At 68.1% G+C, this 114,197-nt stretch carries 104 protein-coding genes (2 of these 104 only partly in view); 52 read left to right on the forward strand and 52 right to left on the reverse strand.

Features of this window, described 5'->3' with window-relative positions; translation table 11 throughout:
* Both MNR00_RS15310 and MNR00_RS15315 read left to right on the forward strand, forming a co-directional pair.
* Positions 1–644 carry the 3' portion of an SDR family oxidoreductase gene (locus tag MNR00_RS15310; protein ID WP_241926769.1) on the forward strand. It extends 115 nt beyond the left edge of the window, so only the last 644 of its 759 coding nucleotides appear in the window; its start codon lies off the left edge, out of view; it ends in the stop codon at positions 642–644.
* 2 nt (positions 645–646) lie between these two features.
* A complete protein-coding gene (locus tag MNR00_RS15315; RefSeq protein ID WP_241926770.1) occupies positions 647–1,627 on the forward strand; it encodes an aldo/keto reductase in 981 nt (326 codons plus the stop codon).
* A gap of 24 nt (positions 1,628–1,651) precedes the next feature.
* Here the strand turns inward: MNR00_RS15315 and MNR00_RS15320 are convergent, their stop codons facing one another.
* The 12 genes from MNR00_RS15320 to MNR00_RS15375 all read right to left on the reverse strand — a co-directional run bounded on the left by MNR00_RS15320 (position 1,652) and on the right by MNR00_RS15375 (position 17,448).
* Complete coding sequence (locus MNR00_RS15320) at positions 1,652–2,395, reverse strand: FadR/GntR family transcriptional regulator (protein WP_241926771.1); 744 nt, start codon at positions 2,393–2,395, stop codon at positions 1,652–1,654.
* Positions 2,396–2,487: 92 nt separating this feature from the next.
* Positions 2,488–5,628, reverse strand: coding sequence for a right-handed parallel beta-helix repeat-containing protein (locus MNR00_RS15325; protein ID WP_241926772.1), 3,141 nt, complete (start codon positions 5,626–5,628; stop codon positions 2,488–2,490).
* 137 nt (positions 5,629–5,765) lie between these two features.
* Positions 5,766–7,280, reverse strand: a complete 1,515-nt coding sequence (locus MNR00_RS15330; protein WP_241926773.1) for an aldehyde dehydrogenase (NADP(+)) — start codon at positions 7,278–7,280, stop codon at positions 5,766–5,768.
* Positions 7,277–8,467, reverse strand: a complete 1,191-nt coding sequence (locus MNR00_RS15335; protein WP_241926774.1) for a fumarylacetoacetate hydrolase family protein — start codon at positions 8,465–8,467, stop codon at positions 7,277–7,279. The genes MNR00_RS15330 and MNR00_RS15335 overlap by 4 nt, the downstream gene beginning before the upstream one ends.
* 93 nt (positions 8,468–8,560) lie before the next feature.
* Complete coding sequence (locus MNR00_RS15340; RefSeq protein WP_241926775.1) at positions 8,561–9,343, reverse strand: enoyl-CoA hydratase/isomerase family protein; 783 nt, start codon at positions 9,341–9,343, stop codon at positions 8,561–8,563.
* Positions 9,340–10,473, reverse strand: coding sequence for a hypothetical protein (locus MNR00_RS15345; RefSeq protein ID WP_241926776.1), 1,134 nt, complete (start codon positions 10,471–10,473; stop codon positions 9,340–9,342). Before MNR00_RS15345 ends, MNR00_RS15340 begins: the two co-directional genes overlap by 4 nt.
* Positions 10,470–11,699: a CoA transferase gene (locus MNR00_RS15350; protein WP_241926777.1), complete on the reverse strand. Its 1,230-nt coding sequence runs from the start codon at positions 11,697–11,699 to the stop codon at positions 10,470–10,472. The genes MNR00_RS15345 and MNR00_RS15350 overlap by 4 nt, the downstream gene beginning before the upstream one ends.
* 10 nt (positions 11,700–11,709) lie before the next feature.
* Complete coding sequence (locus tag MNR00_RS15355) at positions 11,710–12,771, reverse strand: Gfo/Idh/MocA family oxidoreductase (RefSeq protein ID WP_241926778.1); 1,062 nt, start codon at positions 12,769–12,771, stop codon at positions 11,710–11,712.
* A complete protein-coding gene (locus MNR00_RS15360; RefSeq protein WP_241926779.1) occupies positions 12,768–13,730 on the reverse strand; it encodes an MBL fold metallo-hydrolase in 963 nt (320 codons plus the stop codon). The genes MNR00_RS15355 and MNR00_RS15360 overlap by 4 nt, the downstream gene beginning before the upstream one ends.
* Entirely contained in the window at positions 13,730–14,884 is a 1,155-nt protein-coding gene (locus MNR00_RS15365; RefSeq protein ID WP_241926780.1) for a mandelate racemase/muconate lactonizing enzyme family protein, read from the reverse strand. The genes MNR00_RS15360 and MNR00_RS15365 overlap by 1 nt, the downstream gene beginning before the upstream one ends.
* Before the next feature lie 75 nt (positions 14,885–14,959).
* Positions 14,960–16,420 carry a hypothetical protein gene (locus MNR00_RS15370; protein ID WP_241926781.1) on the reverse strand — a complete coding sequence of 487 codons (1,461 nt, stop codon included), beginning with the start codon at positions 16,418–16,420 and terminating at the stop codon, positions 14,960–14,962.
* 44 nt (positions 16,421–16,464) lie between these two features.
* Positions 16,465–17,448, reverse strand: coding sequence for a hydroxyacid dehydrogenase (locus MNR00_RS15375; protein WP_241926782.1), 984 nt, complete (start codon positions 17,446–17,448; stop codon positions 16,465–16,467).
* Between the two features lie 153 nt (positions 17,449–17,601).
* Here MNR00_RS15375 and MNR00_RS15380 point away from each other — a divergent pair, with 153 nt between their 5' ends.
* From MNR00_RS15380 to MNR00_RS15420, 9 genes are all read left to right on the forward strand, one after another.
* Positions 17,602–18,888 (forward strand): extracellular solute-binding protein, encoded by a 1,287-nt coding sequence (locus MNR00_RS15380; protein ID WP_241926783.1) that lies wholly within the window; start codon positions 17,602–17,604, stop codon positions 18,886–18,888.
* 2 nt (positions 18,889–18,890) lie between these two features.
* Positions 18,891–19,868: a sugar ABC transporter permease gene (locus tag MNR00_RS15385; RefSeq protein WP_241926784.1), complete on the forward strand. Its 978-nt coding sequence runs from the start codon at positions 18,891–18,893 to the stop codon at positions 19,866–19,868.
* Positions 19,865–20,707: a carbohydrate ABC transporter permease gene (locus MNR00_RS15390; protein ID WP_241926785.1), complete on the forward strand. Its 843-nt coding sequence runs from the start codon at positions 19,865–19,867 to the stop codon at positions 20,705–20,707. Before MNR00_RS15385 ends, MNR00_RS15390 begins: the two co-directional genes overlap by 4 nt.
* 48 nt (positions 20,708–20,755) lie before the next feature.
* A complete protein-coding gene (locus tag MNR00_RS15395) occupies positions 20,756–21,499 on the forward strand; it encodes a FadR/GntR family transcriptional regulator (protein WP_241926786.1) in 744 nt (247 codons plus the stop codon).
* A 173-nt stretch (positions 21,500–21,672) separates the two neighbouring features.
* A complete protein-coding gene (locus tag MNR00_RS15400; protein WP_241926787.1) occupies positions 21,673–22,935 on the forward strand; it encodes an extracellular solute-binding protein in 1,263 nt (420 codons plus the stop codon).
* A 137-nt stretch (positions 22,936–23,072) separates the two neighbouring features.
* A complete protein-coding gene (locus tag MNR00_RS15405; protein ID WP_241926788.1) occupies positions 23,073–23,900 on the forward strand; it encodes a sugar ABC transporter permease in 828 nt (275 codons plus the stop codon).
* The gene (locus MNR00_RS15410; protein WP_241926789.1) at positions 23,900–24,727 is read left to right on the forward strand and encodes a carbohydrate ABC transporter permease; all 828 of its coding nucleotides are present in this window, start codon (positions 23,900–23,902) and stop codon (positions 24,725–24,727) included. The genes MNR00_RS15405 and MNR00_RS15410 overlap by 1 nt, the downstream gene beginning before the upstream one ends.
* A gap of 4 nt (positions 24,728–24,731) precedes the next feature.
* Entirely contained in the window at positions 24,732–25,058 is a 327-nt protein-coding gene (locus MNR00_RS15415) for an L-rhamnose mutarotase (protein WP_241926790.1), read from the forward strand.
* Positions 25,059–25,118: 60 nt separating this feature from the next.
* On the forward strand, positions 25,119–27,194 hold the full coding sequence (locus MNR00_RS15420; protein ID WP_241926791.1) for an intein-containing Rv2578c family radical SAM protein: 2,076 nt from the start codon (positions 25,119–25,121) through the stop codon (positions 27,192–27,194).
* 9 nt (positions 27,195–27,203) lie between these two features.
* Here MNR00_RS15420 and MNR00_RS15425 read toward each other — a convergent pair whose 3' ends face one another.
* The 3 genes from MNR00_RS15425 to MNR00_RS15435 all read right to left on the reverse strand — a co-directional run bounded on the left by MNR00_RS15425 (position 27,204) and on the right by MNR00_RS15435 (position 32,544).
* A complete protein-coding gene (locus MNR00_RS15425; RefSeq protein WP_241926792.1) occupies positions 27,204–27,392 on the reverse strand; it encodes a hypothetical protein in 189 nt (62 codons plus the stop codon).
* 108 nt (positions 27,393–27,500) lie between these two features.
* The gene (locus MNR00_RS15430; RefSeq protein WP_241926793.1) at positions 27,501–30,071 is read right to left on the reverse strand and encodes a right-handed parallel beta-helix repeat-containing protein; all 2,571 of its coding nucleotides are present in this window, start codon (positions 30,069–30,071) and stop codon (positions 27,501–27,503) included.
* 172 nt (positions 30,072–30,243) lie between these two features.
* The gene (locus MNR00_RS15435; protein ID WP_241926794.1) at positions 30,244–32,544 is read right to left on the reverse strand and encodes a DEAD/DEAH box helicase; all 2,301 of its coding nucleotides are present in this window, start codon (positions 32,542–32,544) and stop codon (positions 30,244–30,246) included.
* Between the two features lie 234 nt (positions 32,545–32,778).
* Here MNR00_RS15435 and MNR00_RS15440 point away from each other — a divergent pair, with 234 nt between their 5' ends.
* On the forward strand, positions 32,779–33,681 hold the full coding sequence (locus tag MNR00_RS15440; protein WP_241926795.1) for an aldose 1-epimerase family protein: 903 nt from the start codon (positions 32,779–32,781) through the stop codon (positions 33,679–33,681).
* Between the two features lie 33 nt (positions 33,682–33,714).
* Here the strand turns inward: MNR00_RS15440 and MNR00_RS15445 are convergent, their stop codons facing one another.
* From MNR00_RS15445 to MNR00_RS15460, 4 genes are all read right to left on the reverse strand, one after another.
* On the reverse strand, positions 33,715–36,942 hold the full coding sequence (locus tag MNR00_RS15445) for an efflux RND transporter permease subunit (protein WP_241926796.1): 3,228 nt from the start codon (positions 36,940–36,942) through the stop codon (positions 33,715–33,717).
* A gap of 15 nt (positions 36,943–36,957) precedes the next feature.
* Positions 36,958–37,521 (reverse strand): TetR family transcriptional regulator, encoded by a 564-nt coding sequence (locus MNR00_RS15450; RefSeq protein ID WP_241926797.1) that lies wholly within the window; start codon positions 37,519–37,521, stop codon positions 36,958–36,960.
* Positions 37,522–37,620: 99 nt separating this feature from the next.
* Positions 37,621–37,980, reverse strand: coding sequence for a CrcB family protein (locus MNR00_RS15455; protein ID WP_241926798.1), 360 nt, complete (start codon positions 37,978–37,980; stop codon positions 37,621–37,623).
* Complete coding sequence (locus tag MNR00_RS15460) at positions 37,977–38,372, reverse strand: CrcB family protein (protein WP_241926799.1); 396 nt, start codon at positions 38,370–38,372, stop codon at positions 37,977–37,979. Before MNR00_RS15460 ends, MNR00_RS15455 begins: the two co-directional genes overlap by 4 nt.
* Positions 38,373–38,466: 94 nt before the next feature.
* Between MNR00_RS15460 and MNR00_RS15465 the strand changes: the two genes are divergently transcribed.
* Positions 38,467–39,183 carry a Pr6Pr family membrane protein gene (locus MNR00_RS15465; RefSeq protein ID WP_241926800.1) on the forward strand — a complete coding sequence of 239 codons (717 nt, stop codon included), beginning with the start codon at positions 38,467–38,469 and terminating at the stop codon, positions 39,181–39,183.
* Here MNR00_RS15465 and MNR00_RS15470 read toward each other — a convergent pair.
* Positions 39,104–40,489, reverse strand: coding sequence for an FAD-dependent oxidoreductase (locus MNR00_RS15470; protein WP_241926801.1), 1,386 nt, complete (start codon positions 40,487–40,489; stop codon positions 39,104–39,106). The genes MNR00_RS15465 and MNR00_RS15470 overlap by 80 nt on opposite strands.
* Before the next feature lie 149 nt (positions 40,490–40,638).
* Positions 40,639–41,409, reverse strand: a complete 771-nt coding sequence (locus MNR00_RS15475; RefSeq protein WP_241926802.1) for a MerR family transcriptional regulator — start codon at positions 41,407–41,409, stop codon at positions 40,639–40,641.
* A gap of 159 nt (positions 41,410–41,568) precedes the next feature.
* Between MNR00_RS15475 and MNR00_RS15480 the strand changes: the two genes are divergently transcribed.
* Positions 41,569–42,408, forward strand: coding sequence for a DUF4097 family beta strand repeat-containing protein (locus MNR00_RS15480; protein WP_241926803.1), 840 nt, complete (start codon positions 41,569–41,571; stop codon positions 42,406–42,408).
* A complete protein-coding gene (locus tag MNR00_RS15485; RefSeq protein ID WP_241926804.1) occupies positions 42,405–43,034 on the forward strand; it encodes a PadR family transcriptional regulator in 630 nt (209 codons plus the stop codon). Before MNR00_RS15480 ends, MNR00_RS15485 begins: the two co-directional genes overlap by 4 nt.
* 81 nt (positions 43,035–43,115) lie before the next feature.
* Here MNR00_RS15485 and MNR00_RS15490 read toward each other — a convergent pair whose 3' ends face one another.
* Entirely contained in the window at positions 43,116–44,330 is a 1,215-nt protein-coding gene (locus MNR00_RS15490; protein ID WP_241926805.1) for a hypothetical protein, read from the reverse strand.
* A gap of 54 nt (positions 44,331–44,384) precedes the next feature.
* Here MNR00_RS15490 and MNR00_RS15495 point away from each other — a divergent pair, with 54 nt between their 5' ends.
* Positions 44,385–45,053, forward strand: a complete 669-nt coding sequence (locus tag MNR00_RS15495; RefSeq protein ID WP_241926806.1) for an FCD domain-containing protein — start codon at positions 44,385–44,387, stop codon at positions 45,051–45,053.
* Positions 45,054–45,066: 13 nt separating this feature from the next.
* Here the strand turns inward: MNR00_RS15495 and MNR00_RS15500 are convergent, their stop codons facing one another.
* Positions 45,067–45,609 (reverse strand): universal stress protein, encoded by a 543-nt coding sequence (locus MNR00_RS15500; protein ID WP_241926807.1) that lies wholly within the window; start codon positions 45,607–45,609, stop codon positions 45,067–45,069.
* Between the two features lie 153 nt (positions 45,610–45,762).
* On the opposite strand from MNR00_RS15500, the gene MNR00_RS15505 reads away from it, so the two are divergent.
* The 4 genes from MNR00_RS15505 to MNR00_RS15520 all read left to right on the forward strand — a co-directional run bounded on the left by MNR00_RS15505 (position 45,763) and on the right by MNR00_RS15520 (position 48,974).
* A complete protein-coding gene (locus MNR00_RS15505) occupies positions 45,763–45,951 on the forward strand; it encodes a DUF3073 domain-containing protein (protein ID WP_241926808.1) in 189 nt (62 codons plus the stop codon).
* Between the two features lie 131 nt (positions 45,952–46,082).
* Positions 46,083–46,907, forward strand: coding sequence for an MOSC N-terminal beta barrel domain-containing protein (locus MNR00_RS15510; protein WP_241926809.1), 825 nt, complete (start codon positions 46,083–46,085; stop codon positions 46,905–46,907).
* A gap of 58 nt (positions 46,908–46,965) precedes the next feature.
* Positions 46,966–47,991 carry a LacI family DNA-binding transcriptional regulator gene (locus tag MNR00_RS15515; RefSeq protein ID WP_241926810.1) on the forward strand — a complete coding sequence of 342 codons (1,026 nt, stop codon included), beginning with the start codon at positions 46,966–46,968 and terminating at the stop codon, positions 47,989–47,991.
* Positions 47,992–48,020: 29 nt separating this feature from the next.
* The gene (locus MNR00_RS15520; protein WP_241928868.1) at positions 48,021–48,974 is read left to right on the forward strand and encodes a bile acid:sodium symporter; all 954 of its coding nucleotides are present in this window, start codon (positions 48,021–48,023) and stop codon (positions 48,972–48,974) included.
* Positions 48,975–48,987: 13 nt separating this feature from the next.
* Here the strand turns inward: MNR00_RS15520 and MNR00_RS15525 are convergent, their stop codons facing one another.
* The 3 genes from MNR00_RS15525 to purM are packed head-to-tail and all read right to left on the reverse strand — an operon-like array spanning position 48,988 to position 52,918.
* Positions 48,988–50,301, reverse strand: coding sequence for an MFS transporter (locus tag MNR00_RS15525; RefSeq protein ID WP_241926811.1), 1,314 nt, complete (start codon positions 50,299–50,301; stop codon positions 48,988–48,990).
* On the reverse strand, positions 50,298–51,794 hold the full coding sequence (gene purF, locus MNR00_RS15530; RefSeq protein WP_241926812.1) for an amidophosphoribosyltransferase: 1,497 nt from the start codon (positions 51,792–51,794) through the stop codon (positions 50,298–50,300). The genes MNR00_RS15525 and purF overlap by 4 nt, the downstream gene beginning before the upstream one ends.
* Positions 51,795–51,799: 5 nt before the next feature.
* Complete coding sequence (purM, locus tag MNR00_RS15535) at positions 51,800–52,918, reverse strand: phosphoribosylformylglycinamidine cyclo-ligase (protein ID WP_241926813.1); 1,119 nt, start codon at positions 52,916–52,918, stop codon at positions 51,800–51,802.
* 242 nt (positions 52,919–53,160) lie between these two features.
* Here purM and MNR00_RS15540 point away from each other — a divergent pair, with 242 nt between their 5' ends.
* Positions 53,161–53,463 (forward strand): hypothetical protein, encoded by a 303-nt coding sequence (locus tag MNR00_RS15540; RefSeq protein ID WP_241926814.1) that lies wholly within the window; start codon positions 53,161–53,163, stop codon positions 53,461–53,463.
* 80 nt (positions 53,464–53,543) lie between these two features.
* The gene (locus MNR00_RS15545; RefSeq protein WP_241926815.1) at positions 53,544–54,143 is read left to right on the forward strand and encodes a zinc-binding alcohol dehydrogenase; all 600 of its coding nucleotides are present in this window, start codon (positions 53,544–53,546) and stop codon (positions 54,141–54,143) included.
* On the opposite strand, the gene MNR00_RS15550 is transcribed toward MNR00_RS15545, so the two are convergent.
* Together MNR00_RS15550 and MNR00_RS15555 are read right to left on the reverse strand one after the other, a co-directional pair.
* Positions 54,140–54,475, reverse strand: coding sequence for a potassium transporter Trk (locus MNR00_RS15550; protein ID WP_241926816.1), 336 nt, complete (start codon positions 54,473–54,475; stop codon positions 54,140–54,142). The genes MNR00_RS15545 and MNR00_RS15550 overlap by 4 nt on opposite strands.
* Before the next feature lie 163 nt (positions 54,476–54,638).
* Positions 54,639–54,995: a sterol carrier family protein gene (locus MNR00_RS15555; protein ID WP_241926817.1), complete on the reverse strand. Its 357-nt coding sequence runs from the start codon at positions 54,993–54,995 to the stop codon at positions 54,639–54,641.
* A 168-nt stretch (positions 54,996–55,163) separates the two neighbouring features.
* Between MNR00_RS15555 and MNR00_RS15560 the strand changes: the two genes are divergently transcribed.
* Positions 55,164–55,862: a CoA pyrophosphatase gene (locus MNR00_RS15560; RefSeq protein WP_241926818.1), complete on the forward strand. Its 699-nt coding sequence runs from the start codon at positions 55,164–55,166 to the stop codon at positions 55,860–55,862.
* A 64-nt stretch (positions 55,863–55,926) separates the two neighbouring features.
* Positions 55,927–57,204 carry a phosphoribosylamine--glycine ligase gene (purD, locus tag MNR00_RS15565; RefSeq protein WP_241926819.1) on the forward strand — a complete coding sequence of 426 codons (1,278 nt, stop codon included), beginning with the start codon at positions 55,927–55,929 and terminating at the stop codon, positions 57,202–57,204.
* 165 nt (positions 57,205–57,369) lie between these two features.
* Here the strand turns inward: purD and MNR00_RS15570 are convergent, their stop codons facing one another.
* From MNR00_RS15570 to MNR00_RS15585, 4 genes are all read right to left on the reverse strand, one after another.
* Positions 57,370–59,247 carry a heavy metal translocating P-type ATPase gene (locus MNR00_RS15570; RefSeq protein ID WP_241926820.1) on the reverse strand — a complete coding sequence of 626 codons (1,878 nt, stop codon included), beginning with the start codon at positions 59,245–59,247 and terminating at the stop codon, positions 57,370–57,372.
* A 65-nt stretch (positions 59,248–59,312) separates the two neighbouring features.
* The gene (locus tag MNR00_RS15575; RefSeq protein WP_241926821.1) at positions 59,313–59,855 is read right to left on the reverse strand and encodes a GNAT family N-acetyltransferase; all 543 of its coding nucleotides are present in this window, start codon (positions 59,853–59,855) and stop codon (positions 59,313–59,315) included.
* 33 nt (positions 59,856–59,888) lie between these two features.
* The gene (locus MNR00_RS15580; protein ID WP_241926822.1) at positions 59,889–60,350 is read right to left on the reverse strand and encodes a hypothetical protein; all 462 of its coding nucleotides are present in this window, start codon (positions 60,348–60,350) and stop codon (positions 59,889–59,891) included.
* Entirely contained in the window at positions 60,337–60,531 is a 195-nt protein-coding gene (locus MNR00_RS15585; protein WP_241926823.1) for a helix-turn-helix transcriptional regulator, read from the reverse strand. The genes MNR00_RS15580 and MNR00_RS15585 overlap by 14 nt, the downstream gene beginning before the upstream one ends.
* Positions 60,532–60,642: 111 nt before the next feature.
* Between MNR00_RS15585 and MNR00_RS15590 the strand changes: the two genes are divergently transcribed.
* Positions 60,643–61,128 carry a hypothetical protein gene (locus MNR00_RS15590; RefSeq protein WP_241926824.1) on the forward strand — a complete coding sequence of 162 codons (486 nt, stop codon included), beginning with the start codon at positions 60,643–60,645 and terminating at the stop codon, positions 61,126–61,128.
* Here MNR00_RS15590 and MNR00_RS15595 read toward each other — a convergent pair.
* Both MNR00_RS15595 and MNR00_RS15600 read right to left on the reverse strand, forming a co-directional pair.
* Positions 61,101–62,531 carry a DHA2 family efflux MFS transporter permease subunit gene (locus MNR00_RS15595; protein ID WP_241928869.1) on the reverse strand — a complete coding sequence of 477 codons (1,431 nt, stop codon included), beginning with the start codon at positions 62,529–62,531 and terminating at the stop codon, positions 61,101–61,103. The two genes, MNR00_RS15590 and MNR00_RS15595, sit on opposite strands and share 28 nt — an antisense overlap.
* Positions 62,532–62,745: 214 nt before the next feature.
* Positions 62,746–64,992, reverse strand: coding sequence for a hypothetical protein (locus tag MNR00_RS15600; protein WP_241926825.1), 2,247 nt, complete (start codon positions 64,990–64,992; stop codon positions 62,746–62,748).
* Positions 64,993–65,178: 186 nt separating this feature from the next.
* On the opposite strand from MNR00_RS15600, the gene MNR00_RS15605 reads away from it, so the two are divergent.
* Positions 65,179–66,042 (forward strand): phosphoribosylaminoimidazolesuccinocarboxamide synthase, encoded by an 864-nt coding sequence (locus tag MNR00_RS15605; protein ID WP_241926826.1) that lies wholly within the window; start codon positions 65,179–65,181, stop codon positions 66,040–66,042.
* Between the two features lie 116 nt (positions 66,043–66,158).
* Complete coding sequence (locus tag MNR00_RS15610; RefSeq protein WP_241926827.1) at positions 66,159–67,508, forward strand: solute carrier family 23 protein; 1,350 nt, start codon at positions 66,159–66,161, stop codon at positions 67,506–67,508.
* Between the two features lie 90 nt (positions 67,509–67,598).
* On the opposite strand, the gene MNR00_RS15615 is transcribed toward MNR00_RS15610, so the two are convergent.
* From MNR00_RS15615 to MNR00_RS15625, 3 genes are all read right to left on the reverse strand, one after another.
* Positions 67,599–68,258 carry a TetR/AcrR family transcriptional regulator gene (locus MNR00_RS15615; protein ID WP_241926828.1) on the reverse strand — a complete coding sequence of 220 codons (660 nt, stop codon included), beginning with the start codon at positions 68,256–68,258 and terminating at the stop codon, positions 67,599–67,601.
* A gap of 284 nt (positions 68,259–68,542) precedes the next feature.
* The gene (locus MNR00_RS15620; RefSeq protein ID WP_241926829.1) at positions 68,543–70,162 is read right to left on the reverse strand and encodes an urea amidolyase family protein; all 1,620 of its coding nucleotides are present in this window, start codon (positions 70,160–70,162) and stop codon (positions 68,543–68,545) included.
* Between the two features lie 99 nt (positions 70,163–70,261).
* The gene (locus tag MNR00_RS15625) at positions 70,262–71,032 is read right to left on the reverse strand and encodes a 5-oxoprolinase subunit PxpA (protein WP_241926830.1); all 771 of its coding nucleotides are present in this window, start codon (positions 71,030–71,032) and stop codon (positions 70,262–70,264) included.
* Between the two features lie 70 nt (positions 71,033–71,102).
* Between MNR00_RS15625 and MNR00_RS15630 the strand changes: the two genes are divergently transcribed.
* Complete coding sequence (locus MNR00_RS15630; RefSeq protein ID WP_241926831.1) at positions 71,103–71,756, forward strand: TMEM175 family protein; 654 nt, start codon at positions 71,103–71,105, stop codon at positions 71,754–71,756.
* A gap of 37 nt (positions 71,757–71,793) precedes the next feature.
* Here the strand turns inward: MNR00_RS15630 and MNR00_RS15635 are convergent, their stop codons facing one another.
* Both MNR00_RS15635 and MNR00_RS15640 read right to left on the reverse strand, forming a co-directional pair.
* Positions 71,794–72,792, reverse strand: coding sequence for a LacI family DNA-binding transcriptional regulator (locus tag MNR00_RS15635; protein WP_241926832.1), 999 nt, complete (start codon positions 72,790–72,792; stop codon positions 71,794–71,796).
* 45 nt (positions 72,793–72,837) lie between these two features.
* On the reverse strand, positions 72,838–74,262 hold the full coding sequence (locus MNR00_RS15640; RefSeq protein WP_241926833.1) for a GH1 family beta-glucosidase: 1,425 nt from the start codon (positions 74,260–74,262) through the stop codon (positions 72,838–72,840).
* 84 nt (positions 74,263–74,346) lie between these two features.
* Between MNR00_RS15640 and MNR00_RS15645 the strand changes: the two genes are divergently transcribed.
* A complete protein-coding gene (locus MNR00_RS15645) occupies positions 74,347–74,865 on the forward strand; it encodes an adenine phosphoribosyltransferase (protein ID WP_241926834.1) in 519 nt (172 codons plus the stop codon).
* A 49-nt stretch (positions 74,866–74,914) separates the two neighbouring features.
* Here MNR00_RS15645 and MNR00_RS15650 read toward each other — a convergent pair whose 3' ends face one another.
* Positions 74,915–75,592, reverse strand: a complete 678-nt coding sequence (locus MNR00_RS15650) for a MerR family transcriptional regulator (RefSeq protein WP_241926835.1) — start codon at positions 75,590–75,592, stop codon at positions 74,915–74,917.
* Positions 75,593–75,899: 307 nt separating this feature from the next.
* Between MNR00_RS15650 and purS the strand changes: the two genes are divergently transcribed.
* Positions 75,900–76,148 carry a phosphoribosylformylglycinamidine synthase subunit PurS gene (gene purS / locus MNR00_RS15655; protein ID WP_241926836.1) on the forward strand — a complete coding sequence of 83 codons (249 nt, stop codon included), beginning with the start codon at positions 75,900–75,902 and terminating at the stop codon, positions 76,146–76,148.
* Complete coding sequence (gene purQ / locus MNR00_RS15660) at positions 76,145–76,852, forward strand: phosphoribosylformylglycinamidine synthase subunit PurQ (RefSeq protein ID WP_241926837.1); 708 nt, start codon at positions 76,145–76,147, stop codon at positions 76,850–76,852. Before purS ends, purQ begins: the two co-directional genes overlap by 4 nt.
* A gap of 23 nt (positions 76,853–76,875) precedes the next feature.
* Here purQ and MNR00_RS15665 read toward each other — a convergent pair whose 3' ends face one another.
* Entirely contained in the window at positions 76,876–77,304 is a 429-nt protein-coding gene (locus tag MNR00_RS15665; RefSeq protein ID WP_241926838.1) for a DUF1761 domain-containing protein, read from the reverse strand.
* Positions 77,305–77,385: 81 nt separating this feature from the next.
* Between MNR00_RS15665 and MNR00_RS15670 the strand changes: the two genes are divergently transcribed.
* The 5 genes from MNR00_RS15670 (at position 77,386) to MNR00_RS15690 (ending at position 83,162) form a co-directional block, all read left to right on the forward strand.
* Complete coding sequence (locus MNR00_RS15670) at positions 77,386–77,868, forward strand: hypothetical protein (RefSeq protein WP_241926839.1); 483 nt, start codon at positions 77,386–77,388, stop codon at positions 77,866–77,868.
* Positions 77,869–77,889: 21 nt separating this feature from the next.
* On the forward strand, positions 77,890–78,825 hold the full coding sequence (locus MNR00_RS15675; protein WP_241926840.1) for a 2-hydroxyacid dehydrogenase: 936 nt from the start codon (positions 77,890–77,892) through the stop codon (positions 78,823–78,825).
* A 180-nt stretch (positions 78,826–79,005) separates the two neighbouring features.
* Positions 79,006–80,676 carry an alpha-amylase family glycosyl hydrolase gene (locus tag MNR00_RS15680; protein ID WP_241926841.1) on the forward strand — a complete coding sequence of 557 codons (1,671 nt, stop codon included), beginning with the start codon at positions 79,006–79,008 and terminating at the stop codon, positions 80,674–80,676.
* Between the two features lie 26 nt (positions 80,677–80,702).
* The gene (locus tag MNR00_RS15685) at positions 80,703–81,707 is read left to right on the forward strand and encodes a LacI family DNA-binding transcriptional regulator (RefSeq protein ID WP_241926842.1); all 1,005 of its coding nucleotides are present in this window, start codon (positions 80,703–80,705) and stop codon (positions 81,705–81,707) included.
* Between the two features lie 111 nt (positions 81,708–81,818).
* Entirely contained in the window at positions 81,819–83,162 is a 1,344-nt protein-coding gene (locus tag MNR00_RS15690; protein WP_241926843.1) for an anaerobic C4-dicarboxylate transporter family protein, read from the forward strand.
* Between the two features lie 27 nt (positions 83,163–83,189).
* On the opposite strand, the gene MNR00_RS15695 is transcribed toward MNR00_RS15690, so the two are convergent.
* On the reverse strand, positions 83,190–84,278 hold the full coding sequence (locus MNR00_RS15695; RefSeq protein WP_241926844.1) for an N-formylglutamate amidohydrolase: 1,089 nt from the start codon (positions 84,276–84,278) through the stop codon (positions 83,190–83,192).
* A gap of 25 nt (positions 84,279–84,303) precedes the next feature.
* Positions 84,304–85,503: an MFS transporter gene (locus MNR00_RS15700; protein WP_241926845.1), complete on the reverse strand. Its 1,200-nt coding sequence runs from the start codon at positions 85,501–85,503 to the stop codon at positions 84,304–84,306.
* 107 nt (positions 85,504–85,610) lie between these two features.
* Here MNR00_RS15700 and MNR00_RS15705 point away from each other — a divergent pair, with 107 nt between their 5' ends.
* From MNR00_RS15705 to MNR00_RS15730, 6 genes are all read left to right on the forward strand, one after another.
* Entirely contained in the window at positions 85,611–87,071 is a 1,461-nt protein-coding gene (locus tag MNR00_RS15705; protein WP_241926846.1) for an alanine/glycine:cation symporter family protein, read from the forward strand.
* Between the two features lie 100 nt (positions 87,072–87,171).
* Positions 87,172–88,572, forward strand: a complete 1,401-nt coding sequence (locus MNR00_RS15710) for a potassium transporter TrkG (RefSeq protein WP_241926847.1) — start codon at positions 87,172–87,174, stop codon at positions 88,570–88,572.
* Between the two features lie 32 nt (positions 88,573–88,604).
* Positions 88,605–89,300, forward strand: coding sequence for a TrkA family potassium uptake protein (locus tag MNR00_RS15715; RefSeq protein ID WP_241926848.1), 696 nt, complete (start codon positions 88,605–88,607; stop codon positions 89,298–89,300).
* A gap of 138 nt (positions 89,301–89,438) precedes the next feature.
* Positions 89,439–90,359 carry an ABC transporter ATP-binding protein gene (locus MNR00_RS15720; RefSeq protein ID WP_241926849.1) on the forward strand — a complete coding sequence of 307 codons (921 nt, stop codon included), beginning with the start codon at positions 89,439–89,441 and terminating at the stop codon, positions 90,357–90,359.
* Positions 90,356–92,014: a hypothetical protein gene (locus MNR00_RS15725; RefSeq protein ID WP_241926850.1), complete on the forward strand. Its 1,659-nt coding sequence runs from the start codon at positions 90,356–90,358 to the stop codon at positions 92,012–92,014. Before MNR00_RS15720 ends, MNR00_RS15725 begins: the two co-directional genes overlap by 4 nt.
* Positions 92,014–93,258, forward strand: a complete 1,245-nt coding sequence (locus tag MNR00_RS15730) for a glycosyltransferase (protein ID WP_241926851.1) — start codon at positions 92,014–92,016, stop codon at positions 93,256–93,258. Before MNR00_RS15725 ends, MNR00_RS15730 begins: the two co-directional genes overlap by 1 nt.
* A 101-nt stretch (positions 93,259–93,359) precedes the next feature.
* Here the strand turns inward: MNR00_RS15730 and MNR00_RS15735 are convergent, their stop codons facing one another.
* On the reverse strand, positions 93,360–93,563 hold the full coding sequence (locus MNR00_RS15735) for a cold-shock protein (RefSeq protein WP_241926852.1): 204 nt from the start codon (positions 93,561–93,563) through the stop codon (positions 93,360–93,362).
* Positions 93,564–93,855: 292 nt separating this feature from the next.
* Here MNR00_RS15735 and MNR00_RS15740 point away from each other — a divergent pair, with 292 nt between their 5' ends.
* Positions 93,856–95,070 (forward strand): amidohydrolase, encoded by a 1,215-nt coding sequence (locus tag MNR00_RS15740; protein WP_241926853.1) that lies wholly within the window; start codon positions 93,856–93,858, stop codon positions 95,068–95,070.
* Positions 95,071–95,086: 16 nt separating this feature from the next.
* Here MNR00_RS15740 and MNR00_RS15745 read toward each other — a convergent pair whose 3' ends face one another.
* The 3 genes from MNR00_RS15745 to MNR00_RS17220 form a co-directional block, all read right to left on the reverse strand.
* Positions 95,087–95,359 (reverse strand): hypothetical protein, encoded by a 273-nt coding sequence (locus tag MNR00_RS15745; protein ID WP_241926854.1) that lies wholly within the window; start codon positions 95,357–95,359, stop codon positions 95,087–95,089.
* Between the two features lie 35 nt (positions 95,360–95,394).
* A complete protein-coding gene (locus MNR00_RS15750; RefSeq protein ID WP_241926855.1) occupies positions 95,395–96,063 on the reverse strand; it encodes a GTP pyrophosphokinase family protein in 669 nt (222 codons plus the stop codon).
* Between the two features lie 81 nt (positions 96,064–96,144).
* Complete coding sequence (locus MNR00_RS17220; protein ID WP_277884361.1) at positions 96,145–96,273, reverse strand: hypothetical protein; 129 nt, start codon at positions 96,271–96,273, stop codon at positions 96,145–96,147.
* A 281-nt stretch (positions 96,274–96,554) separates the two neighbouring features.
* Here MNR00_RS17220 and MNR00_RS15755 point away from each other — a divergent pair, with 281 nt between their 5' ends.
* From MNR00_RS15755 to MNR00_RS15795, 9 genes are all read left to right on the forward strand, one after another.
* On the forward strand, positions 96,555–98,528 hold the full coding sequence (locus MNR00_RS15755) for an APC family permease (protein WP_241928870.1): 1,974 nt from the start codon (positions 96,555–96,557) through the stop codon (positions 98,526–98,528).
* Between the two features lie 165 nt (positions 98,529–98,693).
* The gene (locus tag MNR00_RS15760) at positions 98,694–98,783 is read left to right on the forward strand and encodes a potassium-transporting ATPase subunit F (RefSeq protein ID WP_241926856.1); all 90 of its coding nucleotides are present in this window, start codon (positions 98,694–98,696) and stop codon (positions 98,781–98,783) included.
* Positions 98,783–100,465: a potassium-transporting ATPase subunit KdpA gene (kdpA, locus tag MNR00_RS15765; RefSeq protein WP_241926857.1), complete on the forward strand. Its 1,683-nt coding sequence runs from the start codon at positions 98,783–98,785 to the stop codon at positions 100,463–100,465. Before MNR00_RS15760 ends, kdpA begins: the two co-directional genes overlap by 1 nt.
* Position 100,466: 1 nt before the next feature.
* A complete protein-coding gene (kdpB, locus tag MNR00_RS15770) occupies positions 100,467–102,614 on the forward strand; it encodes a potassium-transporting ATPase subunit KdpB (RefSeq protein WP_241926858.1) in 2,148 nt (715 codons plus the stop codon).
* Between the two features lie 30 nt (positions 102,615–102,644).
* Positions 102,645–103,256, forward strand: a complete 612-nt coding sequence (kdpC, locus tag MNR00_RS15775) for a potassium-transporting ATPase subunit KdpC (protein ID WP_241926859.1) — start codon at positions 102,645–102,647, stop codon at positions 103,254–103,256.
* Positions 103,253–105,781: a DUF4118 domain-containing protein gene (locus MNR00_RS15780; RefSeq protein WP_241926860.1), complete on the forward strand. Its 2,529-nt coding sequence runs from the start codon at positions 103,253–103,255 to the stop codon at positions 105,779–105,781. Before kdpC ends, MNR00_RS15780 begins: the two co-directional genes overlap by 4 nt.
* Positions 105,778–106,449 (forward strand): response regulator, encoded by a 672-nt coding sequence (locus MNR00_RS15785; protein WP_241926861.1) that lies wholly within the window; start codon positions 105,778–105,780, stop codon positions 106,447–106,449. Before MNR00_RS15780 ends, MNR00_RS15785 begins: the two co-directional genes overlap by 4 nt.
* Before the next feature lie 72 nt (positions 106,450–106,521).
* On the forward strand, positions 106,522–107,121 hold the full coding sequence (locus MNR00_RS15790; protein ID WP_241926862.1) for an NADPH-dependent FMN reductase: 600 nt from the start codon (positions 106,522–106,524) through the stop codon (positions 107,119–107,121).
* A gap of 52 nt (positions 107,122–107,173) precedes the next feature.
* Positions 107,174–107,767 (forward strand): GNAT family protein, encoded by a 594-nt coding sequence (locus MNR00_RS15795; RefSeq protein ID WP_241926863.1) that lies wholly within the window; start codon positions 107,174–107,176, stop codon positions 107,765–107,767.
* A gap of 42 nt (positions 107,768–107,809) precedes the next feature.
* Here MNR00_RS15795 and MNR00_RS15800 read toward each other — a convergent pair whose 3' ends face one another.
* The 5 genes from MNR00_RS15800 to MNR00_RS15820 all read right to left on the reverse strand — a co-directional run.
* Positions 107,810–110,041, reverse strand: coding sequence for a heavy metal translocating P-type ATPase (locus MNR00_RS15800; protein WP_241926864.1), 2,232 nt, complete (start codon positions 110,039–110,041; stop codon positions 107,810–107,812).
* Between the two features lie 88 nt (positions 110,042–110,129).
* Positions 110,130–112,475, reverse strand: coding sequence for a heavy metal translocating P-type ATPase (locus MNR00_RS15805; protein ID WP_241926865.1), 2,346 nt, complete (start codon positions 112,473–112,475; stop codon positions 110,130–110,132).
* A gap of 56 nt (positions 112,476–112,531) precedes the next feature.
* Positions 112,532–113,488: a heavy-metal-associated domain-containing protein gene (locus MNR00_RS15810; protein WP_241926866.1), complete on the reverse strand. Its 957-nt coding sequence runs from the start codon at positions 113,486–113,488 to the stop codon at positions 112,532–112,534.
* A complete protein-coding gene (locus MNR00_RS15815; RefSeq protein ID WP_241926867.1) occupies positions 113,488–113,697 on the reverse strand; it encodes a heavy-metal-associated domain-containing protein in 210 nt (69 codons plus the stop codon). The genes MNR00_RS15810 and MNR00_RS15815 overlap by 1 nt, the downstream gene beginning before the upstream one ends.
* Positions 113,698–113,788: 91 nt before the next feature.
* Positions 113,789–114,197: the end of a LuxR family transcriptional regulator gene (locus MNR00_RS15820; RefSeq protein WP_241926868.1), read on the reverse strand. The gene runs 2,492 nt beyond the window's last position; the window shows 409 of its 2,901 coding nt (coding positions 2,493–2,901); its start codon lies off the right edge, out of view; the stop codon is at positions 113,789–113,791.

A 114,197-nucleotide genomic window follows, 5' to 3' on the forward strand; every position in this document is an offset into this window, starting at 1 on the left:
TCAGCACCACGCTGCCCGCTACGGGAAGTGCCATCGAGAGCGCCGTCCGAGAGCGCGGGCGACGATTCCGCGCGATGGCCTGCGACCTGTCGGATGCCGAAGCAGTGGCCGAACTGGGACACAAGCTGAACGAGGCGCAGCCAGACATCCTGGTCAACAACGCCGGCACGATCCTGCGCGCACCGGCTGCCGAGCACCCGATGGAGTGGTTCGAGCGCGTCGTGCAGGTGAACCTCACGAGTCAGTTCGCGCTGGCGCAGGCTGTCGGGTCAGGGATGCTGCAGCGTGGCCACGGCAAGATCATCTTCACCGCGTCGCTGCTGAGCTTCCAGGGCGGCATCAACGTCCCCGGGTACACCGCGGCCAAGTCGGGCGTCGCCGGACTCGTCAAGGCGCTCTCGAACGAATGGGCTGCACACGGGGTCAACGTCAACGCGATCGCCCCTGGCTACATCGCGACCGACAACACCCAGGCGCTGCAGGATGATCCGGAGCGCAGCTCCGCGATCCTCGGCCGCATTCCCGCGGGCCGGTGGGGCCAGGCATCCGACATCGGCGGAGCCACCGTGTTCCTGTCATCGGCAGCATCCGACTACATCGACGGGATCGTTCTCCCTGTCGACGGCGGCTGGCTGGGACGCTGACGATGCGCAAGCGCAGCCTGCGCACTGGACTGCCCATCACGCGGGTGGGCCTTGGCGGCGCACAGCTGGGCAATCTCGGTCGGGTGACCACCGAAGAACAGGCCCACGGGGCCGTGCACACCGCATGGGAGCGGGGAGTGCGACTGTTCGACACCGCGCCCCACTACGGACTCGGCCTGTCGGAGCAGCGCCTCGGCGCACTGCTCGCGGAGTTCCCCCGCGACGAGCTGGTGCTCTCCACGAAGGCCGGACGGACGCTGGTTCCCCAGGATCACCGCCCCGGTCAGCTCGACGACGGAGGATTCGCGGTGCCGGCAGCGCATCGGCGCGAGTGGGACTTCTCGCGCGATGGTGTTCTGCGCGGGATCGAGGAGAGCATGCGTCGGCTGGCGGTCGACCGGCTCGACATCGTCTACCTGCACGACCCCGACGGACACTGGGAGCAGGCCTCCACAGCGGGTGTCCCCGCCCTGATCGAGCTCCGCGAGCAGGGCGTCGTCGGGGCGATCGGCGTCGGCATGAACCAGTCGGCGCTGCCCGCACGGTTCGTGCGTGAGACGGACATCGACGTCGTCATGCTCGCGGGGCGGTTCACGCTGCTGGAGCAGCCGGCGCTCGATGATCTTCTCCCGGCTGCCGTGGAGCGCAGCGTCGGCATCGTGAACGTCGGTGTGTACAACTCGGGTCTGCTCTCCCGCCCACAGGTGGCATCAGACGCCACCTACGACTACCTGCCGGCGCCCCGCGCACTGATCGAGCGCGCGAGCGCGATCGCGGCGGTCTGCGAGCAGTTCGGCACCGACCTGCCGACCGCAGCGATGCAGTTCTCGCACCTGCACCCTGCCGTCGTCTCGGTCGTCGTCGGGTGCCGCGACGCCGCACAGGTCACGCAGAACATCGACCGCGATGAGGCGATCATCCCGCCCGAGCTCTGGGATGCCCTCGTCAGCCAGGGCCTGATCCCGGAGTTTCGCTCTAACTGAGCCGGTGCCCAGCCCGCAGCGCGCTCACTCCGCCTGACCGGCTGCTGGACGACGCCGACGCCAGGAGTCGTCGATGTGCGCCTTCATCGCCGACTTCGCGGTGTCCGCGTCATGCTCGGCGATGGCGTCGAGCACACGATCATGCTCGGCGACGGTCAGCTCGAACGCGTGCTCGGGATCGCGACCGTGAAAGCGGGCGCTGTCCAGCGCTCGGTCGAGCAGCGTCCCCGCGATGTTCTCGGCGAGGGCGTTGCCCGACATGCGCATGACGGCGGCGTGGAACTGCACGTCGGCGGCGCGGAACACCTCCGGATCATCAATGCTGTCGTGCATCCGCCCGGCGATCGCCCGCAGCTCCGCGACCTCTTCGTCGGTGGCGGCCGCCGCAGTCGCCGCGGCCATCACCGATTCGAGGGCGGACCGCACGGCGCTGAGCTCATCGAGCACGCGCAGATCGTCGTCGCGCTGGATCGAGATGGCCAGCACCAGAGGATCGAGCATGTTCCAGTCGGTGCGGGCGTTCACCTTGGTTCCTCGTCCCTGCGAGACCGAGAGCAGACCCTTCTCCTGAATGCGCTTGATGGCCTCGCGCACAACGGTTCGGCTGACGCCGAACTGCTGGCTGAGCATGCCCTCAGGCGGCAGCTGCTCACCGGGGCGCACCTCACCGCTCACGATCAGCTCGACGAGCTCGCGCAGCACGGTCGCGCCGATCCGCTCGATCGGCTCGCGTCGGGCGGACGGTGGGTGGACGACGTCGGATGCCATGGCCACGACTCTATAGGCAGGGACTGCAGACCGAGGTGGGCGGGGCTTTCACAGCCCCGCCCACCTGATGCGCGAACGCGACGCTCAGTGCGTCAGCCTCGCTTCCCCTCCTCGACCTTCACCGTGTGTGGTTCGCACGGCGCCATGCCCCCGGCGCCTTCGAGCTCGCAGGTGTAGGTGTAGTTGCCAGGGACCTTGCCGTCGACGTCGAAGTTCTGCTTCCAGGACTTCTTCTTCGGGTCGATCGACCGCTCGGCGATGAGGTCGCCGTTCTCGTACACACGCAGCGTGTCACCGCCGTGCGACGACTTCTGCGTCACCTGCAGCGTGAAGGTGCCACCGGCGTCCTTCTTCTTGCGGTCATCCGTCAGCGTCGGCGACTTCGGCTTCGGCGACGCCTTGTCCGCGGCCGCACGCAGCGTGGCGGTGATCGCGTCGATCTGCTGTTGCGTCGACGCGGTGCTCTCGCCGATCTCGACGGCTTCACCCAGGGCCTTCGCAAGTGCCTTGGCCACTGCCCCCGACGCTGCGGGTACGGCGCGCTCGGCCTGAGCGACCACGGTCCACAGCTCGGCTGTGTCACCTCGTGCAGTGCGACCGGCCTCGGCAGGGACGAGCTCGTTCCAGCGATCGACCCACTCCGCGCCGAACGTGGCCGCGACCAGTCCGTCCTGGGAGAAGGTCATGCGCTCGAGGTCGAAACCGGCGTCCTGCGTGGACGACGGCTCGACGACGTTGGTGTCGAGCTTGTCGTTGAAGCGTGCGATCGAGAACTGCTCTTCCGGGTTCGTGAAGTTCGCCACCGAGCCGACGTAGCGGTCTCCTCCGATGACCACCGACCGATCGAGCTCGATGTTGGCCGGCACGTAGAGCGAACCGGGGTCGCCCCACACCTCAGCGCGGCTGCAGCCGTTGGTCGCGTCGGTCGCGTAATTGCCTGCATCGCACAGCTCTCCGGTGGTCGCACGAGGGAAGTGCCAGGCGTCGATCTCGGGGAACACGACGGGCACACCATCTGTGTACTTCGTCTTGCCGTCGGTGTAGTACTGCTTCCACGCCGCCACGTTCTCGGCGGTGGCGGTGTACTTCTCGCCGGCGCGCACGTCGAGGAACGAGTTGAATCGACTCTCGACCACCCAGGAGTTCGACACCGGCAGCTTGTTCTCGCCCTTGCGCGGGTACAGCTGGTCGTGGCCCGTGCGGCCGACGTCGATGAAGACGTTGTCCTGGGCCTTGTTGCTGTGACCGGACTGGAAGTACACGCCGGAGTGCGCGTCCTTGATCACGTTGTGATGGAACCGCATGCCCGATGCGCCGTCATCCATGTAGAACGCGTCGTTGCTTCCGCCGATGCCGTCGAACAGGTTGTACGCGATCTCGTTGCCGAGGTACGTGTAGTCACGGCCGGTGTAGATGACACCCTGGTCGCCGGCGTTCTTCACGAGGTCGCGGAACACGTTGTGCGTGATCCGCATGTCATTGCCCATGATCTGCACGGCCATGTGCGGCGCGTCGTAGACCTCGTTGTTCTCGAACACGTTGCCGAAGCCGTAGAGGTAGCCGGCGGGCGTGTAGGTCGCCAGCTTCGAGAAGCGCGCGATCTCGTTGTGACGGGCGACGTTGTCTCCACGCCTGAGCGTGCTTCGGTCACCGCCGCCGAGCAGCACACCGCCACCGCCGAGATCGTGCAGGTAGGAGTTCTGCACGACGTTGCGCGCACCTCCGCGCAGGGTCTCGTAGTCGGGCAGCGCGGTGAGCGTCTCAGTGTTCTCGCCGATGCGCACGGCATCCATGCTGACGTTCGAGATCTCCACACCGTCGATGAGCGAGTCGTGCGCGTCGAGCAGCTGCACACCGCTCACCAGCGACTCCGACATCTTCAGGTCGCGAAGAGTCACGCCCGTCGTGCCTTCGAGGCGGAAGAAGTTGTCGTCGAACGCCGACAGCTTCGCGCCCTGCGCCAGGTCGGCATCGCTGGTCGGCAGGTAGTACATCACGTCGTTGCCGTTGTAGCGGTCGATGTAGTACTCCCCCGGTGCGTCGAGCTCCGAGAGGATGTTCTTCGCCTTGACCTTGGTCCAGGCGTCCTGCGGGATGTACATCGATGCGTACTTCGTGTACATCGTGGTGTCCTGCCACGACAGGATGCGCACCATGTCGGCCGCGTAGTTGTTGCCGAGATAACCCGAGAGCCAGCCCTCGGTCTCGTAACGGGTGTTGTCGATGTCGGCGATCCAGTCGGGGTCGGCGTGCACTGGCACGTCGGTGTACTCGTCGAAGCCGCGCTCTCCGCTGTCGCTGACCGCCGGCACGCCTTCGGGCGCCCAGCTGCGGTAGCGGTTGTCCTCGGTGAGTCGTCCGCCGACCTGGAAGTTCGACGGCGTCATCGTGGTCAGCTTCTCCTGAGGCCACGTGTCGACGTCGTCTCGGGTCTGCTTCTTGTCCTCGAACTGCGCACGCGGGGTGGTGCCGCTGCGCTCCCAGTGGTCCTGCAGGCCGAAGCGCTCATTGACGTCGGGCTGGAGCAGGTCGTCCGGTGCGTCGACCTTCCACTTGGCACCCGAGCCCCACAGGTGGCACTCCGTCTCGATCGTCGTGCAGTCCTCGCCGTTCGGGTACTCGGCCAGCGTCTGCACCGAGCCCGCCACGGTGAGTTCGGGCGCGAATGGCTGCTGCTGCCAATTGAAGCCGTTCTTGTAGAGCGTGCCGGCCTGGATGCCGGCCGCCCCCAGGTCGAACACCCAGACGTCACCGCTCACCTGATCGGGCAGGCGCGAGTGCGAGGAGTACGACGGATCAGCGAGCTGCTCGGTCGTGAGGTCTGCGAGCTTCTGCCAGCCATCAGCCGGCAGCGCGTGGGCACCGGTGACGCGGACGTCTTCGCCTCGGTACGCCGCGTAGGTCACCCAGGAGTCCTCGTCACCCTCGAGCGTCACGGCCTCGTCGAGCACATACTCACCACCGCGGATCCACACCGTGCCGCGCTGCTTCGCATTGGTGCGGCCGGCAAGGGCATCCCTCGCAGCGGCGATCGTCGCCAGCGGCTCGCTCTTCGTGCCGCTGGCCGCATCGTCGCCGTCCGGCGAGACGTAGACCGTGAGTTCCGCCGGAGCAGACGGCGCGGCCGCCGCGGGAAGCGCGATGCCACCTGCCGCGATCATGGTCAGCGCGGTGAGCGCACTGCCTGCGAGCACGGCGCTGCGCGCCACCCGCCTGGTCGGGGTACTTCTCATCGTTGAGCCTCCGTATCTTCAGCACCCCTCCGTCGGGGTGCATCATAACTACTCTGACGTCATACAAGTTAGAGGAAAACGTTTACCAATGCAAGAGGTGGAGGAGGCCATGCGGCCGCCTCCACCTCTGGGGAGCGTCAGTGCTGCGCGAGCTGCAGCACGCCGTCCACTCGGCGCGGTGCGTCGCACGGCCCGTCGCGGAGCTCGGCCGGCAGCAGCGATTCCGGCGCATCCTGCCAAGCCAGCGGGCGCAGGAACCGGCGGATCGCCGTGACCCCGACCGAGGTGTGCTGCGTGTTCGTCGCCGGCCACGGGCCGCCGTGGTGCATGCCCCACGAGACGCGGACACCGGTCGGATAGCCGTTGTAGACGATGCGACCCACGCGGTCGACGACCGCCGCGGTCAGCGCAGCACGCACGCCGTCTTCATGGGGCTCCGCGTGGATTGTCGCAGTCAGCGAATCGGGCACCGCATCCAGCGCCTGTCGCACGTCGTCGACCGTGTCGTATCGCACGAGCACGACCAGCGGACCGAAGGCCTCCTCAGTCACCTCAGCCGTGACGTCGCGTGCCGCGATCTCCAGGACGGCGGGTGTGAGCGCGTAGCCCGCTTCACCCGCGGCGGGCTCGACCAGGCTCCGCGCGCCGCCGTGCGCGATCAGCCGCGCCCGGATCTCATCGAACGAGGTGCGGATGCGGGCGTTCAGCAGGGTCTGCGCCGCTGCCCCCTCTGCTCGGGAGACGATATCCGCGACCAGAGCATCCCCGGCATCGCCGTTCGGCACGAACGCCAGGCCCGGCTTCGTGCACAGCTGACCGGCCGAGCCGCTGACCGAGGCGAACAGCCCTTCCCCGATCGCCAGAGTCCTGGCATCCGCAGCGCCTGCAGTGATCACCAGCGGATTCAGGCTGGCCAGTTCGCCGTAGAACGGAATCGGCGAAGGGCGCTCGTCGATGATCCGCTGCAGGATGCGGCCGGTGTGCAGCGACCCGGTGAATCCCACTGCCGCGATCTGCGCGTCCGCGACGAGCACTGCCCCTGCCTTCTGGCCGAAGACCATCCCGAATGTCCCGCCCGGGGCGCCGTAGGACGCCGCCGCACGGGTGAGCGCTGCGAACGAGCGCTGCGAGGTGAGCAGGTGAGAGCTGTGCGCCTTGATGACGACGGGGTTGCCCGCGGCGAGAGCGGATGCTGTGTCGCCGCCGACGACCGAGAACGCGAACGGGAAGTTGCTCGAGCCGAACACGGCGATCGGGCCGATCGGCACCAACATCCGCCGCACGTCGGGACCAGGCCCCAGCGGGGTGTCACCGGCGTGATCGATGATCGCCTCGAGGTAGCCGCCCTCATCGACAGCATCCGCGAAGAGACGGAACTGGAACGCACTGCGGCTCAGCTCGCCGTTCAGACGTGCTTCGGCCAGCCCCGTCTCGGCGAGCGCGGCCGCGACGAGTTCATCGCGATCGGCCTCAAGGCCATCGGCCAGGGCGCGCAGCAGTCCTGCCCGCCACGCACGGGGATGGGCGCGCAGCGCGGCGAAGGCCTCTGCGGCGCGACCGGCGATCGCGGCGACCTCTTCGGGCGTCGTGGCGCTGATGCCGGTGTCGGTCTGCGCGCCGGTGCGGGGGTCGGTGGTGAGCAGGGCGGTCATTCGCTGTCCTTTCCGAGCAGGCCGCGGACGGCGAGGTTGCGCATGAGCGCGGCGATCCCGAAGTCCCATGCCGGCAGCTCCTCGCTGTGACGCACCCGGTTGACCAGGGCGCCGAGGTGGGGAGAGGAGATGCGCACGACATCGCCGAGGTGGTGAGTGAATCCGCGTCCGGCTTCGTCACGGTCGTCGATCGGGGCGAACATCGTGCCGAGATACAGCACGAAGCCGTCCGGGTAGGCGTGGTGGGCACCGGCAGCCTGTTCGGCCAGGTCAGCGGGGTCCCGGCTGATCTGCTCCATGTGCGAGCGCGCGGCCATCACGAAACCGTCCTCGCCGGTGACCTGCAGCTCGACGGTCTCGCCGCGCACGTCCTCGAGCGAGAAGCCGTCGTCGAAGAGGCGGATGAAGGGCCCGACCGCGGCCGAGGCGTTGTTGTCCTTCGCCCGGCCGAGAAGCAGCGCTGAGCGACCCTCGATGTCACGCAGGTTCACGTCGTTGCCGAGGGTGGCGCCGACGATCGCTCCGGTCGAGGTGACGACCAGCACGATCTCGGGCTCGGGGTTGTTCCACTTCGACTCGGACAGCACGCCGACATCGCTGCCGCCGCCGATGGTCGCCAGCACCGGGGCCTTGGTGAAGATCTCGGCGTCCGGGCCGATGCCGACCTCGAGGTACTGACTCCACAGGCCTGCTTCGATGAGCACCTGCTTGAGCCTGGCAGCCTCGCTCGATCCAGGGACGAGGTCGCGCACATCGCCACCGAGTGCGTCGAGGATGGTGGCGCGGATGCCGTCGGCGTTCTCCGCCTCGCCGCGGGCACGCTCCTCGATGATGCGCTCGAGCATGGAGACCGGGAACGTCACACCTGATGCCTTCACGACCTGCAGGTCGATGGGCGAGAGCAGCCACGGCTGTCGCGGGTCGCGACCGTCGGGTGCCGTGTTCGCCCAGACGTCCTCGAGCGCACCGATCGGCGCACCTCCGGCTGCACGCACGGCGGCCGCCGGGTCCGCGGACTCGGTGAGGTCGCGCATGGTCGCGAAGGCTGCGGAGATGTCGTGCAGGATGCCGTCGCGGAGCGCGACGACCGCCGGGCCCTGTGGCAGCTGCACACGCCCGACCAGGAGCGCCTCAGCGGCATCGGCGGGAAGGATGCCCGTTGCGGCGCCGGTCCAGTTCTCGGTCATGGTTCTCCTCTTGTGGTCAGTGCAGGTCTTTTGTGGTCAGTCGCAGTTCTGCGCGTTCAATGGCAGTCTGCGGGTCGTGCGTTCGAGTGCGGGTCAGCGGCCGCGGAAGGTCGCCGGCCGCTTCTCTGCGAAAGCCGCGCGCCCTTCGGCGGCGTCGTCGGTGGCGAAGGTGATGCCCTGCATCTCTCGCTCGTACGCGATGGCCTGATCCTGCGGCAGATTCCATGCGGCACGAAGGTTCGCCTTGGCGGTCTCGGCGGCGATCGGCGGCCGCGATGCGATGATCGCCGCCAGTTCCTGTGCTCGGGCGAGCAGCTGATCGGCTGCGACGACTTCGCTGACCAGGCCCCAGGCCTGCGCCTTCGCGGCGTCGATGGGATCGCCGGTCATGAGCATCAGCGCGGCGTTGCTCGCACCGATGGAGTTGGCCAGCAGCACCGACATCCCTCCTCCGCCGATCCAGCCCAGCTTGACCTCGGGGGCCGCGAAGCTCGCGGTGTCGGCGGCAAGACGGATGTCGCAGGTCAGCGACGCCTCGAGGCCACCGCCGAAGGCGTACCCGTTGATCGCGGCGATCACGGGCTTGCGCAGTTCGCGCAGCGCATCGCAGTAATCCCGGCGGTTGCGGAACTGCCACGGCGTCTCGTACTGATCGAGTGTGGAGATGTCACTGCCGGCGCTGAATGCTCGGCCGGTGCCGGTGTAGACCACCGCACGGATGCCCTGGTCGTCGTTCAGCGCGCGCACGATGCGCACCAGCGCATCACTCATCTCCTGGGTGACGGCGTTGAGCTTGTCCGGACGATTGAGGCGCACGGTGGCGACGTGCCCCTCGGTCTCGACGACGATGAGCTCGGTGTCGGATGCGATGGTCATGCGGATTCCTCACGGGCGGATGCGGACGGGAAAGGGCGTTCGGCCAGCGCGGCGAACCGGTCCTCGATCTCGCTGAGGGCGCTCTCGGGGGTGCGTGCGCCGGCGACGGCGGCTCGGACGATCGATGAGGCGACGGATTGGAACGGGATGTAGCCGGCCACCCGTGGCCGCACCCAGGCGGACTCCATCGTGGCGAGGGTGCCGGAGTAGAAGCCGTGGGCCGCAGCATCCACCGCGGATTCCGTCCAGGCCGAGCGCAGGCCGGGCTGGCCGTCGTGCTGTGGGATGAAGCCGCGCTGCGCCTCGTCCGACATCAGCCCGCGGATGTGCGCCAACAGCGCAGGCGATGGCTCACTGCGACGGGTCACTGCGATGCCGGTGCCGCCGACCGTCGAGCCGATCACCCCGTCGTGCGAGGGGGCGTCCGCGAACGCGAGCACGGGCGAGCTGTAGTTCACATAGCCGTAGATGAGCGGGATGCAGCCGATGTCGCCTCGATCGCGCATGCGATCGAGCAGTCCGATCGGGTTCAGATCGGCCGCGCCTGCAGGGGCGTTGGCCGACAGTCGCGTGAGCATGTCGAGCGCGTGCAGCGCGATGTCGGCAGCGAACAGTCCGTCACTCCCACCGGGATCGTCGCCGAAGGAGACGGCGATCGCGCACAGCGAGACAAAGGCGTGCGGGCCGGCGAGGCTGGTCGCGACCAGGCCGCGCTCGGCCAGCGCCAGGGCGTGATCCCACGTGGCCGGAGCTTCGGCCACGAGGTCGCGGCGGCGCGCACAGACCTGGGTCGCGGCGTCGAGCGGCAGCGCCCACAGCCGATCGTCCATGCGGTACGACGCGATGCTGGGGCCGACAGCAGCGGTGGACCAATCGTCGATCTGCGCGGCGTCGAAGAGGGTGTCAAGAGGGCGGATGCTGTCGGTCGCCAGTGCATCGCCGAGGTGCGGGTGATCGAGCACGAGCAGGTCGTACTGCGTGGCGAGTTCATCGATCGGAGCGGATTCGAAGCCCTCCAGTGACTGCACCTCCCAGCGCAGGGTGTCGCCATGACCGATGTCACCGGATGCCGCCTGCAGGGCGTTTCGCCCTCGAGGGTGGTCCCACGTGAGGCCGAGGAACTCCGTCACGCCGGCACCGCTGCGCCGGTCTGCGCCACCGCGCCCGAGTTGAGAAGCTGCTGGATCCGCTCCGAGTCGACACCGAGCTCCGCGAGGATCTCGCCGGTGTGCTCGCCGACGAGCGGCGCTCCGCGGTCGATGCGGGCCGGCGTCTTCGCGAAGCGGTATGGGAAGCCGGGTGTCTTGACCCGTCCCTCGGTGGGGTGGTCGTACTCGACGAAGGTGCCGTTGTGGATGATCTGCGGGTCGTTGACGAGGTCTTCGTAGCCGTAGACAGGACCGACCCACATTCCGGCCGGCAGCAGCGTGTCGAGCCAGTGCTGCGTGCTGTCCTCGCGCAGGTGCCGCGCGACCGTCGCGTACAGCTCGTCGCGGTGCGTCCAGCCGTGCACCTCGGCGTCCATGCCGATGAAGGTCGGCTCGTCGAGCACCTCGCCGAGCTTCTCGAGGTCGGCGAACCCGAGTGCGAGATAGCCGTCGGTGGTGGCGAAGACGCCGTACGGCGCACGGATGTAGACGTGCGCATTGGGCTCGGTGCCGCGGCGCTGAGGCACGCCGCCGACCGTGTAGACGCTGAGCTCCTGCATCTGCAGGGTGGTGAGCGCATCGAGCATGTTCACCGTCACGAGCTGGCCTTCGCCGGTGCGCTCACGGTGCAGCAGCGCCGCGAGCACGCCCTCGAAAGCGGTCGACGCTGTCACGGCGTCCGCGAGGTACTGACCGGCCGGCGTCGGCGGTTCGCCCTCGCGACCGGCCGACAGCATCGCACCGCTCATCGCCTGCAGGATGAGGTCCTGACCAGGGCGGTCCTTGTAGGGTCCGTCCTCGCCGTAGCCGGACATCGAGACGTAGACCAGCGACGGGTTCAGCGCCGACAGCGTCTCGTAGTCGAGACCGAGGCGCGCGGCGACACCGGGCCGGTAGTTCTGCAGGAAGACATCCGCCCCGGCGATCAGCTCGCGCACGACCTCGCGCCCGGCATCCGACTTCAGGTCGACCGCCAGCGAGCGCTTGTTGCGGTTCAGGGAGAGGAACGAGACGTTGATCTCGTTGCCGGCGGCGGCCGCGCCGCCTGCCGAGGCGAATCGCTGCCATTCGCCGGCCGTCGGCTCGACCTTGATGACGTCGGCGCCCAGGTCACCGAGGCGCTGCGCGGCGAAGGGTCCTGCCATCGCGATCGAGCAGTCGATGACGCGGTAGCCCTCGAGGATGCCCCGGGTGGATGAGTCGGACATGATCTGCCTTTCAGACGGAGGTGTCGGCGCCGCCCGCTGCGGATGAGCGCAGCAGCGCATCGATGAGTTCGACGGAGCGCGCGGCGACCGTCACATCGGAGTTGTTCTCAACGCTCGCGCCGGTGATGAGGTCGATGAAGCGAGCCGGAGGCACCAGGCACTCGTAGTCGCCCTCATCGGCGGCGATGCGCACTTCTTCGCGTCGACCGTCGTAGCGGCTCAGCGACACGCGCTCCCGCTCGACGTCGATCATCAGCACGCCCTCGGTGCCGAACAGGCGGATATCCACCTGATACTTGTCGCCGTCTGCGAGGGTCGCTGCGCCCGACAGTGCTCCGAGCGCCCCGTTCTCGAAGCGGATGACACCTGCGTCGAAGAGGTCGACGGGCGCTCCGGCGGTGATGACGCGGCCGGCCACCGAGGTGGCGCGCAGTCCGGTCAGCCAGAACAGCAGGGCCGAGGAATGGGTGATCTGCCCGTGCGCATAGCCGCCGCCGTGCTCGGGGCTCGACCACGTCGTGGGATCGGGGGCCGTGTCGGAGTTCCACCGCTCGAGCATGTGCGTCGGGTCGGTGCCGAAGAGGCCGCGCGTGGGAGAGGCCATGTGGCACAGGGCGTACTGGATGTCGCCGATGTCGCCGGCTTCCAGCATCCGCTTCGCAGTGACGGTGAACGGCTTGTAGTTCCAGCCGTACGGCACGAGGAACACGGTTCCGGCCTGCTCCGCCCTCGCAGCGAGGTCCCACGCCTCGTCGGCATGCAGCGTCATGGGCTTCTCGCACAGCACGTGCAGCCCGCGCTCGAGCGCCTGAGCTGCCAGCGGGTGGTGCAGGTCGTGCGGCGTGGAGATCACGACGGCGTCGATGTCGGCATCCAGCAGCTCGGTGGCGTCCTCTGTCGCGAATCCGAAGCCGAACTTCTCGCGCACCGCTTCGAGCCCAGGCCCCTTGCCGCAGACGCCGACGAGTTCGACGTCGTCGCGCGCGGCGAACAGCGGGAAGTGGTTACTGGTGGCCCACCAGCCCGCGCCGATGGCGCCGAGCCGGACGGGACGGTCGGTGATCGTGCTCATGCGGTCCATCTCCAGGTGCGGATTCCGTCGCGATCGCCCTCGGCCACGCGCCCCTGCGCGGCAAGTCGCTCGAGGTTGCCGGTCATCGGGAAGATGAGGTACTCGGCGGCGGCCTCCGGCCATGGCCCGAGATCCTTCGCGGCACGGTGGATGAGCTCCAGCGAGGTGAGCTCTTCCCCGTCGGCGGTGAGCACCGCGGCGATGACCTGGTCGATGCGCTCTGTGTAGGCGAGTGAGACATCGAGGAAGTCGTTCACGCCGTCGCGCTCGTAAACGGGGTAGTGAGCCGTGAGCAGCAGGTCGGCGTCATGCGCGCGCAGACGTCGGATGCTGTCCACATAGGCCGCGGTGTCGCGGTAGGTCGGCGGGAAGGCCGCTCGGCCGTCGGCCGTCGGAACGGTCTCCCCGAGAACGGCATCAGAGATGAGCAGAGTGCGATTGCCGGAGTCCCACAGCGCGAGATGCCCGGGGGAATGGCCTGGCACCGACAGCACTTCGATGGTGCGGTCTCCGAGATCGAAGATCTCACCCCCGTCGAGGGCCCTGTCGACGCCGACGAGCCCGGTCGACGCCCGCACCTCGGCGGTGGTCTCGGCAGGATCATCGAAGTGATCGCGGGCGGCGAATTCGCCGTAGCGACCCGAGATCAGCAGCTCGACGTCCTCGGTCATCGGCACATCGGCACGCCCGGCGAGGAACTCCGCCTGCGGCGCCACGGATTTGAGCGCCGCGTTGCCGCCGGTGTGGTCGAAGTCGCAGTGCGAGCTGATGACCCACCGCAGCCGTGCCGGATCGAACCCGATCTCGTCGAGGTAGGGCAGCAGCGTGCCGGTGACCGAGTCGGTGACGCCGGTGTCGAACAGCAGCGCGCCCTCAGGACCTGTGAGCAGGTACATGGCGATGAAGCGCTCGCCCAGCGGGGCCTGGATGCGGTGGATGCCGCGTCGGATCTCGGTCATCATTCCGCCCACGTGCCGTTGTCGACGAGCCGAAGACCGGCGCGCGGCGAGCGCACGTGCGGCCCTGCGGGCTGCTGCCAGTCATCTGCCTCGCAGGCCGTCCTGATGGCTGCCTCGTCGACCTCGATGCCCGCGCCCGGTCGGTCGCCGAGCACGATGCCGCCGTCGGCGAACTCCTGGTCGAGCGAGAGGCCGAAGGGCGCCCCGAAGTCCTGCACCTCCGCCGAGAGGTGGTTGGGCACGGCCGCGGCCGCCGCTGTCACGGTGTGATTGGCCGTGAGTCCGACGGGGCTGACGGGCAGGTCGCGGCCGTGTGCGGTGACCGCCACGCGCAGGAAGTGCGTGATGCCCCAGACCGCTCCGGCCTGCACGATGTCGGCACCGCCGGCGTCGAGCAGAGGGCGGAACTGCTCGAGGCCCGTCAGGTTCTCGCCGGTGGCGACGGATGCCCGGATCGCCGCGCTCAGTCGTGCATGCCCGACGGCATCCCATCGGCGCAGCGGCTCTTCGATCCAGGTGAGGTCGATGTGCTGCTCGAGCGCCGAGATGTAACGCACCGCCTGCTTGAGGTTCCACGACTCGTTGACATCGAGCATGAGCGCGGGCGCCGCCGTGTTGGCCGAGAGCAGGTCGCCGACGATGCCGAAGCGGCGCAGGTCGGCATCGAGGTTCCGGCCGCCCTTGAGCTTGGCCGAGGTGAAGCCGCGATCGGCGTAGGCGGCGTAGAGCTCGGCGAGCTGATCATCAGTCAGCGCGGCATCCAGCCCCGAGGCGTAGCCGGGGACGAAGCGGTCCCCTGCCCCGAGAAGACGCCAGAGCGGCTCTCCTGCGATCTTGGCCTTGAGATCCCAGAGCGCGGTGTCGAATGCCCCAACGCCGCCGAAGGTCGCGCCGCCGTGCGACGACTTGAACACGCGAGCGATCATGGCGTCGTACAGCGTGGATACGGCCCGCGGGTCCTGGCCCTCGAGCGCAGGGAAGAGTCGGTCGAGGTCCGCATGCGAACCCATGCCGACGCCTTCGACGCCCTCATCGGTCTCGAGGATGACCAGGGGGACGTTCGTGACGCCCGAGGCGATGTAGCCGTTGACATCGCCGACCGGCCGACGCCAGTCGTGCACGGTGTGCAGGGTGCGGTACCCGGTGATCTTCATGTCGCCCTTGAGTGTGTGAGATCGGAGAATCTGGAAACAGCATACATCACATGTATGCGCTTTGCTCCTTGGTGGTCAGGCCGCGCCGACGGGGCCGCGGTACGACAGCGGACCGATCGTGGTGACGTCCATCTGCTGCTCATCGCCGATCAGGTACAGACCGTCGTCGGCCGCGAAGAAGATCGGGACGTCCGGCATGGCGAACTCCTCCGGCAGCGCCGGCTTGTCGGTCCATGCGAAGAACTCGCGAGTGAAGGTGTCGCGATCCTTGCGACCGCGGATGCTGAGATCACCGGCTGTCCACGGACTCATGATCGCCCAGTGCACATCATCTTCGATCCAGTAGGCACGATCCGACAGCAGCACGGAGCGGCGGTCGTGTGCGCCGAAGACGCGATCCCAGAAGTCATCTGGCAGCTCGGTGCCGTGCACGAGCGCCATCAGGTCGTGCGCGTGCCACGCGGTGCTGGGGGCGACGTCGGCTTCGTTGTGCCAGCCGGTGGCCGAGGCGAAGTAGCCGGCCGGCGTCTGGTATTCGGCGTAGGTGCGCAGGCACCGCGCCCGGAAGTCCGCCAGCTCGTCGTCCGGCCCGTCAGCGAGCACCTCATCGATCCCGCGCAGGGTCAGGCCCATCCCGGCGATGAGCATCGGCGTCGTCGAGATGCGCTGCGTGTCGCCGTCGACGTACCAGTAGCGGTGGTAGCGGGTCAGCCCGCGTTCGTCGGTCCACGCCGAGCGAGCGACGTGGCGGCAGATCGCGCGTGCCTCCTCGGCGAAGTCGGGGCGATCGTATCTGCGCGATGCGAGCATCAGCGGCACGACCATCAGACCGTAGTACTCGGCCGGCTCGAGGATGCCGCCGGTCTCGCGATCCGCACCGACGCGGAAGGTTCCAGCGCTGTCGGCGTCGGGAATGCCCCGCACCGAGCACAGCCGGATGAGATCATCCAGGTCGTCGGCGATCTCCGAGTCATAGCGATCGTCGCCGGAGAGCTCGGTGTAACGCAGCTTCACCCAGACGCGCGCGTACTCCTGGTTGCACGTGCCCTCCGCCGTGGGGCGGCCGCCGCCGTAGACGGTGCAGGCGTCGAGGTTCGCGCGGACAGCATCCAGGATCTGCGCGCGCTCCGCCTCGGCGAGGTGACCGCCGGCGGCGGCGAGCCCCTCGAGCAAGCCGATGCTCCCGGCCATGTTGTGGATCAGCCCCGACGTCGCCGACTCCCCCACCTGGAATCCGATGTGCGCATACTGCCCGTCGTCCTGCACGGTGAGCGCCTGGAAGAGCATCATGCGACGCCACAGCTCGAGACCCCGCTCGTCGAACCGGCGGCCGAGCGCCTCGCCGAAGGCGGCGGTAGCAGGCGCCGAGAACGCCTGGTGACCGCTGGTGAAGTCGAGGAACGTGAAGGGGTTGGTGCCCCAGACGCTGTGGTTGTGGAAACCGCGGATCTGCCCGCGATCGCCGACCCAGCTGCGCATCCAGCGCGCGAGCGATGCCACGTCTGGTGCATCCTTCAGCACGTCTTGTTCTCTCACTTCAGCACCTTTCATCGGGGCGGCACGGATCGTTCTGTCAGAAGTCATCGCAGGCTCTCGGCATGTGCGAACGGCTCACCTGCGACGAATCGTCGCACCTCAGCCAGGCAGGCGGCACCGATCCGGTGCATTTCGGTGCCTATGGACCCGGCCACGTGCGGCGTGAGCACCACGTTGGGGAGGTCCCACAGCGGGTCGTCGGCCGGGAGGGGCTCTGGATCGGTCACGTCGAGCACAGCGCGGATGCGACCCGAGCGCAGCTCTCGCGAGAGCGCCGCTGGGTCGACCACGCCGCCGCGCGCGGTGTTGATCAGAGTGGCTCCGTCTCGCAGCATGGCCAGCAGCGCCGCATCGATCTGCCCTCGTGTCTGCGGGAGCAGCGGCTGGTGCAGCGAGACGACGTCGCTCTGCGCGAACACCTCGTTCAGAGTGCCCTGCCGGATGCCGTGGGCGGCGGCCAGTTCATCGGTCATCTCGGGACTGTGGATCACGACGTCGAATGCGAACGGCTTCAGCAGATCGATCAGGGCACGCGCGACCTGCGAGAACCCGACGAGGCCGACGGTGCGTCCGACGTTGCCGAGCGAGGGGTCGTCCTGAGAGCGCTCCGGCACGGACTTCGCGGCGGCGAAGCGACGCGCAGCGCCGAATGTGTCCTTGCCGGAGAGCAGGATCATCGCCAGCGCGTACTCCGCGACCGGCACAGCATTGGCGGCCCTCGCGTTGGCGGCGGCGAGGTCGCGTGCGACCCAGCCATCGACGTCGCGCAGACAGGTCGCGGCGACGCCACCGGCGTAGACGATCCCGCGCAGCCTCGGAGCGTCATCTGGAGCGACGAGCGGCGCACCCCATCCTGCGATCAGCAGTTCGGCATCGGCGAGTGCGACACGGCTGCGATCGTCGAGCTCGGTGATGACCGTCGCAACGTCAAGGCGCACGAGATCATCGAGCTCGGCGAGCATGTCGGCGGTGAAGATCTGCCGGGGCAAGCTCACCGGGTTCATGGCGAACACGGCCTTGATCATCATGTTCTCCTTCTGCTCGGCGCTGAACGTGGCGGGACCCTCGGTCGAAGCGACGGGATAGCGCTTTCCATCCTAAGCGATCATATGTATGATGAGTTACCAATCAAGGTATCCCGATTTACCCGCGGGGTGCCACCTGCACTCAAGGAGACGAAGATGTCCGCAAACATGCGACGTCGCATTGGATGGATCACGATCGCGACTGCGTCCGCCCTGGCGCTCACCGCCTGCGCACCCACCGCAAGCGACGAGCAGCCGAGCACTGACGGCGAGGTGGGCGGCGAGATTCGCATGCTCGTCAACATCACCGACAACCTCACCCAGGACAAGTGGGAGGCCCTGGTCGCCCCGTTCGAGGAGGAGACCGGCGTGAAGGTCAAGATCGAGGGCCCCACCGGCCAGTCGGTCGCCGAGTCGTTCCCCACCCTGCTGGCGGCGGGCACCGCCCCCGACGTGATCCAGTCGGTCTTCCCGACGACGGACACCGCTCCCGAGATCCTCGACCTGACCGACTTCGACTGGGCGGCCGAGACGCCGATGGCCGACACGTACGCCACGGACGGCAAGATCAACGTCGTCGGCGTCGGCATGCAGGCGCAGTCGGTGCTCTACTACAACAAGGACCTCTTCGCCGCAGCGGGCATCACTGAGACGCCGAAGACCTGGGATGAGTTCGACGCGGCGCTCGAGGCACTGGCCGCCTCAGGTGTCAAGACGCCCATCGCCTTCGCGGGCGACTGGGCCACCGGCGTGCAGACGCAGCAGATCTGGCACCCGCAGCAGAATGTCACCACTCCGCACTGGCAGAGTGCCGTCGCCGACGGTGACAGCAGCCTCTCCGAGCAGTTCGAGCCGCTGTTCGAGCACCTTTCCGATTGGATCGATGCCGGCTACACCACGGCAGACGACGTCGCCACCGACTCAGGAACGCACGAGGCGAACTTCATCGCCGGCAACGTGGGCATCTACCCGATGGGCTCGTGGTTCAGCACCACGCTGGCCGGCACTCCGCCGGAGTTCGAGGTGGGCGTGTTCTCGCCGCCTGTCGACGACGCCACTGCCTACCCCGGGCCGATGGGCGCCACGATGGCCTCTCCGTACATGATCTGGAAGGGTTCGAAGAACCTCTCCTCGGCTGCCGCGCTGGTCGAGTACCTGGTCACGGACGAGGATGCCATCGCCACCGCCGCGACCATGGATGACTTCAGCCGTCCCGGCCTCGACGTCTCGACCAACGAGTACGCCGGTCTCGTGCAGCAGCTGATCGACGACGCGCCGTCGCTCGCCGTCCCCGGCAACCAGACCGTCGGCGACGACGCGCTGCCCGTGGCGGGCTTCAACCCGAAGTTCACCGAGCTGGCGCAGACCCTCTGGCAGGGCACGTCGGCTGCAGACGTCGCAGCGAACCTCGACGCATGGTTCGAGGCCGAGAGGACTGAGTGAGCGTGACCAACGACACGGTCACCGGCATCGCCCGCACCGCGGGTCGGCGAGGATTCTCGCCGGCCCGCGGTCGGGTGCCCGCCCGCAGACGCCCCATCTCGGCGCGCCTGCTCGACGGCGCGCTGACGCTGCCCGCACTGGCGATCTACATCGTGCTGATGGTCGTGCCGGTCGGATACGCGGTCTACTACTCGTTCACCACGTATAACGGCATCCCCTCCCAGAGCCCGACGTGGGTCGGCCTGGACAACTACCGCAGGATCTTCGAGGACCCTGCCAACGAGATGCACTCCTCGGTCATGGTCACCGCGACGATCGCCATCGTCGGCTCGCTCCTGGTGAACGCGATCGCACTCGGCCTCGCACTTCTGCTGCAGCGCAAGAGCCGCTTCAACAGCTTCGGCCGCGCGGTGATGTTCTACCCGCACGTGCTCTCGGCGCTCATCGTGGGCTTCCTCTGGCAGGCGCTGCTCGGCCCGCAGGGTGCTATCAATGCGCTCATGGAGACGATGATGGGCTCGCGCCTGCCGTTCCTCTCCGATCCGACGTGGGCGCTGTGGACGCTCATCGGCGTGATCGTGTGGGCGCAGTTCGGCGTCCAGCTGGTGTTGTACATCGCCGGCCTGCAGGCGGTCTCGGTCGACCTGCTGGAGGCCGCCCGGATCGACGGCGCCAGCCGATTCCAGGTGTTCCGGCACGTGACGTGGCCGGCCCTCGCGTCGACGGTGACCGTGACGATCATCACCTCGGTGCTCTCGCTGCTCAAGGCGTATGACGTCGTGCTCGGCCTGACCAACGGTGGCCCTGGCGGCGCCACGCAGACCTGGGCGTACGAGATCCTCGCCGTGTCCTTCCCGAACAACAAGGTCGGCCTCGCGTCTGCACAGGCAGTGCTGCTGATCATCGCGGCCGGCATCCTCTCCTTCTCCATCATCGCCATGCGTCGCAAGGCCGAATCCGGATCGGAGGCCGTCGGATGAAGCGCTCGCGCCGCATGTCCACCGCCCTGCGCATCACGTTCCTCGGGCTGCTGTCCGCCGCGATGCTCGTGCCGATGTACATCCTCGTCATCAACGCCTTCAAGCCGCAGCAGGACATCCTGCTGTCGCCCCTGACGATCAACCCCGAGACCGCCACGACCGAGTTTCTCGCCGCGGCGTGGAACAGCACGCAGTTCCCGGTCGTGGAGGGTTACATCTTCACGATCTTCCTCGTGATCGCGTGCAACCTCGTCTCGATCGGCGTGTCCATCCCCGCCGCCTACGTGATCGCGCGCACTCCGGGCTTCGTGTTCGCAGCCATGCTGATGTTCTTCGTCGCCGGAATGTTCATCCCCTCGCAGATCATCCTCGTGCCGACCATCTTCGTGCTCAAGGCCCTGGGCCTGATGGGCACGGTGCCAGGCCTGGTGCTGTTCATGTCGGCCACGATGATCCCGTTCACGCTGTTCATCTTCAGCGGATACATCCGCATGCTGCCTCGGTCGCTCGATGAGGCAGCGGCGATCGACGGGGCAGGCAGGCTTCGCATCATCTGGACCATCGTGTTCCCGCTGATGAAGCCGATCGTCGCCACCGCGTTCATCCTCAACGCCCTGAGCGCCTGGAACGACTTCGTCAGTCCGCAGCTCATCCTCGGGCCAGGGTCCACCGCGAAGACGATCACCACCGGCGTGTACGCCGCGGTCTCGTCGTACAGCACGAACTACGAGATCGTCTTCCCCACGCTGCTGCTCGCCGTGGCGCCGATCCTGGTGATCTTCATCGCGATGCAGCGCTTCATCATGGGCGGACTCGCCAGTGGCGCCGTCAAGGGCTAGGCGCCGCGTCACCGTCCACAACCGGACCCGAACAATAGAGTGTGAATCATGAGTGCCCCATTCCAGACCACTGAGGGACGCACCCGTGCGCCGATCGAGCGCATCGGCGCGACGGTCCTGAACGACCTCGTGCAGTCGATCGTCGCCGGCGAGCTGTCCTCGGGCGACGTGATGCCGCCGGAGAGCGTGCTCAGCACGCAGTTCGGCGTGAGCCGGACGGTCATCCGTGAATCGATGAAGCGGCTCCAGGAGAAGGGCATGGTCACCGTCGCGCAGGGACGCGGCACGCACGTGAACCCTTCGACGAGCTGGAACGTGCTCGACCCGCTGGTGCTCTCGACGATGATCGGCAACGACTCCACCCTCGGGGTGCTGGATGACCTCAGCATCGTCCGTGGAGCGCTCGAGGCCGAGATGGCCGCATCAGCAGCATCCGCCGCAGGTCCCGACGATCACGCGCGCCTGCGCGATTCGCTCGCGGCGATGTCGGAGCGGATCGACGACTCCGCGGGATTCCGTGAGGCCGACGTCCGGTTCCACATCGCCGTGATGGAGCTGTCGGACAACACCCTCGCCGAGAACATCGCGCGCGTGCTGATCGCGCACGCTGTGGGGAGCAACCGGTACACCGGCGTCGACCCGGAGCACGCATTCGAGATCACCCTCGGCGAGCACGAGCGGATCATCGAGGCGATCGAGACCGGCGATGTGGAGGCCGCTCGATCGGCGATGAGCGCGCACATCCTCGGCTCGTGGGAGCGCAGGCGCCTGCCATCCGAGCGGCGCAAGTAGAGCTGAACGCAGAGAGGGACCCGAGCGATCGGGTCCCTCTTCTGTTGTGCGCCGGCCGTTTCACGCGTTCGGAACATCGGTCATGTGATGTTTGTTGACGTAGGTTGTCAGACGTAGTACATTTCAAGCATTGCCCTGCACCCGGGACCCGAATATCTCTGAGAGGGATCGCAATGAAGCGAAAGATCGCTGCCGTCGCCATCGTCGGCACCGTCGCACTGACCTTGACCGCCTGCGGCGGAGCCGCACCCGCCGGCACCTCCGGCGGCGATACGAAGAGCGACAAGCTCGTCGTGTGGAACTGGGGCGAGGCGGATGCTGCCGCAACGGCCTACTACGACGACATCACCGCCGCATTCAAGAAGGTGCGGCCGGATGTCGAAGTCGAGATCGTGCACCAGCCGTTCGACCAGTACTACACCCTGCTCGGCAGCGCAGTGGAGGCCGGCACCGGCCCCGATGTCGCGCTGTTCAACGGCGGCACGCAGCTGAAGAGCCGCACCGACATGCTGGTGCCCATCACGAGCGAGATGGCCGACCTCGAGGACACCCTGGCCGGCTGGCCGGCCTTCCAGGCAGACGGCGAGACCTACTCCGCCCCGATGTTCCTGCAGGGCTTCCCGATCTACTACAACAAGGCCCTGTTCGACTCCGCCGGACTCGATGCTGACACCCCGCCCGCCAGCTGGGACGAGCTGACAGCGGCGTGCAGCGCTGTGCTGGACAAGACCGACGCCTCGTGCTTCGCACTGGGCAACAAGGAGGGCCTCGGCATCGAGTTCTTCCTCTCGGGCTTCGGCTCGGGCATCTTCACCCCTGACGAGTACGACGCCTGGATCGACGGGAAGCACGACTGGACCAGTGCGCACGCCAAGCAGGTGCTGCAGCTCTGGGCGGATTCCGCTGCCGACGGCTGGTACAACGACGGCGCGAACTCCACGGCCATGTTCAACGATTCATTCGACCTCTTCTCGGCCGGCAAGGCCGCCATGGTCATCGGCCTGATGAGCGACACCGCGCACTGGAAGCAGTTCGACGAGTTCCTCGGGGCGGACCTCGGGTTCATGATGCCCGTTGCCGTGAACGACGGCGCGACCGTGGCACTCCCCGCCGAAGGCGGCATCGGCTACGGCGTGCTCAACGAGAAGAAGAAGGATCTGGCAGTCGACTGGATCAAGGCGACAGTCGACAAGGATGCGCTCTCGAACTACTCCCTCGCCGGTGGCCAGATCGCTTCGGACACCACGGTCGAGCTCGACACCGACATCGCTGCCGCCAATGACATCGTCGCTGAACTCGGTGGCAGCAAGCCGCTGCTGCACACGGCACTCGACGCCGAGACGCTCGACCTGCTGCACCGCCTCGGCCAGCAGCTGATCGGCGGCGAGGTCACGGTCGACGAGGCCGCCGAGCAGCTGGCAGCGTCGGAGGGCTGATCGCGTTGTCGATCGACACCACCTCGACCCGGAGTCTTGTCCTCAAGGAGGGCAGGGCTCCGGGCCCACGCCGCAGTCTCCCCGACGCCCCGCGCCGTCGCAGGCCCTGGACCCTGGATCGCCTCGCGCCCTATCTGATGGTGCTGCCGGTCATCCTCATCCTCGTCATCTTCCGGCTGTACCCGCTGATCCTCGGCGTGAACTTCTCCTTCACGGGCGACAAGGAGCTCAACGGTCAGTTCGTCGGACTCGACAACTACGTCACGCTCCTCGGCGATGCGCGGTTCCGCGCCTCGGCGGTCAACGTGCTCGTCGTGCTGCTGTTCGTGCCGCTCCAGGTGTTCGTCGCGGGCATCCTGGCCACCTTCGTGTTCCTCAAGGTGCCTGGCCACAGCTTCTTCCGCAGCGTCTACTTCCTGCCCGTGGTGCTCTCCCCGATCATCATCGGCGCGATCTTCAACATCATCCTCGCCGCGAACGGACCGCTCAACGCCGCGCTCGGCGTCATCAACCTGCCTGGCGTCGACTGGCTCGGCCTGCGCGCGACGGCTCTGCCCACGGTTCTCGTGGTGCACATCTGGGCCACCTTCGGCATGGCGTTCACGATCTTCCTCGCCGGCTTCGCCACCTTGGATGCTGAGCTGCTCGACGCCGCGAAGATCGACGGCGCCAACATGCGCCAGCAGGTCGTGCACGTGATCATCCCCAGCCTCAGCCAGACCATCCAGTTCGTCTTCGTCACGACCACGATCGGCATGCTGACCGGCCTGTTCGGCCTGCTGTACACGATGACGGCGGGCGGCCCCGGAGCCGCGAGCTACCTGCCCGAGTTCCTCATCTGGAAGCTCACCGGCGAAGCGCGCCCCGCCCTGGCATCCGCCGCTTCTGTCTTCCTGCTGCTGATCGTTCTCGTGATCGGCCTGATCCAGATCCGCGTGCTCCGCCGCGCGACCAAGGAGTCATGATGCGCAGAGAACGCACAGTGAAATGGATCATCGCCATCCCGATGATGCTGCTGGCCATCGCGACGATCTACCCGATGCTCTTCTCGCTGAACATCGCTCTGAAGACGCGCAAGGACTACGTGCTTGATCGCCTCGGACTGACCCAGACGTTCCATATTCAGAACTTCATCGACGCCTGGACCCAGGCCGACATGGGGCGATACTTCCTGAACACGATCATCGTCACTGTGTGCTCGGTCACACTCCTGCTGGTGCTCGCCTCGATGTGCGGGTACGCGCTCAGCCATCTGACCTTCCGCGGCAGCCGCGTCGCCTTCCTGGTGATCCTCGCGATGATGATGATCCCGTTCCAGGTGATCATGGTCCCGACGATCAAGATGCTCAGCGACATGGGACTGGTCAACACCTTCCCGGGCCTCATCCTGGTGTACGTCGCACAGTTCCTGCCGTTCACGGTCTACTTCATGACCGCGTACTACTCCGGGATCCCGAAGGAGCTCACCGAGGCCGCCCGGGTGGACGGCAACGGGCTGTTCGGGGCGTGGTGGCGCATCATGGTGCCGATCGGCAAGCCGGCACTGGTGTCCATGGGCATCCTCAACGCGCTGTTCGTGTGGAATGACATCCTCATCGCCCTGATGATCATGCAGTCACCGCAGAATCGCACGGTGATGGTTGGCGTGAGCGGTCTTCGCGGCCAGTACCCGGACAACGTGCCCACGTACGTCGCCGGTGTGCTGCTGACGGTGGTGCCGCTGATCATCGTGTACCTCGTCTTCCAGCGGCAGATCACCTCCGGCGTCACCGCCGGCGCGACGAAGGGCTGACGACATGAGCCGCCGATTCGGGATGATCGCGCGCCTCCGACCGGAGAAGCGTCAGGAGTACATCGACCTGCATGCGGCCGCCTGGCCGCAGGTCGAGGCGACGATCACCGCGACGGGCATCCGCAACTTCTCGATCTTCCTCACCGGCGACGTGATCGTCGGATACTTCGAGTACGTCGGCTCGGATTACGCGGCCGATCAGGCGATCATGGCCGCAGATGAGGCCACGCAGCTGTGGTGGGCACGGACGGGGCCGTGCCAGCTGCCTTTCCACGAGGAATCGACGGCTCCCAATTGGGAGATGCTCGAAGAGATCTGGCACCTGGACTGACCTCGAAACTCCGTTCGCACACCACTTGACATTGCGTCGCTCATTTGTTCGAATGATGGGATGCGGTGGCAGGGACAGACTCTCGAAGATGTGGATGCTGACGCGCTGCCCGGTCTAGAGAATCGCACCGGCATCGTGCGGTCGGTGACCACGCCGGAGTTCGCCGGGATGACCTTCCACGAGATCCTGGCGAAGTCGGCGCTGAACTCGGTACCCGGCCCGTCGAAGATGCCGTTCAGCTGGACCATCAATCCGTACCGTGGATGCAGTCATGCGTGCGTTTACTGCCTGGACCCAAGCACGCTGATCTTGTGCGCCGACGGGAGGCAGCGATCTCTGCGTGACCTCGACATCGGTGACGAGATCATCGGCACGAAGAAGCAGGGAGCGTACCGCCGCTACGTCAGGACACGCGTCGAAGCGAAGTGGCATACGTCCAAGCCCGCCTACCGGGTGATGCTCGCAGATGGCACCTCACTCATCGCGAGTGGAGACCATCGCTTCCTGACGGACCGCGGCTGGAAGTACGTGCAAGATGTCGAGGGCGGCCAGCGTCCCCACCTGACCACCAACAACCGGTTGATGGGATTCGGCATCGGCGGGTCGACCCTTGGGGCCTCCGAACGCGACATCGACTATCGCCGCGGATACCTCGCCGGCATGATCCGAGGAGACGAGGCATCGTTTCACGGCGATCACCGAGTCAGGAACCTGACGAGGCGAATCAATTCATTTCGTCTGGCACTCATCGATGAAGAAGCACTCGACCGCACACGGGCTTACCTTGCAGAGGAAGGGATCACGACGCACACTCGCCCCTTCGCGCAGCAGACAGCTACTCGCAGCGCGATGGACGCGATCCACACCGCGTCTGCAATGAATGTCGCGCACATTGAGGCACTGACACTCACGCCGGAACAGCCTTCCCGAGATTGGCGGAGGGGATTCCTCGGTGGAATCTTCGACGCCGAGGGAAGCTGCTCGCGCGGCATCCTCAGGATCAGCAACAAGGACCCAGAGATCCTTGACCTGATCTGCTCAAGCTGCGACGTTCTCGAAATTTCGTATGTTCTGGAAGGTCCGCGTCAAAACGGCGTGTCAGACGTGCGGGTGCGTGGGGGGCTGGCCATGCGCCAGAAGTTTTTCACTGCCGCAGCTCCCGCGATCACCCGCAAGCTCGATCTCGAAGGTACGGCCGTGAAGACGGCATCCGACCTGCGCGTCGAATCGATCGAACCGCTCGTGGGTGAACGCGAGCTCATCGACATCACCACGGGAACCGGCGACTTCATCGCCAATGGCGTGATCAGCCACAACTGCTTCGCCCGCGGAACCCACGAGTATCTGGATCTCGACGGCGGCGCAGACTTCGACTCGCAGATCGTCGTGAAGACCAACATCGTCGAGGTGCTGGGGCGTGAGCTGCGTCGAGGGTCGTGGCAGCACGAGACGGTCGCGCTGGGCACCAACACCGACCCGTACCAGCGGGCGGAGGGGCGCTACAAGCTCATGCCGGGGATCATCCGCGCACTGGCCGACTCCGGCACGCCGTTCTCGATCCTCACCAAGGGCACGCTGGTGCGGCGCGACATCCCGCTGCTCGTCGAGGCGGCGAGACAGGTGCCGATCGACGTGCAGATGTCGATCGCGATGTACGACGACGACCTGCAGCACTCGATCGAGCCGGGCACGCCCTCGACGCAGGCACGGCTCGACACCGTGAGTGCGCTGTCGGATGCCGGGTTCCGCGTCGGCGTCTTCCTCATGCCGGTGCTGCCGCACCTCACCGACTCGGTCGCCGCGATCGACGAGGCGCTGAAGCGGATCAAGGCGACCGGCGCCGACCACGTCATCTACGGCTCTCTTCATCTGCGCCCCGGGGTCAAGCCCTGGTTCTTCCAGTGGCTGCAGCGAGAGCATCCGGAGCTGCTGTCGTCGTATCGGGGACTGTATCCGGGCATCTCAGCCGAAGCCCCGAAGGCGTACGGGCAGTGGCTGGCGAAGCGGATGCGGCCGATGATCCGAATGCACGGCCTGGAGGCGCGCGATTCGGCGAACGCCCGGCCCGCGCGACGGATGGCGCCGCGCCCAGTCACCGCGCCAGCTGCCGCCGCACCGGCCGAGATGCTGTTCTGACGACGCGACTCAGTGTCGCTGCTGCTTCAGCGGCTCGGTCCAGATCACCAGGAAGAACAGCGCCAGCGGGCCGAATATCAGCGTCATCAGGAACCACCAGAACTTGCCACGACCTTGAAGCCCCGCCAGTCCACCGCCGAGCAAGGCGATCGAGAACCATGCCGTACCGGCCATCGAGGCCACCTGCTGCCATTCCATGCCGACAGCCTATTGGCCGTGGGCTGCGCCCCTAGTCCGAACCCCGGCGACGACACGACGAAGCCGTCGGATCCGAGCCCGATTGGACTCGAATCCGACGGCAGCGATTCACTTCAGTACGAACTTGACCTGTGCGGTGTTGCCCGCGACATCGTGCACGGTCAGGGTGTTCTCGCCGCTGACAGCACCCAGCGTGCCTGCCTTGACGGCGTTGACGTCCGACCACACGGCGTCCGTGAGATCCTTCTCGACGCCGTTGATATCGACGCGGTCGATCTTGCCCTGGTCGTGCAACTTGAAGCTGACGACGTCATAGCCGCTGTCGTCACCCTCCGTGAACTCAGCACCATCCTTCACAGTCGCCGTCGGGGCCGTGGTGTCGATGGTGAATTCGTAGACACCGGTCGCCGAGGTGTTGCCGGCCACGTCCCTCGAGTTGTACTTGACGGTGTAGTCCCCGTCGGGGAGATCAAGCGCTGCCTTGTGACTGGCCGAGGTGGCGCCGTCGATCTTCGCCTGCGTGCTCTTGACGAGCGCACCGCCCTTGTAGACATTGGCGACGATGCGATCCAGTCCGCCACGGTCAGCGGCATCCACCCTCAACTCGACGCCGGAGTGAGGTCCGGCCGATGTCGGCGACACCAACACCGACACAGGGCGCTCGCCGTTCTCGGTCCGCGCGCCGGCTTCAGCCATGACGATCTTCGCCTCGCCCGGCCAGTCCTCTCGCTCCACCTCATTGAGGTCGACGTTGTCGGTCCAGTAGGTGCGGTACTCGGGCTCGCGCACGTACCGCTCGCGTCCACCGTCCCACCAGTTGCTGACGAAGTTCAGGTCAAGCGTGTTGAAGATCTCTGGCCCCTCGGTGTCGGCGTTGACGTAGATGTAGCGGCTGCTGCCGAGGATGACGTTCTCACGCGTCTCGATGTAGCGCGACCCCTGGTCGATGAGTATCCCGAACGTCTCGCGACTGTCGTAGATGTAGTTGCGCTCGATCACTGTTCCCTGGCTCGCTGACAGCGTGTAGATGCTGCCGCCATCGTGCATCTCGTTCTTGGTGTCGTAGATCAGGTTGTACGCGACGTGGTTGTCACGGAACGTGGTCGGGGTGTCGTACACCGGCTGGTACTCGTAGAGCCCCGCATCCTTGTAGTACTGATTGCCGCCTGGGTCGTTGATGCCCCAGCCCCAGCCGATGTCGATGCCGTCGTACGGCAGGTCCGTCAGAGTGTTGTGACTGATCTCGGCACGCGTGACGTATGTGGACAGGATTCCGGCGCTGTCGCGATAGCCCTGACCGATCCGCGTGATCAGGTTGTCCTCGATGGTGACGTCGCTGACGATCATGCGTGCGTCAGTCGGGTGGTGCGCGTCCGGCTGGATTCCGCCGACGACGATCCCCGAACCGGCGATCTCCTGGAACGTGTTTCCAGTGATGTCGATGTCCGCAGCTCCATAGCCCACGCCGGTCGCGTGTGCGTTGGGGTCCATGCCGACGCCGAGTCCGACGGAGCCGAGGCTCTCGAACGTGTTGCCAGCGAAGCCGATCCGAGATGCTGCCGAGACCTGCACAGCGGCCGGGATCTGCCACCATTCGTTCCGGGTCTCCTCGAACTCAGGACAGCCGTCCTGGCACTCGGTCAGGTAGTCATCCGGCACGTCGTAGTCCTTCACGATGTGGGCACCACTCTGCTGATCGGCGTATCCCCACTTCGAGCTCGGCCGATTCCACGTGGTGTCGGCGAACGCGAGCCCCTCGAATCGGAGCCCTGTCACGGGCTTCGCGTAGGTTCCACCGACCTCGATCAGAGTCTCCAGGTGCGGCAGGCGCACGTCGAGCTCTGCCATGTCCTGTCCCGGCGCCGTCTTGTAGTAGACCTGACCGTCATCAGAATCGAGGAACCACTCGCCAGCGCTCTCGAAGAACTCGTAGGCATTCGCGAGGTAGAGCGCCCCGCGGTTGTACGGAGACTTGAGGGTGTCGTAGCCGACGTTGTTGTTCTCCCACGCCGGCTGCACCATGTTGATGGTGTCGCCCTCGATCGAGGCGACCGGCGATACCCGGTCTGTGAACGAGCCCATGCTGACGATCTCAAGAGAACCTTGATTCTGCAAGGCGCTGAGGTCGCCGAACCGGTCATCGAGCAAGTTGATGCCCTGGTCAGTCCACTCCAGGTGCGCCCGATCCTTCTTGTCCTGCGCGAGCAGCATCTGGGTGCGTTTCGCGGACTTGCCATCCACGTACAGCTGACGCGACTGCGTACCAGGGGCCACGTCAGCAACCCAGATGTTCGCAGCGGCATCATGCAGCCGCCAGCCGGAGACCTCGTCTCCTCCTGAGAGGACGACCTTCTCACCGGCTGCGGCCGCCCACGTCACCGTGTGGCCGTCACGCCCGCCGTCCTTCGAATCGAACCGCAGTGGCTCATCCAATTCATACGTGCCGCCGGCCAGGATGACACGGACGTCCTGCTTCGCCCCCTTGTTCTTCACGAACTTCTTGGCGGCCGCGATGCTCTTCACCACCTTGTCGCCGCTGGGCGCAGAGGCTTTGCCGTCGGGGGCGACCACAACGGTCAGTTCATCTGCCGAGGCCAGCGCAGGCGAGGCCGCAATGACTCCGGTTGCTGTCAGTGCTATCGCAGCGAAGATCGCTGGATAGCGATGGGGAATCTTCATCGATACAACTCCATTGTCGGAAGTAAACATCATACGACCGACAACGTACAGGTTCATTTGATCGAAGACAAGGGTCCAGCCACGCCGCAACTCCGGAGAGCAACGACAAAGCCGCCGGATTCGAGCCCGATCGGACTCGAATCCGGCGGCTTCTCCGGAGTTGCGGCAGGGCTCAGGCGGTGAGCTCTGCGGCGGTCAGCACGCGACCGGTGATCTCATCGATCACGTCGTCGCCGGGTGCGGCCTGCTCGAACGGCGCGTCGATCTCGGCGCGGTTCAGCAGATCCTCCATGCGGCGCCGACGCTGACGGGTGATCAGCGTGACCACGCGGCCCGAACGACCGGCACGGCCGGTGCGGCCCGAGCGGTGCAGGTACGTCTTGTACTCGTCGGGAGCGTCGGCCTGCACGACCAGGTCGATGTCGTCGACGTGGATGCCGCGGGCGGCGACATCCGTGGCGACGAGCACCTGCACCTTGCCCGCGGTGAGCTTCTGCAGGTTGCGGGTGCGCTTGGCCTGGTTCAGATCACCGTGCAGCGAGACGGCGGCGATACCGGCGTCCTCGAACTGCTCAGCGAGCATCTCGGCATAGGCGCGAGTGCGCGCGAAGACGAGGGTCTGCCCCTCGCGGTCGACCAGCGACGTGAGCACCTCGGCCTTGTCGCGGTGCTCGATGACGAGCACACGGTGCTCGATCGTGCCGGAGTTCTGATCCTCACCGGCGACCTCGTACACAGCAGGATCCACCAGGAACTCGTCCACGAGCGCTGCGACCTCGCGGTCGAGCGTCGCCGAGAACAGCAGCTTCTGGCTGCCATCGGCCGTCTTGCGCAGGATGCGCTGCACCGGCTCGACGAAGCCGAGCTCGGTCATGTGGTCGGCCTCGTCGAGCACGGCGACCCGCACGTCGGAGAGGTCGAGCTTGCGCTGCTCGATGAGGTCCTCGATGCGACCAGGGGTGCCGATGATGATGTCGACGCCCTTCTTCAGCGCACCGACCTGGCGGGCCTGCGGCACACCGCCGTAGATCTGCGTGGTGAACAGGCCGACGCTGCGCGCGATGGGCTGGATCGTGCGGTCGATCTGCAGAGCCAGCTCGCGGGTCGGGGCAAGGATGATGGCGCGCGGCTTGCGGCCGATCTCGCGACGGGTACCCGCCTGTGACTTCAGGATGCGCTCGACGAGCGGCGCGCCGAAGGCGATGGTCTTGCCAGAGCCGGTGCGGCCGCGGCCGAGCACATCGCGCCCTTCGAGCACAGCGGGGATGGACGCCGCCTGAATCGGGAACGGCGTCTCTGCGCCCATGTTGCGCAGCACCTCGACGATGTTCGAGCCGAGCCCGAGGTCGGCGAAGGTCACATCTGCGACCTCGGTCGCCTGCACGGCCTTGGCCTCGAGACGCTCGTGCACGACGTCGTCCTGCTGCTCGTGCTTCTTGACGGTCTCGGTGCGGTTCCAGTCGCTGCGGCTCGGACGGTCCTCGCGGTTCTGGCGCGCCGGACGGTCGCTGCGGTCCGCACGGTCGTAGCGCGGCTTCTCGTCACGCCCCTGACGCGAGAAGTCGCGGTCGTCGCGACGGGGACGGTCATCGCGGCGCTGGTAGCCGGCGCGGTCGTCACGGTTCTGACGGTCGTCACGGCCAGCGCGGTCGTCACGGGTCGGACGGTCGCCGTACGACGGGCGATCATTGCGCTCGAAGCGCGGACGCTCGCTGCGCTGGCGGTCGTCACGGGCCGGACGGTCGCCGTACGACGGACGGTCGGAGCGCGGACGCTCATCACGACGCTCGTAGCCACCACGACCACCGCGGTCGTCGCGGTTCTGACGGTCATCGCGGTCGTACCGCGGGCGCTCAGAAGTGCGGCCGTAGCCACCGCGGTCATCGCGCGCCGGACGGTCGCTGCGGTCGTAACGCGGGCGGTCGTTGCGGTCGGGCTGCGGACGGGCGTTGCCACCGCGGTCATTGCGGTCGAACCGCGGACGCTCGCTGCGGTCGAAGCCGCCACGCGCACCGGCGCGCTCGTCGCGACGCGGGCGGTCGTCGAAGCGGCGCTCGCCGCGCTCTTCGAAGCGACGCCCACCGAAGCCGCGGTCGTCACGGTCATTGCGGTGGTGCGGGGCCTCGCGGCGCCCGGACTCGGCACGGTTGCGGATGCCGCGCGCCTCGTCACGGCCGGCACGCTCGGAGTCGGTCCAGCGACGCTTCGGAGCGGCTCCGCCTGCCTCGGCAGCGCGGTAACCGCGGTGCTTGGGGCTGACGCTGCCCGGGCGACGGTCAGCGCTGCGGCCGTCGCTCGAGTAGGAGCGGCGCTCACCGGCATCCGACCGCTCATCGCGACCCGTGGGTCGACCTGAGGGGCGACCCCCGTCGCGACCGCCGGCATGACGATCGTGGAACGACGTCTTCTTGGCGAAACGCGGCTCGAAGTTGCGGGACGGGCGTCCGCCCTTGGGCTTGCCATTCTTGGGCATGGGTGTTTCCTGACTGTCTCTGACACGAGAACAGCGCCCGCGGGCGGCGCACAGAGATCAGCGCACGGCGGACATACCCGGGCATTCGTCGGCCGGGGCCATTCATGTGATGGTTTATGAACCATCGGCCCCTGGGCTCACACTTTGAAACGTCCCGCGATACGCGGGTGCCCGAAGCCGACGCCCTATGTTATCGGGCTCACCTGGGAGAGTCCCCAGCCGTACGATGACAGGATGACCTCTCCCACCGGCATCCAGATCCACCTGAGCCGCGGCACCGTCGCCGCACAGATCGCACAGGTCGGCGCCTCGCTGCGGCACCTCGCCGTCGACGGAGTGGACATCGTGCCGCCGTACCCGAACGACCAGCCCACGCCGGCATGCTCCGGTGTGGTGCTCGCGCCGTGGCCGAACCGCATCCGCGATGGCATCTGGCAAGACGGCGGCACCACCCGCGCACTCGCGATCACCGAGCCCAACCTGCGCAACGCCAGCCACGGGCTGCTGCGCTTCACCGCCTACGAGGTGGCCGCCCGGACGGAGGAATCCGTCACGCTGGCCGCGGTGGTCGTGCCGCAGACCGGGTACCCCTACCTCGTCGAGACGAGCGTCACGTACGCGCTGTCGGATGCCGGCATCGACGTCACGCACACGCTGACGAACCGCTCACAGACGCCCGCCCCGGTGGCGCTCGGCACGCACCCGTTCATCACGATCGGCGATGTCGATCCGCATGATCTCGTGCTGCGCATCCCGGCAGAGACCTACTTCGAGACCGATGACCGTCTGCTGCCGATCGGCGAGTCCCCGGTGGCGATCGGAACCGACCTGCGTGAAGGTCGCCGCCTCGGCGACATCGAGCTCGACACCGCCTTCGCGAACCTGCGCCGCGATGCTGATGGGCTGGTCCGCACCACCCTCACCGCCCCCGACGGGCGCGTCGTCACCCTGCACCAGGGCGAGGGGTTCGACTACATCCAGTCGTACACGGCATCGGACTACCCAGGGCAGGCACGCGCGGTGGCAGTCGAGCCGATGACCGGCCCCGCCGAGTCGTTCAACTCCGGCCGCGGCCTGCGCCGTCTCGCGCCCGGCGAGACGTGGACGCTGCACTGGGGCATCCACTTCACACACTGATCCGGTGCTGCGCCTGTCGTTCCGCGCGGAGCGCTAGTGGGATGCCAAGGGCGGGATGCCGCGCGAGCGGAGGTCCCGACGGGTGAGTGCGTGCTCCTCTGTCGCGCCCTCGTCGGCGGCTTCGATCGCGTCAGCATCCGAATCCGGGCCCGAGTCTGGGCCCGCATCGACAGCATCCGACCCGTCCTCGCCACCGGCGCGACGTGCTCGGCGACGCTCGCGCGCGCCCTCGACGAGGTTGTACAGCGTCGGCAGCACGATCAGCGTCAGCACGGTCGATGACACCAGGCCGCCGATCACGACGATCGCGAGCGGCTGCGAGATGAATCCGGTGTGACCGGTGATGCCCAGCGCCATCGGCGTCAGCGCGAAGATCGTCGCGAGAGCCGTCATCAGGATCGGTCGCAGACGCTTCTCGCCACCGGCCATGACCGCGTCATGCGCCGAGAGCCCCTTCTCGCGATACTGGTTCACCAGGTCGACGAGCACGATCGCGTTCGTCACCACGATGCCGATCAGCATCAGCACGCCGATGAGCGAGGCGACGCCGAGCGGCACACCCGTGATGATCTGCAGCAGGATCGCGCCGGTCGCCGCGAACGGCACCGACACCAGCAGCAGCAGCGGCTGACGCAGCGACTTGAACGTCGCCACCATCACGACGTACACGATCAGGATCGCCGCGAGCATCGCCAGGCCGAGCTGCGAGAAAGCGTCGGCCTGCTGGGTGGCGACGCCGCCGATCTCGACGCCGGCGCCGGCCGGCAGCTTGACGGCATCCATCGCCGCCGTGACCGACGCGGTCGCCACAGCGAGATCGTCGGATGCCGGTGGCACGGTCACCGTGGCGGTGCGAGTGCCCTTCTGCGTGGTGATCGAGGTCGGACCCTCGCGCTTCTCGATCGTCGCGATGTCCTGCAGCTGCACAGGTCCGAGCGGAGTCTGGATCATCAGCTCCTGCAGCGCGGCGACCGTGGTCGGCGGCTCAGGATCGGCGAGGTACACCGTCAGCGCGGTGTCGTCGATCTCGACCGAGCCGATCTGCTGCGGACGCATGGCATCCGAGACCATCGACCCGACCGCGACCTCGGACAGCCCGTGCTGCGCGGCCTTGTCGCGGTCGACGACCACGGCGATGTACGGCAGCGATGCGGCGAGGTTGTCGCTGACCTGGCCGATGCCGTCGCGCCCGTCGAGCTCCTTGACCATGGCGTCCGTCGCGGTCTGCAGGTCGGCGCCGTTCGCGGCGGTGACTGTGATCGCGATGTCAGTCGATCCGAAGCCCGTGGCGCCGGCCACCGAGATGTCGCCCACGTCCTCGAGACCGTCGACGGCGTCCTGCACGTCAGCGCGGAGCTGCTCCTGGTCCACGTCGGGATCGGTCTGGATCGAGTAGGTGATGCCCGCTCCACCCGAGAATGCATCGCGCAGAGCCGATCCGCTGGAGCCGATCGACACCTGCACGTGCTCGATGCCGTCGACGCCGCTGAGGGCATCCTCCACCTTCGCGGCGGAGTCGGACTCGGCCTGCAGGCTGGCGGTCGGGCCGAGGTCCTGCGTGACGGTCATGGTGTTCTGTCCCGAGTCGCTGAGGAAGTTCACCTTCATCAGCGGCGCGAGCGCCAGGGTGCCTGCCAGCACGACGACGGCGAGCGCGACAGTGGTCAGCGAGTGCTTGAGCGTCCAGCTCAGGATCGGGCGGTACGCCCGCTGCAACCGCGTCGGCGGTGCTTCCGGCGCCTCGGGGTCGACCCGGTTGCCGTTCTCGTCGAGCAGCGGCTTGCCCGGCCTGAGGAACCAGTACGCCAGCACCGGAACGATGGTCAGCGCGACCAGCAGTGACGCCGCCATCGCGATCGTGACGGTCATCGCGAAGGGCCGGAACAGCTCGCCGACCATGTCGCCGACGAACACGATGGGAAGGAACACCGCGACCGTCGTGATCGTCGACGCGGTGATGGCGGATGCCACTTCGCGCACGGCCAGACGGATCGCATCCCCCTTGTCGGCGCCCTCGACGTAATGTCGCTTGATGTTCTCGATGACGACGATCGAGTCGTCGACGACGCGTCCGATGGCGATGGTGAGAGCACCGAGCGTCAGCACGTTCAGCGAGTAGCCGAACGCCTGCAGTCCGATGAAGGTGATGAGCACCGAGGTCGGGATCGAGATCGCGGTGACCAAGGTCGAGCGGATCGACATCAGGAACACCAGGATCACGATCACGGCGAACAGAAGGCCGAGCAGGCCCTCCTCCGCCATCGTGTCGATGGACTGCTGGATGAACGGCGCCTGGTCGAAGACCACCGTGAAGGTGGCATCAGGGAAGGATTCCCGCATGTCGTCGAGCGCCGACAGCACGCCGGTGGAGACCTCGACGGTGTTGGCGGCCGGCAGCTTCGTCACGGCGATCGAGAGGGCGTCCTTGCCGTCCACGCGCGAGATCGAGGTGATCGGGTCGGCCTCCTGCTTCACCGATGCGACGTCGCCGACCGTGACCGGATCTGCCCCTGGGGTGCCGGCGCCGACCAGCGGCAGCTGCGCGATCTCGTCGGCGGATTCGAGCTTGGCGCCGGTCTGCACGGTGAACGTGTCATCGCCCTCGGTGAGCGATCCGCCTGGGAACAGCACGCCGTTCTGCTGCAGCGCCTGGGTGATCATCTGCGGCGTCGCCTGGTGCTGAGCGAGCTTCGCGTCGTCGGGCGTGACGGTGACGCGCTGACCGGTGCCGCCGACGATCTCGGCGGCGTTGACGCCCTTGACGTCCTCGAGCTTGGGGATGACCACGTTCTCGAGATCGGTCTGCGCGGTCTCGAGGTCGTCGAATCCGGTGACCGCGATCTGGATCACCGGGAAGTCGTCGATCGACACCGACAGCACCTGCGGGCTGACGTCGTCCGGCAGCTGCTGGGCGATGCGGTTGATCGCCTGCTGCATCTTCTGCTCGGCCGTGGCGAGGTTGGTGCCGTAGGTGAACATCGCCTGCACGATCGACGCGTTGGTCGTGCTCGTCGCGGTCGTCGACTCCAGCCCGGGCACACCCTGCACGGCCTGCTCGATCGGCGTCGAGACGTCGTTCTCGACCACCTCGGGCGAAGCGCCGGGGTAACTGGTCATGACCACGAGCGCCGGCAGCTCGAGCGAGGGGATGAGCTCCTGCTTGAGGTTGGTGAGGGCGAGCCCGCCGAAGACGGCGGCCACGATCGTGATGAGCGCGATGAGTGCGCGGTTGCGCAGGCTCAGGACGGAGAGGTTCGACATATGCGGTTCTCTTGATCAGGGGGTGGGCGCGCCGAGAAGAGCGGCGAGGGCGGTTTCGAGGAAGGATTCGGAGAGCGGCTCGTCATTGATGCGGGAGTGCCAGAGCACCCCGTCGATGAAGATCGCTGCGGCAGCTGCGCGCTGCTGACCGTAGTCGGCGACGAGGAAGCCGGCCATCTGCTGCGACCAGCGACGGGCGAGTTCACGCAGCTGCGGGTCGTTCACCGCGGCTGTGACGACGGCGCGATCGGCCTCGATCGCGTGCGCGTCGGCGAGTCCCTGCGCGAGCAGTTCGGCGAGGACGGCCGGTGTCGCGCCGCGCTCGTCGAGAGCTGCGCGGATGCTGTCGACGCGCAGATCGACCTCTGCGACCAGAAAGTGCAGCGCCTCGGCGCGCAGGTCGTCGAGGGTCGCGAAGTACTGTGTGGTGGCGCCGAGAGGCACGCCGGCGCGGGCGGCGATGAGGCGGTGTGTGAGTGCGCCGACGCCGATCTCGACGATCAGCTCAGCGGCGGCCTCGACGATCGCGCGTCGTCGGCTCTCCGGATCGCGCTTGCGGCGCGGCACAGCGTCGGTCATCCCCACTCCCCTTCTGTACATTTGTACATTTCGGGGCTTGGAGGCGGCTGAGAACCGTCAGCGAGCCGGCACCGAACGCGAAGTGTCAGGCCGACAGCGTCACAGGGCCGCACCGAGCACCAGCCCGACCGTCGCCGCGAGAAGGCCGGCGACCAGCATCCCCACCGCATTGACGATGGATGCCGGACGCTCGCCGTCCCGCCACAGCGCGACCGTGTCGACCATCGCCGTCGAGAACGTGGTGTACCCGCCCAGGAAGCCGGCGCCGACGACGAACGCCGCACCGGGCAGCGCCCCGACGACGAGACCCAGCGCAAGGGAGCCGGTGATGTTGATGAGCATCACTCCCCAGGGGAAGCGCGTTCCGGTGAGCCGCGCGACGCCAAGGTCGACGAGGTAGCGCACACCGGCGCCGAGTCCGCCGCACGCGGCGGCGAGGAGGAAGACCAGCGGACTCATGCGGCTGCCCTTGCCCGGCCGCCGCGGCGCCGTCCGAACCACAGGCCGAGGGCCGCCGCAGCGAGCCCGAGCACGATGCTCCCGACGACGTAGCCGGCGGCGATCAGCGGGGCATCCGACCACAGCCCCACGGCATCGACGGTGAACGCGCTGTAGGTCGTGAAGCCGCCGAGGATGCCGGTGCCGACGAAGATGCGCAGGTCTGCTGCGGGCAGGCGCGCGACCAGCATCCCCAGCAGCAGCGAGCCGACCACGTTGGCCACCAGCACGCCGAGTGCGGCGTCGGGGATGAGCATCCCGAGGCCGAGCCGCGCAGCAGTGCCGATCATGCCACCCGCCGCGGCGAGCGCGACCCGGCGCAGCACGGTGCGCGGCGGCGTGGGCGTGGTCACCTGGATCACTCTATCGGGGGCGTTACGTAGACTCGGGAGACCGCTGAGGGCTCTGCTCCATATGAGTCCGCGGTGCCAGGAGGAAGACGCCCGAGTGCTGACGAGAAGGATCTTCGGATGGTCGCGTCTGCTCGCTGCGGTCGTGTGCATCGTCGCGCTCGTGCATCGGATGCTGTGGGGCATGGGCGGTCAGACGATCGCCGGCGACAACTTCTTCGCCTACCTGACCATTCAGTCCAACGCTGCCTTCGCGGCACTCGCGATCGTCGCCGGCATCGTCGCGCTGCGCACTGACGAGGATCCGCGATGGCTGACCACCGCGCGAGCACTGGTACTGAGCTGGACGATCACCGCGGGTCTGGCGTTCGCGTTGATCGTCTGGCAGGCGGGCGTGCGGGGCATCCCGATCACGGTGCCGTGGTCTGATGTGGTGCTGCATTTCGTGCTCCCCGCCTGGTCGATCGTCGCCTGGGTGCTCGGCCCTGGGCGACGTGGGGCGTCGTGGTGGGTGGTGCCGGCGGTGCTGCTGTATCCGATCGCGTGGGGGATCTTCACGATCTGGCGCGGAGCGGTGATCGGCTGGTACCCCTATTACTTCCTCGACTCGCGGCAGGTGTCAGGGCTGCCGGAGATGATCGTCAGCTGCGCTGTCGCGCTGTCGATCTTCGCGCTCGTCGCGGCAGCACTGGTGCTGCTCAGCCGCGCCCACCCGACAGCGGGGGTCGCGCGGGTCAGCCCTGGTCCGGCTCGAGCGGCGGTGCGAAGAACGTCAGTGACGCCAGTGCGGCGACCTTCGCATCCCGTGAGCTGAGTGCGGCGAACTGCGCAGCGGCGCCGCCGCCGACCAGACCGACGAGCACAGGCTCGCCGGTGACGGGCTGCAGGTTGAGCCATGTGCGGATGAGACCGTCACCTCCGACGACGTGCCAGATGGTCTCGCCTGCCTCCCAGAACGGCTCGTCGAAGCGCATCCACACGGTCTCGAGGTACCCGGGGGCGAGGTCGGCGATGGCGCCGCGATGCTCGAACGGCAGGGCAGGTGCGAACTCGATGCCCTGCTGCTGCAGCACGCCGAGCGGGGCGGTGACGATGACGCGGTCGAATGACAGCGACTCGCCCGTACCCATCCGCAGGCTGACGCCGCGCTCGTCGTACGCGACGCGCACGACGGGTGAGGCCAGCGTCACGTCGATCTCGGTGAGGAGCTCCTCGATGAAGGCGCTCAGGTCGCCGGTCAGCCCATTGAGGGCATCCGGCGCGAAGGCCGGCGGATACCAGCTGGATGCCAGGGTCGGGTCGGCCCCGCTGGTCGCGGCCAGCCAGGCCAGTGCTGCGGCGAGGGTAGGATCCGCCGGGTCGGCGCCGTTCTGCTCGAGCGCGTCGGTGATGGGCAGGTCTGCCGGCAGGCCACTGGCGCGCTCGACCGCTTGGATGATGGGCGTGCCGTCGACGGTGTCGGTCGCCCCTTCGGCCGACCAGCCGACGGCCGAGTCGAGACGGATCCGCTTGTCGCTGATCGTGATGAGCCGGTCATCGAGCGCCGCGACATCCTCTTCGCTGATCAGCCAGGCGCCCAGCTGCACGGGGACGGGCCAGTCGTCGTCCACGGTGCTGAGGAGGCGGCCGCCGGTGCGCTCTCGGGCTTCGAAGAGGGTCACGGAGAGGCCTGCGTCACCGATGGTGCGTGCGGCGGCGACACCGGCGGCGCCGGCGCCGATCACGGCGATGCGCTCGGAATCGGATGCTGCCGCGAGCACGCCCATGCCCGCTCGGCGGCCCGAGTCGATGGAGCCGAGCACCGTGCCCGGGTGGACCGAGTCCGTCGCCTCTCCTGCGAAGAAGACCCGCTCCATGACCGGCGTCCCGAGGGTCTCGCGACGTTTGGGGTCGGAGCCTGCGGGAACGTAGCTGACCGCACCGAAGGAGTAGGGGTCGGTCGACCAGGTCGACCGCGCCCAGCCTGCCGGGGCGGGCACATTGGCGGGCGCTGTGGGCTTCGGCGCCGGCGTGGCCGTCTTGGTCGGCTTCGGCTCCGGCTCCGGCGTGCATGCCGCGAGAAGAACCGCGACGGCGCCGGTGCCGGCACCGACGAGCAGAGTGCGGCGAGTGATGCTCATCGTGTTGCCAGACTACCCGCGGGGCTCGGGGAGTCGGCCGCACGCGCAGCGGAGGAGATCTCGCGTTCGGGAGGATCGGATGCTGAGATCCCTCCTCCCGATCATGAGATCTCCTCCGGATCGGGTGGGCCCTTGTTGCCAGGCTCGACCTACAGGTTCCCCTCCGCGTACACCCGCAGCGCATCGCGGACGAATTCCGCTCCGACGGTGCCGCCGGCCGAAGTCGCGTAGTTGGCGGCGAAGCGCTCGTCTGCGGCGTACATCTCGGCGAGGCCGAGCACGTAGCCCTTGAGGTCGCCGCCTGGGGTGGATGCCGGGGTGCCAGGCACACCGGTGAGCCACTCCACGTGGCGGCGGGCGAGTGCCTGCGCCTCATCGGATGCCGGATCGATGCCGCTCTCGGCGGCGGATGCCCAGTCGCCGCTGAGGGCGGCGACCCGCTGCTGCCATGCGCTGCGCTCATCGGCGCTCATGCCGCGCCACCAGCGGTCGCTGTCGGCGTAGGCCTTCTTGCCCCAGCGGTTCTCGACCTCTTCCTTGTACTGGGTGTGGTCGAACCCGTCGAACATGTTCTCTGCCATGATGGCTTCTCCTTCTCGAAGTGCGGTGATGGTGGATTCGACAGAGGCGATCTGGCGTAGCATCCGATCCTGCTCCTGGCGAAGCCAGGCGAGGTGGGTCTCGAGGGCGGACGCCTCGGATGACCCGCGATCGAGCACCTCGGCGATCTGCGGCAGGCCAAGGCCGAGCTCGCGCAGCAGCAGGATGCGCTGCAGGCGCACGAGCGCCGCCTGGTCGTAGTGCCGGTAGCCGTTGCCCGCGATGCGCGCAGGGGCCAGCAGCCCGATGTCGTCGTAGTGACGCAGCGTCCTGCTGGTGGTGCCGGCAAGTCGTGCGATCTCCTGGATCGACCAGTCCATGGCATCCGCCCCTCTCTGTCGATACCCCACGCTAAAACTTGACGTTACGTCAAGGTCAAGCGCCTCTCAGAGAACTCCCACCCAAACTCGAGATATATCGTGTTACCGTTCTTTCAACGCGATATATCTCGATATCGCCCCCAACAAGGAGAGAACGACATGACCGAGAAGTGGCTCATCGCCCCCGGCGAAGAACGCGTCATCGACATCGCCTCCGCATCCAAGCTCAAGGTCGGGCTCGTGGGCGGACAGGTCGATGTCATCGCACACGACGAACCCGGCATCCGCATCGAGGTGCACGGCGTCACCACGAAGGAACTGCGCATCGAATCCGATGGCGGCCAGATCGAGATCGATCACCCCCAGATCGGCTGGGACAACTTCCTCGATGTCTTCCGCAACTTCGGCGCCGGCGGCCCGAAGGCCGAGGTCAGCATCGCGGTCCCCCGCGGCATCGCCCTCACGCTCGGCGTCGTCAGCGCCGGTGCGCTCGTCTCCGGCATCCGCAACGACGCCAAGCTGAACACCGTCTCGGGCGACATCATCGCCGACAGCATCACCGGCGACCTCACCGTCAACTCCGTCTCCGGCGACGTGCAGGTGCGCGGCCTGGTGGGCTCCATCAACGCGAACAGCGTCTCGGGCGACGTGGCCGTCACGGGCACGATGCGCAAGGCGACCGTCGACACGGTCTCGGGCGACGTGCTCGTCGACGCCATCGGCGACATGAACACGATCAACCTCAACACCGTCTCGGGTGGCATGAAGATCCGCCTCGACGAGACCCTGCCCGCCAACTACGCGCTGCGCAGCCTGAGTGGCAAGCTCATGGTCGACGGCGTCCAGCGCTCCAGCGGGGGCCTCGGCAGCTACAACGGCCAGATGGGCGAACTCGCCGGCAGCTTCGTCGACGTGCGCGCCAACTCGGTCTCGGGTGGCGTCGCAGTGCTGCGCCGGCCGCAGGTCTCGGTCGCCGACGACGCGGAGTGGGAATCATGAGCCCCGCCGTCTTCTCGCACGGCGACCTGCGCCTGTACCTGCTCGCACTGCTGGCCGAGGCACCGCAGCACGGCTATGGCATCATCCAGGCGCTCACCGACCGCACCGGCGGAACCTACACGCCCAGCGCCGGCACGATCTATCCACGACTGGCGAAGCTCGAGGAAGAGGGCCTGGTCACCAAGACCGTCGATGGCCGCACCACGATCTACGCCATCACCGATGCCGGTCGCGCCGAGCTCGCATCCCGCGAGGAGGACCTCGTCGGCATCGAGGAGGGACTCTCCGACTCGGTGCGCCTGATCGCCAGCGAGGTGCGCCAGAGCGTGCAGGAGGCCATGCGCAGCCTTCGGGCCGACCTCGCCACCGCCGCACAGGACGAGAAGCGCTCGGCGAAGGAGCGCACACGGGCCGAGGGGATGAGCGACGAGCGCGTCACCAGCCGCGAGCACCTTCAGCGGGCTGATGCTGCGATCAACTCATTCCGGGCACAGGTGCGCACCGACCTGCGCACGCACGTGGCCCGCGGCGGCGTTCTGTCGGAATCCGTCGTCAAGGATCTCGAGCGCGCAATGGACGACGCCGCCCACGAGGTCACCCGCGCCCTGGCCGCCCGGTCGGAGTAACCCCGCTCCCGCCGGGCACCCACCCACACCTCGTTCCCGTATGAGTTCGTGTCGCTTGATCGCAATTCAGGCGACACGAACTCATACGGGAACAGTTGTGGTTGAAGGCGGCGTCGGGAAGGCATCTGAGCGGCGGCGCCCCGGAGCAGCCAGCGCAAGTCCGATGGCCGCCTGCAGCGCGGCGCCGACGACGAGCACGGCGAGCACCGCGCCCCAGTCACCGCCAAGGCCGTGCCAGGCACCGGCGCCCAGCGGCCCGAGCGTCGCGATCGCATAGCCGACGCCCTGGGCGACACCAGAGACCCTGGCCGTGTCGGCGGCGCTGCTGCCGGCCCGGGCGATGAGCGCGAGCGCCAAGGGGAATGCCGCGGAGCCGATGCCGAGCAGGCCCGCCCAGACCTCGGGGGCGAGGGTCGGCGCCAGCCAGAAACCCAGCATCCCCGCGATGCTCGTGATGCCGACGACGACCACCCCGACGCGCACGCCGACCACGCTGTGCGACACGCTCACCGCGGCGATGGCGGCCGGGATGCTGAGCAGCATGACGATCGCGAGCAGCATCCCCGCGCGGGTCGGGTCGATGCCGGCGTCGATGGCGATGGTCGGCAGCCATCCCATGAGCACATAGCTCGACAGCGCCTGCAGCGCGAAGAAGCCGGTCAGCGCCCAGGTGCCGGCGGGCAGTGGGCGGCCGGAGTCGGATGCCCGTGACGCCATCGCTCCGTTCACGTCGGCGCTGCGCGCGACGAGCATCCACACCACCAGCGCGAGCATGGCGGGCAGCGCCCACATGCCGAGACCCAGCGACGACGAGCCGAGCAGAAGCGCGCTCGGCACTGCCGCGGCGGCGCCGAGAGCCGCAGCGAGCGACATCAGTGTCGTGTAGGCCGTCGTCACGGCACGGATCCGCGTGCCTGCTGCCGCGCGCACCAGCGCGGGCATGAGCACGTTGACGACCGCGATGCCGGCGGTGGCGAATGCGGTGCCGGCGACGATGGCGATCGGATGCGGGATGCTGCGCAGCAGCAGCCCGGCGATGAGGATGACCATCGCCCAGGACACCGCGGACCCCGCGCCCAGCCGTCGACTCAGCCATGGCGTGAACACTCCCGCGATGGCGAACATCGCCGTCGGCAGCGCCGGCACCAGCACCGCCGCTTGCGGGGTGAGCGCTCCGTCGCCGATGAGCAGCGTGAGCAGCGCCGCGGCGCTGGTCACAGCGAGCCGCAGATTGACTGCGAGCAGCAGAAGGGCCACGAGCATGCGCACGAACGAGCGGCGCGAGGGGAAATTCATCTAACCATCCAGAGGTCTAACGTCTAGCCATTGTAACTGCTCTAGACTGGGCGAGTGCCTCTGCAGCCCGTGCCCCGCGCCTCCCTCAGTGACCACGTCGTCGAGAAGCTGCGCGATGAGATCGCCGAGGGCAACTGGCCCGTCGGCGAGCGCATCCCACCCGAAACCGAGCTGATGGCCCAGCTGGGCGTCGCCCGCGGCACCCTGCGCGAGGCGCTGCGGGCATTGCAGTACAGCGGCATGCTCGAGATCCGTCGCGGCGATGGCACCTTCGTGCGGGCGCGCAGCGAAGTGCCAGGAGCCCTCGCACGCTCAGGCGCCGCCCTCGAACACGTGCTCGAGGCGCGCGCAGCACTGGAGCCGCCATTGGCCCGCCTGGCTGCGGCGCGCGCGACCGAGGCGGACATCACCCGGATCGAAGAACTGCTCGCGCTCCGCTCAGGCGCCGAGGGTGATGAATGGCTCGATGCGGATGTCGCTGTGCACGAGGCGATCGCGGCTGCGGCCGGCAATCCGATCCTCTTCGAGGTCTACAGCGCGCTGCTCCCCCAGCTGCGTGAATACGTGCGCCTCGGGGCCGAACGCGACGGGTTCCGCCGTGACGACCCTCGCGGCCACGAAGACCTCTTGGACGCCATCCGGCGCCGTGACGGAGCTGCCGCCGCGGAGAGCGCCCGCGCCAACCTCGAGGCGATGTCGGCGCTGTACAACGACGGCGACTGAGCCGCCTGGCGACTTACTCGTTCCAGACGTCCTCCTGGTCGTCTGGAACCGGCTCCTCCTGAGGCACGACGAGCACCGAGCGGTGCTGGCGGTGCGCCAGACGCGCAGCGACCGAGCCGGTGAAGAACTCGCGAATCGACTCGCCGAACCCGCGCTTGCGGGTGCCGACGACGATCAGCTGCGCGTCGAGCTTCTCAGCGAGGTGCTTGATCGCCAGCGCAGGGTCACCGACCAGCTGCCGAGCGGTCCAGACGATGTCGGCCTTCTCGAGCATCTGCTCGGCGGTCTTCTGCACATCCTCGAACTCGGCGACTCCGGCATCGAGGTTCAGATCGATGGGAGCGGAGTGCACGTACCCGTCCGGATCCTCGAAGGTGACGAAGCGGGTGACGTCGACGTGCACGACGACGAGCGGCGCACCGAGCAGCTTCGCATAGCGCAATGCCTCTTCGAGCACGTGCTCGGGTTGACCGGGTTGCAACCCGACGATGACGGCCTTCTGGAGGGCGGCATTCTGTGCCGCTTCGTCGGATGCTGGAGGAGTGGAATCGGTCATGTCGATCCTTCCGCGGGGCGGCCGCAGGACGGCCGGATACTCTGGCGTGCGTGCTATCCTGAATGCTACTCTTACCGGCCTCAAGCCGGTGCCGTGAATATCATCGGGCGTTTCACCAGCCCGCTGCTGAACTCGTAAAAGGGGGTCTCGCGCATGGGCCGTGGCCGTCAGAAGGCGAAGCACACCAAAATCGCCCGCGAACTCAAGTCGTACAGTCCTGAGGTGAACTATTCGGCACTCGAGCGTGAGCTCGGGCATCCGGACACCGACGGCAACGAATACGTCGATAAGTGGGCCGATGAGTATGCCGACGAAGATGAGGACGAACTCGAGCGAGCCTGAGCTCCTCGTCTTCCAATGATGTGAGCCCCGGAAGGGCTACTGTCCCTCCGGGGCTTCGTCGTGCCCTCTGATCGAGCTCAACGCACCCGGTTGCGCGACCGCGCGCGTCGAGCGACTGGCAGGATGGGGTGATGCCCCGTGTCGTCGCGCTGTACCGTCACCCGATCAAGGGGTTCACGCCCGAGCGCCTCGATGAGCTCGTGGTGCAGCCCGATGGCCGCATTGCCGGCGACCGAGTGCTGGCGTTCCGCTTCGGCAACGCCGTCGAGCCCGAGGACCGGGATGGGCTGGACTACTGGCCGAAGTCGAAGGGCCTCGCGCTCGAGTCGTTCCCGACGCTCGCCGCGCTGCAGGTGTCATACGACCACGACGCGCGCCGGGTGCGCGTCGCGTACGACGACGAGCTGCTGATCGAAGTGGTGCTCGATGCCGAGGGTCGCGCTGAGCTCACCGAGATCATGACGGCCTTCGTGCTCGACTCCCCCGAGTGGAAGCTGCTGCAGCGCGAGGGGCGCCTGCCGCTGGTGCTGGTCGGCGACGGCGAGAGCTCGCGCTTTCAAGACCGCTCGCGCGGGTTCGTCAGCGTGCACAGCCACGCCAGCATCGACGCGCTGAGTGACGCGCTCGGACAGCAGGTCGATGACCGTCGGTTCCGCTCCAACGTGGTGATCGACGGGGTGGATGCCTGGGACGAGCTGTCCTGGCAGGGCGAGGTGCGCATCGGCGATGTGCGCTTCAGCGCCGAGGGACCGATCGTGCGGTGCCTCGCGACCCACGCGAACCCCGATACGGGCATCCGAGACGCCAAAGTGCTCACCACTCTCACTCGCGGCGTCGGCCTGCCGGAGCCGACCCTGGGGCACCTGCTGCTGCTTGACGGCGTCAACGGCGCGGTCGGCGACGCGGCGGGCCTCGGCGGCGTGATCCGCGTCGGCGACGAGGTGACTTTCGGCTGAGTCGGATGCTGCCGGCTCCCCGCTCCGCGGCACCCGATCGACTAATGTCAGCGACACGATGACCGCCGCACCGGAGCACCCCTCACGCGCGTCGATCAAGGACGTCGCGCGGCTCGCCGGCGTCTCGGCACAGACCGTGTCACGCGTCGCGAATGGCTACGTGCACGTGAGCGACGCCCTGCGAGAGCGGGTGCTCGCATCGATGCAAGAGCTGGGCTATCGACCGAACTCCGCTGCCCGCAACCTGAAGTCGGGCAGGTTCCACAGCATCGGCCTGGTCACCTTCAACATCACCGCGCTCGGCAACCAGCGCACCCTCGGCGCCGTCGCCGAGGCGGCCACGCGCGCCGGGTACACGACGACGCTCATCCCGGTGTCAGACCCGACCGGCGGCAACCTGGCCGGCGCATTCGGGCGACTGCAGGAGCAGGCCGTCGACGGGATCATCCTGCTGATGTCGGCGAAGATCAACTCCCCTCATGACCTCGCCCTCACCGATGGCGTGCCGCTGGTGGTCGTCGACTCCGATCCCACGTCCCAGTACACGCTCGTCGACACCGACCAGGAGCAGGGCGCGCGCCTGGCGATGCAGCACCTGTTCGATCTCGGGCATCGCCGCATCGCGCATGTCGCCGGCCCAGACGATTCCTTCTCGGCCCGGCACCGCGCCGAGGCGTACAGCCGGTTCATGCGCGAGCACGATCTCGAAGCGCCCGAGATCCTGCGCGGCGACTGGTCGGCAGCATCCGGTCGCGCCGCTGGCGAGTCTCTGCTGGGCGGCGACCACCCGCCCACAGCGGTGTTCGTCGCCAACGATGAGATGGCGCTGGGTCTGCTCAGCGCAGCGCACCGGCGCGGGCTGAGCGTTCCCGCGCAGTTGAGCGTGGTCGGGTTCGATGACAGCCCGGACGGTGCCGGATTCTGGCCTTCGCTGACGAGCGTGCACCAGAACTTCGCCGCCGTCGGCCAGCGGGCGACGGCGATCCTGCTCGCGATGATCGACGGGGATCCCATCCCCGAGAACCCGCTCATCCCGACCAGCCTGGTGGTGCGCGACAGCACGGCGGCGCCGGCGGCGCGGTGAACACCCCCGGATCAGAGCGGGAGCACCCGATGGACTGGATGGAGCGCCACCAGGTCGCGCTTTACCTGCTCGCCCTTGCTGTCGGCGCGGCCGTCGGACTGCTCGCGCCGTCGGTCGCTGTTCCGGCGGGGCAATCCATCACCCCCGTGCTCGCGCTGCTGCTGTACGTCACGTTTCTCGGGGTCCCGTTCGCGCAGATCGGCCGCGCGGCGCGCGATGGCCGCTTTCTCACGACGGTTCTGGTGCTGAACTTCGTCGTCGCACCGGTGGTGGTGTGGATGCTGTCGCGCATCGTCGCGCACGATCAGGCGCTGCTGGTGGGCGTGCTGTTCGTGCTGCTGACCCCGTGCGTCGACTATGTGATCGTCTTCACCGGACTCGCCGGCGGAGCGAAGGATCGGCTGCTGGCATCCACTCCCCTGCTCATGCTCGCGCAGATCCTGCTGCTGCCCGTGTATCTGTGGCTGTTCGTCGGCGCGGAATTCGTCGCTGTCGTCGATGCGCGACCGTTCGTCGAGGCGTTCCTGCTGCTGATCGCCGCACCTCTCGCGGCGGCGGCGCTCACGCAGATGCTCGCACGGCGGATGCCCTGGGCAGAGCGTCTGCGGCGATGGGCGCTGCAGACGATGGTGCCGCTGATGATGCTCACGCTGGCTGTGGTGGTCGCGTCACAGGTCTCCGGGGTCGGCGCACGGCTCGGCGCGCTTGCGCTGGCCGTGCCGGTGTACGTGCTGTTCGCCGTGGTGATGTTCGGCCTCGGCGTGCGGATGGGCCGCGCTGGGCGGTCGGATGCCAGAGCGCAGCGCGCCATCGTCTTCAGCGGAGTGACCCGCAACTCACTGGTCGTGCTGCCCTTGGTGCTCGCCTTGCCCGCCGCGTTCGACCTCGCACCTCTCGCCGTGGTCACTCAGACGCTGGTGGAACTGGTGATCATGGTGGTGATGGTGAAGGTGGTGCCGCGGGTCATCCGCAGCTCGACCTGAGCCGCACTGCGGATCACCAGGTGCCGTGCCGGCGCTCCCACTCGTCTTCGATCGTGCGGCGGCGCCCGGCGATCATCCCGGCAGGGAAGGTCACGACCAGCACACCCGCGACGATCAGCAGCGGCACCGTCCAGCCATCGGTCACCCCGTGCAGCACGCCGACCAGCAGCGGGAAGACGGCCGCGAACGTGTACCCGACGCTCTGCACGAAGCTCGAGAGCAGCACCGCGCTCTCGGGCGTGCGGGATCGGATGCTGATCAGCACCAGCGACAGCGGGAACAGGAACCCCACCAGACCGAACAGCACCATCCACAGCGGCAGCAGCGCCGGCACCGGCGCGAGCAGCAGCCCCGCGATGCCGACGAGTCCGCCGACCGATCCGAAGATGAACAGCGGACGCGTCGCCTGATATCGCACGACCAGCACCGGCACCAGCAGCGATGCCGGCAGGCCGATGAACGCCCACAGCGACAGCAGGAAGCCGGCACTCGCGGCGCTCGCTCCTGCGATGTCGGTCAGGATCGCCGGCAGCCACGCGAACGACACGTACGCCATGGTCGAGGAGGTGCCGAACGTGAAGGCCAGCGCCCACACCAGCGGGATGCGTGCGAGGCGCCCGAACAGTCGGCGCGTGGTGGGAGATGTCGCGATCGGGCCGGTGAGGGTGGGGGAGTCGGATGCTGCCGACCCGGCCCCTTTGGTGACCTCAGGCCCTGAGTCTCGCTTCGCCCGCTCAGGAACCGGAGGCCCTGGTCGCATCAGGATCAGCAGCCACGGGATCGCGCCGGCGAGGGCGAACGCGCCCCACATCGCCAACGAGAAGCGCCAGTCCGTGGCCTCAGCCACCGGGACGGCGACCAGCGGCGGAACGAACGTCGAGAACGCCATCGCGGTCGTGTACAGCGTCATCATCAGCCCGATGCGATCGGGGAAGTACTTCTTCACCAGCGGCGGCAGCAGGATGTTGCCCATCCCGACCCCGGCGAAGATCACCATCGTCGTCAGCAGCAGCCCGACCGACCCACCGACCAGCCCGCGACACACCAGCCCGATCGTGATCGCGACCAGAGCGATGACGGTGAGCCGCTCGATCCCCAGCCGCCGCTCCAGCAGAGGCGTAAGCAGCCCGAAGACGGCGAAGCACACCGGCGGCAGCGTGCCGATCACGCCGAGCACGGCCGACGAGACGGGGAAGTCCGCACCGATCAGATCGACGACCGGAGACAGAGACGCGACCGCTGAGCGCAGGGAGAACGCGCACAGCACGATGCCGAGCACAGCGAGCGTGCGGCCCTTCCAGAGCGGCCGCGCGCTCGAGGCCGTCATGACGTCTGCGACTTCTCGACCCAGTCGAGGTACTCGGGCGTGACGGTGCCGGTGATGTACCGGCCGTCGAAGCAGCTCATGTCGAGATCGGTCAGCTCGGAGCCTTCGATGATCGCTGCCTTGAGGTCGTCGACCTCCTGGTAGACGATGCGATCGCATCCGAGCTCTTCGGCGATCTCGGGAATCGTGCGGCCGTGAGCGACCAGCTCGTGCTTGGAGGGCATGTTGATGCCGTACACGTGCGGGTAGCGCACCGGGGGCGCCGCCGACGCGAAGATGACCGACTTGGCACCGGCGTCACGCGCCATCTGGATGATCTGCTTGCTCGTCGTGCCGCGGACGATCGAGTCATCGATGAGCAGCACGTTCTTGCCGCGGAACTCCGTCGACATGGCGTTCAGCTTCTGCCGCACACTCTTCTTGCGCACCGCCTGCCCCGGCATGATGAACGTGCGTCCGACGTAGCGGTTCTTGTAGAAGCCCTCGCGGTACTCCTTGCCGAGCTTGCGGGCGACCTCCATCGCCGACGGGCGCGACGAGTCGGGGATCGGCATGACCACGTCGATCTCGTCCAGCGGCACGTGCTTGGCGATCGTGTCGGCCAGCTTGTCGCCCATGCGCAGGCGCGACTCGTACACCGAGACGCCGTTCATCACCGAGTCGGGACGCGCGAGGTAGACGTACTCGAAGGCGCAGGGGGTCAGCTGCGGGTTGTCGGCGCACTGACGGGTGAAGAGCTCGCCGTCGTTCGTGATGAACACGGCTTCGCCCGGCTCGACCTCGCGCACGACCTCGTAGTCGGCGTTCTCGAGCACCAGCGACTCGCTCGTGACGACCCACTCGTCACGGCCGTCGCTCTGGCGGGTCACCGTGCCGTCGTCGGCGACGCTGGCGGCCTTGCGGCGCCCGAGGATGAGGGGGCGGATGCCGAACGGGTCGCGGAAGGCGAGCAGGCCGTAGCCGGCGATGATGGCGATCACCGCGTAGGCGCCCTCGATGCGGTTCTGCGTGCGCTCGACGGCGTCGAAGATGCGCTCGGCATCGAGGTCGACGGTCGAGGTGGATGCCTGCAGCTCGCCGGCGAGCACGTTCAGCAGCAGCTCGGTGTCGCTGGACGAGTTCAGGTGCCGGCGGTCGCGGTGCGCCATGTCGGCGGTCAGCTCACGCGTGTTGGTGAGGTTGCCGTTGTGGATCAGCACGATGCCATAGGGCGCGTTCACGTAGAACGGCTGCATCTCCTCCTCGTTGGAGGCGGTGCCCTTCGTGGCGTAGCGGACGTGTCCGAGACCGACGTTGCCGAGCAGCGCGCGCATGTCGCGGGTGCGGAACGCTTCGCGCACCATGCCCTCGGCCTTGGCCATGTGCATGACGCCGCTCGGCTCGACCGTGGCGATGCCGGTGGCGTCCTGGCCGCGGTGCTGCAGCAGCAGCAGGGCGTCGTAGATGTCTTGGTTGACGGGGCCGCTTCCGACCATTCCGACGATGCCGCACATGGGTGTTACTTTGCTCCGTCTGCGTAGGATCCGACCAGGCGCACTGCCCCGCCGTCGACGCCCTTGGCGCCCTCTTCGAAATGTCCGGCCGGACGTGCGCCGGTGTGCACGGTCGCGACCTGCCATGCCGGGATGCCCTGCGCCTCGATCTTCGCGATGGCAGCATCCTTCTGGTCTGCCGCGACCACCGCGAGGAAGCCGATGCCCAGGTTCCAGGTGCCCTCGGTGTCGACGATCGGGGTGCCTGCGATGTCGGCGAGCACCCGGAAGACCGGACTCGGCGACCAGGTCGCGCGGTCGACCTCTGCCCAGCTGCCCTGCGGCAGCACCCGGGCGAGGTTGGCGGCGATGCCGCCGCCCGTGACGTGACTGAGCGAGTGGATGCTGCCCGCAGGCAGCTGGTCGATCAGCGTCAGCAGCGGAGTCGTGTACAGCCGGGTCGGCTCGAGCAGCGTCTCGCCCCACGTGGTTCCGAAATCGGCGGCATTGTCGCCGTAGCCGATGCCGGCGTTCGCGACGATGTGGCGCACGAGCGAGTAGCCGTTGGAGTGCAGACCGCTGGAGGCGAGCGCGATCACCGCGTCGCCGTCACGCACCAGGTCGGCCCCGAGCAGGGCATCCGCTTCGACGACACCCGTCGCAGCTCCGGCCACGTCGTAGTCACGCGGGCCGAGCAGGCCGGGGTGCTCTGCGGTCTCGCCGCCGACGAGCGCGGTGCCGGTGGCGGAGCACGCCTCGGCGATGCCGCGCACGATGTCGGCGATGCGCTGCGGCACGACCTTGCCGCACGCGATGTAGTCGGTCATGAACAGGGGCTTCGCCCCCACCACGACGATGTCATCGACGACCATGCCGACCAGGTCCTGCCCGATCGTGTCGTGCTTGTCGATGGCCTGCGCGATGGCGACCTTCGTGCCGACGCCGTCGGTACTGCTGGCCAGCAGCGGACGCTTGTAGCCGAGCAGTGCGCTGGCGTCGAACATGCCGGCGAAGCCGCCTACTCCGCCGAGCACTTCCGGCCCGTGCGTCGCGCGCACGGAGGCCTTCATGAGTTCGACGGCGAGGTCACCGGCGGCGGTGTCGACACCGGCCTGGGCATAGGGGTTGGTGGAGGATTCTGCCACGCCTACAGCCTACCGGCCCGTGGGGGTGGGTCTGGCCTGCAAGTCGGGCCGCGGATCACACCCGATTCGATACTGACCGCTCCGATCTGCTAAAGTGAACGGTTGCGCGATCGTTCGCCGAATCTCACCGGCGCAGCGCACATCCCAGCACGGGCCGTAAAAGCCGGAATCGCACCGATGCGGATCCGCCGCCCAGCTGAAAGAAGGCGGCAGCGTGCCGCCCGCACACGAATCAAGAAATCATGAGCAGTACCGAAATCTCCGCGCGCTCTGACGCGCCCATTGAAAGCGAAACGAACCTCACCCCCGCAGAGCTGGCCTGGCAGCAGGCCGATGACGACGTCTTCGTCGCGACGAGCCAGGGCGAGTTCGCCGGCTTCGTGACCGTCGACAACAGCACCCACGTGGTGCACGACCGCCACAGCCGCCGGATCGGCAGCTACCCGACGCTCGCCGCAGCTCGCCAGGCGCTGGTGGATGCCACGCGTCCGCCGTCCCGTGGTCGCGAGCGGCTGCGCCGTCGCATCCTCTCCCGTCGCCGCTGACAGCGACCCCGGCAGAATCCATCCCACGCCGACAACACCACATCGTTCCATCCCGCGTGTCACTTGCCTACGATGGGGCCATGGTCGATAAGCCGCAATGGCTGATCCGCGAGGACGCCGGCACATCAGTGCTGGTGGCCTTGGCGGTGCGCCAGCTGATCGGCATCCGAGAGCCATCCGACCTGCCGAGCCTGCGCGGACTCGACGTGCGCCCTCCGGACGCGACCGACGTCGACGACGCCCTCGAGAACCAGTGGCGCGAGTACTGGGATATGACGGTCGAGCCGCGCGCGCACCGCTCGGAGGTGCCGCTCGATCTCGTCGACGGCTTCGACACGCTCGTGGCGCTGCCGACCAGCGGCGCCGAAGAGCTGCGCGATGCCATGGTGCCGCACGCCGCCGCCGCCCTGCGGTACGCGCAGAACGCGCACAACCGCTACGTCGATTCGGTGAGCTCCTCCGGCGGGGCGTACCGGGCGTACGCCAGCGCGATCGCCGAGTTCGAGCGCGACGTGGGCAGGCGGGCGCACTCGTTCGAACTGAACGTGCAGGTGCTGCCGTTCAGTCAGCGCGGCATCTGGTGGATCGGCACGCTCAGCGTCGCGGTCACCGACGGGCTGCGGCGCGACGTGGTCGCCTTCGACGCGGCCATGCGGCCGGTAATAGGGGAGCTCGCTTAGGCGGATGCCTCGGCGTCAGCATCCGAGGCGACGACGCGCTCGTGCTCGACCGTCACGACGCGCGCGTGCTTGCGCGCGACGCGGTCGAGGATCAGCGCGACGCCCGCGCCGAGCGCGATGCCGATCGGAATCGTCCACAGCAGAGCGAATCCGAAGACCTGCCCGGGAGGGTAGACGACGTCGAGCACCTTCGAGGGCTCGTAGTTGCCGATCGCGATGAGGATGCCGGCGACGATCACTCCGAGCACGACCCCGAGCCCGATGAACACGCCATAGCGCGGAACGGGGCGCACCGTGGCCTCGACGGTCTGGTGGGTGGAGCTGCGGGACATGCACCTATTGTCCCACGGTGCGGCTATGCGTGCTCTGCCCCCGCGCACCTCTGGTCGAGAGCACGGGATCTCGACGAATGCACGAGACGTTCACGCCAACAGGTCGTGCACTCGCCAGGATCTCGTGCGTTCGGCGACATCAGGTGCGACGAAGTCGCGCCTGTCAGGGGCGCAGCGGCAGGAGTTCAGCGATATCGGCGCGGGTGCCTGATGCCACGATGCGGCCGGCGACGACGGCATCCGACCACTGCTCGGCGCCGGTGGCGACCGCGATCCACGTCGCCGCGTCCATCTCGACGACGTTGGGCGGGGTGCCCCGGGTGTGCCGCGGACCCTGCACGACCTGCACAGCGCCGAACGGCGGCACCCGCACCTCGACGCTGTTGCCCGGCGCCTTCTCATCGAGCAGCTGCAGCAGATACCGCACCGCAGTCGCGGTGGCCGGGCGCGCAGCGTCTCCCGCGGCGACGGCGGCGAGCGCCGCTCGTCCGTCCCCGATGTCGATCCTGCGGCTGGCCATGCCTCCAGGCTACGCCGCCGCCTCCTCCCCCCTGCCGCCGCCCTTCCGTCGAGAGCACGACACCTCGCCGAGTGCACAGTCAATTCGCGTGAACGTCCCGGGCGCTCGACAGCAACCCGTGCGTTCGGCGGGCCCTGGGGTGGGCGACCGGGCATAAGGTCGATGCAGATGACTGCTTCAGCCGAGACGATCCACAGCGCCAGGGATGACCTGATCGCCATCACGCAGCGCGCGGGCGACTGGCTGCCGGCGTTCCCTCTCGAGACGGCCGACCCACTGCCCGCGTCGGTGCTCGTACTGTTCGGGCGGCTCGACAGCATCCCGGCGCGCAGTGACGAGCTGACCGTCGCGGCCGATCTCGACGTGCTGCTGCAGCGGCGGGCCGCGACGTTGTCTTCGCATCCGGGGCAGGTGTCGTTCCCCGGCGGCCGGCAGGACGAAGAGGATGCTGACGCCATCGCGACCGCGCTGCGCGAGGCCGAAGAGGAGACCGGCCTCGACCCTGATGGCGTCGAGGTGCTCGGTGCGCTGCCGGAGATTCCTCTGGCGGTGAGCAACTACCTGGTGATCCCGGTGCTCGGCTGGTGGCGCAAGCCGTCGCGGGTGGCCGCGGTCGATCACGCCGAGACCGTGGATGTCTTCCGCGTGCCGGTGGCCCAGCTGCTGGATCCGGCGAACCGGTACACCTCGGTGCTGAGCCGCGGTGGGCTGAGCTACCGCGGGCCGGCGTTCGACATCGACGGCACGGTCGTGTGGGGGTTCACCGCCGGCATCCTCGACGCGCTCTTCGATGCAACAGGCTGGGCGCTGCCCTGGGACCGGACGGTCGAGCGCCCTGTGGCCCCGTCCGACGTCGGCATCGACTGACCCGCGGCGACCGGCGACCGGAACACATCGAAGCCCTCCCCGGCACCGCCGGTAGGCTTGCGGCATGAAGATCCTGGTCCTCGGTTCCGGCGCGCGCGAGCACGCGATCATCCTCTCGCTGCGGTCGGAAGAGGCCGAGCATGAGATCTTCGCGGCCCCCGGCAACGCCGGAATCGCGCAGGATGCCACGATCGTCGACCTCGACATGCTCAATGGTGCCGCGGTCGCGGGCTTCGCCAATGAGCATGGCATCGACTTGGTCGTCGTCGGCCCTGAGGCGCCGCTGGTCGTCGGCGTCGCGGACGTGCTGCGTGAGCGCGGCATCCCCGTCTTCGGCCCGGGCAAGGCCGCGGCTCAGCTCGAGGGATCGAAGGCGTTCGCTAAGCGGATCATGGATGCTGCCGGCGTGCCGACCGGACGCGCTGTGCGCGCAGCATCCGCCGCCGAGGCAGAGGCCGCATTCGACGATTTCGGCGCCCCCTACGTCGTGAAGGCCGACGGCCTCGCCGCAGGCAAGGGCGTGATCGTGACGGCCGACCGCGGCGAGGCGCTCGCCCACGCCGAGCACTACCTGCCAGCGGGCCCAGTGCTGGTCGAGGAGTTCCTCACCGGCCCCGAGGTCTCACTGTTCTTCCTCAGCGACGGCGACACCGTGCGCCCGCTCGCTCCGGCCCAGGACTTCAAGCGCGCGCTCGACGGCGACGGCGGACCGAACACCGGCGGCATGGGCGCGTACTCCCCGCTGCCGTGGCTGGCCGATGACTTCGGCAGCATCGAGAACTTCGTGGCCGAGGTGACCGAGACCGTCGCGATGCCGGTGGTCCGCCAGCTCGATGCCGAGGGCACCCCGTTCATCGGGCTGCTCTACGCGGGGCTGATCCTCACCCCCGCCGGCGTGCGCGTGATCGAGTTCAACGCCCGGTTCGGCGATCCAGAGACCCAGGTCGTGCTGCCGCGCCTTCGCACCCCGCTGTCGCGGCTGCTGCTGTCGGCGGCATCCGGGCACCTCGAGGACGAGCCGCTGCCGGAGTTCTCGGACGACGTCGCGATCACGGTCGTGCTCGCGAGCGAGGGCTACCCGGAGGCACCGCAGACCGGCCGCATGATCGAGGGGCTCGCCGAGGCGGCATCCGTCGACGGCGTCGCGATCGTGCACGCCGCGACCGGCGCCCCTGACGCCCCGGGCGGCTCACTCATCGCGACCGGTGGTCGCGTGCTGAACGTGGTCGCAACAGGGTCGGATTTCTCGGATGCCCGTGCCCGCGCCTACGAGGCCATCGGCCGCATCGCACTGGACGGCGCCCACTACCGCCACGACATCGCGGCCCGCGTCGCGGAGTAGTCCGCGGCCACCAGGCGTCGGCGACGCGGACGCGTCCGCAGTCACCGCGCCCCGCGCCCCGCACCCCGCGCCCCGCACCCTGCGCCGCGCCCCCAGAAAAGGCGATCTGCCCGCAGAAGGTCGATCCGCGCGTTTCTGGCCGAATCTCGAGCTGATCGCCTGATCTCAGCTGCGCGCGACCGCCCGCGGCGCCCGCGCGGGGGCGGATGCCCGGCGCTTCGGGCCGGTCAGTGCGCGCAGCGCGTAGAGGATCGTCGCCAGGTCGACCAGCTCCTGGATGAACGCGCCGGCCACAGCCGGGATCACGCCCGTCGTCGCGATCAGCATGAGGCCGACGCTCAGCACGATGCCGATCCAGATCGCGGTGTACGCCACCTTCAGCGTGTGCCTGCCGACCTCGGCGGCGCGCAGCACCGGCAGCAGCGAATCCTTCAGCACGACAGCATCCGCCGCCTCGCCCGCCGCCGTCGATCCGCGCGCGCCCATCGCGACGCCGACGTCAGCCGCGGCCAGCACCGGGGCGTCGTTGACGCCGTCGCCGACCATGAGCATCGGCCGCGGCGTCATCTCTGCGGCGAGCGCCACCTTCTGCGCCGGCAGCAGCTCGGCGTGCACCTCGGTCACGCCCAGGGGCGCGGCGATGGCGGATGCTGTCGCCTCGGCATCCCCGGTGAGCATGGCGATGCGCTCGACGCCGTGCGCGCGCAGGCCGTCGACGACCTCGGCGGCCTCAGGACGCACCGCATCCGCGAGGACGAGCGCCCCAGCGAACCGACCGTCGACAGCGACGTACGCGGCGAGCTGGCCGGAAGCCAGCGGCGTGCGCACGGTCTCGGGTGCGAGCGAGGCCACGTACGCGGGCTTGCCGACCACGACGGTGCGCCCTTCGATGACGGCGGAGACGCCGTTCGTCGCGACCTCTTCCGCGTGTGTGGCGGTGGCGAGGGGCAGTCCGCGGACGGCGGCAGCCCGGCGCACGCCCTCGGCGAGGACGTGGCTGGAGTACTGCTCGGCGGATGCTGATAGACGCAGCAGCTCATCAGCATCCATCCCTTCGGCGGCACGCACTTCGACCAGTTCAGGCCGCCCCTGGGTGAGGGTGCCGGTCTTGTCGAACGCCGCCGAGCGCACCCGCGCGAGCTGCTCGATGACCGCACCGCCCTTGACGATCACGCCCTCCTTCGCCGTGCGCGACAGCCCGCCGAGGAAGGCGACGGGAGCAGCGATCAGCAGAGGGCAGGGGGTGGCGAGCACGAGCACCTGCGCGAAGCGCAGCGGGTCGCCCGCGATCGCCCAGGCGACACCGGCGATGGCCAAGGAGACGAGGGTGAACGGAATGGCGAAGCGGTCGGCCAGCCTCACGGTGGGGGCCTTGCTCTGCTGCGCCTCGTGCACGAGCGCGATGATCTGCTGGTATTGACTGTCGCTGCTGAGGCGCAGGGCGCGAATGCGCACGGCGTTCGACCCGTTGACGGCTCCCGAGAGCACCTCGTCACCGGCGCTGCGCCCGACCGGCACGCTCTCACCGGTGAGAGAGGACTCGTCGAAGCTGGCCTCGGCGCTGAGGAGCACGCCGTCGACCGGCACGATCTCGGACGGACGCACGAGCAGTTCCATGCCGGGGACGACCTCGTCGACCGGGATGTCACGCGGGCGGGCGTCTTCGCCGTCGAGCACATGCGCGATCTGCGGCGAGCGGTCCAGCAGTGCAGTGAGGTCTCGTGCCGCGCGGCGTTGGGCGTAGTCCTCGAGCGCCTCGCCACCCGAGAGCATCAGCACGATCACGAGCGAGGCGATGTACTCGCCTACTGCGAGCGTCGCGACCATGGCGATGAGCGCGAGGATGTCGAGGCCGAAGTGCCCGCGGATGATGTCCTTCAGCATGCCCCACGCCGTGATGGCGATCACGATGCCGACCGCGATGGTCGCGATCCAGCGGGCGGGTTCGTGCAGTCCCGCGAGGGAGAGCACGATCACGACGAGCGTCGCGATCAGCCCGCCGGTGAGGATCGGGTAGTGCCGAGCGAGTCGGAGCAGCCTCATGGTTCAACTCTGCCCGAAGTCCGGGTGCTCTGCAGAGAAGGGTGGCGGATGCTGAGGATCGCCGGCTACAGGGCGATCCAGTACTGGCGCAGCCGTGCGATGGAGCCGGAGGCCGCGTCGTCCGGTCCGTCGATCGTGTCGACCAGCTCGCCGCCGGCACCCTCGATCGTGCGGTACGAGCCGGCGTTGTCGTCGTCGCAGGTGATCATGACCCGGTCGTAGCCCTGTGCGCGGGCGCGATCGAGCACGAGGTCCAGCGCGGTGCGGGCGATGCCCTCGCGGCGGCGCGAGGGCCGCACGGAGTACCCGATGTGCCCGCCGAAGCTGCGCAGCCAGTCGTTCAGCTCCCGCCGGAACGCGATGAATCCGACGACCTCATCTGCGTCGACGATCCAGAAGTAGTCGCAGGCGACGTGACCATCGGGCAGGGCCGCGCCAGGGCGACCGTACAACTCGGCCTTGGCGACGAACTCCTCGCACGCGGCACGATCGGGCGCCGTGCCGAACTCGAGTCCGGCTCCGTCGATGTGCACGTCACCGAACTCGGCCACGGTAGCGGCCCACGAGTCGAAGAGGTCGATGGACGGGGTGGCGAGTGCGATCGGCATCCGATCAGTCAATCACGAGCGCCTGCTGCGGCCTCAACCCCGGCGGACGAAGAACCAGTTGGCCAGCATCCATCCGACGATGAGGGTCAAGAACGTCACCACGCTCATCGTGCGAGACAGGCTGTCGGTGTCGACGATGACGTGCACGACGAGCTGAACCGCGCTCAGGACGAGAGCGAGCACCCCCACCGCCGCGAGGCCCTTCGTCGCCGCGACGCGATCGCGCTCATCGGCGTATTCGAGGGCGTTGACGCGCTCCAGATCGCCGGAGCGCGAACGGCGGGCGAAGATCGCACCGGCGGCGGCGACGATCCCGCCGAGCAGCACCACCGTGCCCGCGTAGGGCTGCCCCATGACGAAGCACACGATCGCCGCAATGACGCAGATCGCGATCAGCACGGTGTTCACCCGCGACATCGGCCAGCGCATGCGGCGGGTCCCTGCTTCGTCACGCTCAGGATCACTCGACACGTGATCCGCATCATCCGTCGACATCGAAGAGCTCCTCCACGGTTGAGCCGAAATGGCGGGCGAGGTGCACGGCGAGGGTCAGCGAGGGGTCGTAGCGGCCGGTCTCGATGGCGTTGATCGTCTGTCGTGAAACGCCGACCGCCGTCGCCAGCGCCTGTTGGGAGAGCCCCTGCTCACCTCGGAGTTCCTTGACTCTGCTGCGCACGACTCAACGGTAGGGCAACTGCGCGCGACATGTAAAGCCGACTTGACAACGCGACGAAATGTAAAGCATGCTTGTCACGTCAAGTCCGCTTTACACGTCCGGAGGCCCCACATGAGCGAAGCGCTCGTTGATTTCACCCAGTCCCTTCCCATCTGGCTGCAGTGGGCCGGGGTGATGCTCGCCGCGGCGATCCCGTTCATCGAGTCCTACTTCGGCACGCTCATCGGCATCCTCGCCGGAGTGCCGACGCCGCTCGCCGTCGCCGCCGCGATCGTCGGCAACGTGGCATCCATGCTCGCGTTCGTGTTCGTCGCCTCGAAAGCGCGGCAGAAGGTGCTCGCACGACGGGCCGGCGGCGAGGAAATCCCTGAGCCCTCGCCGCGCCGCGAGAAGGTCAAGCGCATGTTCGACAGGTTCGGCGTGCCCGGCGTCAGCCTGCTCGGTCAGACCGTGCTACCGAGTCAGATCACGTCGGGAATGATGGTGTCCTTCGGCGCGAGCCGCAACGCCGTGATCTTCTGGCAGGTCATCTCGATCATCGTCTGGGCGATCATCTTCGCCATGATCGGTCAGGCCGGCGTGGCCCTGCTGCGCTGAGTGTCAGCATTCTCGCTGTTGTACCGGCCGAGGAACAGCGCCGCCACAAGCGCGACCACGAGCACGGATGCCGGCAGCAGCATCGCCTGGGCCATGCCTGCCGAGAATCCCTCGGCGATCTGCGGAGGCATCGTCCCACCCGCGACGCCGGAGGGAGCCTCGGACAGGCCGGGCAGGTTGGCCTCGAGTCGCGACTGCATGAACGCCGCGATGGATGCTGAGCCGACGACCGACCCGATCGTGCGGGTGGTGTTGTAGATGCCCGCCCCCGCGCCGGCCTGCCGCGGGGGCAGGTTGCGGGTGGCGGTCGTCGCGAGCGGGCCCCACATGCCGGCGTTGCCGATGCCGATCAGAGCCGAGGGCAGCAGGAACATCCAGATCGGGGTCTCCATGTTCACCATCGAGGCGTTCCACAGCTGACCGCCGGCGACGAACAGCAGGCCCGGGATCAGGATCCAGCGCGGGTCGATGCGGTCGATCAGCTTGCCGGCAGCCGGCGCCAGCACTCCCGAGAGCACGGCCATCGGGATCATCAGCAGCGCGGACTCGGTCGGCGTCAGGCCGCGGGCCAGCTGCAGGAAGAACATGAACGGCAGCGACATCGACGTCACCGCGAAGCCGACCACGGCGATGGCGACGTTCGCGCCGGAGAAGTTGCGGTCGCGGAACAGCGAGAGCGGCACGAGCGCCTCGCTCTTCGTGAACGCCTGCTGCACGATGAACAGCGCGAGCACGACGAGGCCGGAGATGATGAGGCCCCACACTGAGATGGGGCCGGCGATGACGCCCCAGTCGTATTTCTCACCCTCTTGCAGGCCGAAGACGATGAGGAACAGCGCCACCGCGCTGAGCACGACGCCGAAGATATCGAAGCGGTGTTCGTGGGTCTCGAGCTTCGGCACGAGGATCCAGGCGAGCACGAAGCCGATCACGCCGACCGGCAGGTTGATGAAGAAGATCGCCTCCCAGCCGAACGCGTCGACGAGCACCCCGCCGAGCAGCGGTCCGACGAGTGTCGCGACTCCGGCGGTGGCGCCCCACAGCCCCATCGCCGCGCCGCGCCGAGCGGGCGGGAAGGTGCGGGTGATCACTGCCATGGTCTGCGGCGTCATGAACGCGGCACCGAGACCCTGCGCGGCGCGCGCGACGATCAGCCCTTCCAGCGTGGTCGACAGGCCGCACCACAGGGATGCCAGGGTGAAGACCGCCAGGCCGATGAGGTAGATGTTCTTCGGCCCGAATCGGTCGCCGAGACGGCCGGTGATCAGCAGCGGCACTGCATAGGCGAGCAGGTACGCGCTGGTGACCCACACGACGTTGTCGAGGTTGTTCGTGTCGGGGTCGAGCGCCGCCTTGATGGCGGGGTTCGCGACCGAGACGATCGTCGTGTCGACGAGGATCATGAAGAACCCGATGACCAGTGCCCACAGTGCGGGCCACGGGCTGCGGGGCTTGTGCCCGTGGGCGTAGGTGCCGGTCGACGGCGTCACTTCAGAACTCACCCGGCAACGTTACACCTGGGATGGGACGACGGTGCGGGATGGAACGACGGCGTGGGATGGGCACCGCGCCCGTCGGCGTCGCCGAGACGACGACCGACGGACGCGGTGCGTTCATTCACTTCTTCTTGCAGGCGTTCGGGTTGGGACCGTTGCCCTTGTCGTGCCCGTAGGCATTGCCGTTGCCCTTGCCTGGTCGGCACTTCTCAGTCTGAGTTTCCTCCGAACCCAGCGGGATGACGCGAAGCGCCGCCGGCGCAGAGCTGCCGAAGAGGTAGATGCCGTCCTGCGCGACATCCGCGTCGGCACGCAGCTGCGGGGCGAGCGGCGCGATGATGAACCGAGCGTTCTCCTCGCCGTCTGCAGTCAGGGTGCGGTGCTCCATCGTCTCAGGGTCGAGCACGGTGAGCTTGGAGGCGACGTTGAGCAGCAGGTTGCCGTCGTGCCATGCGAAGCTCATCGGACGCCACATTCCGTAGCGGGTGACCTCGGGGAAGATGTTCTTCGACTTGGACTCGATGACGGTCATGGTCGCTGGGTCGACCGCGAACACCCAGCCGTCCGTCGTCCCCCACAGATTTCCGTCCGGGCCGAACGAGAGCGCGCTGATGTGCTTCGGCTTCTGGCCGGTCGGCAGGTCGAGCGAGTACTCGCCGGTCTTCTCACCGCTGGCGACGTCGTAGGTGAACAGCTTCGCCTCGGTTGCGATCGGATCGGCGCCGAGCCCGCCGACGACGGTGGTCGAGCCGTAGACGATGCCGTCCTTGACGGCGAGGCCGATGACGCTCTGATTCTCGACGATCCCCTTCTCGACGGTCGTCTCGCCGGTCGCGATGTCATGGATCGTGAGGGCGCCCTGGTGCAGTCCGTAGCCCGGGATCGATCCGATGAACAGCTTTCCGCCGTCCTCGACCATGTAGTACGGACGGTCCTGTTCGCTGCCGATCGTGAACACGCGCGAGGACTTCGGCCTGCCGTCCGTTCCCGTCACCACTCGGTCGATGTGCCCACCGGGGTAGAGGCCGAAGTAGGTGGCGTCCCCTACGGTGAGCATCGACTCCGCCTGCTCGGCGGGGAAGTTCGCGAACGTGCCGGCCCCGGTGTCGTATACGGCACCAGTTCCGGCCGGATAGGTCACCAGGTAGATACCGCCATCGGCGTTCAGAGCCATGTTGTGCAACGGGGTGCCTGTGCTCGTCTGGACGACGTTCGGCAGCGTGATCTGGCGCTTGCCGGTGATGTCGAGAGCACGCAGCGGCCCCTGGCGCGAGGCGGTGACGAGCCACTCACCGGGGTGGCCGGCCTCGGTGAGGTCGACCCATGCCTGACCGCGCATACCAAGACCGAACGGGATGCCGGCGTTCGAGAACACCGGCTCGGCACCACTGAGGTCAACCTCTGCGATGGTTCCGTTGTACGTCAGGTAGATCTTGCCGTCACGCGACGCGAGTTGTGTGAACCCCGGATTTCCGTTCAGGGTCGGCGTGCCGGTCAGCGCCGCCTTGTTGAGCGTCTTCGTGCTCCACTGCCCCGTCTCGAGGTTGTAGAACGACGTCGCGGCGAGATCACCCGAGAAGTTGACCACCAGCCAGTCGCCGACCTTCTGCATGTCGTACGCCCAGGGAAGGACATCGACATCGAAGATCGCGAGCAGCGGGTCCGAGACGCGCTCGCGGACAGTGGGGTCGCTCGCGTCGATCTTCACCACCGCTCCGGTGGCGCCGGTTCCGGCATAGATGTACCCGTCGTGGTACTCGATCGACCGCACGTACTCCTCGCCCTCGACCTGAGTCCAGCGGGTGAAGGTCTTGGCCGCCGCGTCGTATTTCACGACCTCGCCTGTCTTGTAGGTGCCGACATACGCGTTGGACTGGTCATCGATCACCATCGACCAATTCGAGCTGGATCCGGGGACGACACCGGCGAACACGGCCTCGTTGGCCACCGGGTCGTACACCCAGAGCTCACCGCGCTGTGCTCCGGCGGCATCCTTGCCGATCGCAGCGACGTACACCTTGCCGTTCGGCGCGATCTCGAGCTTCCAGACCTGGATGACGCTCGGCATCTCGGCCGCCTGCACGAAGGTGTTCGAGGCGATGTCGATGACGTTCAGCAGGGAGCCATCGGAGGAGGTGGCGGTGTATCCGACCGTGCGCCCATCCAACTCGCCGAACGCCATGTCGATGATGCTGGGCACCTGCACCGGGATGCCGACCTGCTGCTCGGCACCGAAGGTCATGCCATGGAAGGTCTCACTGGGTGGATTGTCCTCAGCGGCGGCGACCGGAGCGGCCGCCCCTACGAGGACGGCGGCCGCAGCCGCGGCGACGATCGATCTGAACAGTCGTCTGCGTGTGGGGGACACAGCGTGCTCCTAACTGACGCAAGTGCGTCGACGGTCTCTGCTCAGCGACGAGCCCACGCCAAGACGCAGCGTTGCGCCCGCAACCAAACAAAAGTGAGGTTTCGTAATAGCCGACAGTACCCAGTGCTTACAGTTAAGGGAATACCCAATTTCGATGTGAGAATTCGAAGATGGGATGATGTACCGGTGAGCGAAGCACAGAGCGTCCCCGGCTGGCGGCACATCTACTCGGGCAAGGTCCGTGACCTGTATGCGTCGGAGGACCCGGGCGACACCCGCATCCTGGTGGTCGCATCCGACCGCGTCAGCGCCTTCGACTTCGTGCTCTCCCCCGGTATCCCGTCCAAGGGAGAGCTGCTCACGACCCTGAGCATGTGGTGGTTCGACGAGCTCAGCGACGTTCCGAACCACATCGCCGAAGGCGAGATCCCGGATGCTGTCGCCGGGCGTTCGATGATGGCGATGGCTCTCGAGATGCTGCCCATCGAGTGCGTCGTGCGCGGATACCTCACCGGTTCGGGATGGGCCGAGTACGTCGAGAGCGGCACCGTGTGCGGCATCCCCCTTCCCGCCGGACTCAAGAACGGCGACAGACTGCCCGAGCCGCTGTTCACCCCTGCTTACAAGGCGCCGATGGGCGAGCACGACGAGAACATCACCTTCGAGAAGGTGGTCGCGCTGGTGGGCGCCGAGCGCGCCGCCGAACTGCGCGACACCTCGCTGCAGATCTACTCGCGCGCCGCAGCGATCGCCGAGGCGAAGGGCCTGATCCTCGCCGATACCAAGTTCGAATTCGGTGTGGATGCCGAGGGCACTCTCCGCCTGGCCGATGAGGCGCTCACCAGCGATTCGTCGCGATACTGGGACGCCGAAGCCTGGCGCACCGGCACGACTCCGGATGCCCGGATGGCGAGCTTCGACAAGCAGATCGTCCGCGATTGGCTGGCGGCGAACTGGGACAAGCAGGGCGAGCCGCCGGCACTGCCGGAGGAGATCGTCACGCAGACGGCCGACCGCTACCGCGAACTGATCACGCGCCTGCAGGGCTGAGCGTCCGCACGCTTCACCGGGTCTCGTCGAACGAGCGAGTCGGTACCACCCCTGTGTTCCGGCGCGGGCTACCGATAGTGTTTCGTCAACCCTGACCCCGACTCCGAGGAGCCGAAATGCCACTGTGGAAAGTGCACGGCAATGGTCGCACTGTCGCGCCTGGTGCCGTCGTCCGCCCTGAAGAACGCCTGAACTGGCCAGCCACCATCGCGATCGGCGTGCAGCACGTCATCGCCATGTTCGGCGCCACCTTCCTGGTGCCGATCCTGACCGGATTCCCCGTGCCGACCACGCTGCTGTTCAGCGGTATCGGCACGATCCTGTTCCTGCTCGTCACCCGCAACAAGCTGCCCAGTTACCTCGGCTCGTCGTTCGCCTTCATCGCACCGGTGACGGCGGCGACCGCCGCCAACGCTTCTGGCGCGAGCAACGGCATGGGTGCGGCGCTGGCCGGCATCGTCGCCGTCGGCGTGCTGCTGGCGATCATCGGCGTCGTCGTGAACACGGTCGGCGTGAAGTGGGTCGACCGCTTCCTGCCGCCGGTGCTCGCCGGAACCATCGTCGCTCTGATCGGATTCAACCTGGCCGGCGCTGCCCGCGGCAACTACGAGCAGGCGCCGATCACCGCGACGTTCACGCTGGCGATCACGATCCTGTTCGCGGTGGTGTTCCGCGGATTCCTCGGACGCATCTCGATCTTCCTCGGTGTGATCGCGGGATACATCTTCGCGGGCTTCCGCGGCGAGCTCGACTTCACCAAGGTCGACGAGGCGGCGTGGGTGGGACTGCCCACTTTCCACTTCCCGGACTTCGCGTCGTCTGGCACCTGGTCGGCGATGGCGATGTTCCTGCCCGTCGTGCTCGTGCTGATCGCCGAGAACGTCGGCCACGTGCGCGGTGTCGCGACCATGGTCGAGGACCCTGCGATCAACAAGCAGACCGGCAAGGCGCTGATCGCTGACGGCCTCTCGACGTCGCTCGCCGGGTTCTTCGGCGGTTCGGGTACGACCACCTACGGCGAGAACATCGGCGTCATGGCATCCACCCGCGTCTACTCCACCGCCGCCTACTGGGTCGCGGGCATCACGGCGATCCTGTTGAGCATGTCGCCGAAATTCGGCGCCATGATCAACTCGGTTCCCCCTGGTGTGCTCGGCGGCGTCACGACGGCGCTGTACGGCCTGATCGGCGTCATCGGCATCAAGATCTGGGTCGACAACAAGGTCGACTTCTCGCGTCCGGTCAACCAGTACACGGCTGCGGTCGCGCTGATCGTCGCGGTCGGCGGGTTCCAGATCATCGATCCGGACTCGGGCTTCCAGCTCGGCGGCATCGTGCTCGCCACGGTCGCTGCGATCCTGATCTACCACCTCGGCAACCTGATCGCCCGCCTGCGCAAGACCGGAGCGGACGACCCGAAGCCCCTCGAGCCGGTCGGCCCCATCGGCGGCGACACCGTCGACTGAACGGACCTCCCGACTCACGCTGAAGGGCGGCGCTTCCCACGGGAACGCCGCCCTTCAGCATCCGACAGTGCGCGCTTCGCGCAGGCCGCGTCAGTCCTCGGGATAGGCGTCAACCGCGCGCAGTGCGACCTCCGCAGCATCGGATGCCACGAGCGGCAGCGGATGCGCGGGCTCGCCGAGGCCGTACATGTCGTGCAGCCAGCGACGAGCGGCCTGCAGCGGATACGTCTGCCCGTACACGGCACGCTTCACGATCACGCCTTCGAGCACGCTGCGCAGCATGATCTCCTCCAGCGCCGGGTCGGCGGCGCCGCGCTCACGGAACAGGTCTTGCATCATCGCCCCGGCGGCAAGCACGCCGTCCAGCCCACGCTGCTCGGCATCCGCGTAGAGGCGGTGCGTGGCCGGCAGGATCGACAGGCCGAGGGTGATCCGCTGCTGCGGCATCGCCTGATCAGCGGTGATCAGCGACATGTCGATGATCAGACGCAGCCGGTCATCGGCGCTCTCATCGCCGAACGCGACACCCGTCATCTTCGCAAAGTAGGCGTCGAGCACCGCACCTACAAGGTGCTCTTTGCCGTCGAAGTAGTAGCTCACCAGGCCCTGTGCGACACCGGCTCGACGCGCGATCTCAGCGAGGCTCGCCTCGTGATAGCCCTTCTCCCCGAACACGGCGAAAGCGGCTTCGATGATGGCGGTCTGCGATCGTTCGCGCGCGTCGCGGTTCTGCTCCGCTGAGCGTGACATCGCACCCCTCCTCACACCTGAACGCTTCAGTGGGTCACCTGACCCAGTTCGCCCGAGTCCCATTGTGACCGATCAAGATGTGCATCGGCCGCCCTGGCGTCGATCTTGTGGCGATCTGATGATATGTCGCCGACCAGATGATATCTTTTTGTATTGATTGCTTCATCAATCAAACTTCTCGCGGCCTTTCGGCGTCATCCGCGAGCAGTGGCTGCGGCACCGGGGGGAACCGTCCGCAGCACCGGGAGGGAGAGAGGATTCGCTCCTCCCTCCCGGAACTCTTCTCAGACGCGAGAGGTTGACGCCGGCGCGATGATGCGGAACCGCACCAGCGCCCCTGGCGGCAGCTGCCCTGCCAGGTCGAGACACCGGTCGGTCAGGGCGCCGATGATCGGGTACCCGCCGGTGACGGGATGGTCGGGCAGGAACAGCACCGGCTGCCCGTCGGGCGGCACCTGGATCGCGCCCGTCACTGCACCCTCGCTGGGCAGCTCACCCGCGATCGCGCGCTCCAGGGGCGCCGCACCATGAAGTCGGATGCCGACACGATCCGCCCGCTGGGTGACGAGCCACTGCTGGGTCTCGAGCACATGCAGGGCGGCTGGCGTGAACCAGTCGTCGCGCGGGCCGAGCGTGATGTCGAGTTCGATCCGTTCTCCGGATGCCGGCAGCGCGCGCGGCCAGGGATACGGGTCGACCGCGTCGATGGCATCCGACCCGATCGGCACGACGTCACCCGATGCGAGCGGTGCGGGTCCGAGCCCGCCCAAGGTGTCGGAGGAGCGGCTGCCGAGCGCTTCGGGCACGCGGATGCCCCCGCGCACGCCGATCACGTAGCGCAGCCCCCGCGCCGCAGCGCCGAGGCTCAGCACATCGCCGTCATACGTCGCGAACGGGATGCCGTGCGCGATCAGGCGCTCCTCGCCGGCAGTATCCACCATCGCCAGCTCGCCCACGGCGCCGGTGACCACGGCGACGCCGTCGCCGTGGAAGCGCAGCGTCACGGCACCGAGGCTCTCAAGCGCGGCTTCGCCGGCGCGGTTGCCGACAGCGCGATTCGCATCACGCAGGGCAGTGCGGTCGGCGGCACCGGATGCTGACACCCCGAGTGCCGCGCGCCTTGGCCGTCCGAGGTCCTGCACGAGCAATTGCAGGGCAGGCTGCACGACTTCGACCGCCGCCCCCTCGACGACAGCTGTCGGAAGTCCCCGACCATCCGGTCCAGCACCCGCGTGTCGCATCCCGGCACTCCGCCCGGCGGCCGAATCGCCTGAGACTCCCAGCACGGCGACGGCCTCCCGCTCCGCGTGCACGAACTTCACCCGCGTGCCTGGCGCAAGCAGCGCGGGTGGATCCCGCTCGACGTCCCACATCACGGCCTCTGTGCGTCCGATCAGCTGCCAGCCACCGGGGCTCTCTCGCGGGTACACGCCTGTGAAGTTCCCCGCCAGGCCGACCGAGCCCGCCGGGACGCGGGTGCGCGGCGACGATCGTCGTGGCACGTCGAAGAGCGGATCATCGCCCACCAGATAGCCGAACCCCGGCGCGAAGCCCGAGAACGCCACCTGCCAGTGCGCGGTCAGGTGCCGGTTCACGACTTCCTCGATCGAGATGCCCAGCGTTCGCGCGACCTCATTGAGGTCCTCTCCGTCGTAGCGCACGGGGATGGTCACTTCGGTCGTGGGCGCGAGGGTGTTGGCATCTGACGTCGTCGTCCGCAGCGCCTCGGCCAGCCGCTCAGCCGACACCAGCAAGGGGTCGAACCGCACCAGCACCGTGCGCGCGCCGGGGACGCGCTCGACGATGCCGCGCACAGCGCCACATGCGGCGTTGAGCCGCATGGCCTCATCCAGATCGGCGGCCTCGACCAGCAGCGCCCGATCCGATGCCCGCAGCACCCTCATGACACGCCACCCGCTTCTCGCTCCGGTAAGAGTTTCTGTCGCCTGGACAGCCTCCAGACGACAGAAACCGATATGGGAGCATATGCGGTTTCGGGCATATCACGCGCTCCGAGTGGCGAACGGCGCCAGATCGACGCCGGCATCCGAAAGCAGACCCCGGATCCCGGCGGCCATCGTGACCGCGCCTGGGCTGTCGCCGTGCACGCAGATCGACTGCGCGTCGACGCGCACGTCGGTGCCGTCGATCGCGCGGATCATGCCGGTCTCGGCGAAACGCAGCATCCGCTCGGCGACCTCGTGCGCGTCGTGCAGCACCGCGCCGCCCTCGGTGCGCGGCACCAGCGTGCCGTCCGGCAGATACGCCCGATCGGCGAATGCCTCGGACGCCACTTGCAGGCCGGCCCGCGATCCGACCTCCAGCACGACGCCGCCGGCCAGCCCGAGCAGCATCAGCCGCGGATCGACAGCGCGGATCGCCGCGACGACTGCCGCAGCCTGCCGTTCATCCCGCGCGATCGTGTTGTACAGCGCGCCATGCGGCTTGACGTAGTCGACGGCCGCGCCGACGGCCACAGCCATGTCGGCGAGCGCACCGAGCTGCTCTTCGACCAGAGCCTGCAGCGTCACCGCATCCAGATCCGTCGGGGTGCGTCCGAAGTTCGCGCGGTCGTCGTACGAGGGGTGTGCGCCGATCACCACACCGCGCGCGACAGCGGCGGCCAGCGTCTGGCGGATCCCCTCTGGCGTGCCGGCATGCAGCCCGCACGACACGTTCGCACTGGTCACGATCTCGAGCATGGCGGCGTCGTCGCTCACCATGCGCTCAGCGGTGTTCTCGCCGAGGTCGGAGTTGAGATCGATGGATGCCATGGCACCAGTCTGCCCGGCGCGCGGGAAACGCGGGGCCGCACGGCTACTCCTGTTCTGTAGCATCTGACGAGTGACAGAGGCAGAGCCCGGCGCGAAGAGTTCGCTGCTCGAAGCCGATCGCGCCAAGGCGTTCATCGACGCGGTCGTCGCGATCGCCATGACACTGCTGATCCTGCCCCTGATGGAGAGCGTCTCCGAGGCGGCCGCGAACGACGAGGGCCCCGGCGAGTGGTTCGCCGAGCACACCGGTCAACTGATCGCGTTCGCCCTGAGCTTCGCGATCATCGCGATGTTCTGGATGAACCACCACCGCCTGTTCGCACGGGTGCAGCGGATGTCGCCCGCCCTGCTGTGGATCACCGTGGCCTGGCTGTTCTCGATCGTCTGGCTTCCGGTGGCCACCGCGATGTCGGGCCAGATGCCATCGGATGACCCTGTCGTGATCGCCGTCTACATCGGCAGCATGCTGCTGACGTCGACACTCAGCCTGACCACCCGCGTGTACCTGCGTCTGCATCCGGCACTGCACGCGATCGACCCCGCGAGCGAACTGCGCGGGATCGCCGTCGACCTGGCGATGATCACGCTGTTCGCGGCGTCACTGGCGGTGGCCGTCGCCGTGCCGCAGGTGTCGTACTTCGCCCTGCTGCTGATGTGGCTGACCGGACCGATGCAGCGGGTGTTCTCACGCCTGCTGCGTTGGCGTGCGAGCCGGCACGTGTAAAGCGGCCGGCACCGCACGGCACCCGCGCAGGGTCAGCTCACACCGACGGCGCCGATGCGCGGACGACCAGCTCGGTGGGCATGATCGTCAGTCGGTCGGGATCGCGGCCGGCCAGCACATCGACGATGAGCCCCGCCAGCAGCTCACCCTGCGCGAACATGGGCTGACTCATGCTGGTCAGCTCCGCGGCCGCAGCGAGCGGGGCATCGTCGAAGCCGATCACTGCGACGTCCTCTGGCACCCGCAGTCCGGACGAACGCAGCACGCCCAGAGCTCCCCGCGCCATGAGGTCACTGGCGACGAACAGCGCATCGGGGCGCGGGTCCTGCGCCAGCAGCCGCTGCGCGGCCCCTGCCCCACCCTGCTCGCTGAAGTCGCCATCGATCACCCCAGCTGAGGTGAGTCCGGCATCGGACAGCGCGCCGAGGAAGCCGTCGCGGCGATCGACGCTGACGGACATCGACAGCGATCCGGTGATGGTCGCGATACGCGTGCGCCCGAGCGCGATGAGGTGCTCAGTCGCCGCGCGGCCGGCAGCGACGTTGTCTACGTCGACGATGTAGTCGCTGTCGCGCACGTGCGTCGGCCGTCCGCCGAACACGACCGGCACCGTCTCGGCGATGCGATCGACGAACGAGTCGCTGGCGTGGTGCGAGACGATGATCGCAGCATCCACTCCGCCGTTGCGCACGAATCGGGTCATCTTGCCGCCCGGGTCCTCGCTCGCGATCAGCAGCGTGAGGATGTAGTCCGACTCGGCGAGGCGCGCACTGATCCCGGCGACGACGGATGCCAGGAACGGGTCGCCGAAGAAGCGCGTGGTGTCCTCTGGGACGACGAGTCCGATCGCGTGCGTCTGCCGACTCGCAAGCGAGCGAGCGGCGCGGTTCGGAGCGTAGTTCAGCTCGGCGATGGCGTGCTGCACGGCGGCGAGCGCCTCTGGGCTCACGGCGGTCGACCCGTTGACGACGCGCGAGACGGTCGAGCGCGATACGCCGGCGAGGGTGGCGACCTCTTCGATCGTGGAGCGGGGCATCTGGTCTCTCTCAGCGAAGTCGCGTGGTGGGCTCAGAGGGCGGACTCAGAGCGCTCGGGCGGCGATGATCCGAGCGTAGTCGCGACCGCTGTCCTTCACTGTGCGCTGCTGCGTCTGATAGTCGACGCGCACGATGCCGAAGCGCTTGGCATACCCCCACGACCACTCGAAGTTGTCCATCAGCGACCAGTAGAAGTAGCCCCGCACGTCGGCGCCCTGCTCGATGGCATCCAAGGTCGCTCCGAGGTGCGCACGCACGAACGCGGCGCGGTCGGCGTCATGCACCTGCCCGTCAGCATCCGCCACGTCGTCATAGGCGACGCCGTTCTCGGTGACGTACAGCGTCACGCCTGGCGCGTAGTCCTCGGCGACGCGGACCAGCAGCCGGGTCAGGCCCTCTGGCTGCACCTCCCAACCCATCGCGGTGCGCGGCAGCCCGCGCTCGACCCAGTGGATGCCGGCGTCGGCGGGGAACGGCGACGCCGTCTCGCGCTCGTCGAGCCCCTCGGTCTGGTGGGGGTCGCCCTCGGCATCGGGTTGCGGATGCCCCGACAGCAGCTCCCCGTGGTAGTAGTTCACCCCGAAGGCGTCCAGCGGCGTGGAGATCGTGTCGAGGTCGCCGTCGCGGACGGCGTCCTGCCAGGCGCTGACCGCCTCAGCATCCACCTCGCGCAGGTCGCGGACGATGTCGGCCGGGTAGCTGCCGCGGAACAGCGGGTCGAGGAACCAGCGGTTGAACTGCCCGTCGATGCGCCGTGCGGCATCGACATCGCGCGGGTCGTCGGGGTCGGCCGCGTCCGCGACGGTGAGGTTGAGTGTGATGCCGAGATCGAGACTCGCGTCACGCGCGCGCAGCGCCTGCACGGCGCTGCCGTGCGCGAGCAGCAGATGATGCGAGGCGAGGAGCCCGTCGCGGATACTGGTGCGTCCCGGCGCGTGCACCCCGGCGGTATAGGAGAGGAACGACGAGCACCACGGCTCGTTCAGCGTGGTCCAGTGCTGCACGCGGTCGCCGAGGGCGTCGTGCACGCTGAGCGCGTACTCGGTGAATCGCTCGACCACCTCGCGGCTCGCCCATCCTCCGCGCTCTTCCAGTGCCTGCGGCATGTCCCAGTGGTGCAGCGTCAGCCACGGCACGATGTCAGCCCCGAGCAGCTCGTCGACAAGGCGGCTGTAGAAGTCAATGCCCTTCGGGTTCACCGGCCCCGCGTCGGGGCGCACCCGCGACCACGAAGTCGAGAAGCGGTACGTCTGCAGACCAAGGTCCTTCATCAGGGCGACGTCGTCGGCGTAGCGGTGGTAGTGATCGCAGGCGACATCGCCGTTCTCGGCGCCGACAGTCGCACCGGGAACGCGTGCGAAGGCATCCCAGATGGACGCCGTGCGTCCGTCTTCGAAGGCGGCGCCCTCGATCTGGTAGGCGGCCGTGGCTGCGCCGAAGAGGAAGTTCTCGGGGAAGGAACGGGTCATGCGCCCCATTCTCGCACTGTTGCGGCGATTCGTGGGAGCGCTCCCACGAATCGCCGATCCTCGTGGCTCGGATACCCTTGACAGGTGAATCCCGAACTGGCACGCGCTGAATCACTGATCCGCGAGATCGCCGACTACCCCTCGCCCGGCATCCTGTTCCGCGACATCACTCCGCTGCTGGCTGACGCCGAGGCCCTTCGGGTCACCACCGAGGCGCTCGTCGAGCCGTTCATCGGCACGTTCGATGTCGTCGCGGGGGTCGAGGCGCGCGGGTTCATCCTCGCCGGGGCTGCCGCGATCGCCGCCGGGGTCGGCCTGGTGCCGATCCGCAAGGCGGGCAAGCTGCCGCAGCCCGCCGCATCGGTCGACTACGCGCTCGAGTACGGCACCGCCACGATCGAGATGCACGACGACCTGCCCGCCGGCACCCGCGTGCTGCTCATCGACGACGTGCTCGCCACCGGCGGCACCCTCGACGCCGGGCGCCAGATCGTCGAACGCCTCGGATACACCGTCGCGGGTATCAGCGTGCTGTTCGAGATCGACGGACTCGGCGGGCGCGACCTGATCGGCGATCTGCACACCGTCTTCCGGTCGGCCTGACGGCAATCCGGCGTCAGCGGCGTCCTCGGCGTCAGCGCATCGGGTTCGGCTACGACCCCGGCGCGGCCGGCGGCATCGCCAGATCAGGCGGCGCCACCCCGCGTTCGATCGCTGAGCGGACCGAAGCCGCCGCATGCGCCAGACTGCTCACGGCGACGAGCTGGCGTGCCCTGGCGTTGACCGCCAGCAGCATCCGCCGCGCCACCTCATCGGGTGATCCGGTCGGACCAAGGGCGGCCACGTTCCGCCCGGCCATCGGCTCGAGGGCATCCGCGTACTCCATGAGGGTCTCGACGTCGTAGTCCAGCCCGACCTCGGCCGCCTGTGCGAGCGCGTGCGTCAGGCCGCGCTCGGCGGCCCCCGGGTAACCGCGCCAGTCCCGGCGCCGCATCAGCTCGTGGGTGCGCTCGCTGAATTCGACGTAGGAAGGGTCGGATGCCAGGTCCTCCGGCGTCCCGAGTGCGAAGGTCTGACACGCGTTCATCACATCGAGCGTGGTCGTGCCCTCGGTGTCGATCAGGTCGGTGAGCGCCCGGATCGCCGTTGTCGACGCCTCGTACACGTCACGCAGCACGAGAATGAGCTTGGCGCGGTCGACGTGCCTTTGGTCGTAGATCGCCGTCGTCGTGTTCTTCAACTCCCCCGGCGGCAGGATGCCGACCCGGATCCAGTGCTTCAGCGTCGTCGTGCTGGTGGCGCTCTGGTCTGCGAGCTCACTGAGTTTCACTCTTGTTCCTCCCCCCGAGGAGATGCGCAGGTTGGAGAGTAGAGCCTAGGGCCACTCTCCACGATGCGCATCCTATGCGTCGACCCTATCCTTGCTGTGTAGGGGACCAATCCCGCGTATGGGGGGCATCCGGCGCGGGTGTCGAGGAGTGGGGACTTTTCGATTAGCCCGGATGGAGACACCAGGGGGTGCGATCTCCGTCCGGGCACTCTTTTTGCCTCGGACCCGGCCCGCTTCGGGCATCCTCCCCCGCTGCGGCGGCGCGGTAGACTCGACATGATCCCGCCCCGACTTTCTGGAGCCGAGTATGCCCACCATCGTCGTCGACGTCATGCCCAAGGCCGAACTGCTCGACCCGCAGGGAAAGGCCGTCTCCGGCGCTTTCGCCCGCATGGGCGTCGAGAACTTCTCTCAGGTGCGCATCGGCAAGCGCTTCGAACTCACCGTGGAAGGCGAGGTCACCGATGAGGTGCTCGCCGAAGCCCGTCGCCTCGCCGAGGACGTGCTGTCGAACTCCGTGATCGAGGACGTCGTGGGCGTCGAGGTCGCACCGTGACCGTACGCGTCGGCGTCATCACCTTCCCCGGATCGCTGGATGACCGCGACGCTCAGCGCGCCGTGCGCATCGCCGGCGCCGAACCGGTGGCCCTCTGGCACGGGTCGCACGACCTCGAAGGCGTCGACGCGCTGGTGCTGCCTGGCGGATTCAGCTACGGCGACTACCTGCGCTCCGGTGCGATCGCGGCGCTGTCGCCGATCATGGCCGAGGTGAAGGATGCTGCCGCCAAGGGTATGCCGGTGCTCGGCATCTGCAACGGATTCCAGATGCTCGTCGAGGCGCACCTGCTGCCGGGCGGTCTGATCCGCAACGACCACCAGCACTTCGTGCGCCGCGACCAGAAGCTCACGGTCGCGAACGCCGACACCGCCTGGACCAGCGATTACACCGAGGGCCAGGAGATCGTCATCCCGCTGAAGAACGGCGAGGGCGGCTACATCGCCTCGGACGAGACCCTCGACCGCCTCGAGGGCGAGGGCCTTGTGGCCTTCCGCTACGCCGGCGTCAACCCGAACGGGTCGCTGCGCGACATCGCCGGACTCACCAACGCAGCGGGCAACGTCGTCGGCCTCATGCCGCACCCCGAGCACGCCGTCGAGCCGGGCTTCGGTCCCGACATGAGCGCCGCGATGCGCTCCGGCATCGACGGACTCGGGTTCTTCACGAGCGCCATCGCCGCAGTCGCGCGCCTCGCCGCGTAGCGCTCGCGACGACGCGCCTGGCGTCAGATACCGGCCGGCGGCCAGACGCCGATGATGATGGCCATCACCAGGATCGTGACGAGCTCGTGTGCGATGTTCAGAGTGGTGAGCTTGGTCGAGCGCCCCTCGAACGCGTCGTGCGTGATGAATCGCGCAGCCGTGAACCCGGCCCACAGCGCAACGGACGTCACGACGGCAGCCCAGAAGTACGAGCCCTCGTAGAAGTGCCAGGCGATCGATGAGGCACCGGCCAGCACCCACGCGGTGATGAAGCTGACGATGACGGTCGTGATGATCGCGAGCACCGGATTGCCGTTGGGGTTGTCGATGTCGATGTTCGCGAGCTTCGCCCAGCGCCTGCCGAACACGCCCTTCGCGTACCAGATCGACCCCACCACCATGCTCGACGCCGTGGCGATCAGCACTGCCCAGTAGTTGATCTCGGGAACCATGTCTCCTCCTCATCGCGGATGCCGCCAGGATACTCCCGGGTGGCGCCACCGCCAGGCAGGCTCGAGGCGCAGAATGTACGCATGAGCCGGCCGCCCGAAGACGATGAGCACGTGCTCGGCCCCGGCCTGCTGCCGACGCCGTTCACCGCGGCGCAGATCCGGGCATCCAGCCGCGACGGCAAGCTGATCCGCCTGCTGGTCGAGTCCGCCGACGGCACCGTCGTCGAGCGCATCAATCGCTTCCGCGACGCGGACGACGAAGGCGCCAACTTGGAGCAGTGGCTGTCGGATGCCCCTGACGACGCGACCACGCGACGGGTGACCTGGCTGGAGCTGCAGAGCCACGCCGCCTTCCCCACCGAGCTCACGACCGTGTCGACCGAGGTGATCGAGCTGCCGCTCGGGCGGCTCGAATGCGTGCGCTATGACGTGATCGCGACCGATGCCGACCCCGCCGCGACCTTCTGGTTCGCACTCGCCCATCCGGGAATGCCGGTGCGATATCAGACGGTCACGGCCTCGGGGCGGATCCGCACGACGGTCACCGCGATCACGTCGGACTGACCATGCCGATACAGTCGAAGAGTGAGCCTCCTCGTCACCGTCCCCACCGACCGCCTCGCCCAGAACCTCGAGTCCCTGCCTGACGGCGTCGAGCTGAAGGTCTGGGATCTGCAGACGCCGACCCCGGCATCCCGCATCGACATCGTCGTGCCGCCGTACATGGGCAGCAGCCGCTGGCTGTCCTCCCTCGAGGGCATCGAGGTCGGACTCGTGCAGGGCCAGGCGATCGGCTACGACGGCGTCGCGCAGCTGCTGCCGCCTGGAATGCCGTACGCCAACGCCGCCAGCGTGCACGAGGCGTCAACGGCCGAGCTGGCCGTCGGGCTGATGATCGCCGCGCAACGGCAGCTGCCCCGGTTCGTCCGCGCGCAGGAGCAGGGCGAGTGGTCGCCGGTGTTCGCCGACAGTCTCGCCGACCGTCGGGTGCTGCTGGTCGGCTTCGGCGGGGTCGGCAAGGCCATCGCGCAGCGGCTCGCACCGTTCGAGGTGGAGATGACGGCTGTCGCGCGCAGCGCGCGCACCGAGCACGTCGATGGTGTCGGAGACCTCGCGGTGCGCGGCATGGATGAGCTCGAGACGCTGCTCTCGGATGCTGAGATCGTCGTCCTGAGCCTGCCGGCGACCGACGAGACCCACCACCTGTTCGACGCCGAGATGATCGGCCGGATGGCGCAGAGCGCGCTGCTCGTCAACGTCGGCCGCGGGCCGCTCATCGACTCCGAGGCACTGGTGGCCGCACTGCACGAGGGCCGCATCCGCGCAGCATCCGACGTCTTCGAAGAAGAGCCGCTGCCGGCAGGGCATCCGCTGTGGAGCGCACCCAACCTGCTGATCAGCCCGCACGTCGGCGGCGCGTCGACGGCGATGAACCCGCGCATCGCGCGGCTCGTCCGCGCACAGATCGATCGGATGCTGGCAGGCGAGCCCCCGCTGAACGTGGTCATCCCGGCATCCTGAACCCCACTCCGGGTCACTTCCACAGGACGATCCCACTTTCACAGGACGTTCTGGCGCTGCGCGTCCTGCAGACTTGCCGTCGTCCTGTAAACGTGAGCGGCGCACGTGTCGCGCACCACTTTCGAACCGATTCGATCCGCACCCTTTCGCAACTGTAAGCGCTTGCAGTACCCTGGTCGCATGGCACAGCACGAGCAGGTCGAACAGTCCGCAGCCCCCGGGTCCGAATGGTGGCGCACCGCCGTCATCTACCAGATCTACCCTCGGTCGTTCGCGGATGCCTCCGGCGACGGCATCGGCGACCTGCCCGGCATCACGAGCCGTCTCGACGACCTGCGCTCGCTCGGCGTCGACGCGATCTGGCTGAGCCCGTTCATGACCAGCCCGCAGAAGGACGCCGGCTACGACGTCACCGACTACCGCGACGTCGACCCGCTGTTCGGCACTCTCGCCGACTTCGACACAATGCTGAACGAGGCGCACACCCGCGGCATCCGCGTCATCGTCGATCTCGTCCCCAACCACTCCAGCGATCAGCACGTCTGGTTCCAGCAGGCGCTGAAGGCGGCGCCCGGCAGCCCCGAGCGCGCCCGCTACATCTTCCGCGACGGCCGCGGCGAGAACGGCGAACTGCCCCCGAACAACTGGGAGAGCGTGTTCGGCGGCGGCCAGTGGGAGCGCGTCACCGAGGCCGACGGCACCCCCGGCCAGTGGTACCTCCACATCTTCGACGCGACCCAGCCCGACTTCGACTGGACCAACGAAGAGGTGCGCGAGGAGTTCCGCGGCATCCTGCGGTTCTGGCTCGACCGCGGTGTCGACGGCTTCCGCGTGGACGTCGCCCACGGCATGATCAAGGCCGACGGGCTGCCCGACTACACCCCCGCAGCCGACGCCGACTCGATGGGCGGCGGCGAGGAGAACGTGCCGTACTGGGGCCAGGACGGCGTGCACGACATCTACCGCGACTGGCACAAGGTGCTGGCCGAGTACGACGGCGAGCGCGCGCTGTGCGGCGAGGCGTGGCTGCCGACCCTCGAGAAGACTGCCCTGTGGGTGCGCCCCGGCGAGATGCACCAGACCTTCAACTTCCCGTACCTGATGACGCCGTGGGATGCCGCGGCGCTGCGCGCCGTCATCCACGACTCGCTCGACGCCTTCGGCTCCGTGGGCGCACCGAGCACCTGGGTGCTCTCGAACCACGACGTCATCCGGCACGCGTCGCGTCTGGCTCTGACCGCCGACAGCCCCCAGGGCGACGGCATCGGCCCGAAGTCGAAGGGCAAGCCCGACCAGGCGATCGGCCTGTCGCGCGGCCGCGCCGCGACGACGCTGATGCTCGCGCTGCCCGGCTCGTCGTACATCTACCAGGGCGAGGAGCTCGGCTTGCCAGAGGCGATGGACATCCCCGACGAGTTCCGTCAGGACCCGACGTGGTTCCGCACCGAAGGCGAGCGGTACGGCCGCGACGGATGCCGCGTGCCGCTGCCGTGGAACGCGGATGCCCCGGCCTTCGGTTTCAACGACACCGGAGCGTCCTGGCTGCCGCAGCCGGCGTCCTGGGCGGAGTTCGCCCGCGATGCCGAAGAGGGTGACGCCGACTCGACGCTGAACCTGTACAAGTCGCTGCTCGCGGAGCGCCGCGAGCGCGCGCTCGGCTCCGGCACGCTGGTGTGGGAGGACGCCGGGTCGGATGCTGTGGCGTTCCACCGCGGTGACCTGCACGTCGTGGCGAACCTCGGCACCGAGCCGATCGAGCTCGGCGCGGATGTGTCGTTCGTGATCCAGAGTCAGCCGTTCCCCGGAACGGCCCTCCCCCCGAACACCGCCGCCTGGTTCACCCGCCCGTAACTCCCACCAGACAGAGAGCGTGTGACGTGACGAGCATTGACGAGGTGGCGAAGCTCGCCGGCGTCTCGACGGCCACCGTGTCGCGGGCGCTCAGCGGCCGCGGGCACGTGTCGGCTGCGGCCCGCGAGCGCGTGCAGGCGGCCGCCGACAGCCTGGGCTACGTCGTCTCGTCGCGGGCGTCGAGCCTGGCGTCGGGGCGCACGCAGAACATCGGCGTGATCGTGCCGTACCTCGACCGCTGGTTCTTCAGCACCGTGCTCTCCGGTGCGACGAGTGCGCTCATGCGCGCCGGCTACGACGTCACGCTGTACAACATCACCGCCGACGCCGACGTGCGCCACGAGGTGTTCTCCACCTTCCTGCGCAGGCAGAGGGTGGACGCTGTCATCGCCGTCTCCATCGAACTCGACGACGACGAGACCGGCCGACTGCTGGACCTCGGCTTGCCGGTGATCGCGATCGGCGGCCCGAACCCGCGTCTGCGGACGCTGACCGTCGACGACACGGCCGTGGCGCGCCTCGCCACCGACCATCTCATCAGCCTCGGACACCGCGACATCGCCCACATCGGCGCGAACCCGGAGTTCGACATCGACTTCCACATTCCGACCAGACGTCGCCTCGGCTTCGAGCAGGCGCTGGCGGATGCGGGGATCACCCCCAAACCCGCATTCCTGGAACCCGCGGACTTCACCGTGGACGGCGGCTTCCGTGCTGCGAAGCAGCTGCTCGGGCGCCCTGGTCCCCGGCCGACGGCCATCTTCGCCGCATCAGACGAGATGGCCATCGGCGCCATCCTCGCCGCGCGGGACCTCGGGTTCCGCGTGCCGCAGGACCTGTCGATCGTCGGCATCGACGGCCACGAGCTCGGCGAGTTCTTCCAACTCACGACCGTGGACCAGTTCCCACTCGGGCAGGGCGAGCGGGCCGCCGCCGCCGTGCTCGCGCAGCTCGAGGGCGAACCGCAGTCCGCCGTCGGAGGCGAGCTGCCCTTCGATCTGATCGTCCGCGGCACGACCGCCCGCGCCTAGCATCCGTCCCTCCACGGCCACGTGCCAGCGCGTCCCACGGCCACGTGCGGCGCACTGCTAGGCTGACGCCGAAATCGCGCGAACCGCGCGAAACCGGGGGGGGGATTCGCGATGGAAGCCGTTCTGTTCACCGCCCAGCTGCTGGTCGTTCTGGGATGCATCGTGATGGGCACCCGCTCCAGCGGCGTGGCTCTTGGCCTCTGGGGCGGCGCTGGTGTCGCCATCCTCGTGTTCGGGTTCCGTCTGGTGCCTGGTGCTCCGCCGGTCGATGCGTTGCTGATCGTGCTCGCCGTCGTGGTCGCCGCGTCCATGATGCAGGTCGCCGGCGGCATCGACTGGATGGTCTCCGTCGCTGCGAAGCTCATCGCCCGCAACCCGAAGCAGATCACGCTGGTCGCGCCCCTGGTGTCGTTCCTCTTCTCGGTCGGCGCCGGCACCTCGAACATCCTCTACCCGCTGCTGCCGGTGATCCAGGACCTCGCGTACCGCAACGGCATCCGCCCGTCCCGCCCGCTCTCGCTCTCGGTCGTGGCGACCGGCGTCGCCCTCGCCTGCAGTCCCGTCTCGGCGGCGATGGCCGCGATGGTGACGCTCACCGACACCGCCCCGTGGAACTTCGAGCTCATCGACATCCTCAAGGTGACGATCCCAGCGGCCATCGTCGGAATCGTGCTCTCGTCGCTGGTTGTGAACCGGCTCGGCAAGGAGCTCGCTGACGACCCCGATGTTCAGGCGAAGATCGCGGCCGGCACTCTCGCACCGCCGCAGAAGGGCGCCGCCGCGATCAAGGCCGAGGTGACCGTGACGACTGCCGGACGCAACGCGGCCATCATCTTCTTCGTCGGGGTCATCGTGATCGTCATCTTCGGCCTGTTCAAGTCGATCCGTCCGCTGGACGCCGACGGCGCTCCGGTCGGCATGACCCCGATCATCGAGATCGTGATGTTCCTCACCGGAACCGTGATCCTGCTGGTGTCGCGGCCCAAGGTGTCGGAGGTTCCCACCACGTCGGTGTTCCGGGCGGGCATGGTCTCCGCCATCGCCCTGTTCGGTCTGGCCTGGCTCACCGACACCTTCCTGTCGGCCCACTCTGAGGTCATCGCCGAGACCATCGGCGCCCTGGTCTCCGCCGCCCCCTGGGTGTTCGCGCTCGGTGTCTTCCTGGTCTGCGTCCTGACCACGAGTCAGTCCACCGCGACGCGCACGATCGTCCCGATCGGCCTCGCCGCCGGCATCCCGCTGGGGCTGCTGTCTGGCATGTGGGCAGGAGCCTTCGCTGGCATCTACGTGCTGCCGACCAACGGCTCGCAGATCGCCGCGGCCAACTTCGACACCTCAGGCACGACGAAGCTCGGCACCAAGCTCGTCGACCACTCGTTCTTCCTGCCGTCGCTGATCCTCGCCGCGACGACGATCGCGGCGGGTTCCGTGTTCGGGCTGATCTGGGGCGGCTGACCCCCGCCGCTGTGCGGTGCTCGCCGGTCAGAGGGCGCGGTACAGATCCCACGCGCGTCGACACGACTGCGCGACAGCATCCACGTGCGCGTCGTCTTCGACGATCCAGTCGGTGCCGGGCCGATGCAGCTCGGCGACGGCCACATCGCCGAGCAGGTACTCGCGCAGGAACTCCGCCTGCACGGCGTCGAGTGCGAGTCCAGCCGCGTCAGCCTCTCTGCGGATGCTGCGGAATCGCGATCCGGCGGCGAGGATCTCCTGACTGCCGAGGTAGGGCTGGTTCAGTGCCACATCGCTCGGGTCCGCGACCCCGAAGCCGTCACGGTGCGCTTCGGCGAGCGCGCGCAGCCGCGCCGGATTCATCGTCGGCGGATCCTCCGCCGTGCGCTCCTCGCCGTGGGCGTCGCCGCGGTTCGAGAGCGCGACCACCTGCGGCAGTCGATCCTTCGGCTCACGCGCGACGTTGACGGCGCCGTCTCGCGTGGTGGTGGTGTTCATGGTGTCGTGGAAGGAGAGACGGGTGAAGCGCCCTCCTTCTGCGAGACCGCGAGTGATGAACCGCTCGGTGAGGTCGTCTCTGATCCGCTCGTACACGCCGAGACCGCGCTCGGCCACCTCGACGAACGTGTCGACAAGGCGGTGCAGTTCGCCTTCGCTCTTCGGCACCTCGAGGATCGGGAAGAACGAGAACGTGACAGGTCGGATCGCGTCGACCCCGGTCAGGTCGACGCGCTGCCAGGGGCCGGCCTTCGCGGTGCGCGCGATGGCCTCGGAGAGGTCGGCGGCCACGTCGCGCGGTTTCGCACGGTTGGGGTCCCTGACCAGCCGGGGGTGCGGGTTGAGCACCGCAACCACACGCGGGTCCTGTGACGCCCAGCGCCGCACGATCGCGTCTGTCGCGACGTCGGTGAAGTCGTACTGCAGCCGCCTGGTCAGTGCGGGAGAGAGGAACTCGGCGAGCTCCTCTGGGATCGCAGCGCCCGCGTGGGGGCAGCTGATCAGGATGTCCGCGTCGCGGATGGCGTCATCGAGCGTGCGATTCTCACGGTCGGCGTAGACGACGATGTCGTCCTCGGTGAAGGTGTGTCCGGCGGGGATGAGGTTCAGACTGCCCATGGCGTCACCCTAGCCCCGCGGCCGCTCAGGCCGCGACAGTCCTGCGACCCCCGGTCGCACGCGAGACGAGCAGGTGCAGGATCATCGTCAGGGCGAGGACGATGGCGGATGCCGGCACGAGGCGATCTGGGTCGAGGCCGGATGCCAGCAGCGCGCCACCGAGGATTCCGCCGAGCGCCGAGCCCAGCTGCATGCCGCTGCCGTTCAGGGCGAGCACGAGCGACATCGAGTCGGGGGCGAGGTCGCCGAGACGCGACTGCAGCGCGACACCCGAACCGCCGTTGAAGAAGGCGCACGCGAAGAACCAGACGAACGCCGCGATGGCGCCGGTGAGGCCCGGCAGCATGAGTCCGAACGTGCCGAGCACGGCGACTGTGATGAGGATGCTGACGATGAGCGTGATCACGTGCACCGGGTTGAACCTGTCGGTCGCCCGACCCGAGACGATGTTGCCGATCAGGCTCACGACGCCGTAGCCGAACATCGCCGCGATGATCGGCAGCCCTGAGCCGACCCGCGGCCCGAAGATCAGCGTCGCGTACGTGAAGCACAGGTAGCTGGCGCACATGATGCCGGTGGCGACGAGAATCGCTCCGATCAATGCCGGCTGGGTGAGCGGCTTCAGTGTCGCGCGCAGCGACAGCGCCGGCAGATGAAGGCGGGGCACGTTCACCAGGATCCCGACGAGGGCGATCGCCCCGACGCCGGTGACGAGGAACAGCGGAAGCCGCCAGTCATCCTGACCGAGAACGAGCCCGACCGGCACGCCGAGTGCCGTGGCCGCGAGGAACCCGCCGAGCACGAAGGAGAGCGCACGACCACGACGCTCCGGGGCGGTCTTGGCCAGCACGTATGCACTGACCACGGCGCTGAGCAGCGCCCCGCCGATGGCCGACACGATGCGTCCGGTCATGGCCATGGCGTAGTTCACCGACACGGCGATCACCAGGTTGCCGACGACGAACACGGCCAGCGACACCGAGATGACCAGCTTGCGCTCCCACTTGCCGGTGAAGGCGCTGAGCACGGGACCGGCGATGGCGGCGGTGAGCGCGAAGACGGCGACCAGTTGGCCTGCGGCCGCGTTCGAGACGTCGAGGTCCTCCGAGATCTGCGGCAGAAGCCCCGCGAGCACGTACCCGTCGATGCCCATCGAGAACGTCGCCAGGGCCAGCCACAGCAGCGCACCGAATCCGGCGGGGCGGGCTTCGTCACTCGTCTTCACCGAACCATCCAACCAGACATCCGAGCGCTTGTCGTTACACGTAGGGATCAGCGCGAATGCGGCCAGGCACTGTCGCCAGCGCCGCGAGGGCGGCAATACTGTTCCGCATGGACGCACTCAACGACATCGTGCTCTTCCTCGGCGACCGGCTGTGGACGTTCGCGGTGCTGCCCATCGTGGTCATCCTCGGCGTGTACTTCACGCTCCGATCCGGCGTGGTGCAGTTCCGGCTCATCCCCGAGATGTTCCGCACGCTCACCGATCGCACGCCGACGGATGCCGATGGCAAGCCCCAGTCAGTGTCGGCGTTCCAGGCGTTCACGATCTCGGCAGCATCCCGCGTCGGCGTCGGCAACATCGCCGGCGTCGGCACCGCAATCGCGATCGGCGGACCCGGCGCGGTGTTCTGGATGTGGACCATGGCGTTCATCGGCGGCGCCTCGAGCTTCATCGAGTCGACGCTCGGCCAGATGTTCAAGGTGCGCGACGCCGACGGCTTCCGCGGCGGTCCCGCGTATTACATGCAGCACGGACTGAAGGCCCGGTGGATGGGCGTGCTGTTCGCCGTCATCCTCATCGTCTGCTTCCCCTTCGCGTTCAGCTCGCTGCAGGCCAACACCATCAGCGCGACCGTCTCGTCGAGCTTCGGCGGAGATGTCGGCTGGATCCCGTGGGTGGTCGGCATCGCACTCGCGGTGCTCACGGCGCTGGTGATCTTCGGCGGCGTGCGCCGGATCGCGAGCGTGACCCAGGCCGTCGTCCCGGCGATGGCGCTGCTGTACCTGCTGGTGGGCCTCGTGATCGTGGCGATGAACATCGAGCGCCTGCCAGAGGTGTTCGCCTCGATCTACACCCAGGCGTTCGGGTTCAACGAGGTCGTGGGCGCGGCGCTGGGCACGATCATCATGACCGGCGTGAAGCGCGGCATGTTCTCGAACGAGGCCGGCCTCGGCTCTGCCCCCAACGCCGGCGCGAGCGCCGCCGTCACCCACCCCGTCAAACAGGGCCTCGTGCAGACGCTCGGCGTCTACTTCGACACCTTCCTGGTGTGCTCGATCACGGCGTTCATCATCCTCGTCGCGACACCCGACCTGGCCGGCGCCGAGCGCGGCATCGGACTCACCCAGAATGCGATCGTGAGCAGTCTCGGCGAGTGGTCGAACGTGCTGCTCAGCGTCATCATCTTCCTGCTCGCGTTCAGCTCGATCCTCGGCAACTACTACTACGGCGAATCGAACATCGAGTTCATCACCACCAAGCGCAGCGTGCTGACCTCGTACCGGGTGCTGGCCGTCGTCGCGATCCTGGTGGGCTCGGTCGCCTCGGCCGACCTGATCTGGAACACCGCCGACGGCATCATGGGACTGATGGCGCTGGTGAACCTCGTCGCGATCGCCCTGTTGTCCGGGATCGCGTTCAAGCTGCTGCGCGACTACCTCGAACAGCGGCGAGCGGGACTCGACCCGGTGTTCACCAGAGAGCGGATGCCCGATGTCACAGGCATCCAGTGCTGGGAGGACGAGCTCAGCGTCACCGGGCCGATCCCGGTGCAGGGCCGCAGGCGCTGAAAGCGCCGTGGCGTGAGGATTCCGTGAGGATCCGGGCGAAAGGCGTGGGTTTTACGTGAGGGTGCCGGCCCCCATGCGGAGACGCGAGTAACGTCGGCAAGTGCCTTCTGAGACCACCGATCCGCCTGCAGCTGTGCGGCTGCGCCCGCGCAGCCCGACCCGGCCGCGCCCGCGGCGACGGCACCTCGCACCGGCGCAGGCCATCACGACGGGATTCGGCACGACGATCGCCATCGGCACTGTACTGCTGATGCTGCCGATCTCCTCGGCGAAGGGCGCGTGGACGGGCTTCGTCGACGCCCTGTTCACGGCGACGTCGGCCGTGTGCGTGACGGGACTCATCGTCGTCGACACCCCGCAGTTCTGGAGCCCCTTCGGCAAAGTCGTGATCCTGCTGCTGATCCAGCTCGGCGGGCTCGGGATCATGCTCTTCGCGTCGCTGATCGGCATGGCGCTGGCCCGCAAGCTCTCGGTGCGTACGCGGATCATCACCGGCACAGAGACGAAGACGGCCGGCAGCGGCGACATGAAGCGGGTGGCCACCGGCATCCTGTTGACCACTCTGACGATCGAGGCGGTCGTCGCCGCGCTGCTGTTCCTGCGCTTCCTCACCGGCTACGGCTACGACGTGGGCAGCGCGACCTGGCATGCCGTGTTCCACGCCGTGTCGTCGTTCAACAACGCCGGATTCGCCCTGTACAGCGACAGCCTGATGGGATTCGTGTCCGACCCGTGGATCTGCCTGCCGATCTGCGCCGCCATCATCCTCGGTGGGCTCGGGTTCCCTGTGCTTCGTCAGTTGCGCAAGGAGTTCCGTCGCCCGCTGCACTGGTCGATGAACACCCGCATCGTGCTGTGGGCGACGATGGCGCTTCTGCTGCTCGGCACGGTGTATGTCGTCGCCATCGAGTGGGACAATCCCCGCACCCTCGGCGCCTTGGACCCCGGATCGAGGATCCTCGCGGGGTTCTTCCACGCTGTGCAGTCGCGTACGGCTGGATTCAACTCCGTCGACACTTCGCAGCTGCATGACGAGACCTGGCTCGGCACTGACGTGCTGATGTTCATCGGTGGTGGCCCCGCCGGAACCGCCGGAGGCATCAAGGTCACGACCTTCGCCGTGCTGTTCTTCATCATGCTCACCGAGCTGCGCGGCGGCACTGCCGTGAACGTGTTCGGGAAGCGGCTCTCGCGGGCCGTGCACCGTGAGGCGATCACCGTCGTGATCATGGCGATCGGCGCGATCATGGCAGCGGTGATCGCCATCCTCGCCATCACCGATCTCGACCTGGACCGTGTGCTCTTCGAGGTGGTCTCGGCGTTCGGCACGGTGGGGATGTCGACGGGCATCACCGCTGATCTGCCCGCCGCCGGCCAGCTGATCCTCGTGCTGCTGATGTTCCTCGGCCGTCTCGGCCCACTGACTCTCGGGTCGGCGCTCGCCCTGCGCGAGCGCGCAACCGCCTACGAGCTCCCCAAAGAACGTCCTGCCATCGGATGATCATCCGGTGTCGGTGATCGAAAGGACCAAAGATGAACAGATTCCTCTCGTTCGGGCAGGATGCCCGGCGCATCGCCGAGGCCGATTCGGTCGCCGTCATCGGCCTCGGCCGCTTCGGCACCTCACTCGCCCTCGAGCTGATGGATTCCGGCACCGACGTCCTCGGCATCGACGACGACGAGGAGGTCGTCCAGGCACTCAACGGCGCCCTGACGCAGGTGGTGCGCGCCGACGCGACGCGGATGGACGTGCTGCAGCAGCTCACGATCGGCGAGTTCGATCGGGTCGTCGTCGCGATCGGCAGCGACATCACGGCGTCGATCCTCACGGCATCCCTGTTGCTGCAGCTGAACGTGCCGGTGATCTGGGCGAAGGCCGTCGACGAGCAGCACGGCGCCGTACTCCAGCAGCTCGGCGTGCACCGGGTGGTGTACCCGGAGAAGGACATGGGCCGCCGCGTCGCGCACCTCGTCCGCGGCGCGGCCGCCGACTACCTCGAGATCGACAAAGGTTTCGCCGTGGTCAAGACCATCGCGCCGCACTTCCTGCATGGCGTCACGCTCGCCTCAGCCGCCGTGCGTCACACGCACGACGTGACGATCGCCGCCCACCGTGAACCGGATGGTCAGTGGAGCAACGCGCAGGCCGACACCGTGCTGCACGACGGCGATGTGGTGCTCGTCGTCGGTCCGACGAACCAGGTCGAGCGCTTCGCGCAGCTGCGCTGACCTTCGAGGGGCTCGGCTCCGCCGAGGTCGACCGACCCCCTGGTGCTTCCTCTCGCACGGGAGTAGGTTGTCCCACGGAGTGCCGGGAAGTCTGGTCGGCGACGCGTCGTCGTCCGTCGAAACAGGAGCTGCATTCCCATGAACACGATAGATATTCAGGGACTCGACAAGTCTTTCGGGTCTGTGAAGGCGCTTGACGCCCTCGACCTCACGGTCGCCCCCGGCGAGGTCCGCGGCTTCCTCGGTCCCAACGGCGCGGGCAAGTCGACCACGATCCGCGTGCTGCTCGGGCTGCTGCGCGCGGATGCCGGGACGGCCCGGCTGTTCGGCGCTGACCCGTGGGCGACGCCGGCCACGCTGCACCGCAGGCTCGCCTATGTGCCGGGCGACGTCGCGCTGTGGCCGAATCTCACCGGCGGAGAGGCGATCGACTACCTGTCCCGCCTTCGCGGCAGACCCGACAAGCGGCGCAAGGCGGAACTGCTCGAACGATTCGAGCTCGACCCCACCAAGAAGGCGCGCACGTATTCCAAGGGGAACCGCCAGAAGGTGGCGCTGGTCGCCGCCCTCGCGAGCGACGCCGAGCTGTTCATCCTGGATGAGCCGACGAGCGGACTCGACCCGCTCATGGAGGCGGTGTTCACCGAGCAGGTGCGGGAGCTGAAGGCTCAGGGCACGTCGATCCTGCTGAGCAGCCACATCCTCAGCGAGGTGGAGAAGGTGTGCGACACGGTCACGATCATCCGCGCCGGTCATGCCGTGGAATCGGGAACGCTGAGCAGCCTGCGCCGCCTCACACGGTCGCGGGTCGTGGCGGTCGTGCCGAGCTATGCCGGCGGCCTCGACGCGCATGAGGGCGTCCACGACCTCGAGGTCGAGACCGTCGAGGGTGGTACCCGTGTGAGCTTCGACACCGACGATGCGGCATCCGGTGAGGTGCTCACCGCACTCGCCCGCACCGGCCTCATCTCACTGGTGTCGATGCCGCCGTCGCTGGAGGACCTGTTCATGCGGCACTACGGCGACGAGATCGCCGCTGAGAGCGAGCCGGTGCGATGACCGCCGTGGCGGAGACCCGTCGTTCTGCCCACCCGCGTTCCGATCCGCCGCTCGCCGGGCTCGGGCACCTGTGCCGGCACATCGTGCGGCGCGACCGCGTGCGCATGAGCGTGTGGGCTGCGTCCATGACGCTGTTCGTGGTCTATTTCACGTTCGCGCTCACCAACGTGTTCGACGAGCAGGCGATGGCCGCGCGCGGCGCGGTGATGTCGACGCCGAGCGGCATCGTGATGGGTGGCCCCGGCTACGGCCTGGACGATTACACGCCGTCCGTCGCGATGGCGAACGAGGGCATCACCTGGCTGGTGCTGTCGATGGCGATCATGTGCATCCTGCACGTCGTGCGCCACACCCGCGCCGGTGAGGAGGACGGTACGTCCGAGCTGGTCCGCGCGAGCAACGTCGGCCGCCACACCGCGGCGGTCGCAGCCATGCTGACGCTCACGGTGCACCTGTTGATCATCGCGGTGCTGTGCGCCGGCGGCATGATCCTGGTCGGCGAGGATGTGCCCGTCGAGGATGCGTTCGCGATGATGCTCGGCAGTGTGCTGGCCGCCCTCGTGTTCGGCGCCGTCGCTCTGGTGGCGTCTCAGGTCACCGCTCACTCCCGCGGCGCCACCGGTGTCTCGCTGATGGTGTTCGCCGTCGCATTCGTGGTGCGTGCCGCGGGCGACATGCAGCAGACAGGTGGCTCAGCCCTGTCTTGGTTCTCGCCGATCGCCTGGGCGCAGCAGATGCGCGCGTTCGTCGATCTGCGGTGGTGGCCGTTGATCCTTCCGGTCGTCACGACCGTCGTGCTCCTGTTCGCGGCAGCGCTGCTCGCCCGCCGTCGCGACTTCGGCGCCGGCCTCATGGCCGGTCGGCCGGGGCCCGCCGACGCCGGTGCCGCATTGCGGTCACCGTTCGCGCTGGCCTGGACACAGCAGCGAGCCGCGATGATCTGGACCGCCCTCGTGACCGGTGGCCTCTGGTACGGATCCGGCACGATGATGTCGACGCTCAACGACATGGTGGCCGATCTGGTCGAGGACAACCCCGTGCTGGCCGCGCTGTTCGGAGACGACTCGTCGGCGTTCACGACGTCCTTCCTCGCCGCGATGGTGTTGTTCATCTCTCTCGCCGCCGGGGCGTACGCCATCGTGATGGGGCAGCGGCCGAAGACCGAGGAGTCGTCGGGGCGGCTGGAGCTGGCCCTGTCGACACCGGTCGGCCGCTCGCGGTGGTTGGCCGCGCAACTGGTGATGGCTGCGATCGGCACTCTGGTGGTGCTCGCAGTCTCGGTGTTCGGCATGTGGGCCGGAGCCGCCCAGGTCGGCATCGAGGATCCGACCCTGGGCGACTTCGCCGTGGTGTGGGTCTCGTACGCGGCGGGTGTGCTGGTGCTGCTCGCACTGACCGCTGCGCTGTACGGCTGGGCCCCGCGCGCGACAGGGCTCGGCTGGGCGCTGCTGGCGTTCATCTTCATCGCCGACTTCTTCGGCCCGCTGTTCGACCTGCCGGAGTGGCTGCAGGGCGTCTCGCCCTTCTACTGGACGCCCGACGCATTCGGCGATGATGCCGAGATGTGGGGCGTGCTGGGAGTGACGGGGGTCGCGGCGGCGCTCTTCGCCGCCGCGTTCTGGGGCTTCCGGCGTCGTGACGTGATCAGCACCTGATGCGCGCACTCATCATCACCTTCGGCACCCGCGGCGATGTCGAGCCGTATCTCGCCCTCGCCCAGCGTCTGCGGTCGGAGGGCCACGACGCGATCCTGTGTGCTCCCGAGGTGTACCGTGCCGACGCCGTGCGCAGCGGTGTCGGCTTCGAGGCCGCCGGCACGTGGATGCATGACCTGGTCCGCAATGGGATGACGACGGCATCCGGTCCGATCGAGGTCGCTCGAGCGGCACGCCGGATGACCGCCGCGATGAGGGCATCCCTTGTGGAGCAGTGGGATGCCGCGCAGCGGACCGATCCGACGATCATCCTCGCGCACCCGAAGGCCCTCGGCGGTTTCCACATCGCCGAGCGGTTGGGCGTTCCGTTCGTGGCCTCCTTGCCGCTGCCGTTCCTCACCCCGACGGGCGAGTTCCCGATCCCGTTCCTCACGGGTCGCCACTCGGCCGGCTGGAACCGCGCGACCTACCAGTTCAACCGGTTCACGGCGATCGCCTACGGCGGCATGATCAATCGGTTTCGGACGAAACTGCTCGGGCTGGATCGGGCAAGTCGCTTCAGTGACTTCCTGAATCACGACGGCATCCCCGTTCCCGTGCTCTACCCGATCAGCCCCGCTGTCGTCCCGCGCCCGCGCGACTACCCGGAGTCCGCCCACCTGACCGGGTACTGGTTTCGTTCACCGGATGTCGAGGCGCCCCTCCCCGACGAGGTGTCGGCGTTCATCGACGGCACCACACCGGTCGTCTACGCGGGCTTCGGCAGCATGGGCTTCGGCAAGCACGCCGAGGAACGCGGGCGGATCGTGCTCGATGCCGTCAGATCGGCCGGGGCACGCGCCATCGTCGCGCGCGGGTGGGGTGGGCTCCAGGCGGCGCAGTCCGACGACGTCCTGGTCGTCGACGAGGTGCCGCACGAACTGCTGTTCCCCCGCGTCAGCGCCGTCGTCCACCACGGCGGCTCCGGCACCACCGCAGCAGGACTCCGTGCCGGCCGCCCGACGCTGATCTGCCCGGTTCTCGGCGATCAGCCGTTCTGGGGCGACCGCGTCCACGCACTCGGCGCGGGCCCCCGCCCGCTGCCGATGAGGAAGCTCCGCATCGAATCGCTCACCGAAAGGCTGACGGATCTGCTCTCCGACGCGCGGTACGCCGCACACGCGGGCGAACTCGGCGAGCGGATCCGCGGCGAAGACGGCACCGGAACGGCGGTTCGCATCCTGGGGCGGATCGAATCGACCTGAACGACCCGTGTGTGAGACCGGGTGCCGGACTTTCCCCACTGACGACAGAACCGGCCGGGAGCGTGATGCTCCCGACCGGTTCGGTTCGTTGCGAGCCGCGCTCAGAGAGGGCGGATGTTCGCAGCCTGCATGCCCTTGGGGCCGCGCTCCGGGTCGAACTCGACCTTCTGGTTCTCGGTGAGCTCCTTGAAGCCCGAACCGGTTATCGCCGAGAAGTGCGCGAACAGGTCGGCAGACCCGTCGTCGGGGGCGATGAAGCCGAAGCCCTTTTCGGAGTTGAACCATTTCACAGTGCCAGTGGCCATGTGCTTCTCTTTCTGTTGATGTGGCCGTCAAGCGGCCCGTGCCTGGCCGGATCATCCGATCGGGCGAGTTCTAGTTGATGGTGCCGGCCGATCGACGCGGAAGCGCTTCGATCGGCGAGCTGGGATCCTGGCCGCGGCACTCATACGCGGGGAGAAGATCGGGAAGGTGCCACGTTCGACGGGGCCCAGCGGGCGGACTGGGAGTGAACCTCTGAACAGAGGTTCACTCAAGGATACCGCGCTCGGCTGGGAAGTCGTCCGGACGCCGGATGCCAGTGGCTATGCTCTGGTCATGAGCATCGACCTGGAAGCGCTGTACATCGATCTGCACCGGCACCCTGAGCTGTCGTTCCAGGAGACCCGCACCGCCGGCGTCGCCGCCGCGCACCTGCGCGATCTGGGGCTGGAGGTGCACGAGGGCATCGGCATCACCGGTGTGATCGGCGTGCTCGGCAATGGTGAGGGACCGGTCGTCTGGCTGCGCGCCGACATGGACGCCCTGCCCGTCACCGAGGAGACAGGACTCCCCTACGCCTCCACCGCGACCGGCGTCGACCCTGACGGCGAGACCGTCGGCGTCATGCACGCCTGCGGTCACGACATGCACGTGACGGCGATGATCGGCGCCGTCGAGCGCATGGTCGCAGAGCGCGATCAGTGGAGCGGCACGGTGGTCGTGGTGATCCAGCCCGCCGAGGAGTACGGCGCCGGCGCCAGGGCGATGCTCGACGACGGCGTGCTCGACCGCTTCCCGCGCCCCGACATCGTGCTCGGCCAGCACGTCACGCCGTTCCCCGCCGGCATGTTCGGCGTGCGTCCAGGGCCGCAGATGTCAGCATCCGACGGCCTGCAGGTCGTCCTGCACGGACGCGGCGGACACGGCTCACGTCCGCATTCCACGATCGATCCGATCGTGATGGCAGCGGCGACGATCATGCGCCTGCAGACCGTCGTCTCACGCGAGGTCGACCCGCACGACCTCGCGGTGGTGACGGTGGGCGCGATCCATGCCGGCACGAAGAACAACATCATTCCCGCGGATGCCACGATGCAGCTCAGCCTGCGCTACCCGGACGATCAGTTGCGCGACAAGGTTCTCGAGAAGGTCGAACGCGTGATCAGGGCCGAGGCGATGGCGTCCGGCGCCGAGCGCGAACCCGAGATCTCGACCCTGCACACGCTGCCGGCGACCGTCAACGACGCCGATGCCACGGCGCGCGTCACGGCGGCGTTCGCGTCGGTCTTCGGCGAGCAGGCCGTCATCGATCCCGGCCTGTTCACCGGCAGCGAGGACGTGTCCTGGTTCGCGCGCGATGCCGAGGTGCCACTGGTGTTCTGGTTCTGGGGTGGTGCGGATCCGGCCGAGTATGCCGCGGCGATCGCGAACGGAACCGTCGACAGCAGCATCCCGACCAACCACTCGCCGTTCTACGCGCCGGTCATCCACCCGACCATCGAGGCGGGCGTGACGGCACTCGTGACCGCGGCGCGGGAGTTCCTCGACTGAGCTTCAGAACGAGAACTCAGAGCGGGCGGGCGGTGATCGCCTCGCGCTCGTAGTTGCGCCGCAGGGTGCGCAGGCAGCGTGAGCAGAGGATCTCGACGACGCGCGGGTGCTGTTCGCCGCACGTGCAGTCGACGCTCACCCGCCAGCGAGCGCGTCGCCCGCAGGCGATGTACTCGGCCTCGGTGCCGTGGTCGCATTCGCAGCGCGGTTTGCCGTCGCCGTCCAGCGAGGGGAGCTCACTGAGGTCGACGGACTCGTCGATCTGCTCGTCGGTTTCAGTCGCATGCATCCCAGATATCATCCCACCCGCGCAGCGAGAGCGGATCAGGCCTCGATGACGCGCTGGTTCACCTCGTGGGCCTCGCGGTGCAGGCGCTCCATGCGATCGTCGAGTTCGCCGGCAGCATCCGCCGCATCCGTCAGGCTCTGCACGAGGTGCTCTGGCACCCGACCCGAGAACTTGTAGTGGATCTTGTGCTCAAGGCTCGCCCAGAAGTCCATCGCGATGGTGCGGAACTGCACCTCGACGGGCACGGCCACCGTGCCCGTCGACAGGAAGACGGGCACCTCGACGATCGCGTGCAGGCTGCGGTAGCCGTTCGGCTTGGGGACCGAGATGTAGTCCTTGACGATGCGGACGGTCACGTCGTCCTGCGCGGTGAACAGGTCGAAGAGGCGGTAGACGTCGCTGACGAAGCTGCAGGTGATCCGCACGCCGGCGATGTCGGTGATCTCCCGCCGGATGCTGGCGAAGTCGGCGTCGATGTCACGCCTGGCGACCTTCTCGACGATGCTGTCCGGTGACTTCAGCCTGCTCTTGACGTGCTCGATCGGGTTGTAGGCATGCATGTGCGTGAACTCGTCCTGCAGGATCGAGATCTTCGTCTCGACCTCGCGCATGCCGAACTCGTACTCGCGCAGGAAGCGCTGGAACTCGTCCCGCAACTGCCTGGCCTCAGCGATCGCCGCGTCGTCGACGGGAAGCGTACTCATGCCATCGACGCTACGCGCCAGGTTTCGGAATCGGCTGGGTACTTCGACATCCGCTCGGCGCTCTTTCGGCAGTGCGCCCGTTCACACCGCCACCGAGAGCGCTGCCGTGCAGCCGGCAGCGACGCTGCCGGACATCGTCGCGATCTGCAGCACGCCGCCGTCGTCGCCGAACGTCTCGAACACCGCCACGGCCGTGCTGATGTCACCCATCGCGATCTCGACCGCCCTTCATCTCGGCGTCTTCGCCGTGCCCGTTCGCGATGATGGTCGTCGTGAGTGTGCTGCTGGTGCCGGTTCTGATGCCCCTGAAGTAGGTGCCGCGGACACACCGCCCGCTGCCACTTGCGCGGCGGGCACCAGCAGGCGTAGTGTCGCCCGTCGTGGCATACGAAGGCCGCGAGAACACGGACGCACCGCAGCTCGCGAAACGACTCATCCTCGGCGAACCGCTCACCAGCGAACAGGTGAACGATCAGCTGCTTCCGAAGCGCATGGCACTGCCGATCTTCGCATCCGACGCACTGAGCTCGGTGGCCTACGGGCCGCAGGAGATGCTCATGATCATGCTGATCGGCGGCACCGCTTTTCTCGCCCTCAGCCCATGGGTCGCCGCGGCCGTCGTGCTGCTGCTGATCGTGGTGGTGCTCAGCTATCGACAGATCATCAAGGCGTACCCCTCTGGCGGCGGTGATTTCGAAGTCGTGCAGAAGAACCTGGGCGAGATCCCCTCGGTCATCGTCGCGGCGGCGCTGCTCGTCGACTACGTTCTCACGGTGTCGGTGTCGATCGCCTCCGGCGTCGACAACATCATCTCCGCGGTGCCCGACCTCGACCCGTTCCGGGTGGAGTTCGCGGTCGGGTTCGTCGTGCTGATCATCGTCGTCAACCTGCGCGGCGTGCGCGAGGCATCCACCGTCTTCGCGATCCCGACGTACATCTTCATCGGGTCGGTGGTCCTGATGATCGGCACGGGCCTGGTCCGGATGATGCTGGGCGATGCTCCGGTGGCATCAAGCGCCGACTACACGGTGCAGGCCGAGAGCCTCAGCCAGGCAGCCATGGTGCTGGTGATCCTGCGCGCGTTCTCGAGCGGATGCTCGGCTCTGACCGGCGTCGAGGCCGTGTCCAACGGCGTGCCGGCGTTCCGGGTACCCAAGGTGCGCAACGCCAAGACGACTCTCGCGCTGATGGGATCGATCGCCGCGGTGCTGTTCGCCGGCCTGACGACCATGGCGCTGGTCTCCGGCGTGCGGTACGCCGAGAACCCGTGCGATCTGATCGGGTTCGACTGCTCCGGCCCGCAGCCGAGCCTGATGGCGCAGGTCGCCGCAGCGACGTTCGGTGCCGGCAGCATCCCATTCTTCATCATCCAGGCGGCGACCGCCTGCGTGCTGCTGCTCGCGGCGAACACCGCGTTCAACGGCTTCCCGCTGTTGGGTTCCGTACTCGCCCGCGAGGGCTACGCCCCCAAGGCGCTGAACACCCGCGGTGATCGGCTGGTGTTCTCGAACGGCATGATCCTGCTCGGCATCGCCGCGATCGGGGTGCTGGTGGTGTTCCAGGCGAACCTCACCAACCTCATCCAGCTGTACATCATCGGCGTGTTCGTGTCGTTCTCGCTGGGGCAGATCGGCATGGTGCGACATTGGAAGCGCCTTGCCCGCGAGATCGTCGCCGAGGGTCGTTCCGTGCCGCGCGACGTGTACACCGGCATGTCGGTGAACCTGGTCGGGGCGATCATGACCATCTCGGTGCTGATCATCGTGACGATCACGAAGTTCACCCACGGGGCGTGGCTGGTGTTCCTCGCCATCCCCGTGCTGGCCCTGCTCATGCTCGGCGTGAAGCGGTACTACCGCGATGTCGAGCACGAGATCGCGATCGACGACACGACGCACTTCGGCTCCACCGGCGACGTGGCGATCGTGCTCGTCAGCCGCATGCAGAAGCCCGTCATCAAGGCCCTGGACTACGCGCTGGCGGCGAAGCACGAGAAGACCGTCGCGCTGCATGTGGCGCTCTCGCACGAAGACGGTGCTGAGCTGCAGCAGCAGTGGCTGGCGCACGCCATCCCGATCCCGCTGGTCATCGTCGAATCGCCGTTCCGCACGTATGCGCAGCCGGTTGAGCACTTCATCCGCGAATACCGCGAGAAGCACGGACCGTCGGTGGTGACCGTGTACCTGCCGCAGTACATCGTGGGCCACTGGTGGGAGAAGCTGCTGCACAACCGCCGCGCCCGCCGCATGGCGAACCAGCTGATGATGATCCACGGTGTGACGATCACGCTGGTGCCGTGGCTGCTCGACTCGTCCGAGCTGATCTACGGCCGCCGATCGCGCCCGATGCTCGGCCAGGAGCGGGCCGGCCGACCTGTCGAGCTGTACCCGCGTCCGCCGCGCACCGACCGTCGCGCGCAGCGACCGGCTGGGCCCCCGGATGCCGGTGACTCGACGCGCTCGTGAGCGAAGCGCATGCATCCGCCCGACGGGCGTAGGGAAACCGTGAGGATCGGGTTCTCCCGCCGTTGAGCGGAGTGAGATCGATCATGTGCTCGATCTCATTTATCTCGCGCTGACCGCGCTGATCTTCGCCCTCGTCTCGCTCGTCGCGAAGGGGGTGGAGCGGCTATGACCGCCTTCGACATCGCGGGGGTCGTGCTCGGCCTGCTCGCGATCGGCTACCTGCTGGTGGCCCTCATCGCCCCTACGAGGTTCTGATGGGCGCCGCTGACATCTGGTTCGGAGTGCTGCAGGCCGCGACGCTCGTGCTGATCCTGGCGCTGCTGTACCGCCCGCTCGGCGACTACATCGCCCGCGTGTACAGCGGCGCGCGTGACCTGCGCGTCGAGCGCGGGCTGTACCGGCTGATCGGCGTCGACTCGGCTTCCGAGCAGACCTGGCGGGCCTACGCCCGCGCGCTGCTGCTGTTCTCGGCCGGCGGGATGCTGCTGGTCTACCTGCTGCAGCGGACGCAGCAGCTGCTGCCGCTCTCACTCGGCCTGCCCGCCGTTCCGGAGGGGCTCGCCTTCAACACCGCGGCGTCGTTCGTGGCGAACACGAACTGGCAGTCGTACTCCCCAGAGCAGACGATGGGCCACCTGGTGCAGTTCGCGGGCCTGGCGGTGCAGAACTTCCTCTCCGCTGCGGTCGGCATCGCCGTGGCGGTCGCCCTCGTTCGTGGCTTCGCGCGCCGCGATTCGGCGACGATCGGCAACTTCTGGGTCGACCTCACGCGCGGCGTGATCCGCCTGCTGCTGCCGATCTCGGCGATCGCGGCCATCGCTCTCATCGCCGGTGGCGTGGTGCAGAACCTCTCGGGATTCACCGAGGTGCACACGCTGACCGGCGGCCTGCAGCAGATCCCGGGCGGTCCGGTGGCCTCGCAGGAGGCGATCAAGCTGCTCGGCACCAACGGCGGTGGCTTCTACAACGCCAACTCGGCGCATCCGTTCGAGAACCCGACGCCGTGGACGAACCTGCTCGAGATGGTGCTGATCCTGGCCATCCCGTTCTCGCTCCCCCGTGCTTTCGGCCGGATGGTGGGCGATGACCGCCAGGGTTACGCAATCGTGTCGGTGATGGGGGCGCTGTTCCTCGCGTCGACGACGATCCTCTCGATGCTCGAGCACTCCGGCCACGGACTCGCATCGCAGCTCGCCGGCGCGGCGATGGAGGGCAAGGAGCAGCGCTTCGGCATCCTCGGCTCGACTCTCTTCGGCAGCGCGTCGACTCTGACCTCGACCGGTGCCGTCAACTCGATGCACGACTCGTACACGGCACTCGGCGGCATGATGCCGATGCTGAACATGATGCTCGGCGAGGTCGCCCCTGGCGGCGTCGGATCGGGTCTGTACGGCATGCTGGTGCTCGCCGTCATCGCGGTGTTCGTCGGCGGCCTGCTGGTCGGGCGATCGCCCGAGTACCTCGGCAAGCGCATCGGGCCGCGAGAGATGACCCTCTCCAGCCTGTACATCCTCGTCGTGCCGGCACTCGTCCTCGGCGGCACCGCGCTGAGCTTCGCGATCCCAGGCATCCGAGACGAGGTGGTGAGCACCAGCATCCTCAATCCGGGCCCACATGGTCTCAGCGAGGTGCTCTACGCGTTCACCTCGGCCGCGAACAACAACGGCTCGGCCTTCGCCGGACTCACCGCGAACACCGCGTGGCTGAACACCGCCCTCGGTGTGGCAATGCTGCTCGGTCGGTTCATCCCGATCGTGCTGGTGCTGGCTCTGGCAGGGTCCCTGGCCGCTCAGCAGCACGTGCCAGAGACCGTCGGAACCCTGCCCACGCACCGGCCGCTGTTCGTGGGCCTGCTCGCGACGGTCGCCGTCATCATCACCGCACTCACCTACTTCCCCGTGCTCACGCTCGGGCCGCTCGCAGAAGGACTGGTCTGAAATGACCCTCACCGACACTCGATCGGATGCCCCGGCATCCACGTCAACGACCGGAAAGCCACCCCGCGCGTTCGGCGCCGCGCAGCTCGCGGCCGCCATCCCCGGCGCGCTGGGCCGACTGAACCCCGCCAGGCTGCTGCGCAACCCGGTGATCCTGCTGGTCTGGGCCGGTGCCGCGTTCACGACCGTGCTCGCGATCGCCGAGCCGTTCCTGGCCGAGCCGGATGCCGGGATCCCGGCCGGCTTCACCTGGGCGATCGCCGCGTGGCTGTGGCTCACAGTGGTGTTCGCCAACCTCGCCGAGTCGGTCGCCGAAGGCCGGGGCAAGGCGCAGGCGGCCAGCCTGCGGAAGACCCGCACGACGACCACGGCGCGGCGGGTGGATGCCTACGACCCGGCCGACCCGCTCGCGTCGCAGGCGGCCGTGGCAGAAGTCGCCTCGTCCGACCTGCGACTCGGCGACACCGTGATCGTCACGGCGGGCGAGCTGATCCCCGGCGACGGCGACATCGTGGCAGGCATCGCGACGGTCGACGAGTCGGCGATCACCGGTGAGAGCGCACCGGTCATCCGCGAGTCCGGCGGCGACCGCAGCGCGGTGACCGGCGGCACCAGGGTGCTCTCCGACCGCATCGTCGTGCGGATCACCTCGAAACCAGGCGAGACGTTCGTCGACCGGATGATCGCTCTCGTCGAGGGCGCGAACCGGCAGCGCACGCCCAACGAGATCGCTCTGAACATCCTGCTCGCGAGCCTGTCGATCGTGTTCCTGTTCGTCGTGCTGGCATTGAATCCGATCGCCTCCTATGTCGCCTCGCCGGTCAGCATCCCCGTCCTGATCGCGCTGCTCGTGTGCCTGATCCCGACCACGATCGGCGCGCTGCTCAGCGCGATCGGCATCGCCGGGATGGACCGGCTCGTGCAGCGCAACGTGCTCGCGATGTCAGGGCGGGCCGTCGAGGCGGCCGGCGACGTGTCGACCCTGCTGCTCGACAAGACCGGCACCATCACGTACGGCAACCGCCGGGCCGACGACGTCCGTCCCGTCGCGGGCACGGATGCCGCCGAGCTGCTGCAGGCCGCCGCGCTGTCGTCGCTCGCCGACCCGACGCCGGAGGGCGCGTCGATCGTCGACCTGGCCGCTGCGCGCGGGGTCGTCGTCACGGCGCCGGCGGATGCGGTGACCGTGCCGTTCACCGCGCAGACCCGGATGAGCGGGCTCGATCTGCCCGACGGCCGCATGATCCGCAAGGGCGCAGGATCCGCGATCCGCTCGTGGCTCGAATCGCTGGGCGGGGATGCCGGGGATGCCGGCGCCGAGGCGGCCCGCGCTGCTGACGAGATCGCCGCCTCGGGTGGCACGCCGCTGGTCGTCGCCGTCGCGACCTCGCCGTCGACGAGCTCAGCGCCCCGCATCCTCGGCGTCGTGCATCTCAAGGACATCGTGAAGGACGGCCTGCGCGAGCGCTTCGACGAGCTGCGCGCGATGGGCATCCGCACCGTCATGATCACGGGCGACAATCCGCTGACGGCCGCGGCGATCGCGCAGGAGGCCGGGGTCGACGACTTCCTCGCGGAGGCGACCCCGGAGGACAAGCTCGCCCTCATCCGGCGCGAGCAGCAGGGCGGCCGGATGGTGGCCATGACCGGTGACGGCACCAATGACGCCCCCGCGCTCGCGCAGGCCGACGTCGGCGTCGCGATGAACACCGGCACTTCGGCGGCCAAGGAGGCCGGAAACATGGTCGACCTCGACTCCGACCCGACCAAGCTCATCGAGATCGTGCGCATCGGCAAGCAGCTGCTGATCACCCGCGGCGCACTGACGACGTTCTCGCTGGCGAACGACATCGCGAAGTACTTCGCGATCATCCCGGCGATGTTCATGACGGCGCTCCCCGGGCTCGCGGTGCTGAACATCATGCAGCTGCACTCGCCGGCATCCGCCGTGCTCAGCGCGATCATCTTCAACGCGATCGTGATCGTCTTCCTCATCCCGCTCGCGCTGCGCGGCGTGAAGTACCGACCGGCGAGCGCGGCGCGGATGCTGCAGCGCAACCTGCTGATCTACGGCCTGGGCGGCGTGATCGCCCCGTTCATCGGCATCAAGCTCATCGACCTCGTCGTCAGCCTCATCCCCGGCTTCTGACCCACGACAGCATCCTCGAAAGGATCATCCATGTCGAACATCCGCACCACCGCCCGCACCGCGGGTGTCGCGATCCGCGCCGTGCTCGTGATGACCGTGCTGCTCGGACTCGCCTTTCCGCTCGCCATCACCGGGATCGGTCAGGTCGCCTTCCCCACACAGGCGAACGGCTCGCTGATCCGCTCGGACGGCAGCCCCGTCGGCAGCGCACTTCTCGGGCAGTCGTTCAGCGACAAGGACGCCAAGCCTCTTCCGCAGTACTTCCAGTCCCGCCCTTCGGCCTCGGCCTACGACGCAGCTGCGTCCGGTGGCAGCAACCTCGGCCCCTCCAACGCCGACCTGATCGCCGCGATCGAGAAGCGCCGCACCGACATCGCAGAGTTCGAAGGCGTCGATCCGGCCGTGATCCCGGCGGACGCGCTCACCGCCTCCGCCTCTGGTCTTGACCCGCAGATCAGCTCGGCCTACGCCCTGCTGCAGGTGCCGCGGGTGGCCGCAGAGCGCGGGATGAGCGAAGATGACGTTCGTGCGATCGTCGAATCGCACATCCAGGGGCCGGACCTCGGCTTTCTCGGGGAGGAGCGGGTGAACGTGCTGCAGCTGAACCTCTCCCTCGACGCGGCCACCGGAACCCGCGGATGACCAGAGGGCGTCTGCGGGTGCTGCTCGGCGCCGCCCCCGGCGTCGGCAAGACGTTCGAGATGCTCGCGGAGGGCCACCGGCTGGCCGCTGAGGGTCAGGACATGGTTGTCGCGATCGTCGAGACGCACGGCCGCACGGCGACTGCGGCGCAGCTGGTCGGGCTCGAGCAGGTGCCGCTGCGCACCGTGCGGCATCGGGAGGTCGAACTGCGCGAACTCGATCTAGAGGCCGTGCTGATCCGCGCCCCGCAGGTCGCCCTGGTCGACGAGCTCGCGCACACGAACGCCCCCGGCACGCCGCACGAGAAGCGCTGGCAGGACGTCGAGGCGATGCTGGATGCCGGGATCGACGTCATCACGACGGTCAACGTGCAGCACATCGAGTCGCTGAACGGGGTGGTCGAGAAGATCACCGGCGTCGCCCAGCAGGAGACGGTGCCAGACGAGGTGGTGCGTGCCGCCGACGATGTCGAGGTGGTCGACCTCGCCCCGCAGTCATTGCGCGACCGGCTGTCGGCAGGGTCGGTGTATCCGGCCGAGCGGGTGGATGCCGCACTGTCGAACTACTTCCGGCTCGGCAATCTCACGGCGCTGCGCGAGCTCGCGTTGCTGTGGCTGGCCGACGAGGTCGACAGCGCCCTGCGCAGCTACCGCACCACACACGGCATCGACGCCGCCTGGCAGACCCGCGAGCGCGTGGTCGTGGCGCTCACCGGCGGGCCGGAGGGCGAGACGCTGCTGCGCCGCGGCGCGCGGATCGCGGCACGGTCGGCAGGTGGCGAGCTGATGGCCGTGCATGTGCTGGCTCAGGACGGCCTGCGTGCAGACGCTCCCGGTGCCCTGACCGCCCAGCAGCGTCTGGCCACGGCGCTGGGTGGCAGCTACCACCAGATCGTCGGCGATGACGTGCCGGAGGCGCTGGTGGACTTCGCGCAGTCGGCGGATGCCACGCAGCTGGTCATCGGCGTGAGCCGCCGCGGCAGGCTCGCCGCCGCGCTCACAGGACCAGGCATCGGCGCCGAGGTGATCCGCCGCTCCGGCGACATCGACGTGCACATCGTCAGCCATGCCGCCGCCGGCGGACGGGTCGCGCTGCCGCGCATCACCGGTGGGGCGCTCGGCTGGCGCCGCCAGCTGCTCGGGCTCGCGGTCGCCCTGGTCGGCGGACCGCTGCTGTCGTGGATGCTGTACTCGCTGCGCAGCCCCGCCTCGATCACGTCCGACGTGCTCGCGTACCAGCTGCTCGTCGTCGTGGTGGCGCTCATCGGCGGCATCCGACCCGCCCTGTTCGCGGCCGTGCTCTCAGGACTGACGCTGGACTATCTCTTCGTCGAGCCGCTGTTCACCGTGACGATCTCCGACCCCCTGCATGCACTCGCGCTCGTGCTGTACGTCGTGATCGCGGTGCTCGTGAGCATCGTCGTCGACCAGGCCGCCCGTCGGGCGAGGGCCGCGCGCCGGGCATCCGCCGAGGCGGAGCTGCTCGCGGCGGTCGCCGGCAGCGTGCTGCGCGGCGACAGCGCACCGCTCGCTCTGGTGAGCCGCGCCCGCGAGACCTTCGGGTTCAGCGGGGTGCGGCTGCTGGGCCTCGACGGCACCGTGATCGCGACCGACGGCGAGCCGCTGCCCGACCAGGCGCCGATGATCATCCCGGTCGGACCGCACGAGGCACCCCGCGCCTTCCTCGAACTGCACGGCAGCGAACTCGATGCGCCGGCGCGACGGCTGCTCGATGCGATCGTGGCGCAGCTGGCGGCGGCGATGGAGCACACCGACCTCGCCGCCACGGCGCGGCGGGCCGATGTTCTCGCCGAGACCGACCGGGTGCGCAGCGCGCTGCTCTCGGCGATCAGCCATGACCTGCGCCGACCGCTGGCTGCCGCCATGGCCGCGGTGGGCGGACTGCGCGGCTCGACCAGGCTGTCACCGCAGGACCGCGCCGATCTGCTCGAGACCGCCGACGAGAGCCTGGGCACATTGTCGAAGCTCGTCACCGATCTGCTCGACGTGAGCAGGGTCGAGGCCGGCGTGCTGGCCGTGTCGCTCGCTCCGATCGATGCCGCAGACGCCGTCGTGGCGGCGCTCGATGAACTCGCCTTTGGACCAGACGAGGTCGAACTCGGGTTGGACGCCGAGCTCCCGCCGCTGCACGCCGACGGCGTGCTGCTTCAGCGCGTGCTGGTGAACGTGCTCGCCAATGCCCACCGGCATTCCCCGTCGGATGCCCGCGTGATGGTCACCACCAGCCGGCTCGGCGCGACAGCCGAGATCCGGATCGTCGACCGCGGTGAAGGCGTGCCACCGGAGCGACAGCAGTCCATGTTCACGCCGTTCCAGCGCGAGGGAGACAACGACAACACCGTGGGACTCGGACTCGGGCTTGCGCTGTCCCGCGGGTTCATGGAGGGCATGGGCGGTAGCCTGACCCCCGAGGACACGCCAGGAGGAGGGCTCACGATGGTGATCGCACTGCCGGTGGCATCCGATTCGGCATCCGACGCTGTCGACGCGAGCGGCGACGCATGAAGCTCCTCATCGCCGATGACGATCCGCAGCTGGTGCGAGCGCTGCGGATCACGCTCGCCGCGCACGGGTACGACGTGGTCGCCGCCGCCGACGGCGCGGCCGCGATCCAGCTCGCAGCGCAGGCGCATCCCGACATCGTGCTGCTCGATCTCGGCATGCCGAAGCTGGACGGCGTGCAGGTGATCCAGGCGCTGCGCGGGTGGACGACCGTGCCGATCCTCGTCGTGTCTGGACGCACGGGTTCGGCGGACAAGGTCGATGCGCTGGATGCCGGTGCCGACGACTACGTCACCAAGCCGTTCCAGATCGATGAGCTGCTGGCCCGGCTGCGGGCGCTGTCGCGGCGGGCGGTGCCGACACCGGGCGACGCCACCGTCGTCTTCGGCGATGTCGTCGTCGATCTCGCAGCCAAAGCGGTGACCCGCGCCGACGCGCACGTGCACCTCACGCCCACCGAATGGCGGATGCTGGAGCACCTCGCCAGGCACCCCGGCGCCCTCGTGACGCGGCAGGAGCTGCTGCGCGAGCTGTGGGGTTCGGAGCAGGTCACCGACACCGGATACCTGCGGCTGTACATGTCGCAGCTGCGCAAGAAGCTCGAGGCCGATCCGGCACAGCCCGTTCATCTGCGCACCGAGCAGGGCATGGGCTACCGGCTGGTCACGTGAGACGCGCACCGCTTGCTCCGGTCGGACCGTCGGAGTAGACCTGATCCCAATACCGCGTGATTGGAGCAGGCCATGACCTACCGCATCGGATACCTCATCGGAAGCCTCGCGAGCGACTCGATCAACCGCGTCCTCTCGAAGGCGCTGGTCAGACTCGCGCCGGAGGACCTGCAGATGGTCGAGATCCCGATCGGCGATCTGCCGCTGTACAACCGCGACGATGAGAACAGCCCTGGTCCTGCGGTGACGGCGTTCAAACAGGCGGTCGAAGGGGCGGACGGGCTGCTGTTCATCTCGCCGGAGTACAACCGCTCGATCCCCGGTGCGCTGAAGAACGCGATCGACATCGGCTCGCGTCCGTGGGGGCACAACTCCTTCGCGCGCAAGCCCACCGGCATCATCGGCGCGTCCGCGGGGGCGATCGGCACGGCGGTGATGCAGTCGTCGATGCGCGGCGTGCTGAGCTTTCTCGACGCTCCACAGTTGAACGCCCCCGAGGCGTACATCCACTTCGATCCGGCGATCTACGGCGCCGACGGATCGGTCGCTGACGAGAGCACTGCGCAGTTCCTCGGGCATTTCATGTCGGAGTACTCGGCGTTCGTGGCGCGGGTGCTCTCGAGTGCGCTGCCCGGACACATGGGCGACTCCGACCCCGACGTCATGCACTGAGCGGCGGGGCGCTTCGCTCTCGTGCGCATCGGCTGGCACATAGTCTGGGGCGATGACCGACCTGCCTGCTGACCCCTGGCCGATCCGCACGCCGCGACTCGAGATCCGACGCTGCACCGTGGAAGATCTCGACGCGGTGTGGGAGTTCCGCCGGATCCCCGAGGTCAACAACTGGCTGGGTCGGGCGCCGGCGACCCGCGAGGCGTTCCACGAGACGTACTCGGAGCCGGAGCGACTGGCGATGACGTTCGTGATCGATCTGCTGCCTTCGTCTGCGGCCGGGGCGCCGAAGGTGATCGGCGACCTGATGGTGAAGATCGAGGACGGCTGGGCGCAGGCCGAGATGGTCGATGAGGCGCGCGGCACGCAGGCAGAGCTCGGCTGGGTGCTGGATCCGGCGTACGCCGGCCAGGGCTACGCGACTGAGGCCGTCCGCGCGGTCATCGACAACTGCTTCGGTGCGCTGGGGCTGCGTCGCGTGCATGCCGGCTGCTTCACGCCCAACGAGCCGTCCTGGCGCCTGATGGAGCGCCTCGGCATGCGCCGCGAGGAGGACAGCCGCAAGACCGGTCTGCACCGCTCAGGCGAGTGGATGGACGGCCTGAACTACGCCCTGCTCGCCGAGGAATGGCCGACCGGGCGCTGAGGCTCTTCCCCGCTCCGCTCCAGGTCGACTCGTTCGGCCGCCTCATCCCCGGATCAACGACTCCGGACGCAGGTCGAGGCGGCGCAATGCCTGCGCGTTGAGCGCGACGACGATGGTCGACAGGCTCATCAGCACAGCTCCCACCGACATCGGCAGCACGAACCCGATCGGCGCCAGAACGCCGGCCGCGAGCGGCACCGAGATCAGGTTGTATCCGGCCGCCCACCACAGGTTCTGCTTCATCTTGCGGTAGCTCGCGTGCGACAGCTCGATCACCGAGATGACCGCCCGAGGGTCGTCGGATGCCAGGATCACCCCGGCCGAGGCGATGGCCACGTCCGTGCCGGCGCCGATGGCGATGCCGACATCGGCCTGTGCGAGCGCCGGGGCATCGTTCACGCCGTCGCCGACCATCGCGACCTTCTTGCCCTCTCGCTGGAGGGCCGCGACCTTTGCGGCCTTGTCCTCTGGACGCACGCCGGCGAACACGCGGTCGATGCCCAGATCCTTCGCCACTGCGTTAGCTACGGCCTCGGCATCGCCGGTGATCATGACCACCTCGACACCGCGAGCGTGCAGCGCGTCGACGGCCTCGCGCGACTCGGCGCGGATCTCGTCGGCGAGCTTCAGCCCGCCGATCACCTCGCCGTCGCGGACGACATGCAGGATGATTGCCCCTTCGGAGCGCCAGTGGTCAGCATCCGACACCTCTTCGGCACCGACCTCGGTGAGCATGTGCGGGCCGCCGACGCGGATCTCGTGGCCATCGACCGTGGCGGTCACGCCGACGGCGGGCGAAGAGCTGAAGCCGACAGCCGGAGCGATCGCGAGGTCGGATGCCGCCCGCATGATCGCCTTGGCCAGCGGATGCTCGCTGTCGGCCTCCGCGGCTGCCGCGAGCGCCAGCACAGCATCCGCGTCCCAGCCCGCGACCGGCGCGATGCCGGTGACGGTGGGCTCGCCCTTGGTGAGGGTTCCGGTCTTGTCGAACAGCACCGCGTCGACCTGCCGCATGCTCTCCAGCGCGAGACGGTCCTTCACGAGCACGCCGGCGCGGGCAGCGCGCTCGGTCGCGATCGAGACGACCAGCGGGATCGCCAGACCCAGTGCGTGCGGGCACGCGATGACGAGCACGGTGATGGTGCGGATCACCGCGGCATCAGGATTGCCGACGATGCTCCACACGATCGCGGTGACCGCGGCGGCGCCGAGTGCGAACCAGAACAGCCAGGCGGCGGCTTTGTCGGCGAGGCGCTGCGCGTGCGAACTCGATGCCTGGGCGTCGGCGACGAGCTTGCGGATGCCCGCGATCGCCGTGTCATCGCCGATGGCATCGACCTGGATGCGGAGCCCGGAGTCTGTGGCGACGGTGCCGGCGGTGACCCGGTCGCCTGTGCCGCGGCCGACCGTGCGGGACTCGCCGGTGAGCATGGATTCGTCCATGCTGGCGCGGCCGTCGACGATCACGCCATCGGCCGGAACGCTGCCGCCGGGGCGGACGATCACGACATCGCCGACCTTGAGGTCTGCAGGGTTGACCGTGACGACTTCGTCGCCCTCGACGCGCTCGGCCTCATCGGGCAGGAGCGCTGCGAGCGAGTCGAGCGCAGAGGTGGTCTGGGCGAGCGAGCGCATCTCGATCCAGTGCCCGAGCAGCATGATCACGATCAGCAGCGCGAGCTCCCACCAGAACTCGAGTTCGTGGTGCAGCAGGCCGAGCGTCGCGCCCCAGGACGCGAAGAACGCCACCGTGATCGCGAGGGCGATCAGCAGCATCATTCCTGGCTTGCCGGCCTTGAGCTCCGAGACGGCGCCGGTCAGGAACGGGCGCCCACCCCACACGTACATCACGGTGCCGAGCACCGGCGCGATCCACTTCGCCCCTGGGAAGTCGGGCACCTGATAGCCGATCAGCATGGCGAACATGCCGCTGAACGCGATCACGGGGATGGCGATCAGCAGGTTGATCCAGAACAGTCTGCGGAACTGGCCGACATGGTCGCCGTGACCGCCGTGACCGCCGTGACCAGCGTGGTTCTCGTGGCCGCCATGCCCCGCGTGCTCGTCGTGACCCGAGTGCGGGTCGTGACCCTCATGAGTCGCGTGCGCGTCATGCACCTCGTGCGCCCCGTGCCCGGAGGACTTCTCGGCCTCGGGAGGAACCTCTCCGTGTGGATGTCCTCCCGAGTGGGAGTTCTCCTCCCGAACCTGCGCTGCCGCGTGGCCCGCGTGCGCGTCGTGTCCGTGCTCGGCGTGGGGGTCGTGCGAGGTCATGGGTGCCTCCTCCGTCGTATCGATCGTTCTCTGGCATCCTCAACCTTAATACCCCCCTGGGGTATTCCGCAACCCTTCGACGAGCTGGCTACTTGAAGCGGCGCAGCCGCAGACTGTTGCCCACCACGAAGACGCTCGAGAATGCCATGGCGGCGCCGGCGAGCATCGGGTTCAGCAGCCCGAGGGCCGCCAGCGGGATCGCGGCCGTGTTGTACGCGAACGCCCAGAACAGGTTGCCCTTGATCGTTCCGAGGGTGCGGCGCGAGAGCCGGATGGCGTCGGATGCTGCGCGCAGGTCACCGCGGACGAGCGTGATGTCCGAGGCCTCGATGGCCACGTCCGTTCCCGTGCCCATGGCCATGCCGAGATCGGCCTGTGCGAGCGCCGGAGCGTCGTTCACGCCGTCGCCGACCATCGCCACGACCTTGCCCTCGCCCTGCAGCCGTGCGACCACGTCGACCTTCTCGGCCGGCAGCACCTCTGCGATCACCTGGTCGATGCCGACCTGCGCCGCGATGTGATCGGCGGCGGCGCGGTTGTCGCCGGTGAGCAGGATCGGCGTGAGTCCGAGCGCCTTCAGGGACGCCACGGCCTCGGCACTGGTCGGTTTGACCTCGTCGGCGACGACGATCATGCCGCGGGCTTCGCCGTCCCAGGCCACGAGCACGACGGTCTGACCGGATGCCTCGGCAGCAGCCTTCGCAACGAGCAGAGCCTCCGACGGGTGGATCGCCCAGTCCGCGAGCAGCGAGACCCGACCGACCAGCATGGCGTGCCCCTCGACGACGCCGGTGACACCTCGGCCCTCGACGTTCTGGAACGACTCCACCGGCGGCAGGTCGGCCACCGCGGGCGCCGGGAACCCCAGACCATCCGCATCCTGATCGGCGTGTTCAGCCCTGGCACTCCGACCCGGGGCCGTCTGGTCTGTGATTTCCAACGTGGCCGATGTACCTGCGGGCGCGAGAGCTGCGGCCTTGGCGATGGCGCGCGCGATGGGGTGCTCACTGGCATCCTCGATCGCGCCGGCCAGGCGCAGCAGCTCGCCAGCATCCACCCCCGTCTCCGGCACGACCTCGACGACGCTCATGCGCCCCTCGGTGACCGTGCCGGTCTTGTCGAGCACGATGGTGTCGACCCGGCGGGTGGACTCCAGGATCTCGGGTCCCTTGATCAGGATGCCCATCTGCGCGCCGCGACCGGTGCCGACCAGCAGGGCCGTCGGGGTCGCAAGACCCAGTGCACACGGGCAGGCGATGATGAGCACTGCGACGGCGGCGGTGAAGGCGGCGGATGCCGGGAAGCCGGCCCCCAGCCACGCACCGAGCGTCGCTACGGCGATGACGATCACGATCGGCACGAAGATGCTGGACACCTTGTCGGCCAGGCGCTGCACCTCGGCCTTGCCGGTCTGCGCCTGCTCGACGAGCTTCGCCATCTGGGCGAGCTGCGTGTCGGCGCCCACGCGGGTGGCGCGCACGATGAGCCTGCCGCCGGCGTTGACCGTGGCGCCGGTGACGGCATCACCCGCGCCGACCTCGACCGGCACCGATTCCCCGGTGATCATCGACTCATCAATGGCCGACGAGCCGGAGACGACCACACCGTCGGTCGCGATCTTCTCGCCCGGCCGCACGATGAACTCGTCGCCGACGCGCAGATCCGCGGTCGGGATGAGCACCTCGGCGCCGCCGCGCAGAACCGCGACCTCCTTCGCGCCGAGTTCGAGCAGGGCGCGCAGCGCCGCTCCGGCGGTGCGCTTGGCGCGCTTCTCGAAGTACCGGCCGGCGAGGATGAACATCGTGACGCCGGCGGCGACCTCGAGGTAGATGTTGGCCGCACCATCGGAGGGGGCGATCGAGAACGTGAAGCCGTGCGTCATGCCCACCTCCCCCGCGGTGCCGAAGAACAGCGCATACAGCGACCACAGGTACGCCGCGGTCGTGCCGAGGCTGACAAGGGTGTCCATGGTGGCCGCACCGTGGCGCAGGTTCACCCATGCCGCCCGATGGAACGGCCAGGCCGCCCACACGATCACCGGCGACGCGAGCACGAGCGACAGCCACTGCCAGTACGGGAACTGCAGGGCAGGGACCATCGCCATCAGGATCACCGGCACCGACAGCGCGATCGACCCGATCAGCCGGTGACGCAGCGAGCGCAGCTCGGGGTCTTCCTCATCGGCATCCGAGTCGGCGGCCGCATCCGGCGCCTTGGGCAGCTTCGCGGTGTATCCGGCGTTCTCGACCTCGGTGATCAGCAGTGCTGCGTCGAGGTCGCCGTCGACGGTCACCTGCGCCTTCTCGGTGGCGTAGTTGACCGTGGCCGTGACGCCGTCGAGCTTGTTCAGCTTCTTCTCGATGCGCATGGCGCACGAGGCACAGGTCATTCCGCCGATCTCGAGATCGATGCTGGACTGCGCTGCGGTGGTCATGATGCTCCTGAGTCGAGTATGCGGGTTCGGGTTCGGGGTCAGTGCTGAGTTCTGCGTCAGTGCTGGTGGTCGTCGGATGCCGGGGCATCCGACTCGCCTGCCGCGCCGACCGTGTCGACGACGAACGGCACGGAGTGCACGGTGTCATCCACCTGGAAGTCGAAGTACAGCAGGTAGCGCCCCGGCGTGGGGACGGATGCCGCGAAGCGGACGTCCGGACCGGACAGGTCACCGGCCGCGGGCGTCGTGCCCTCGGGGTGCACATGCGCATAGCCGAGGTCACCCTGACGCAGCGCGACGAGATGCCCGAATGCACCGAGGTACGGTTCGAGATCGGTGACAGCTGCACCATCCTTGGTCACCGAGACGGTGAGATCGGATGCTGTGCCGGCGACGAGGTCTCCGGTGAGGTGCACGTCGTACCCGGCGACCTGCGCATGCGCGGTGGGCTGCGGGTCGACCGGGGCGAAGGCTCCTGCGACGTCGACGGTGCGGGTGAGGGTGACCCCGTCTGATCCGGATGCTGCGAAGTCGGCGAACAGGCGGTAGCTGCCGCCCTGATCCCAGGACCAGTCGATCGACCAGACGCCCTCGGCGTCGCGCTCGGGGTGCACGTGGCGGAACTGTGTTCCGTCGGTGCGCACCACGATCATGTGCAGCTCCTTGTCGTGCTCGACGTCGTACTCGGTGACGGCGTCGCCGTCGGCATCGAGGATGCGGAAGCTGAGCGGGCCCTGCTCACCTGTCACGCCTGGGGCGTGGACGGTGGCGAGCCGAAAGCCGCCCTCGGCGAGTGAGAGGCCGCCGAGGTGGCCGGCCTGCGACGCGTCAGCGTCGGTGGCCGGCGAAGAGGAATCGTGCGCATTGTGGTCCTGCATGGTGCTCTCCCTGTCGGAGGTGTTCCATCCGGTGGCGATGCCCTCGGGCGCGATGGCGCCCGCTGCGGCTGCGGCAACTCCGAACACCGCCACCAGCCCCGCGGCGAAGAGCCCGAGACGTGCCGCGGCGTTCATCAGGCCGACACTGCCTGGTAGCCGGCCTCATCGACGGCGGCGATGACGGCCGAGGTGTCGACGGGGACGTCTGAGGTGACGAGAAGGCGGCCGGTCTGGTGGCTGACGTCGACACTGTCGACACCGGCGATCTTGGTGACCTCTTCGCGCACGGACATCTCGCAGTGGCCGCAGGTCATGCCGGTGACCTGGAACTCGGTGGTGGTCATGTTCTCTCCTTCGAATGGGTACCCCCTGGGGGTACGTTCTTCAGAGTACTACAACATACCCCCCTAGGGTATTCCTATTCGGCCGGAGAAATCAGACCAGCACGGCTCGATACCGCGCAGCGGCCTCATTTCGAGTGGCGACACCGAGCTTGCGCAGCACAGCGGAGACATGGACGCTGACGGTTTTCACGCTGATGAACAGTCGCTCACCGATCTGCCGGTTGCTCAGCCCTTCGGCCATCAGCGCGAACACCTGAGTCTCGCGCGCCGTCAGCGCAGCGAATCCCTCGGTGGCGTGCTCAGCGGGACCCTGATCCGACAGGCCCCCGGCGTCGATGAGGCCCGCGACCGAGCGCTGCAGACCCGCGTGCTCGTATTCGTCGGCCAGCCCGGCCGACTCTGCCAGGCGCGCGGACGCCTCAGCGCGCCCGGCGCGGTCACCGCCCACCATCAGCGTGCGGGCGAGCTCCTGGCGCAGGATCACCCGGAACAGCACGGGC

Origin of the sequence: Microbacterium sp. H1-D42 (assembly GCF_022637555.1) — a bacterium.
Lineage (GTDB): Bacteria > Actinomycetota > Actinomycetes > Actinomycetales > Microbacteriaceae > Microbacterium.

Excerpts from the sequence above, each read along its gene's own strand:
- MNR00_RS15680 (WP_241926841.1), top strand. The coding sequence starts at position 79,006 with ATGGCACAGCACGAGCAGGTCGAACAGTCCGCAGCCCCCGGGTCCGAA.
- MNR00_RS15575 (WP_241926821.1), bottom strand. The coding sequence starts at position 59,855 with ATGCCGATCGCACTCGCCACCCCGTCCATCGACCTCTTCGACTCGTGG.
- MNR00_RS15515 (WP_241926810.1), top strand. The coding sequence starts at position 46,966 with ATGACCGCCGCACCGGAGCACCCCTCACGCGCGTCGATCAAGGACGTC.
- MNR00_RS15815 (WP_241926867.1), bottom strand. The coding sequence starts at position 113,697 with ATGACCACCACCGAGTTCCAGGTCACCGGCATGACCTGCGGCCACTGC.
- MNR00_RS15550 (WP_241926816.1), bottom strand. The coding sequence starts at position 54,475 with ATGTCCCGCAGCTCCACCCACCAGACCGTCGAGGCCACGGTGCGCCCC.
- MNR00_RS15800 (WP_241926864.1), bottom strand. The coding sequence starts at position 110,041 with ATGACCTCGCACGACCCCCACGCCGAGCACGGACACGACGCGCACGCG.
- MNR00_RS15420 (WP_241926791.1), top strand. The coding sequence starts at position 25,119 with ATGCGGTGGCAGGGACAGACTCTCGAAGATGTGGATGCTGACGCGCTG.
- MNR00_RS15415 (WP_241926790.1), top strand. The coding sequence starts at position 24,732 with ATGAGCCGCCGATTCGGGATGATCGCGCGCCTCCGACCGGAGAAGCGT.
- MNR00_RS15795 (WP_241926863.1), top strand. The coding sequence starts at position 107,174 with ATGACCGACCTGCCTGCTGACCCCTGGCCGATCCGCACGCCGCGACTC.
- MNR00_RS15595 (WP_241928869.1), bottom strand. The coding sequence starts at position 62,531 with ATGATCCTCGTCGACACGACGATCGTCTCGGTCGCGAACCCCGCCATC.
- MNR00_RS15735 (WP_241926852.1), bottom strand. The coding sequence starts at position 93,563 with ATGGCCACTGGCACTGTGAAATGGTTCAACTCCGAAAAGGGCTTCGGC.
- kdpA (WP_241926857.1), top strand. The coding sequence starts at position 98,783 with ATGGGCGCCGCTGACATCTGGTTCGGAGTGCTGCAGGCCGCGACGCTC.
- MNR00_RS15490 (WP_241926805.1), bottom strand. The coding sequence starts at position 44,330 with ATGAATTTCCCCTCGCGCCGCTCGTTCGTGCGCATGCTCGTGGCCCTT.
- MNR00_RS15320 (WP_241926771.1), bottom strand. The coding sequence starts at position 2,395 with ATGGCATCCGACGTCGTCCACCCACCGTCCGCCCGACGCGAGCCGATC.
- MNR00_RS15720 (WP_241926849.1), top strand. The coding sequence starts at position 89,439 with ATGAACACGATAGATATTCAGGGACTCGACAAGTCTTTCGGGTCTGTG.
- MNR00_RS15475 (WP_241926802.1), bottom strand. The coding sequence starts at position 41,409 with ATGGACTGGTCGATCCAGGAGATCGCACGACTTGCCGGCACCACCAGC.
- MNR00_RS15525 (WP_241926811.1), bottom strand. The coding sequence starts at position 50,301 with ATGACGGCCTCGAGCGCGCGGCCGCTCTGGAAGGGCCGCACGCTCGCT.
- MNR00_RS15620 (WP_241926829.1), bottom strand. The coding sequence starts at position 70,162 with ATGAGGGTGCTGCGGGCATCGGATCGGGCGCTGCTGGTCGAGGCCGCC.
- MNR00_RS15505 (WP_241926808.1), top strand. The coding sequence starts at position 45,763 with ATGGGCCGTGGCCGTCAGAAGGCGAAGCACACCAAAATCGCCCGCGAA.
- MNR00_RS15670 (WP_241926839.1), top strand. The coding sequence starts at position 77,386 with ATGAGCCGGCCGCCCGAAGACGATGAGCACGTGCTCGGCCCCGGCCTG.
- MNR00_RS15610 (WP_241926827.1), top strand. The coding sequence starts at position 66,159 with ATGCCACTGTGGAAAGTGCACGGCAATGGTCGCACTGTCGCGCCTGGT.
- MNR00_RS15450 (WP_241926797.1), bottom strand. The coding sequence starts at position 37,521 with ATGACCGACGCTGTGCCGCGCCGCAAGCGCGATCCGGAGAGCCGACGA.
- MNR00_RS15805 (WP_241926865.1), bottom strand. The coding sequence starts at position 112,475 with ATGACCACCGCAGCGCAGTCCAGCATCGATCTCGAGATCGGCGGAATG.
- MNR00_RS15625 (WP_241926830.1), bottom strand. The coding sequence starts at position 71,032 with ATGGCATCCATCGATCTCAACTCCGACCTCGGCGAGAACACCGCTGAG.
- MNR00_RS15365 (WP_241926780.1), bottom strand. The coding sequence starts at position 14,884 with ATGAAGATCACCGGGTACCGCACCCTGCACACCGTGCACGACTGGCGT.
- MNR00_RS15590 (WP_241926824.1), top strand. The coding sequence starts at position 60,643 with ATGAGCGAAGCGCTCGTTGATTTCACCCAGTCCCTTCCCATCTGGCTG.
- MNR00_RS15485 (WP_241926804.1), top strand. The coding sequence starts at position 42,405 with ATGAGCCCCGCCGTCTTCTCGCACGGCGACCTGCGCCTGTACCTGCTC.
- MNR00_RS15380 (WP_241926783.1), top strand. The coding sequence starts at position 17,602 with ATGTCCGCAAACATGCGACGTCGCATTGGATGGATCACGATCGCGACT.
- MNR00_RS15755 (WP_241928870.1), top strand. The coding sequence starts at position 96,555 with ATGGCACTGCCGATCTTCGCATCCGACGCACTGAGCTCGGTGGCCTAC.
- MNR00_RS15390 (WP_241926785.1), top strand. The coding sequence starts at position 19,865 with ATGAAGCGCTCGCGCCGCATGTCCACCGCCCTGCGCATCACGTTCCTC.
- MNR00_RS15425 (WP_241926792.1), bottom strand. The coding sequence starts at position 27,392 with ATGGAATGGCAGCAGGTGGCCTCGATGGCCGGTACGGCATGGTTCTCG.
- MNR00_RS15640 (WP_241926833.1), bottom strand. The coding sequence starts at position 74,262 with ATGACCCGTTCCTTCCCCGAGAACTTCCTCTTCGGCGCAGCCACGGCC.
- MNR00_RS15510 (WP_241926809.1), top strand. The coding sequence starts at position 46,083 with ATGCCCCGTGTCGTCGCGCTGTACCGTCACCCGATCAAGGGGTTCACG.
- kdpC (WP_241926859.1), top strand. The coding sequence starts at position 102,645 with ATGTCGAACATCCGCACCACCGCCCGCACCGCGGGTGTCGCGATCCGC.
- MNR00_RS15350 (WP_241926777.1), bottom strand. The coding sequence starts at position 11,699 with ATGTCCGACTCATCCACCCGGGGCATCCTCGAGGGCTACCGCGTCATC.
- purD (WP_241926819.1), top strand. The coding sequence starts at position 55,927 with ATGAAGATCCTGGTCCTCGGTTCCGGCGCGCGCGAGCACGCGATCATC.
- MNR00_RS15395 (WP_241926786.1), top strand. The coding sequence starts at position 20,756 with ATGAGTGCCCCATTCCAGACCACTGAGGGACGCACCCGTGCGCCGATC.
- MNR00_RS15725 (WP_241926850.1), top strand. The coding sequence starts at position 90,356 with ATGACCGCCGTGGCGGAGACCCGTCGTTCTGCCCACCCGCGTTCCGAT.
- MNR00_RS15445 (WP_241926796.1), bottom strand. The coding sequence starts at position 36,942 with ATGTCGAACCTCTCCGTCCTGAGCCTGCGCAACCGCGCACTCATCGCG.
- MNR00_RS15555 (WP_241926817.1), bottom strand. The coding sequence starts at position 54,995 with ATGGCCAGCCGCAGGATCGACATCGGGGACGGACGAGCGGCGCTCGCC.
- MNR00_RS15740 (WP_241926853.1), top strand. The coding sequence starts at position 93,856 with ATGAGCATCGACCTGGAAGCGCTGTACATCGATCTGCACCGGCACCCT.
- MNR00_RS15570 (WP_241926820.1), bottom strand. The coding sequence starts at position 59,247 with ATGAGGCTGCTCCGACTCGCTCGGCACTACCCGATCCTCACCGGCGGG.
- MNR00_RS15785 (WP_241926861.1), top strand. The coding sequence starts at position 105,778 with ATGAAGCTCCTCATCGCCGATGACGATCCGCAGCTGGTGCGAGCGCTG.
- MNR00_RS15400 (WP_241926787.1), top strand. The coding sequence starts at position 21,673 with ATGAAGCGAAAGATCGCTGCCGTCGCCATCGTCGGCACCGTCGCACTG.
- MNR00_RS15435 (WP_241926794.1), bottom strand. The coding sequence starts at position 32,544 with ATGCCCAAGAATGGCAAGCCCAAGGGCGGACGCCCGTCCCGCAACTTC.
- MNR00_RS15480 (WP_241926803.1), top strand. The coding sequence starts at position 41,569 with ATGACCGAGAAGTGGCTCATCGCCCCCGGCGAAGAACGCGTCATCGAC.
- MNR00_RS15635 (WP_241926832.1), bottom strand. The coding sequence starts at position 72,792 with ATGCCCCGCTCCACGATCGAAGAGGTCGCCACCCTCGCCGGCGTATCG.
- MNR00_RS15750 (WP_241926855.1), bottom strand. The coding sequence starts at position 96,063 with ATGAGTACGCTTCCCGTCGACGACGCGGCGATCGCTGAGGCCAGGCAG.
- MNR00_RS15695 (WP_241926844.1), bottom strand. The coding sequence starts at position 84,278 with ATGGGCAGTCTGAACCTCATCCCCGCCGGACACACCTTCACCGAGGAC.
- MNR00_RS15715 (WP_241926848.1), top strand. The coding sequence starts at position 88,605 with ATGAACAGATTCCTCTCGTTCGGGCAGGATGCCCGGCGCATCGCCGAG.
- MNR00_RS15665 (WP_241926838.1), bottom strand. The coding sequence starts at position 77,304 with ATGGTTCCCGAGATCAACTACTGGGCAGTGCTGATCGCCACGGCGTCG.
- kdpB (WP_241926858.1), top strand. The coding sequence starts at position 100,467 with ATGACCCTCACCGACACTCGATCGGATGCCCCGGCATCCACGTCAACG.
- MNR00_RS15325 (WP_241926772.1), bottom strand. The coding sequence starts at position 5,628 with ATGAGAAGTACCCCGACCAGGCGGGTGGCGCGCAGCGCCGTGCTCGCA.
- MNR00_RS15455 (WP_241926798.1), bottom strand. The coding sequence starts at position 37,980 with ATGAGTCCGCTGGTCTTCCTCCTCGCCGCCGCGTGCGGCGGACTCGGC.
- MNR00_RS15690 (WP_241926843.1), top strand. The coding sequence starts at position 81,819 with ATGGAAGCCGTTCTGTTCACCGCCCAGCTGCTGGTCGTTCTGGGATGC.
- MNR00_RS15340 (WP_241926775.1), bottom strand. The coding sequence starts at position 9,343 with ATGACCATCGCATCCGACACCGAGCTCATCGTCGTCGAGACCGAGGGG.
- MNR00_RS15500 (WP_241926807.1), bottom strand. The coding sequence starts at position 45,609 with ATGACCGATTCCACTCCTCCAGCATCCGACGAAGCGGCACAGAATGCC.
- MNR00_RS15760 (WP_241926856.1), top strand. The coding sequence starts at position 98,694 with ATGACCGCCTTCGACATCGCGGGGGTCGTGCTCGGCCTGCTCGCGATC.
- MNR00_RS15375 (WP_241926782.1), bottom strand. The coding sequence starts at position 17,448 with ATGATGATCAAGGCCGTGTTCGCCATGAACCCGGTGAGCTTGCCCCGG.
- MNR00_RS15520 (WP_241928868.1), top strand. The coding sequence starts at position 48,021 with ATGGACTGGATGGAGCGCCACCAGGTCGCGCTTTACCTGCTCGCCCTT.
- MNR00_RS15440 (WP_241926795.1), top strand. The coding sequence starts at position 32,779 with ATGACCTCTCCCACCGGCATCCAGATCCACCTGAGCCGCGGCACCGTC.
- MNR00_RS15745 (WP_241926854.1), bottom strand. The coding sequence starts at position 95,359 with ATGCATGCGACTGAAACCGACGAGCAGATCGACGAGTCCGTCGACCTC.
- MNR00_RS15540 (WP_241926814.1), top strand. The coding sequence starts at position 53,161 with ATGAGCAGTACCGAAATCTCCGCGCGCTCTGACGCGCCCATTGAAAGC.
- MNR00_RS15430 (WP_241926793.1), bottom strand. The coding sequence starts at position 30,071 with ATGAAGATTCCCCATCGCTATCCAGCGATCTTCGCTGCGATAGCACTG.
- MNR00_RS15410 (WP_241926789.1), top strand. The coding sequence starts at position 23,900 with ATGCGCAGAGAACGCACAGTGAAATGGATCATCGCCATCCCGATGATG.
- MNR00_RS15615 (WP_241926828.1), bottom strand. The coding sequence starts at position 68,258 with ATGTCACGCTCAGCGGAGCAGAACCGCGACGCGCGCGAACGATCGCAG.
- MNR00_RS15355 (WP_241926778.1), bottom strand. The coding sequence starts at position 12,771 with ATGAGCACGATCACCGACCGTCCCGTCCGGCTCGGCGCCATCGGCGCG.
- MNR00_RS15790 (WP_241926862.1), top strand. The coding sequence starts at position 106,522 with ATGACCTACCGCATCGGATACCTCATCGGAAGCCTCGCGAGCGACTCG.
- MNR00_RS15730 (WP_241926851.1), top strand. The coding sequence starts at position 92,014 with ATGCGCGCACTCATCATCACCTTCGGCACCCGCGGCGATGTCGAGCCG.
- MNR00_RS15545 (WP_241926815.1), top strand. The coding sequence starts at position 53,544 with ATGGTCGATAAGCCGCAATGGCTGATCCGCGAGGACGCCGGCACATCA.
- MNR00_RS15810 (WP_241926866.1), bottom strand. The coding sequence starts at position 113,488 with ATGAACGCCGCGGCACGTCTCGGGCTCTTCGCCGCGGGGCTGGTGGCG.
- MNR00_RS15780 (WP_241926860.1), top strand. The coding sequence starts at position 103,253 with ATGACCAGAGGGCGTCTGCGGGTGCTGCTCGGCGCCGCCCCCGGCGTC.
- MNR00_RS15330 (WP_241926773.1), bottom strand. The coding sequence starts at position 7,280 with ATGACCGCCCTGCTCACCACCGACCCCCGCACCGGCGCGCAGACCGAC.
- MNR00_RS15580 (WP_241926822.1), bottom strand. The coding sequence starts at position 60,350 with ATGTCGACGGATGATGCGGATCACGTGTCGAGTGATCCTGAGCGTGAC.
- MNR00_RS15335 (WP_241926774.1), bottom strand. The coding sequence starts at position 8,467 with ATGACCGAGAACTGGACCGGCGCCGCAACGGGCATCCTTCCCGCCGAT.
- MNR00_RS15315 (WP_241926770.1), top strand. The coding sequence starts at position 647 with ATGCGCAAGCGCAGCCTGCGCACTGGACTGCCCATCACGCGGGTGGGC.
- purS (WP_241926836.1), top strand. The coding sequence starts at position 75,900 with ATGCCCACCATCGTCGTCGACGTCATGCCCAAGGCCGAACTGCTCGAC.
- purF (WP_241926812.1), bottom strand. The coding sequence starts at position 51,794 with ATGTGCGGCATCGTCGGAATGGTCGGAAGCGGCCCCGTCAACCAAGAC.
- MNR00_RS15405 (WP_241926788.1), top strand. The coding sequence starts at position 23,073 with ATGGTGCTGCCGGTCATCCTCATCCTCGTCATCTTCCGGCTGTACCCG.
- MNR00_RS15470 (WP_241926801.1), bottom strand. The coding sequence starts at position 40,489 with ATGAGCATCACTCGCCGCACTCTGCTCGTCGGTGCCGGCACCGGCGCC.
- MNR00_RS17220 (WP_277884361.1), bottom strand. The coding sequence starts at position 96,273 with ATGGGTGACATCAGCACGGCCGTGGCGGTGTTCGAGACGTTCGGCGAC.
- MNR00_RS15360 (WP_241926779.1), bottom strand. The coding sequence starts at position 13,730 with ATGACCGAGATCCGACGCGGCATCCACCGCATCCAGGCCCCGCTGGGC.
- MNR00_RS15560 (WP_241926818.1), top strand. The coding sequence starts at position 55,164 with ATGACTGCTTCAGCCGAGACGATCCACAGCGCCAGGGATGACCTGATC.
- MNR00_RS15705 (WP_241926846.1), top strand. The coding sequence starts at position 85,611 with ATGGACGCACTCAACGACATCGTGCTCTTCCTCGGCGACCGGCTGTGG.